Annotated in this window: 106 protein-coding genes, 4 pseudogenes and 2 riboswitches (2 of these 112 running past the window's edge); of the genes and pseudogenes, 27 read left to right on the forward strand and 83 right to left on the reverse strand. The window is 44.9% G+C overall.

Features of this window, described 5'->3' with window-relative positions; translation table 11 throughout:
- The 6 genes from codY to FY534_RS12205 all read right to left on the reverse strand — a co-directional run.
- A protein-coding gene (codY, locus tag FY534_RS12180) for a GTP-sensing pleiotropic transcriptional regulator CodY (RefSeq protein ID WP_203114698.1) crosses the window boundary here: on the reverse strand, positions 1 to 12 show its 5' portion. The gene continues 771 nt to the left of window position 1, outside the view; the window shows 12 of its 783 coding nt (coding positions 1-12); the start codon lies at positions 10 to 12; its stop codon lies off the left edge, out of view.
- 377 nt (positions 13 to 389) lie between these two features.
- A complete protein-coding gene (locus FY534_RS12185; RefSeq protein WP_072875062.1) occupies positions 390 to 1,073 on the reverse strand; it encodes a class I SAM-dependent methyltransferase in 684 nt (227 codons plus the stop codon).
- The gene (locus FY534_RS12190; RefSeq protein ID WP_072875063.1) at positions 1,066 to 1,407 is read right to left on the reverse strand and encodes a YerC/YecD family TrpR-related protein; all 342 of its coding nucleotides are present in this window, start codon (positions 1,405 to 1,407) and stop codon (positions 1,066 to 1,068) included. Before FY534_RS12190 ends, FY534_RS12185 begins: the two co-directional genes overlap by 8 nt.
- Before the next feature lie 94 nt (positions 1,408 to 1,501).
- A complete protein-coding gene (locus tag FY534_RS12195; protein WP_129583649.1) occupies positions 1,502 to 1,693 on the reverse strand; it encodes a hypothetical protein in 192 nt (63 codons plus the stop codon).
- On the reverse strand, positions 1,680 to 2,360 hold the full coding sequence (locus FY534_RS12200; RefSeq protein WP_203114699.1) for a helix-turn-helix domain-containing protein: 681 nt from the start codon (positions 2,358 to 2,360) through the stop codon (positions 1,680 to 1,682). Before FY534_RS12200 ends, FY534_RS12195 begins: the two co-directional genes overlap by 14 nt.
- Positions 2,357 to 2,566, reverse strand: coding sequence for a helix-turn-helix domain-containing protein (locus tag FY534_RS12205; protein WP_238413550.1), 210 nt, complete (start codon positions 2,564 to 2,566; stop codon positions 2,357 to 2,359). Before FY534_RS12205 ends, FY534_RS12200 begins: the two co-directional genes overlap by 4 nt.
- Before the next feature lie 180 nt (positions 2,567 to 2,746).
- Between FY534_RS12205 and FY534_RS12210 the strand changes: the two genes are divergently transcribed.
- Both FY534_RS12210 and FY534_RS12215 read left to right on the forward strand, forming a co-directional pair.
- A complete protein-coding gene (locus tag FY534_RS12210) occupies positions 2,747 to 3,394 on the forward strand; it encodes a hypothetical protein (protein ID WP_072875067.1) in 648 nt (215 codons plus the stop codon).
- Positions 3,395 to 3,475: 81 nt separating this feature from the next.
- Positions 3,476 to 3,874 carry a helix-turn-helix domain-containing protein gene (locus FY534_RS12215; RefSeq protein WP_255567372.1) on the forward strand — a complete coding sequence of 133 codons (399 nt, stop codon included), beginning with the start codon at positions 3,476 to 3,478 and terminating at the stop codon, positions 3,872 to 3,874.
- On the opposite strand, the gene FY534_RS12220 is transcribed toward FY534_RS12215, so the two are convergent.
- The gene (locus tag FY534_RS12220; RefSeq protein WP_203114703.1) at positions 3,860 to 4,888 is read right to left on the reverse strand and encodes a metal-dependent hydrolase; all 1,029 of its coding nucleotides are present in this window, start codon (positions 4,886 to 4,888) and stop codon (positions 3,860 to 3,862) included. The genes FY534_RS12215 and FY534_RS12220 overlap by 15 nt on opposite strands.
- A gap of 116 nt (positions 4,889 to 5,004) precedes the next feature.
- Here FY534_RS12220 and proS point away from each other — a divergent pair, with 116 nt between their 5' ends.
- The gene (gene proS / locus FY534_RS12225; protein ID WP_203114704.1) at positions 5,005 to 6,456 is read left to right on the forward strand and encodes a proline--tRNA ligase; all 1,452 of its coding nucleotides are present in this window, start codon (positions 5,005 to 5,007) and stop codon (positions 6,454 to 6,456) included.
- An 86-nt stretch (positions 6,457 to 6,542) separates the two neighbouring features.
- Here the strand turns inward: proS and FY534_RS12230 are convergent.
- From FY534_RS12230 to FY534_RS12245, 4 genes and pseudogenes are all read right to left on the reverse strand, one after another.
- A pseudogene (locus FY534_RS12230) lies at positions 6,543 to 8,074 on the reverse strand (FAD-linked oxidase C-terminal domain-containing protein).
- Positions 7,974 to 9,353 carry a (Fe-S)-binding protein gene (locus FY534_RS12235; protein ID WP_238413551.1) on the reverse strand — a complete coding sequence of 460 codons (1,380 nt, stop codon included), beginning with the start codon at positions 9,351 to 9,353 and terminating at the stop codon, positions 7,974 to 7,976. The pseudogene FY534_RS12230 and the gene FY534_RS12235 overlap by 101 nt, the downstream one beginning before the upstream one ends.
- On the reverse strand, positions 9,337 to 10,677 hold the full coding sequence (locus FY534_RS12240) for an FAD-binding oxidoreductase (RefSeq protein ID WP_203114706.1): 1,341 nt from the start codon (positions 10,675 to 10,677) through the stop codon (positions 9,337 to 9,339). The genes FY534_RS12235 and FY534_RS12240 overlap by 17 nt, the downstream gene beginning before the upstream one ends.
- A 154-nt stretch (positions 10,678 to 10,831) precedes the next feature.
- A complete protein-coding gene (locus FY534_RS12245; RefSeq protein WP_072875074.1) occupies positions 10,832 to 11,611 on the reverse strand; it encodes an IclR family transcriptional regulator in 780 nt (259 codons plus the stop codon).
- Between the two features lie 276 nt (positions 11,612 to 11,887).
- Between FY534_RS12245 and FY534_RS12250 the strand changes: the two genes are divergently transcribed.
- Both FY534_RS12250 and aceB read left to right on the forward strand, forming a co-directional pair.
- Positions 11,888 to 13,516 (forward strand): L-lactate permease, encoded by a 1,629-nt coding sequence (locus FY534_RS12250; RefSeq protein ID WP_370541534.1) that lies wholly within the window; start codon positions 11,888 to 11,890, stop codon positions 13,514 to 13,516.
- A 115-nt stretch (positions 13,517 to 13,631) separates the two neighbouring features.
- Positions 13,632 to 15,235, forward strand: a pseudogene (aceB, locus tag FY534_RS12255) (malate synthase A).
- 118 nt (positions 15,236 to 15,353) lie between these two features.
- On the opposite strand, the gene FY534_RS12260 reads toward aceB, so the two are convergent.
- The 14 genes from FY534_RS12260 to FY534_RS12325 all read right to left on the reverse strand — a co-directional run bounded on the left by FY534_RS12260 (position 15,354) and on the right by FY534_RS12325 (position 29,535).
- Complete coding sequence (locus tag FY534_RS12260) at positions 15,354 to 16,364, reverse strand: aromatic ring-hydroxylating oxygenase subunit alpha (protein WP_238413764.1); 1,011 nt, start codon at positions 16,362 to 16,364, stop codon at positions 15,354 to 15,356.
- A gap of 213 nt (positions 16,365 to 16,577) precedes the next feature.
- The gene (locus FY534_RS12265; protein WP_203114707.1) at positions 16,578 to 16,925 is read right to left on the reverse strand and encodes an ArsR/SmtB family transcription factor; all 348 of its coding nucleotides are present in this window, start codon (positions 16,923 to 16,925) and stop codon (positions 16,578 to 16,580) included.
- A gap of 139 nt (positions 16,926 to 17,064) precedes the next feature.
- Positions 17,065 to 18,726 carry a mercury(II) reductase gene (gene merA, locus FY534_RS12270; RefSeq protein ID WP_203114708.1) on the reverse strand — a complete coding sequence of 554 codons (1,662 nt, stop codon included), beginning with the start codon at positions 18,724 to 18,726 and terminating at the stop codon, positions 17,065 to 17,067.
- An 80-nt stretch (positions 18,727 to 18,806) separates the two neighbouring features.
- Complete coding sequence (locus FY534_RS12275) at positions 18,807 to 19,127, reverse strand: hypothetical protein (protein WP_203114709.1); 321 nt, start codon at positions 19,125 to 19,127, stop codon at positions 18,807 to 18,809.
- Positions 19,128 to 19,263: 136 nt separating this feature from the next.
- Positions 19,264 to 19,662, reverse strand: a complete 399-nt coding sequence (locus FY534_RS12280; RefSeq protein ID WP_238413553.1) for a cytochrome c biogenesis protein CcdA — start codon at positions 19,660 to 19,662, stop codon at positions 19,264 to 19,266.
- Positions 19,663 to 19,673: 11 nt separating this feature from the next.
- Positions 19,674 to 19,835 (reverse strand): hypothetical protein, encoded by a 162-nt coding sequence (locus FY534_RS12285; RefSeq protein ID WP_165612024.1) that lies wholly within the window; start codon positions 19,833 to 19,835, stop codon positions 19,674 to 19,676.
- A 186-nt stretch (positions 19,836 to 20,021) separates the two neighbouring features.
- Positions 20,022 to 20,267 (reverse strand): hypothetical protein, encoded by a 246-nt coding sequence (locus FY534_RS12290; protein WP_072875080.1) that lies wholly within the window; start codon positions 20,265 to 20,267, stop codon positions 20,022 to 20,024.
- A 9-nt stretch (positions 20,268 to 20,276) separates the two neighbouring features.
- On the reverse strand, positions 20,277 to 21,956 hold the full coding sequence (locus tag FY534_RS12295; protein WP_203114711.1) for an ABC1 kinase family protein: 1,680 nt from the start codon (positions 21,954 to 21,956) through the stop codon (positions 20,277 to 20,279).
- Positions 21,957 to 22,041: 85 nt separating this feature from the next.
- Entirely contained in the window at positions 22,042 to 23,052 is a 1,011-nt protein-coding gene (locus tag FY534_RS12300; protein ID WP_203114712.1) for an NADP-dependent oxidoreductase, read from the reverse strand.
- A 149-nt stretch (positions 23,053 to 23,201) separates the two neighbouring features.
- Positions 23,202 to 24,650, reverse strand: coding sequence for an MFS transporter (locus FY534_RS12305; protein WP_203114713.1), 1,449 nt, complete (start codon positions 24,648 to 24,650; stop codon positions 23,202 to 23,204).
- Positions 24,651 to 24,944: 294 nt separating this feature from the next.
- A complete protein-coding gene (locus FY534_RS12310; RefSeq protein WP_203114714.1) occupies positions 24,945 to 26,258 on the reverse strand; it encodes an MFS transporter in 1,314 nt (437 codons plus the stop codon).
- A gap of 228 nt (positions 26,259 to 26,486) precedes the next feature.
- Positions 26,487 to 27,455 carry a glycosyltransferase family 2 protein gene (locus FY534_RS12315; RefSeq protein WP_203115628.1) on the reverse strand — a complete coding sequence of 323 codons (969 nt, stop codon included), beginning with the start codon at positions 27,453 to 27,455 and terminating at the stop codon, positions 26,487 to 26,489.
- A gap of 81 nt (positions 27,456 to 27,536) precedes the next feature.
- Complete coding sequence (locus FY534_RS12320; protein ID WP_203114715.1) at positions 27,537 to 29,120, reverse strand: GtrA family protein; 1,584 nt, start codon at positions 29,118 to 29,120, stop codon at positions 27,537 to 27,539.
- 157 nt (positions 29,121 to 29,277) lie between these two features.
- Positions 29,278 to 29,535, reverse strand: coding sequence for a DUF2642 domain-containing protein (locus tag FY534_RS12325; protein WP_203114716.1), 258 nt, complete (start codon positions 29,533 to 29,535; stop codon positions 29,278 to 29,280).
- Between the two features lie 188 nt (positions 29,536 to 29,723).
- On the opposite strand from FY534_RS12325, the gene FY534_RS12330 reads away from it, so the two are divergent.
- Together FY534_RS12330 and FY534_RS12335 are read left to right on the forward strand one after the other, a co-directional pair.
- Positions 29,724 to 30,374 carry a methyl-accepting chemotaxis protein gene (locus tag FY534_RS12330; protein WP_238413554.1) on the forward strand — a complete coding sequence of 217 codons (651 nt, stop codon included), beginning with the start codon at positions 29,724 to 29,726 and terminating at the stop codon, positions 30,372 to 30,374.
- Positions 30,375 to 30,386: 12 nt separating this feature from the next.
- The gene (locus FY534_RS12335) at positions 30,387 to 30,545 is read left to right on the forward strand and encodes a hypothetical protein (protein ID WP_238413555.1); all 159 of its coding nucleotides are present in this window, start codon (positions 30,387 to 30,389) and stop codon (positions 30,543 to 30,545) included.
- A gap of 109 nt (positions 30,546 to 30,654) precedes the next feature.
- Here the strand turns inward: FY534_RS12335 and FY534_RS12340 are convergent, their stop codons facing one another.
- The gene (locus FY534_RS12340; RefSeq protein ID WP_072873354.1) at positions 30,655 to 31,305 is read right to left on the reverse strand and encodes a peroxiredoxin; all 651 of its coding nucleotides are present in this window, start codon (positions 31,303 to 31,305) and stop codon (positions 30,655 to 30,657) included.
- Between the two features lie 274 nt (positions 31,306 to 31,579).
- Between FY534_RS12340 and FY534_RS12345 the strand changes: the two genes are divergently transcribed.
- Positions 31,580 to 32,335: an alpha/beta hydrolase gene (locus tag FY534_RS12345; RefSeq protein WP_203114718.1), complete on the forward strand. Its 756-nt coding sequence runs from the start codon at positions 31,580 to 31,582 to the stop codon at positions 32,333 to 32,335.
- Here FY534_RS12345 and FY534_RS12350 read toward each other — a convergent pair.
- Positions 32,320 to 33,069: a gamma-glutamyl-gamma-aminobutyrate hydrolase family protein gene (locus FY534_RS12350; RefSeq protein WP_203114719.1), complete on the reverse strand. Its 750-nt coding sequence runs from the start codon at positions 33,067 to 33,069 to the stop codon at positions 32,320 to 32,322. The genes FY534_RS12345 and FY534_RS12350 overlap by 16 nt on opposite strands.
- A gap of 64 nt (positions 33,070 to 33,133) precedes the next feature.
- Positions 33,134 to 34,402, reverse strand: a complete 1,269-nt coding sequence (locus FY534_RS12355; RefSeq protein ID WP_203114720.1) for an adenosylhomocysteinase — start codon at positions 34,400 to 34,402, stop codon at positions 33,134 to 33,136.
- Positions 34,403 to 34,548: 146 nt separating this feature from the next.
- On the opposite strand from FY534_RS12355, the gene FY534_RS12360 reads away from it, so the two are divergent.
- Positions 34,549 to 37,977, forward strand: coding sequence for a pyruvate carboxylase (locus FY534_RS12360; protein WP_203114721.1), 3,429 nt, complete (start codon positions 34,549 to 34,551; stop codon positions 37,975 to 37,977).
- Positions 37,978 to 38,107: 130 nt separating this feature from the next.
- On the opposite strand, the gene FY534_RS14745 is transcribed toward FY534_RS12360, so the two are convergent.
- From FY534_RS14745 to FY534_RS12375, 4 genes and pseudogenes are all read right to left on the reverse strand, one after another.
- Complete coding sequence (locus tag FY534_RS14745; RefSeq protein ID WP_072873350.1) at positions 38,108 to 38,458, reverse strand: type II toxin-antitoxin system PemK/MazF family toxin; 351 nt, start codon at positions 38,456 to 38,458, stop codon at positions 38,108 to 38,110.
- Between the two features lie 162 nt (positions 38,459 to 38,620).
- Positions 38,621 to 38,749 (reverse strand): annotated as a pseudogene (locus tag FY534_RS14880) (ribbon-helix-helix protein, CopG family); the annotation flags it as partial.
- 63 nt (positions 38,750 to 38,812) lie between these two features.
- Positions 38,813 to 40,018, reverse strand: a complete 1,206-nt coding sequence (gene alr, locus FY534_RS12370) for an alanine racemase (RefSeq protein WP_203114723.1) — start codon at positions 40,016 to 40,018, stop codon at positions 38,813 to 38,815.
- Between the two features lie 94 nt (positions 40,019 to 40,112).
- Positions 40,113 to 41,849 (reverse strand): S53 family peptidase, encoded by a 1,737-nt coding sequence (locus FY534_RS12375; RefSeq protein ID WP_203114724.1) that lies wholly within the window; start codon positions 41,847 to 41,849, stop codon positions 40,113 to 40,115.
- Positions 41,850 to 42,007: 158 nt separating this feature from the next.
- Here FY534_RS12375 and FY534_RS12380 point away from each other — a divergent pair, with 158 nt between their 5' ends.
- Positions 42,008 to 42,676 (forward strand): YajG family lipoprotein, encoded by a 669-nt coding sequence (locus tag FY534_RS12380; protein WP_072873346.1) that lies wholly within the window; start codon positions 42,008 to 42,010, stop codon positions 42,674 to 42,676.
- A gap of 6 nt (positions 42,677 to 42,682) precedes the next feature.
- Here the strand turns inward: FY534_RS12380 and FY534_RS12385 are convergent, their stop codons facing one another.
- The 8 genes and pseudogenes from FY534_RS12385 to acpS all read right to left on the reverse strand — a co-directional run bounded on the left by FY534_RS12385 (position 42,683) and on the right by acpS (position 49,767).
- Positions 42,683 to 43,333: a response regulator gene (locus tag FY534_RS12385; protein WP_203114725.1), complete on the reverse strand. Its 651-nt coding sequence runs from the start codon at positions 43,331 to 43,333 to the stop codon at positions 42,683 to 42,685.
- Positions 43,308 to 45,146 carry a GAF domain-containing sensor histidine kinase gene (locus tag FY534_RS12390; RefSeq protein WP_203114726.1) on the reverse strand — a complete coding sequence of 613 codons (1,839 nt, stop codon included), beginning with the start codon at positions 45,144 to 45,146 and terminating at the stop codon, positions 43,308 to 43,310. Before FY534_RS12390 ends, FY534_RS12385 begins: the two co-directional genes overlap by 26 nt.
- 175 nt (positions 45,147 to 45,321) lie before the next feature.
- Positions 45,322 to 45,738 (reverse strand): annotated as a pseudogene (locus FY534_RS14750) (DDE transposase); the annotation flags it as partial.
- A 16-nt stretch (positions 45,739 to 45,754) separates the two neighbouring features.
- Positions 45,755 to 46,123: a DsrE family protein gene (locus FY534_RS12395; RefSeq protein ID WP_203115630.1), complete on the reverse strand. Its 369-nt coding sequence runs from the start codon at positions 46,121 to 46,123 to the stop codon at positions 45,755 to 45,757.
- Between the two features lie 12 nt (positions 46,124 to 46,135).
- Positions 46,136 to 46,501, reverse strand: a complete 366-nt coding sequence (locus tag FY534_RS12400) for a DsrE/DsrF/DrsH-like family protein (RefSeq protein WP_203114727.1) — start codon at positions 46,499 to 46,501, stop codon at positions 46,136 to 46,138.
- Positions 46,502 to 46,789: 288 nt separating this feature from the next.
- A complete protein-coding gene (locus tag FY534_RS12405; protein ID WP_083574069.1) occupies positions 46,790 to 47,803 on the reverse strand; it encodes a LolA family protein in 1,014 nt (337 codons plus the stop codon).
- A 49-nt stretch (positions 47,804 to 47,852) separates the two neighbouring features.
- On the reverse strand, positions 47,853 to 49,334 hold the full coding sequence (locus tag FY534_RS12410) for an NAD(P)H-hydrate dehydratase (protein ID WP_203114728.1): 1,482 nt from the start codon (positions 49,332 to 49,334) through the stop codon (positions 47,853 to 47,855).
- 64 nt (positions 49,335 to 49,398) lie between these two features.
- Positions 49,399 to 49,767 carry a holo-ACP synthase gene (acpS, locus tag FY534_RS12415; protein WP_072873340.1) on the reverse strand — a complete coding sequence of 123 codons (369 nt, stop codon included), beginning with the start codon at positions 49,765 to 49,767 and terminating at the stop codon, positions 49,399 to 49,401.
- A 229-nt stretch (positions 49,768 to 49,996) separates the two neighbouring features.
- Between acpS and FY534_RS12420 the strand changes: the two genes are divergently transcribed.
- Positions 49,997 to 50,197: a hypothetical protein gene (locus FY534_RS12420; protein ID WP_072873339.1), complete on the forward strand. Its 201-nt coding sequence runs from the start codon at positions 49,997 to 49,999 to the stop codon at positions 50,195 to 50,197.
- A gap of 54 nt (positions 50,198 to 50,251) precedes the next feature.
- Here FY534_RS12420 and FY534_RS12425 read toward each other — a convergent pair whose 3' ends face one another.
- Entirely contained in the window at positions 50,252 to 50,449 is a 198-nt protein-coding gene (locus tag FY534_RS12425) for a hypothetical protein (RefSeq protein ID WP_072873338.1), read from the reverse strand.
- A gap of 99 nt (positions 50,450 to 50,548) precedes the next feature.
- Here FY534_RS12425 and map point away from each other — a divergent pair, with 99 nt between their 5' ends.
- From map to FY534_RS12440, 3 genes are all read left to right on the forward strand, one after another.
- Positions 50,549 to 51,295: a type I methionyl aminopeptidase gene (gene map / locus FY534_RS12430; RefSeq protein ID WP_203114729.1), complete on the forward strand. Its 747-nt coding sequence runs from the start codon at positions 50,549 to 50,551 to the stop codon at positions 51,293 to 51,295.
- A 264-nt stretch (positions 51,296 to 51,559) separates the two neighbouring features.
- Complete coding sequence (locus FY534_RS12435; RefSeq protein WP_370541575.1) at positions 51,560 to 53,065, forward strand: aldehyde dehydrogenase family protein; 1,506 nt, start codon at positions 51,560 to 51,562, stop codon at positions 53,063 to 53,065.
- 19 nt (positions 53,066 to 53,084) lie between these two features.
- Entirely contained in the window at positions 53,085 to 54,290 is a 1,206-nt protein-coding gene (locus FY534_RS12440; RefSeq protein WP_203114731.1) for an iron-containing alcohol dehydrogenase, read from the forward strand.
- A 70-nt stretch (positions 54,291 to 54,360) separates the two neighbouring features.
- On the opposite strand, the gene FY534_RS12445 is transcribed toward FY534_RS12440, so the two are convergent.
- The 4 genes from FY534_RS12445 to FY534_RS12460 form a co-directional block, all read right to left on the reverse strand.
- Positions 54,361 to 55,608 carry an MDR family MFS transporter gene (locus FY534_RS12445; protein WP_203114732.1) on the reverse strand — a complete coding sequence of 416 codons (1,248 nt, stop codon included), beginning with the start codon at positions 55,606 to 55,608 and terminating at the stop codon, positions 54,361 to 54,363.
- A 125-nt stretch (positions 55,609 to 55,733) separates the two neighbouring features.
- Positions 55,734 to 56,873: a VIT1/CCC1 transporter family protein gene (locus FY534_RS12450; protein ID WP_072873333.1), complete on the reverse strand. Its 1,140-nt coding sequence runs from the start codon at positions 56,871 to 56,873 to the stop codon at positions 55,734 to 55,736.
- Positions 56,874 to 57,041: 168 nt separating this feature from the next.
- Positions 57,042 to 57,299 (reverse strand): Rdx family protein, encoded by a 258-nt coding sequence (locus FY534_RS12455; RefSeq protein ID WP_203114734.1) that lies wholly within the window; start codon positions 57,297 to 57,299, stop codon positions 57,042 to 57,044.
- Between the two features lie 92 nt (positions 57,300 to 57,391).
- Positions 57,392 to 57,595 (reverse strand): CDGSH iron-sulfur domain-containing protein, encoded by a 204-nt coding sequence (locus FY534_RS12460; RefSeq protein WP_072873331.1) that lies wholly within the window; start codon positions 57,593 to 57,595, stop codon positions 57,392 to 57,394.
- A 185-nt stretch (positions 57,596 to 57,780) separates the two neighbouring features.
- Between FY534_RS12460 and FY534_RS12465 the strand changes: the two genes are divergently transcribed.
- On the forward strand, positions 57,781 to 58,191 hold the full coding sequence (locus FY534_RS12465; RefSeq protein WP_203114735.1) for a hypothetical protein: 411 nt from the start codon (positions 57,781 to 57,783) through the stop codon (positions 58,189 to 58,191).
- A gap of 174 nt (positions 58,192 to 58,365) precedes the next feature.
- On the opposite strand, the gene FY534_RS14885 is transcribed toward FY534_RS12465, so the two are convergent.
- Positions 58,366 to 58,488, reverse strand: a complete 123-nt coding sequence (locus tag FY534_RS14885; protein WP_255567373.1) for a hypothetical protein — start codon at positions 58,486 to 58,488, stop codon at positions 58,366 to 58,368.
- 143 nt (positions 58,489 to 58,631) lie between these two features.
- Here FY534_RS14885 and FY534_RS12470 point away from each other — a divergent pair, with 143 nt between their 5' ends.
- From FY534_RS12470 to panC, 3 genes are read left to right on the forward strand one after another with little or no spacing between them, the layout of a single operon-like run.
- Positions 58,632 to 59,543 carry a DUF2520 domain-containing protein gene (locus FY534_RS12470; protein WP_203114736.1) on the forward strand — a complete coding sequence of 304 codons (912 nt, stop codon included), beginning with the start codon at positions 58,632 to 58,634 and terminating at the stop codon, positions 59,541 to 59,543.
- Between the two features lie 20 nt (positions 59,544 to 59,563).
- Entirely contained in the window at positions 59,564 to 60,445 is an 882-nt protein-coding gene (panB, locus tag FY534_RS12475) for a 3-methyl-2-oxobutanoate hydroxymethyltransferase (protein WP_203114737.1), read from the forward strand.
- Complete coding sequence (gene panC, locus FY534_RS12480; protein WP_203114738.1) at positions 60,442 to 61,344, forward strand: pantoate--beta-alanine ligase; 903 nt, start codon at positions 60,442 to 60,444, stop codon at positions 61,342 to 61,344. Before panB ends, panC begins: the two co-directional genes overlap by 4 nt.
- Here panC and FY534_RS12485 read toward each other — a convergent pair.
- The 5 genes from FY534_RS12485 to FY534_RS12505 form a co-directional block, all read right to left on the reverse strand.
- Entirely contained in the window at positions 61,297 to 61,860 is a 564-nt protein-coding gene (locus tag FY534_RS12485; protein ID WP_072873327.1) for a hypothetical protein, read from the reverse strand. The genes panC and FY534_RS12485 overlap by 48 nt on opposite strands.
- Before the next feature lie 117 nt (positions 61,861 to 61,977).
- Positions 61,978 to 62,793 carry a nuclease-related domain-containing protein gene (locus tag FY534_RS12490; RefSeq protein WP_203114739.1) on the reverse strand — a complete coding sequence of 272 codons (816 nt, stop codon included), beginning with the start codon at positions 62,791 to 62,793 and terminating at the stop codon, positions 61,978 to 61,980.
- A gap of 27 nt (positions 62,794 to 62,820) precedes the next feature.
- On the reverse strand, positions 62,821 to 63,585 hold the full coding sequence (locus FY534_RS12495) for an SDR family oxidoreductase (RefSeq protein ID WP_203114740.1): 765 nt from the start codon (positions 63,583 to 63,585) through the stop codon (positions 62,821 to 62,823).
- A 16-nt stretch (positions 63,586 to 63,601) separates the two neighbouring features.
- A complete protein-coding gene (locus FY534_RS12500; RefSeq protein WP_072873324.1) occupies positions 63,602 to 64,093 on the reverse strand; it encodes a PaaI family thioesterase in 492 nt (163 codons plus the stop codon).
- 42 nt (positions 64,094 to 64,135) lie between these two features.
- On the reverse strand, positions 64,136 to 65,761 hold the full coding sequence (locus FY534_RS12505) for an FMN-binding glutamate synthase family protein (RefSeq protein WP_203114741.1): 1,626 nt from the start codon (positions 65,759 to 65,761) through the stop codon (positions 64,136 to 64,138).
- A 192-nt stretch (positions 65,762 to 65,953) separates the two neighbouring features.
- Here FY534_RS12505 and FY534_RS12510 point away from each other — a divergent pair, with 192 nt between their 5' ends.
- The gene (locus tag FY534_RS12510; protein WP_203114742.1) at positions 65,954 to 66,985 is read left to right on the forward strand and encodes a BMP family ABC transporter substrate-binding protein; all 1,032 of its coding nucleotides are present in this window, start codon (positions 65,954 to 65,956) and stop codon (positions 66,983 to 66,985) included.
- Positions 66,986 to 67,175: 190 nt separating this feature from the next.
- Here FY534_RS12510 and FY534_RS12515 read toward each other — a convergent pair whose 3' ends face one another.
- The 16 genes from FY534_RS12515 to FY534_RS12590 form a co-directional block, all read right to left on the reverse strand.
- A complete protein-coding gene (locus FY534_RS12515) occupies positions 67,176 to 67,376 on the reverse strand; it encodes a hypothetical protein (protein WP_072873321.1) in 201 nt (66 codons plus the stop codon).
- Positions 67,373 to 68,146 carry a COG4280 domain-containing protein gene (locus tag FY534_RS12520; RefSeq protein ID WP_072873366.1) on the reverse strand — a complete coding sequence of 258 codons (774 nt, stop codon included), beginning with the start codon at positions 68,144 to 68,146 and terminating at the stop codon, positions 67,373 to 67,375. Before FY534_RS12520 ends, FY534_RS12515 begins: the two co-directional genes overlap by 4 nt.
- Positions 68,147 to 68,153: 7 nt before the next feature.
- Complete coding sequence (locus tag FY534_RS12525; RefSeq protein WP_203114743.1) at positions 68,154 to 69,308, reverse strand: ABC transporter ATP-binding protein; 1,155 nt, start codon at positions 69,306 to 69,308, stop codon at positions 68,154 to 68,156.
- 48 nt (positions 69,309 to 69,356) lie between these two features.
- A complete protein-coding gene (locus tag FY534_RS12530; RefSeq protein WP_203114744.1) occupies positions 69,357 to 71,084 on the reverse strand; it encodes an ABC transporter permease in 1,728 nt (575 codons plus the stop codon).
- Entirely contained in the window at positions 71,065 to 72,153 is a 1,089-nt protein-coding gene (locus tag FY534_RS12535) for an ABC transporter substrate-binding protein (RefSeq protein WP_203114745.1), read from the reverse strand. Before FY534_RS12535 ends, FY534_RS12530 begins: the two co-directional genes overlap by 20 nt.
- Before the next feature lie 155 nt (positions 72,154 to 72,308).
- Positions 72,309 to 73,703 carry a sugar phosphate nucleotidyltransferase gene (locus FY534_RS12540; RefSeq protein ID WP_072873317.1) on the reverse strand — a complete coding sequence of 465 codons (1,395 nt, stop codon included), beginning with the start codon at positions 73,701 to 73,703 and terminating at the stop codon, positions 72,309 to 72,311.
- 110 nt (positions 73,704 to 73,813) lie between these two features.
- Positions 73,814 to 75,187 carry a hypothetical protein gene (locus FY534_RS12545; RefSeq protein WP_203114746.1) on the reverse strand — a complete coding sequence of 458 codons (1,374 nt, stop codon included), beginning with the start codon at positions 75,185 to 75,187 and terminating at the stop codon, positions 73,814 to 73,816.
- 75 nt (positions 75,188 to 75,262) lie between these two features.
- The gene (locus FY534_RS12550) at positions 75,263 to 76,177 is read right to left on the reverse strand and encodes a class D sortase (protein WP_203114747.1); all 915 of its coding nucleotides are present in this window, start codon (positions 76,175 to 76,177) and stop codon (positions 75,263 to 75,265) included.
- Positions 76,119 to 76,409 (reverse strand): hypothetical protein, encoded by a 291-nt coding sequence (locus tag FY534_RS12555; protein ID WP_203114748.1) that lies wholly within the window; start codon positions 76,407 to 76,409, stop codon positions 76,119 to 76,121. Before FY534_RS12555 ends, FY534_RS12550 begins: the two co-directional genes overlap by 59 nt.
- A 3-nt stretch (positions 76,410 to 76,412) precedes the next feature.
- Positions 76,413 to 77,741, reverse strand: coding sequence for an SGNH/GDSL hydrolase family protein (locus FY534_RS12560; protein ID WP_238413557.1), 1,329 nt, complete (start codon positions 77,739 to 77,741; stop codon positions 76,413 to 76,415).
- Positions 77,742 to 77,942: 201 nt separating this feature from the next.
- On the reverse strand, positions 77,943 to 78,779 hold the full coding sequence (locus FY534_RS12565; RefSeq protein WP_203114750.1) for a hypothetical protein: 837 nt from the start codon (positions 78,777 to 78,779) through the stop codon (positions 77,943 to 77,945).
- A gap of 46 nt (positions 78,780 to 78,825) precedes the next feature.
- On the reverse strand, positions 78,826 to 80,739 hold the full coding sequence (locus tag FY534_RS12570) for an MFS transporter (protein WP_203114751.1): 1,914 nt from the start codon (positions 80,737 to 80,739) through the stop codon (positions 78,826 to 78,828).
- A gap of 4 nt (positions 80,740 to 80,743) precedes the next feature.
- A complete protein-coding gene (locus FY534_RS12575) occupies positions 80,744 to 81,211 on the reverse strand; it encodes a helix-turn-helix domain-containing protein (protein ID WP_238413558.1) in 468 nt (155 codons plus the stop codon).
- Positions 81,212 to 81,448: 237 nt separating this feature from the next.
- A complete protein-coding gene (locus FY534_RS12580) occupies positions 81,449 to 84,112 on the reverse strand; it encodes a transglycosylase domain-containing protein (RefSeq protein WP_203114752.1) in 2,664 nt (887 codons plus the stop codon).
- 140 nt (positions 84,113 to 84,252) lie between these two features.
- The gene (locus tag FY534_RS12585) at positions 84,253 to 85,449 is read right to left on the reverse strand and encodes a D-alanyl-D-alanine carboxypeptidase family protein (protein WP_203114753.1); all 1,197 of its coding nucleotides are present in this window, start codon (positions 85,447 to 85,449) and stop codon (positions 84,253 to 84,255) included.
- Positions 85,450 to 85,588: 139 nt separating this feature from the next.
- The gene (locus FY534_RS12590; protein WP_370541535.1) at positions 85,589 to 86,080 is read right to left on the reverse strand and encodes a CcdC family protein; all 492 of its coding nucleotides are present in this window, start codon (positions 86,078 to 86,080) and stop codon (positions 85,589 to 85,591) included.
- A gap of 286 nt (positions 86,081 to 86,366) precedes the next feature.
- Between FY534_RS12590 and FY534_RS12595 the strand changes: the two genes are divergently transcribed.
- The gene (locus FY534_RS12595; RefSeq protein ID WP_203114754.1) at positions 86,367 to 89,363 is read left to right on the forward strand and encodes an MMPL/RND family transporter; all 2,997 of its coding nucleotides are present in this window, start codon (positions 86,367 to 86,369) and stop codon (positions 89,361 to 89,363) included.
- The gene (locus FY534_RS14890; RefSeq protein WP_255567374.1) at positions 89,339 to 89,533 is read left to right on the forward strand and encodes an MMPL family transporter; all 195 of its coding nucleotides are present in this window, start codon (positions 89,339 to 89,341) and stop codon (positions 89,531 to 89,533) included. Before FY534_RS12595 ends, FY534_RS14890 begins: the two co-directional genes overlap by 25 nt.
- On the opposite strand, the gene FY534_RS12605 is transcribed toward FY534_RS14890, so the two are convergent.
- Together FY534_RS12605 and FY534_RS12610 are read right to left on the reverse strand one after the other, a co-directional pair.
- Positions 89,530 to 90,699 (reverse strand): hypothetical protein, encoded by a 1,170-nt coding sequence (locus tag FY534_RS12605; protein WP_203114755.1) that lies wholly within the window; start codon positions 90,697 to 90,699, stop codon positions 89,530 to 89,532. The two genes, FY534_RS14890 and FY534_RS12605, sit on opposite strands and share 4 nt — an antisense overlap.
- On the reverse strand, positions 90,696 to 92,300 hold the full coding sequence (locus tag FY534_RS12610; protein ID WP_203114756.1) for a DUF4855 domain-containing protein: 1,605 nt from the start codon (positions 92,298 to 92,300) through the stop codon (positions 90,696 to 90,698). The genes FY534_RS12605 and FY534_RS12610 overlap by 4 nt, the downstream gene beginning before the upstream one ends.
- A 233-nt stretch (positions 92,301 to 92,533) precedes the next feature.
- On the opposite strand from FY534_RS12610, the gene sleB reads away from it, so the two are divergent.
- The 4 genes from sleB (at position 92,534) to mntR (ending at position 95,702) form a co-directional block, all read left to right on the forward strand.
- Positions 92,534 to 93,373: a spore cortex-lytic enzyme gene (gene sleB, locus FY534_RS12615; protein WP_083574059.1), complete on the forward strand. Its 840-nt coding sequence runs from the start codon at positions 92,534 to 92,536 to the stop codon at positions 93,371 to 93,373.
- A gap of 235 nt (positions 93,374 to 93,608) precedes the next feature.
- Positions 93,609 to 94,922 (forward strand): NRAMP family divalent metal transporter, encoded by a 1,314-nt coding sequence (locus tag FY534_RS12620; RefSeq protein ID WP_203114757.1) that lies wholly within the window; start codon positions 93,609 to 93,611, stop codon positions 94,920 to 94,922.
- Positions 94,923 to 94,934: 12 nt separating this feature from the next.
- Positions 94,935 to 95,183 carry a hypothetical protein gene (locus FY534_RS12625; protein ID WP_072873302.1) on the forward strand — a complete coding sequence of 83 codons (249 nt, stop codon included), beginning with the start codon at positions 94,935 to 94,937 and terminating at the stop codon, positions 95,181 to 95,183.
- 96 nt (positions 95,184 to 95,279) lie between these two features.
- Positions 95,280 to 95,702 (forward strand): transcriptional regulator MntR, encoded by a 423-nt coding sequence (gene mntR / locus FY534_RS12630; protein WP_072873301.1) that lies wholly within the window; start codon positions 95,280 to 95,282, stop codon positions 95,700 to 95,702.
- 95 nt (positions 95,703 to 95,797) lie between these two features.
- On the opposite strand, the gene FY534_RS12635 is transcribed toward mntR, so the two are convergent.
- The gene (locus tag FY534_RS12635) at positions 95,798 to 97,162 is read right to left on the reverse strand and encodes a transglutaminase domain-containing protein (RefSeq protein ID WP_203114758.1); all 1,365 of its coding nucleotides are present in this window, start codon (positions 97,160 to 97,162) and stop codon (positions 95,798 to 95,800) included.
- Between the two features lie 179 nt (positions 97,163 to 97,341).
- Positions 97,342 to 97,426: riboswitch (cyclic di-GMP riboswitch) on the reverse strand.
- Positions 97,427 to 97,720: 294 nt separating this feature from the next.
- Between FY534_RS12635 and FY534_RS12640 the strand changes: the two genes are divergently transcribed.
- Positions 97,721 to 98,581, forward strand: coding sequence for a hypothetical protein (locus tag FY534_RS12640; RefSeq protein WP_238413559.1), 861 nt, complete (start codon positions 97,721 to 97,723; stop codon positions 98,579 to 98,581).
- Positions 98,582 to 98,642: 61 nt separating this feature from the next.
- Here the strand turns inward: FY534_RS12640 and FY534_RS12645 are convergent, their stop codons facing one another.
- From FY534_RS12645 to FY534_RS12655, 3 genes are all read right to left on the reverse strand, one after another.
- The gene (locus FY534_RS12645) at positions 98,643 to 99,464 is read right to left on the reverse strand and encodes a carbohydrate ABC transporter permease (protein WP_203115633.1); all 822 of its coding nucleotides are present in this window, start codon (positions 99,462 to 99,464) and stop codon (positions 98,643 to 98,645) included.
- A gap of 6 nt (positions 99,465 to 99,470) precedes the next feature.
- A complete protein-coding gene (locus tag FY534_RS12650; RefSeq protein ID WP_203115634.1) occupies positions 99,471 to 100,355 on the reverse strand; it encodes a carbohydrate ABC transporter permease in 885 nt (294 codons plus the stop codon).
- A gap of 200 nt (positions 100,356 to 100,555) precedes the next feature.
- Positions 100,556 to 101,881, reverse strand: a complete 1,326-nt coding sequence (locus FY534_RS12655; protein WP_072873296.1) for an ABC transporter substrate-binding protein — start codon at positions 101,879 to 101,881, stop codon at positions 100,556 to 100,558.
- 359 nt (positions 101,882 to 102,240) lie between these two features.
- Between FY534_RS12655 and FY534_RS12660 the strand changes: the two genes are divergently transcribed.
- Positions 102,241 to 103,467, forward strand: a complete 1,227-nt coding sequence (locus tag FY534_RS12660; protein WP_203114760.1) for an ROK family transcriptional regulator — start codon at positions 102,241 to 102,243, stop codon at positions 103,465 to 103,467.
- Positions 103,468 to 103,478: 11 nt separating this feature from the next.
- On the opposite strand, the gene FY534_RS12665 is transcribed toward FY534_RS12660, so the two are convergent.
- The 10 genes from FY534_RS12665 to FY534_RS12710 form a co-directional block, all read right to left on the reverse strand.
- Entirely contained in the window at positions 103,479 to 105,242 is a 1,764-nt protein-coding gene (locus tag FY534_RS12665) for an ATP-binding protein (protein ID WP_203114761.1), read from the reverse strand.
- A 296-nt stretch (positions 105,243 to 105,538) separates the two neighbouring features.
- Positions 105,539 to 105,733 carry a hypothetical protein gene (locus FY534_RS12670; protein ID WP_203114762.1) on the reverse strand — a complete coding sequence of 65 codons (195 nt, stop codon included), beginning with the start codon at positions 105,731 to 105,733 and terminating at the stop codon, positions 105,539 to 105,541.
- A 47-nt stretch (positions 105,734 to 105,780) separates the two neighbouring features.
- Positions 105,781 to 107,124, reverse strand: coding sequence for an NRAMP family divalent metal transporter (locus tag FY534_RS12675; protein ID WP_072873292.1), 1,344 nt, complete (start codon positions 107,122 to 107,124; stop codon positions 105,781 to 105,783).
- 213 nt (positions 107,125 to 107,337) lie between these two features.
- Positions 107,338 to 107,502: riboswitch (M-box (ykoK) riboswitch) on the reverse strand.
- Positions 107,503 to 107,667: 165 nt separating this feature from the next.
- Positions 107,668 to 108,756, reverse strand: coding sequence for a transaldolase (gene tal, locus FY534_RS12680; protein WP_203114763.1), 1,089 nt, complete (start codon positions 108,754 to 108,756; stop codon positions 107,668 to 107,670).
- A 150-nt stretch (positions 108,757 to 108,906) separates the two neighbouring features.
- A complete protein-coding gene (locus tag FY534_RS12685) occupies positions 108,907 to 110,508 on the reverse strand; it encodes a hypothetical protein (protein ID WP_203114764.1) in 1,602 nt (533 codons plus the stop codon).
- 112 nt (positions 110,509 to 110,620) lie between these two features.
- Entirely contained in the window at positions 110,621 to 111,178 is a 558-nt protein-coding gene (gene rfbC / locus FY534_RS12690) for a dTDP-4-dehydrorhamnose 3,5-epimerase (protein ID WP_203114765.1), read from the reverse strand.
- The gene (gene rfbD, locus FY534_RS12695) at positions 111,175 to 112,044 is read right to left on the reverse strand and encodes a dTDP-4-dehydrorhamnose reductase (RefSeq protein WP_203114766.1); all 870 of its coding nucleotides are present in this window, start codon (positions 112,042 to 112,044) and stop codon (positions 111,175 to 111,177) included. The genes rfbC and rfbD overlap by 4 nt, the downstream gene beginning before the upstream one ends.
- The gene (gene rfbB / locus FY534_RS12700) at positions 112,041 to 113,057 is read right to left on the reverse strand and encodes a dTDP-glucose 4,6-dehydratase (RefSeq protein ID WP_203114767.1); all 1,017 of its coding nucleotides are present in this window, start codon (positions 113,055 to 113,057) and stop codon (positions 112,041 to 112,043) included. Before rfbB ends, rfbD begins: the two co-directional genes overlap by 4 nt.
- Positions 113,058 to 113,113: 56 nt before the next feature.
- Entirely contained in the window at positions 113,114 to 113,848 is a 735-nt protein-coding gene (locus FY534_RS12705; protein WP_203114768.1) for a sugar phosphate nucleotidyltransferase, read from the reverse strand.
- 1,206 nt (positions 113,849 to 115,054) lie between these two features.
- Positions 115,055 to 115,343, reverse strand: partial view of a glycosyltransferase gene (locus tag FY534_RS12710; RefSeq protein ID WP_203114769.1) — the 3' portion only. 659 nt of this gene lie beyond the right edge of the window; the window shows 289 of its 948 coding nt (coding positions 660-948); the start codon falls outside the window, past its right edge — the gene reads right to left on this strand; the stop codon is at positions 115,055 to 115,057.

Below are 115,343 nucleotides of genomic sequence, written 5' to 3' on the forward strand. Positions count from 1 at the left end.
CAATAATCTCATGTTCTACACCTCTTTGTTATTTTCTTTCGACCACCCAATGTCATATCGGTGGAACTGGTTTATGGTTGTAAATAATTTCTGATTCTTCCAAATGTTTTTTGCCCAATTTGGAAGGCCACAGCAATCATACACCCGTAGCTTAACATACTGTTCCGACAAATGACCACAAATTGTGTCAATTTGCGACACAAATTTAACAATTTTCGAAGAGATAGTCTTATTCCTCTTTCAGGATTGCAAATTTTATATTTTCCAGCGTATCCTGCACGTCAACCAATTATCCAGAATCAACGTATAAATTAATTTCAAATATTGAGAAATTTCTTTTCAAAACAAAACTGACCACGGTTTCTACGGGCCAGTCATTCTTCATCACTTTAAGCAGTCGGCAGTTCTTTCCGTTTGACAACTCTGACAAAACTCGCTAACCCACCTAACATATAATGCTGTTTAATCAGTTCAGCCTCTGGAATTTGAGGATTTTCTAAGGAGCGGATCATCAGAGGATTGCAACGAGCAGCCGTTGCTGCCCAGGAAACAAACATGTCCTTGTCCAACTGAGTAATACCATTATTCATGCAATACTGTTCTGCCGCCCAAAGATTCATATTGCGAGAAGGATTGACCATAATCAACCTTCCTCCCGGCTTGAGCGTACGCATCATTTCACGAATGGCCTTTAACGGATCGTCCAATAAAAACAGAAGATTAACACAAAAGATAACTGAAAAGCGATAATCCGGATAAGGAAGATGACTGGCATCTGCGACTTGAAAAGCTACATTGTCAATTTTATATTTGATTGCATTGCGCCGGGCACGTTCTACCATTCGTTCATCTTTATCCACAAAGTAAACTGTATTCACTCTATGAGCCAAATAGAGACCCAGCCAACCAGCACCACACGCCATGTCTACCACATCGTCCATTTCGCGAATGCTTGCCGTATGTAGACAGGTCATCTGTAATTCACGATGCCAAGCAGCCTGTCCCATTAAATCAAAAAAATCAATTGGATCTTGAACAAACTCAAAACGTTCTCTACCCCATTTATCAATCATACGTCTTATCCCCATCTCCGCCTTGGCGCCAATGGTTGGTTTGTTCTTGCTGCAATCTCTTCAACACCGTGACATAACCGTCTGCACCATAGTACAAACAGCGTTTGACACGACTGATGGTGGCGGTACTGGCGCCCGTTTCTTCTTCAATTTGATGATACGTGAGTCCTTGCTGGAGCATCTCCGCAACTGCCAAGCGCTGAGCAAGCGATTTAATTTCTCCGATTGTGCAGAGGTCTTCAAAAAATGCATAACATTCATCCATTGTCTCCAATGACAGAACTGCCTGAAAAAGTTTATCTACGTGTTTGTCACGGAGACGCTCAAACGGCATAGTAACCCATCCTCTAATTTACGAAGTCACTTATCCGCATGGTATCACATGTTAACAACTTTTTGATAATTTCCTATAAAATTTTTATCAAAGATCAGCGGTGAATGGATTCAAGAACCTCTAAACAATGTTTGATTTCATCTAACCTTGCTTGAAGTTTTACCTCTGCTTCGCTGCTAATCTCCGGTTGCTCAAGTTGTTCTTGTAACTGCTTTTGCCTGCGATGCAAGGCGCGCTGCATTTGACGAATGGCATCTGCATATCCAATCTCTTCAGGCGTGGGCATCATGAAGTTCCCTTTCTTCCTTGGAATCATATAGACGGTGACAAATCTGATCGACAAGCGGCTGCATCTGATACCAGTTCCACCTTTGCAGCAATTGACATTCCTGTTGACTCCACCAATCGGCAGCTTCCATTCGACCCAGATGAGCATAAATATTTCTGCGAGTAGCTGCGTCTACCACCAGACGCTGTAATTCTTCCTTGCGCTGTATTTCCCTCTGTCTGCTTTCTCTGCTTTTTCCTGCTGGAATCAGCCAGACGCAGTCTAATCTTCTCTCAAAATCGTACCAGTCCAATTCGTTTGTGAGACTTTGAGAGGAGATAAGATAGTGTTGATATAGCAATTTCTCTTGTATATCAAGCAAATCCTCCCTAATTTGACATAATTCTTTCAAACCCTCAGGTTGGGATAACTCAGATAGCAAAAAAGCATGCCAAGCCTTTTGCAAAAGTTTCCCTTGCAGGAGAGAACTGTCATCTGCTGCGAATAGTTGTTCCACTGAACAACACAATCTTTGGGAAAGTGCTTCCGCCAACTCGTTGGACGGCTTTACTAACCCTCTTTCAAGAAGAGAAATATGACTCTGAGAGGTCAGTCCTTTCGCCAATTCAAATTGTGACAGTCGCATCTCTTTTCGTCTTTTTTCCAGTCCTGTACGAAGACTCATGGGTGTTTTTTCTCCTCCCACAATCGTTGTAGCGGAACTTCCAAAGCTTCTGCAATTTTCTCCAATTTAGTTAAATTGCTTCCTCTAGCGCCCGACTCTATGGCATAGATATATGAAGAACTAACTCCTGCTTTCATGGCAAGTTCTCGAACCGACATCCCTTTGACTGTTCGGTAATATTTTACATTTTCAGACAAACGTGCCACACCCACCACCCCATCATTTTCTACAATAGAGTAAATTCTAGCAGATGTTGACTCAATTTGTCTGCCATTTTTATACGATTGTAGAAAACGCGCGAAAAATTTTTCTCTTAATATTCAATTACCGTATGCTAGAATGAGCATCTTGCAAACATTGAGATTCCTACAGAAAGGAAGTCACTCATGCTTCAGCTCTCCAGTGTTTGTCCCATGACTGAGGAGAATTTACTTGATTTACTACCTCTTCTTGAATCCGATCAAGCCTTTGCTATGGCTTTTTCTACAACATCAGTGTTGTCATGGTGGGCGAGCTTACAACTTGGCCGAGCAAACGGCAGCGCCGAAGCATGGATATTTACTATGCACCCTATCCAGCGTGAGAACTCATTCCAAAAGGCAGGCGAAACATCTGCAAGGAATGAGTCAGAACAGACCATTGGCTTTGCGTACGTATCCCTCATTGATGAACAGTGGTTTAACGATGGCCAACGGCGTATGGAGGCTGGAACCTATCTACTCCCTTCTTTTCGCAATAAGGGGTGGAATTTGCCTGTCAAGTCAGAACTGATTCACAATCTCATACATGTTTTTTCTATTGAGGAGGTTCTTTTTCTCATCCCTACAGAGAATATGCAAGCTATTCTAGCCTGGCGTAAACTACCCCCTCATCGTTTTTATTCTGATACCGGAAAAATTCCATCGCATTATCGAAAGTTTTTCCGACGAAGACAATTTGAGTCTGATGAGTTATTGTCCATGGCAGTAGTAAGCCGGGATGAGTGGTCTAGATACTGGCCACACGTAACTCATATAAAAAATGGAGAGACTTAGAGAATCGTCTCTCCTCTTTACACATTTGTATAACATTCCTATACTGATAAAGCATACTGAGCGTTGTTGTGGGGTGGCCACATGACACTGGGAGAAAAAATCAGGTACTTGCGACTACAAAGACACTGGACGTTGGCAACACTTTGTCAACGGACGGGAATTTCTATGAGCCATTTAAGCGCCATTGAAAAAGGGGGACGCAAAAATCCTTCCTTCGATGTGGTCTGCCGGATTGCCCATGCATTTGATTTGCCGCTCAGCTATTTTGACAGTCACAACGAACGAGAGGAAAAGATGACTACTGTAAACTATCCTTTGCTGGTTTCTGAAGAAGGAGCTCGTTACTTACAATTGGCTGAACATCTCGCTGAACGTAAAGCACTCGATAACACTTCTCTTTTACTGGAATCGATTGCTGAATTTTTAAGCGACAACCAAGCAACTTATCTTCCTGAAGATTCGCACTCAACGGATGATTGAATGAGCAGATGGAGTTTTTTTCTTATTTCTTAAAGGAAAATCCACTACCTGACCTCCCCAAGCTGCAGGTCGAAATGCCTCAAAGCGCATACCTTCAGACAAAATGGCAAAACGTTCTCCTTCCAATCGCAATACAACCCAAATATGAAAAGGAAGCAACCGCCCGCTACGAAACACTGCATCCGCCAGGCGTACCCGAAATCCATCGCCCTCTCGCTCTGTCCACCCAATCAGCACTCTCGCCAAGCGTGAAAACTCTCGACCAAGTTTGGTTTCGTGCAATACATAATGAAACGCTTGCGTTTCCTCCGTTTGATAAACAGCATCTATCACCGGAGATTTAAACCACGAACAACTTCCAAAACGCACTATTCCTGAAGGATGAGCAAAGACAAACTGTTGACGCCATGGAAGTAGCGCGGGTGGAAAAACCGCAGATTCATCCAATTGCTGGATAGGACGTACTCGTTTAGGTAAAATGAGTCGATTCAGAACACGAATGAATAGCAGCAACAACGCCAATCCGTCACAAAGAATGACTACTTTCAAGAGCGGAATGCCCATGAGGTGTAACACTAAACCTAAGACAAGCCATACATCCCATGCGTATTCGTATAAAAATAAGACATCCAATGCATATCTTTTTTCCGAGATCGGCCAAAAAACAGCCGTACCATAAGCTGTCAAAACATCACTAAGCACATGCAGCAACGCACAGAACCAAGCCATAAAAAAAATTTCCGGACCTTTCCCTGAACTCCACAACTGAAAAACAGCGGCAATCAATAAAGCGAAAAAGAGAGTGCCTGGCAGAGAATGCGTGGCGCGACGATGAGCATATAAAAATCGTTCCCTGCCAAAAAGACGCATAACGGTATCCAAATCACAGATTTCCGAGCCTAATACGGCTGCCGCAAGCATGACAGAGTGGGAAAGATGGGGATCCGGCGGGGCAAAAGCCAACCATGTAGAGTAGACACCTATGCCCATAGCAGCGTGCGTAATGGTATCCATGTGAAATTCCTCCTGACAAAATTATTATGGCGAAGAAAGCTTGTTCTACTCTCCTGCACTTTCCTTTAGGCTTCTTGCCGTGTAAGATGGGCACAGGAAAACAAGGAGGACGCTGTATGCCAAAATCTGATAAATCTTTCGTCAAAGAAATTACTCCTCAAAGCGAAGACTTTTCACGCTGGTATATTGACGTCATTCGGCGTGCTGACTTGATGGATTACGCGCCGGTGCGCGGTTGTATTGTGTTTAAACCAGATGGGTATGCGCTTTGGGAAGCCTGCCAACAAGAACTTGACAGACGTTTTAAAGAAACTGGGCACCGTAATGCCTATTTTCCGCTCTTCATTCCAGAATCTTTTTTTCAGAAAGAAAAAGAACATGTGGAGGGTTTTAACCCTGAGCTACCTTGGGTAACTGAAGCAGGCGGAGAAAAATTGGAAGAGCGTCTGGCGGTAAGGCCAACCAGCGAAACCATCATTGGTCATATGTACGCACAATGGATTCAGTCCTATCGTGATTTGCCTGTACTGATTAATCAATGGGCAAACGTAGTGCGTTGGGAGAAACGAACGCTTCCATTCTTAAGAACAAGCGAATTCCTCTGGCAAGAAGGTCATACTGCACACGCAACTGCTGAAGAAGCGATTGCAGAAACTGAACAGATGCTCAACATCTATACAGATTTTGTAGAGAATTTCTTGGCCATTCCAGTCTTCAAAGGTCAAAAGACACCTCTAGAAAAGTTTGCTGGCGCCGTTAGCACTTATTCAATTGAAGCCCTGATGAAAGATGGAAAAGCGCTGCAGGCAGCAACATCACACTATTTGGGACAAAACTTTGCCAAAGGGTTTGAGATTCAATTTCTCGATAAAGACAACGAGAGAAAATATGTTCATACGACTTCCTGGGGGATCTCCACACGTATACTTGGAGCGCTGATTATGGTTCATGGGGACGATCGCGGTTTGGCACTACCACCTAAAATCGCACCTACCCAAGTCATGATCATTCCAATTGGTCCACAAAAAGAGAGAGAACGCGTTGTAACTCACGCCAAAGATTTATTGAAGCGAATTTCTAAACGTAACATTCGCGTTCAAATGGACGCCAATGAAGATGCAAGTCCCGGCTGGAAATTTAACGAATATGAAATGCGAGGAATTCCTATTCGATTAGAAGTAGGACCGCGCGACATGGATGCTGGACAAGTGGTCTTGGTTCGTCGCGACACAGGAGAGAAACAGGCTATTGCAATAAATAAATTAGAAGAGACCGTAGAACAACTTTTAACGGATATTCAACAAAATATGTATCGCAAAGCTAAGCAATTTGCTGAAGAAAATAGCCGAATCGCTGCATCTTTTACTGAATTAGATGATATTATACAAAATCAGCGTGGGTTTGTTTTAGCAGGTTGGTGTGGTGACAACGTTTGCGAGTTAACTATCAAAGAGAAAACTGGCGCTACAAGCCGCAACATTCCCTTTGAGCCGCCTACTCACTTACAAACATGCGTAGTCTGCGGCTCTGAAGCGAAACACAGCGTATGGTACGCCAAGTCTTATTAAGAAGAATCTGTTTGGTCATTTGAGCTGATAGTCCATTTACACGCCCCAATCAGTCGACAATGGATTGGGGCGCTGGTATTGACGAATTATACCGTTTCCTGGAACGCTGCTGCGTACTTTTCAACCATGGTTTGAATTTGTCGAAATTCAGCACAACGGGCAGGGCGTGGAATCAGCTTGCCAGAATTACATAAATCAGCAGGATTGAACACACGTCGCAACCTTTCCTGCCATTGCAAGTCAACAGAAGAGAATTGGACTTTCATCTGTTCAATTTTCTCAATTCCCACACCATGCTCACCTGTAATACTCCCACCCATTTCTACACAAAGCTCTAAAATTTTTCTGCCGAGATCCATCGCTTTCGCCAACTGCTCTGGAATACGGCCGTCATAACATATCAATGGGTGTAAATTCCCATCCCCAGCATGAAAGACATTGGCGACGCGCAATCCATATTCATGACTCAAATCTGCAATCCTAGCCAATATCTCCGTTAACCTTGTACGTGGAATCACACCATCTTGAACCATATAATCAGGAGAAATTCGACCTACGGCTGGAAATGCCATCTTCCGACTGCTCCACCAAAGTTTCCGTTCTTCTTCATTAACAGCCCGACGAACTGAATGAACATTATGGCGACAACAGATATCCAATACGCGTTGGGCCATATCTTCTACACCAGCTTGAAGACCATCTACTTCAATCAGCAGCACTGCCGCAATTTCCGGCGGATAACCTACATGGTAGACACTTTTATCTACTGCCTGCATCATCAATTGATCCATCATCTCTACCGCAGCTGGCAGCACACCATGAGCTATGAGATCAGAAACTGTGTCAGAAGCGTCGGCTACCGTATGAAAATAAGCTAATACAGTTTCCACCGATTCTGGTTTTTTTAAAATTTTTACTGTAATCTCTGTAACAATGCCCAATGTCCCTTCCGAACCTACCATGACTCCCAGTAAATCATATCCCAACACATCACCATGTACCTGCCCAAGCGTAACAATTTCACCTGTGGGAGTGACCAAAGTTAAAGCCACTACGTGATTGCTCGTTACCCCGTATTTGAGGCAGTGCGATCCCCCAGAATTTTCAGCCACATTTCCTCCTATGGTGCATACAGACTGGCTGGAGGGATCGGGAGCGTAATAGAAGCCACGATGTGCAATCTGGCGACTTAAAACTAAGTTCACAAAACCCGGCTGCACAATAGCTCGATGATTTTCAAAATCCACATGCAGCAATCGATCCATTTTAACTAAACTAATGACAACCTCACCAGCGAACGGAGTAGCTCCCCTGACAATCCTGTACCAGCGCCACGAGGAAGGAAAGGTATTTGCTCGCGATTGAAGATTTTTACAATGGAGGCCACTTGTTCAGTAGATTGAGGGAACACTACTGCTCTTGGCATCGCCTTTTCAGCTACATACGCATCGCAGTCATAAGCTTTTAGCTTATCCGATTGAAAGATGACATTTGCCGATCCGAGCAAGTATTCAAGCTCAATTTGCACATGTCTTGGCAGCACCGTCTTCACCTTCCCCTTCCATTCTGTAGGCTCGTTGCAACAGTTCCACCGTATGGACCACTTTGACGGGTACATTTTTTTCTTTCAGACCTGAGGAAATTTGTAATAGACAACCCGGATTTCCCATTGCTAAAGTGGATACGTTATCCGGAATGTCCGCCAGTTTACGTTCGAGAAGTCTTTGAGCCATTTCTGGATGTGTCAGGTTATATATACCTGCACTTCCACAACACCGATCTGCATCTGGCAAATCCACTAATTGAAGTCCTGGAATAGAAGCGAGCAATGCTCTTGGTTGATGCCGTATTTTTTGTGCATGACAGAGATGACAAGCATCATGATAGGCTACAGTTTCGCAAAGCTCACCTTTCGGAGGTTCCCATCCTTTTTCAAAAAGCAATTCAGAAATATCTCTGACTTTAGATGCAAATAACTCTGCTCTTTCTATTTCTTCTGGATAATTGCGGAAAAGTTCAGGATATTCTTTCAACAACGCTCCACAACCTGCAGCGTTAACAACAATATAATCTGCATCTGAATTTAGGAATGCTTGTATATTCTTTCTTGCCAACGAACGCGCTGTTTCCCGGTCTCCCGCATGAACCTGCAGTGCTCCGCAACATTTCTGTTCGCTTGGTACATGAACTTGGAAATGATTGCGAAGCAAGACTTCAGCTGTAGCTTCATGAACATGCGTATAAAAAACATCCATCACACAACCTGTAAACAGTGCAACCATACCTTTTTCTCCCGTATTTTTACGAGTTGAAGATTTGCCATCCACCATTGGTAAATTTTCCGAATTCCCTAGTAATGGTTGAACAGTCACTTCAGGCATAGCCGCTTCCAACGCCTGTAAATGCCGAGGCAAAATCCGCAATAACCCAAGCCTTCTCACCCAAGTTTGAAGTCCTGAAACTTGATAAAAACGCGTCAGAGCCCGTAACTTTTGTAAACGTTTAGGATGGGGGAAAATCTCACGTAAAAATAGTTGCTCTAACCATCCTCGCCAACCTCTTTTAGGATTGGCATAAAACACTTGTCCTCGCGCCTCCTCTATCAAAGCTCCCACTTGCACACCAGAAGGACAAACAGATTCGCAAGCTCGACAATCTAGACAAGTGAAAACGGGATCCATAGCATCTTCGTTTAGAGTCAAGTGACCTTCGGCTGTTTGTTTAATTAAATAAACCCTTCCCCGCGGTGAATGGTTTTCATCGGACCACTCCTGATATGTAGGGCAAACTTCTAAGCAAAAACCGCAATGTACACAGACGGAGTATTTATCCTCATCTGGAGCATCCGCAAATATGAAAGATGACTGGCGATGTACTTCTTCAAATGGCAGACTCAAGCAAACCGCCTCCCAAAATAGGTAGTTGGGGTAGAATTTCATTTGGATCAAACGATTGTTTTAACGATTTCATCAGTTGTTGCTCTACAGGATGAAGATAAGTGGGCAATTCACGAAGCAAAGAGGAACGCCAGGCAAATGGGGCAGAAAGTAGTTGAAGCGTAGCTGAATATTGGCGAGTTAGGCGGACTGCCTCTGTTATCAATAGACGGGCATTGATTTCTGTAGGCTTGGTATAGATGCGTAAAACTCCCACTGGTTGACTTGCACTCTGTTCTATTGGACAACCTGTAACGTGAGACCAGTTGTGCAATGTTTTCTGAATTTCAGGCAAAGTTGTGGGCTTAGCCTGTATTTGCAGGAGAATGGGATAGGAAGCAAGCAATTGGCGGTATTGTTGCCACCATTCATCTGCTTCCTGCCCGTGAAGGACAGATATTTGAATACCGAGTTGACGGCAAATCTGACGAAGAAAATCAGCTTGGTATTCAGCTGAAAGCTGGTTCTCATGACAACCGATGGCTAACGCTGTTGGCGCTGGCGTATCCCATAAGTTGTTCAATTCATCTCCTGACATCCACTCAAAAGTACTTGGAATCAACGATGAATCTCTAATCAAGGAACTAGCCTCAGAAATTTTCATAAAATCACCAGTTAATAGACATACGGAGTGATAAAGTGGCAAGGGACGCAACTTAAAAGTGCATTCCGTAAGAATACCCAGAGAACCATAAGAACCTACCCATAACTTGGACATATCATAACCAGCTACATTCTTAACTACCTTGCCTCCAGTACGCAATAACTCACCATTCGCCATCACAACCCGTGCACCAATCAACAAATCTCTCCAAGTACCATACAACACCCTTTCGGGTCCATTATGATTGGCAGCCAAAAGTCCTCCTACAGTGGCTCCAGGATGACAAACTGGATAAACGGGTAGATGCTGCCCTTGCTCATGAACTATATTCTGTAAACAATGCAAAGACATTCCGCTTTGTACGGTAATGACCATATCAGCAGGAGAATACTCTATGCATTGTTGAAGAGAAGATACTTCCAGCAGAATGTCCATGGAATTATCATCCAACATTGGCCAAATCGTCCCAGCTCCGCAAGGGTGTACACGCCAGCCCTTCTCTCCCGCCAAGTTCATGACTGAAACAACCGCCTCTGGACTATGGGCTTTCACATGAAGATATTGGTTATTGTACATTCCAGCTCTTTCTTCCACTGTAATGCCAGTATTTTCCGAAAAATGGGCTGCCGTTTTCTGTAACAGACTTATTTTTTCCAACACTTCATCTGGATGCTGCCCCATACTTTCCCCACCTTTTACCGACCTATCATGGATGATCTTTTAACGAATAAAACCGAAACATGCCATCATTCTGAAAAATTGTTCTATATTACAGAACTGCGTTCTGTAATTTTTGATGTATTTCACACGTAAAGCCACTCCATGCAACGAATCGTTAAATAGAGGAACCACTTAATCCGTAGCCAAGTCGCATAGAAATGTTATGCCCTGCCTGTCGCACATATTCAGCATACTCTTGACGTCGTTTGTCGTCCATTCTATCCTTCGGACCGGAAACACTGCAAGCCGCAACCGCCTGCCGTTGATTATTAAAAATAGGCGCAGCCACACAACAAACACCTAATTCGTTCTCCTCGGCATCCTCCGCAAAACCATTCTCACGAACTTGTTGCAAAATCTGCATAAATACTTCTTTACTCGTGATGGTATAAGGAGTCAGCGATGGCATCCCATATCGATCCAATATAGAAAGTGCTATTTGACGAGGAGAGAAAGCTAAAATCGCTTTTCCGAGCCCAGTAGCATGAACGGGTACTCGCTTGCCAACTCTGGAGTGCATACGTATGGTACTCGCACTATCGTATTTGTCAATATAAACGACCGATCCTTGATCAACTAGCGCCAGATGAACAACTTCACCAGTTTGTTGCACGAGTTCGCGTAGAAAGGGCTCAGCTTCCTTGCGCAAGTCAATCGACGCATATAAACGCATACCGAGATCGAGCACAGCATAACCCAACTTATAACGTCCCGTGGTGCTGTCCTGTTCAATAAAACCGCGACGCATCATCGTTTGCAAAAGACGATGCACAGTGCTTTTGACCATTCTCATACGTTCTGCTAACTCAGTAATAGCCACTCCTTGTGGATACTCACTGACAGCTTCCAGCAACTGCAATGCTTTTTCAACAGATTTGACCGTATAATCCTCCAAATGTCTATCCCCTAATCTTGATGTTCAATATGATCCCGATATTCGGGAGACATTTCTTCCTACTGAATTCTACTATACAGAATTTTGTTCTAGAATATTGTATTTTGAATTTTTACGCAATAGAATGTGTCGAACACGATCCTTGTCTGTCGATGACAGCATAGAAAGGAGGATAGGAAGCGTCCAGAAAAATAATGTAACCGCTTTCATATATATTTCCTGATCTCGTTGTATTTCAAGCTTTACGATTCATGATTACAGAAGGATGTGAGCCGATTGAATCTTTCCCACGCATTGTTTCATCAGCTCTTACTCCCGGTTGCTCACGCAACACTACCTTCCTTTTTGGTAGGATTGATTCCCATTGCCGTTGTCCTGGTTCTGCTTGGTATTCTTCGTGTACCTGCCTGGATTGCGGCTCTGAGCGGCCTGGTGATTGGTTTTATTATGGCTGTATTCGTGTGGAAATTGCCCGCTCATCTAGCTGTAAGTTCAATTGCCAACGGAGCGGTATTTGCCTTATGGCCTGTCATGTGGATTGTCTTTGCCGCTATGTGGCTCTACAACCTTAGTCAAAGAACCGGATCGTTTGAAAATTTTCGCCGGTGGATGTATCGCTACGCTACAACTGACCGAAGAATTCAACTGCTTGTCATTGCTTTCAGTTTCGGTGCACTTATGGAGGGAATAGCAGGATTTGGAACACCTGTAGCCATTGCATCTGCACTTCTTGTCGGTCTGGGTTTTCCAGTTTTGGACGCCGTAGTATACGCTCTTATTTTTGATACCGCTCCTGTCGCTTTCGGAGCTCTTGGCGTACCCATTGTCACACTCGGTTCTGTGACCAATTTGCCAGTAGCCCATTTATCAGCCATGGTCGGGCGACAGTTACCTTTTTTCGCCTTCCTCCTACCCTTCTATGTCATTTTAGTCATGGGTGGTTGGAAAGCTTTAAAAGGCGCCTGGCCAGCCGCGTTTGTAGCAGGATTCTCTTATGCTATTACACAATTTCTCGTTTCCAATTATCTAGGTCCACAACTTCCTGATGTACTGGCTGCTTTAGTTTCTCTCATTGTCCTTGTTCTTTTCACACGAGTTTGGAAACCTAAAGACAGTCATGAATTTCAGTCTTATGCTCATGCAGAATCACGCAACAAAGATTTTGAAGGTTTTACAAGTAAAGAAGGTTGGCGAGGCTGGTTGCCCTGGCTCACCATTACAGTGATTGTCATAGCCTGGACATTTTTGCATTTGTCCGATCTCGGTACTCAGAAAATTCACTGGCCAGGCTTGGACAATCTTATTTATTTGACACTGTACGCGAAAAAGTATGCAGCCGTTTACGTTTTCCAACCTCTTGGAAGTGGTACACCTATATTGGTTGCCGTTATTTTCTCTGCCTTGTTACTTCGTTCTGGTTGGAAAAATTTCTGGCTGGCGGCAGCAGACAGTTGGAGACAATTGCGATTTCCCATACTGACGGTTATGTGCATCGTAGGTCTTGCCTACCTCTATAATTATTCAGGTATGGCCTATACTCTGGGTATTGCTGTGGCAGCCTTGGGTGCGGCATTCCCATTCTTTTCAGGATTTTTGGGTTGGATAGCCTGCTTTTTATCGGGATCGGACACTTCTTCCAATGCCCTATTTGGCAATCTTCAGGTAGTCGCCGCAAACCGTTTACATCTATCACCCACCTTAATGGCTGCTACAAATTCAAGTGGTGCCGTGATGAGTAAAATGATTTCGCCACAAAACGTATCTACGGGCGTATCAACAGGCGAACTCAAAGGAAAAGAAGGTTTGGTCATTCGCAGGACATTCATTCACAGCTTAATTCTGACTGCACTCTTAGGAATTTTAGTTGTTCTGCAAGCTCATGTATGGAAAGGTATGGTTCCCTAAAACACTTGTTGGATACTCTAAAGTGCGTTCTGTATATCAGAACGCACTTCTATATTTCAGAACACTGTGATATGATTCTAAGTGTTCAATTCATTCAGACAGGGAGGTTCAAGAGATGACCCGTTTTAACACCCCCCAAGGAGTGGAAATTCCTGGCGCGTGGCGTGAAGAATACCAACCTATTCTGAGTATGGACGCGCTACAATTTGTGGCTGATTTACATCGCCACTTTAACCGCCGCAGACTTGAATTGCTACAAAACAGAGAAAAGCGTCAAGCTGAATTAAACGCAGGAAAGCTACCCACATTTCTTCCTGAAACGGCTGAAATTCGCAACTCTGATTGGAAAATAGACCCTGTCCCTGCTGATTTACAGGACAGGCGTGTAGAAATTACTGGTCCGAGCAGTGATCGAAAAATGGTCATCAATGCTCTTAATTCTGGCGCCAAGGCTTTTTTGGTGGACTTTGAAGATGCCAATTCTCCCACCTGGAAAAATACGATACAAGGTCAAATCAACCTGTTTGACGCTATTCGCCGCCAAATTGACTATGTTTCCCCTGAGGGAAAAGAATATCGTTTAAATGAGCAAACAGCCGTGCTCATTATGCGGCCTCGCGGTTGGCATCTCCCCGAACGGCATATTCTCGTAGACGGCGAACTGACTTCTGGAGCACTGGTTGATTTTGGTCTCTATTTCTATCACAACGCTAAAGAACTCCTCGCACGCGGATCGGGACCCTATTTCTATTTGCCCAAAATGGAAAGTCATTTAGAAGCTCGACTTTGGAATCATGTTTTTCAATATTCCGAAGAAAAACTGGGGATTCCCAGTGGCTCTATCAAAGCTACTGTTCTGATTGAAACTATTATGGCAGTATTTGAAATGGACGAAATCCTTTATGAACTTCGTCACCACGCTGCAGGCTTAAATTGCGGACGTTGGGACTATATCTTTAGCTACATCAAACGTTTCCGAAACTTGCCGGATTTCTTTTTGCCCGATCGCGCTCAAGTAACGATGACAGTTCCTTTCATGCGTGCTTATACGCTATTGACGATTCAAACTTGTCATCGTCGCGGAGCTCACGCTATGGGGGCATGGCGGCGCAAATTCCAGTGAAAAACGACGAAGCAGCTAACGAACAAGCTTTTGCTAAAGTGCGCGCAGATAAAGAACGGGAAGTCACAGACGGACATGACGGAACCTGGGTAGCTCATCCTGGTTTAGTCCCTGTTGCCATGGAAGTTTTTAATCGACACATGCCAACACCCAACCAGATTTCTCGATTGCGTGAAGATGTTCATGTGACGGCGGAAGAACTTATCCGTCCCTCTGAAGGTTCGATTACTGAAGCAGGATTGCGTACGAATATTAGTGTAGGACTTCAGTATATTGAGGCTTGGTTGCGCGGTTCTGGAGCAGTTCCTATTTTCAATCTGATGGAGGACGCGGCGACTGCAGAAATCTCCAGAACACAAATTTGGCAATGGATTCACCATCCCAAAGGTATTTTGGAAGATGGACGCAAAGTGACAGTCGAACTTTTCCGGCAACTGCTTGATGAAGAACTTGAAAAAATTGCGTCGCAAATTGGCAATGAAGCGATGAATCATTCCCGTTTCACTGATGCCAAGCAATTGTTTGACAAAATCTCGACTTCTGAAGAATGCGTTGAATTTTTAACTCTTCCTGGTTACGAACTCTTGACAGAATAACACACACATATGATTCGGTTAAGAACAGGGTATCCATCCAGTTCTTAACCGAATCTCCTAGTGAACTATCTAAGCAACGCAATCACTAACTTCAATTTACAATCGATCAAGACATGGTTTAGGATTGTACGTTCAACTTGGCTTCATCTGAACTTAAAAACTCAAACCAGCGCTGTCGAAACCGAATCTGCGGCGCATCTGCAGGAACATGCGCCTCCATGCGTAAAGCCTCAGGAATAGGTCGTGGATGTTGACTTTCCACAACTTCCCTATCCTCATTTAGTATTTTCAAGCTATAACGACTAAAAACTCTATCCATCCCAGGTACACTCTGCATAAAATTTCTTCCCGCATAACCAAAAATTTTAGTTGTCTTTCCATCCATCGGAGAGAATACAACATAATTAATAAACTTACGACGCGCCTCTGATGATGGAGTCAATATCCATTGTTGAGGAAATTCATATCGCAAATGACCGCCGCCGTTTTGAATTTGAATAACGTCCTGCTGTTCGACTGAAAATTGAATTTTTGGAATTTCCGGACGCAAACGACGCCCAATTGTCTTTTCATGCACAAAGGCCAAATGGGCCACATCCAGCACGCTTTCCACTACACGAGTGAGATGCGCGTTCCAGGTTTGTTCATAGGCAGCCAAACGCATCTGGGCTTCTAAAAGTTCGGGGAATACGCGCAGAGGTTGAGATGGAATATTGGCATCCGGCCATACCCAAATTAATCCTGCACACTCTTCGACCGGATACGCTCTGACTCGCGCAAAATCAGGTATCGGCCTGTCTGGATGAGCAGGGATTTTCTCGCATATACCCTTCTCAGAAAACTCCCATCCATGATACGCACATTGCAAATGATCACCAATGCATTTCCCTAAAGACAAATCTGCTCCCCGATGTGCACAATACGCTTCAAGCGCATAAGCCTTTTGTTTGCTTGTACGATAAAGAACCAGATCCATACCAGCAATTCGACATTTTAAAGGTCGATCGCGCAACTCTTTTGACCAAGCCACTGGATACCACGCGAGAGGGATAACCGAATCGTCACTTGGCAACTTGTGAAAAACAGCTGGTTCTTCATCTTTTGCCATATTCGTTATGGGGTTTCTCATAGTCTCCAATATGATTTCTCCTCATCACTCGACTTGAATCAAGCTTTTTCACACCATTATTTATATTATACCGTATATATAATTTATAAGACAGTCTGATTTTACAAAGGGATTCCAATCTTTAAGTGAAGCGTCAAAAGAGAGTCAAAGCCTTGGCTAAACAAGGTTGACTCTCTTCGATGACCATGGGATTTTTATATTCAATTCTGTCAGCTACATACGCGTACAACTACGAATATGTTCTGCATTATCCGCCACAATTTCTTTGGCAAGTCTTAAAATCGCACTCACTCGCTCATCTGAAATCCGATACAACACATACTTGCCATTTTGTCGAGAAGTAACATATCCACACCACTTCAAGCAAGCTAACTGGTTTGAAACCTGGCTCTGCGTGGCGCCTATCATTTCGACCAACTGGCTGACACTTTTCTCCCCAGCTAGTAACAACTCAACAATGCGAAGTCGTGTTGAATTTGACAAACCATGAAAAAATTTTGCGTATATTTCTGTTTGCAATATATTTTCAGACTCCTGATACGGAGAGCTAGTATCCGCCATTTCAACTATCCCCTTATATTCAATGAATGGCATAAATTATTGATGCTCAAGGTTCTAAAGATATTATAATACTTTAATCTTATTGAAGTGAATCTTGCAAAGAATTTCGGAGGTTAGCATCTACAAAATAGGTTTTATATTACCCTGCACAGCAGGAAAGCTTTGATACGTTTTTATCAAATGTCAGTGTCGCAAGTTTCAACCCTTCTGCCATTGTCAGATACGGAGCAAGTGTTGACCGCAAATCATCAATGGTAAGTCCAAATTTCACAGCCAACAGAGCAGAATAGATAACGTCACCAGCATTCTCAGCAACCACGTGGACACCCAGAATCTTCCGTGTTTGTGAATCCGCTACGATTTTGAACACTCCCGTCGTTTCTCGATTAACCAAAGCTCGTGGTACCGCATCCAAAGGCAATACGGACGTCATCACGTCAAACCCTTCAGTCTTTGCTTTCTCTTCAGTCAAGCCGACTGTTGCAATGGATGGGTTAGTGAATGTCACACCTGGGACGACACGGAGGTCGATTTTTTTCTCGGCACCAGTAATTGCGTTTTCTGCCACAATCATGCCTTCATACGCAGCCACGTACACAAACTGTGGCCCCATCGTAACATCTCCAGCCGCATAAATCCAATGATTGCTCGTACGCAGATATTCATTCACAATCACTTCACCGCGATCCCCCAACTTCACCTTGGCAGCCTCCAAGTTTAAGGAATCCGTATTCGGTTTGCGTCCCGTTGCAATGAGCAGAGCTTCGGCCTCAACGACTTGCTCATGACCACCTACCGTAATGTAAACCCGCTTGATATCCCCGACTTGTTCGACTCTGTTAAACGTCGCACTGGTGATGATTTTCATACCCTGCTCCGTGAGTGCCTCGGTGATCGCCTGTGAGACTTCCGGTTCGTACGACTTCAATACACGGGCACTTCTTTGCATCAAGGTCACTTCAGAACCGAGATTGTGAAACATTTGTCCCAGCTCCATGGCGATGTAGCCTGATCCGATGACAGCAAGTCGCTTTGGAAGCTTCTGTAGTTCAAGAGCCGTCGTGCTTACCAGATAATCGACTTCGTAAAGACCAGGAATATTCGGGACTGCAGGAGAAGCACCAGTCGAAATCAGAAAGTTGCGTGCTGTGATTTGGCGGCCGTTGACTTCCACGGTCCTTTCATCTACGAACCGTGCTTCCCCTTGAATGAGATCAAACCCGTATTCATCAATCAAATCAATATACTTATGCTGGCGAAGCTCCCCTACAAGCTCATTCTTGTCAACTATCAGCTTTACTAAATCAACTGCACCTGTTGACGTATTTAGCCCATGAAACGGGTTATGCATAGCCATATGATGAATTTCTGCCGCTCGCAACATCGTCTTGGATGGGACACAGCCAATATTCACACAGGTTCCGCCAATGGTGCCACGTTCCACCATGGCTACTTTCGCCCCATACCCAACTGCTTGAATCGCTGCAGAAAACGCTGATGCTCCTGATCCAATGATGAGCAAATCATATTCATCATTTCCCGGCGCAATTTCTGGAATACGCTCCGACATATTTAAGATTTCCTCATCACCCGGCATATAACCTATATTGGAAACTTCGTGTTTGGCCTCTTCGAGGCTTTCTTTATCTTTAACCTGAAAAGTTGCTTCTCCACGCCGAAAATTTGCGGATACATCTTTCGCTCCGACACGCAATAAGGCAGATTTGACGTGATTTTCACAGTCTGTACAAGTCATGCCTCGTATTTTTAAACGAACTCTCCATTCGTTATTGTCAGACATTTATAACCACTCCCGACATTTGAGATATATCGCCCTAAAAAGAGGAAAACAAAACACCGGAATGAAGAAAAAGCTTCGTATTAAGTCTTGTTCGTACTGTGATGATTGCTTAAGTTAGCATCCTTTGCGCTTGTAAGAGGACTGGAGAGTTTGACATCACAGTGACAAGCCGCTTTACGCTTATTTCGTTGTTTCACAAAGATTACGATACCCATCACAAGGACGATTCCAATCACACCAGCAAGCAGCCAATTTTTGAGGAACCCCGTAATGAAGAGTCCCACACCTGTCGCCCCCAAAATCCCAGCAATCAGTGGTCCCCCACAACAAATCAACGGCACAATCAAAAGAGACAAAATGCCCAAAACACTCCACCACGAACCATTCTTTTTATCTTCCAAAAAATATCCTCCTCCTATTATGATTCATTGTTATATTCCTGCTTGCACAAACCTAAAAATCGTCTCAGTTTCTTTTTTGAATAATTATATTTTAATATTTTAATATAAAAGAGGAGCCAATACAAATTTTATTCTCTTAAATCAAATGGTGGCCAAATAGCCAGTCATATATAACATATAATCCAGCGCTTATCATCATGATCGCACTGATTCGAGTGACCCAAGGCAATATCTGGCGTAGTCTTTTGACAAGATATGTTTTTGAAATAAGAGCCAAAACAGAAATCGTCACAACCACAAGACCCATACCCAGAGCATATAAGACAAAATGTGATAATCCCTGTTCAAACTTTCCAAACATGATAGACTGAGATACAAGCATTAAAAATACTGGGAACGTACAGCCTATCGATGCTATAGCAAAGAATATGCCATAAGTAAACAGCGACCAAGCAGACCCTACTTTTATTCTTTTACCGAGACCGCCAGTATATTTCGCAGTGTTCAGTTCGAATCCACGTCCAGCCAGCATCATTATTCCCATTCCTACGAGAATGAGGCATTTTGAGTGGCCTCTGTAGTGATAGAACTCTTGCCTATCGTAGAAGTTGTATGGGTAGCTATTTGCGATTTTGCAGTCAATGGTGTACCACATCCCGTCAACCAAATAGCAACAAGAACAGTTGAACTCAGCAAGAATTTTTTCATCGATTTCCCTCCAGTTCATAATATTAAAATTATATAATATTTTGATGTATAGTCAACTATTGAGGTTTTCCAAGCATGCTTCTATGATGAAGCATCTGGATCAACCTGATGTACGTCTAAAAAAAACACTCCTTCCAATAGGAGTGTTTTTTTAAAATTGAATGATTCTCTATTCTTTTCTCAGCTCTATTTTTGATTATATCGTTTCCAAAAACGCAGCAACCAGCGAAAGAAAAACGGCAAGCGAATGCCAGCGCGATCGACCTGTGACAAAAATGCTATAAATGAACCTGCTACACGCCTGTCCGTACGAATTCTTTCTGGATTGGCGCGAAATGTGAGACGATATCCATCTTCCAAGCCTTCAACCTTCACTTCTACCGGTCCAAGAGGCTGCTTGGCCTGTTTCAGAACGCGCTCTTTGTCATTCATACGCATCTCCTACCTGTCCGGAAAATGGCGCTCTGCAATATTTTTTAACCAGCCTTGCTGTTTTCGCCAAACGATAAACAGCCATAACAGGCTCAATCCCATCATAGCGCATGCAATAATTTCTGCAACCCTTTGTTTGAACCAGAGACTGAGCATCAGTGCCACAAAAGAAACGAAGAGCAGCAGAAAACTGTACAGCATCTGTCTTGCAAGAGCACGTTCGACGAGAGAATAATGGAATTGAAAACGTTCAAACGTCAAGCGCTCTTTCGGAGTTTTAAGCGCTTCTTCGACCAGGCCAGGATATCGCGTCAATGGCGCCAAATAGGTTTGAGCAAGTCGAAGCCAAGATATACCTTGCCCTGTTTCCTGATTCTCATCTTTGCCTCGTCCTTGAATCCAGCTCTCAACAATGGGTTTACCGAGCGCTACAATATCAATGCCGGGCGAAAGGATATGCAAGACACCGACAAACGTCGAAAGCGCCCTGCCTAAAAACGCAAATTCTGCCGGCAATTGAATAGGCTGACGTTGTATCACAGCTTGAATATCTACTAAAATTTCTTCCAGTACCGTTTCATCAAAACGTTCTATGCTCTGCCTTTGGTAAAGCGAAATCAAATCGGAAATTGCTCGTGACAATTCACGACGATTCGCGTTAGGTAACAGAAAGCGCAACGCTTCTAATGCGTCAATAATTTGATCCATGTTGTTGAGAAGTATGCCTTCAACCAAAGAACGAATATGCGCAGCATCTTCCGATCTTAATGAACTTACCATACCAAAATCAAGAAAGACAATGGTTCCGTCACTCTGTACTAACAGATTACCCGGATGGGGATCTGCATGGAATTTGCCGCCGAAAAAAATTTGTTCTGCGTAAGCATTAAACAACCGTTCTGCCAATTCTTTACGATTGAGTCCATGCGCTTCGAGAAAATCGATATCTGAAACTTTCGCTCCTTCCATCCATTCCATAACCAGCACAGAACGGGTTGTAAACTCAGGATAGTAGCGTGGAATATGAATATCTTTACGTTCCGCATATTTATCTTGAAAATATTGGCCATTTTCCATTTCCTTGCGGAAGTTCAGTTCATCGCGAATGACAAGTACAAGTTCGCGATAGAGCGCTGACCAATCCGCCATCTTGCGAAAACGACGAAATCTTTTCATAAGAAAAATGACAATACGAATCGCTCGAAAATCCGCACGAATAATCCGGTCAATACCCGGTCTGCGGACCTTCACCGCCACCTCGGTACCATCATGCAATTTCCCACGATAAACAACGCCGATAGAAGCGGAAGCGACAGAATGGTGTTCCACGTCTGCTAACACACTGCTGATATCGCCATGCCAAGCTTCTCGCATTACTTTCTCGACTTGCTGCCAAGGTACAGGTGGCACTTGATCAACCAGATTGTCCAACTCGTGCAAAAATACATCAGGCAACAAATCTGCACGTGTACTGAGAAATTGACCAATTTTAATCCATAATCCCTGCAGTGATAGCGCTATGGACCGATATTCGCGGGCCTGTCGCACCAGCAATTGTTCCCACGCTTCCATCGCGGCTGCATCACGTGGTTCTGGATGGCGTTTGGAAAACCAGTAAATTTGCAGGGAAAAGCGGATACTCATGTTCACGATAACAAAAATTCGATAAAGCGAGAATCGTGTCCACATGATAGATGACCGCCTTTCCATCCATTTGCCCCGAACTCATATGGATTGTTTGGAAAACTTATCTGTTTCAAATGCCTGACATGTTTTAAAACGGATCGGCCACTTTAACAAGTTGTTTTCCTACATTCTCTCCGCGAAACAGGCCTAAAAAAGCCTTAGGAATATTTTCAAAACCTTCGACTATGGTTTCACGATATTTCAATTGACCTGCCTGAAGCCATTTCCCTAGTTCCTGCATAGCTACACTGTATTGAGGCTGATAATCACTGACAATAAAACCTTTTAGCAACGCTCTGCGAACGAGGAGAATAGGCAGAATGCGCGGACCCACTTCAACTTTTTCCGTATTGTAAAGAGCGATCTGCCCACAGAGCGCAACGCGAGCAAAGTCATTCAATTGAAGAAAAACCGCGTCTGTGATGTCTCCTCCCACATTGTCAAAATAAATATCCACTCCTTGTGGACAAAGCTCCGCTAGTTCCTTACGAATCGAAGGTGATGTTTTATAATTGATGGTTGCGTCAAAACCAAGTTCTGAAACAAGATATTGATTTTTTTCGTCCGATCCGGCAATACCCACTACGCGGCATCCTTTTAATTTGGCAATCTGCCCAACAATCATACCTACCGCTCCAGCAGCACCAGAGACAACCACTGTTTCCCCTTCTTTAGGCTGTCCAATATCCAACAATCCGAAGTAAGCTGTCAAGCCAGGCATACCTAATACGCCGAGAAAGGCTGAAAGTGGAGCTAGCTGCGGATTTAATTTCGTCAAGCGTCCCTTACTTACGTTAAATTCCCGCCAGCCGAGTTCACCTAAGACGAAATCCCCGGTTTGAAAGCGGTCATTCTTGGATTCCACCACTTGACCTACCACGCCACCTGTAATAACTTCACCTAGTGCATAGGGAGGCACATAAGATTTTCCTTCATTCATTCTGCCACGCATATAAGGGTCAACTGAAATATAAAGAGACTTTACAAGAACCTCATCTGCTTGCAAAGCAGGTATTTCAACTGTCTCAAACAAAAAATTGTCTTGACTTGGCATGCCTTGCGGTCTGCTTGCCAGTTTAATTTCGCGTTGTTTTGCCATAAATTTCTCCACTCCTTTACTACTTCCTATTGTAACCATCCTGAGTGGCTTCTCCAAATGAAAAAAAAAGCACAAGCGAATCACTCCACTCATGCCAAGACAATTTTCGTTTTTGAACAATGACAAGATTGAGCAGTGGAGCGCGGAACTTAAGCTCCTGTTGAGACCGTTTTAGCAACGGATGATGGTTGACCAATATCTGTGAGACTTTCCATAGACTTGTTTGCCGGTTCTGGTAAGAGCAGTGTCAATAAAATACCTGCCAGCGCAAACCCAAATGTGATATCAAGCGTTCCGCTAAGCCCTAGGTGGCTACTCAAAACAGGGAAGATGAATACACCGATAAACGCCCCAAATTTAGCAATACCTGCTGATATACCATGTCCAGTAGTACGCTGGGAAACAGGGAAAAGTTCTGCAGCCATGACAAAAGTTGTTGTATTCGGACCAAATTCCGCAAAGAAGTAGCTGACCCCATAGAGCAAAACAAATGGGATTAAATCTTTGGTAACTCCAGGTATAACTCCAATAAGGAGGAACATCAGTCCCATGACAAAGAATCCAATGAGCTGCAGACGTTTGTGACCAATCTTATCCATAGTTAGGAAGGCTACCACATAGCCAGGAACTGCGGCAATTGAGAAAATCATGAGCGAGATGGCCTCATTTTGGATTAAGGACATGTGCGGAGAAACAAGTTTGAGAATGGCACCCGTGGAGATGGTGTTTCCATAGTATGCATAGTCAAATACAAACCATGTACCTGCCGTACCAATGAGCGTGATGAGGAAACGAGGATTGGTTATAAATTGACGGAAAGTGAGACGCTGCACATTCTTTGTTAAACTGTTCGATTTTGCATCCACCGTACCATTGGTGAATTTGCGCATGGTACTCGCTGCTTCCGCTTCACGACCTTTAACCTGCGCTTCAAATCTTGGTGATTCAGGAAGTGTACGGCGTAAATAAATAACGGCTAAAGCCGGAATCGCTCCCAGACCGAGCATAATTCTCCAAGCTAAATCATGTTGAATTCCTGCACCCACTAAAGTTATAGCAACCATCGGTCCAACAATCGTGCCCAAAGCTTGCATGGAAAAGACCAGACCGACTGTTTTTCCTCTGTCTTTAGTATTGGAGAACTCCGACATGATAACCGCACTGACCGGATAATCTCCTCCTATGCCAATGCCCATAATGATACGGAAAATAACTAACCAAATAAAATTTGGAGAAAAAGCGCTTAATAATGCTCCTATTCCCATAATTGCCGCTTCTAACCCATAGAGTTTCTTGCGACCATATATATCTGCCAGTCTTCCGAAGACAAACGCTCCAATAAATGTGGCGATTAGAGTAGCGCTTCCTACAAGACCCACTTGGCTACTGTTTAAATGCCATTCACTTTTAATCAGGACAAGGGCGGCGCCAATGATAAACAAATCGTAAGCATCTGTGAAAAATCCCAGCCCTGCTGTAATGACTGCTCTTAAGTGAAACAAGCCAAGCGGCGCTTCATTCAGCGCGTCAACCAAACTGTTGTTTTGAGACATTCGCTCATAGATTCCCGCGCTTACCCCGTCGCGAGAATCCTCCACCTCCCCCTAGTTATCAGCCAGATTGCCAAAAAATACGCTTCATATGAGTGCAAACAGAATGTTTGGTCTGACTGACTATCTGTATCGTAAAACGGAATTGTAAAGACTGTGTGAAGATGACGTAAAAGTTTTGTGATTTTTGTCGAACTGAAGATAAACGTCCTATGTTTGGAACACCTTTTATCGTGAACATGTATCAACAAAAAAATGCTTCAGAACTAAGGGCAATCTTTCCCTTGTCCCAAAGCATATTCAATGATAGCTTTTTACAAATAAACTATCGGACGCAAATTTTTATTCTAAAGAAGCCTCTTCAATAGAAACACCTTTACCCGTCTCAATACCGCGAGCTACCCAAAGCAGCGCGCCTGTCAAGCCAATAGCCCAAATGATAATATTCATGACCATGTTGCCTTTGAGGCTGATTGCATAAGAGATATAGATAGTGGGGATGTAGAGACCAATGGACACAAAGCGGACAATAGCCGTGTATGTTCCCCGACGATGGGTCGGCCAAACCTCGCCTTTCAGCGCGTCTTCTGTCAAATAGCCAATGTTGACAAACACATTCAAAATCACAAGCAAGATAATGAACAAGGCCAGACTTTTACTCCAAGCACCAAGGGTAAAATAAATGAGAACCGTAATGATAAACGTACCGAGATATCCTGTGAGTAAAAGCTTCTTGCGACTCCAACGGTCTCCAAACAAACCAAAGAATCCAGAAAAAAATCCGGTCGCACCAGCTATCAAAATAATGGTGGACGTCAATTTGGGAAAAAAGTTGGGAGCCAGCGTATAGGTCATTAAGCCGAATCCGGCCGATCCGGCAAACGCTGTGGTCAGCGTGACATAAAAGCGCAAACCGAGCGAAACACGTTTTTTAGGCATGGAATCAGAGGGCTGCTCTATTCGCTTTTGAACGGGTTCAAGGCGAATCCGTCCCTGTTCTTCACCATAATAACGTATGGCTTCAGCCTCTGCTTGTTCTCTTCTACCTTGACGCATGAGCCAGCGAATAGATTCCGGTGTGCGAGTCCGAGCCAGAAAGAGAACAAATAAAACAATGATTAAAGCGACGCCCACTGTAGATTTTTGAAACGTCTCCGATGAATTCCATGCTGATGAAATGACTGCCAAAATACCCAGCAAGAAAGCACCAAGATTAATAAAGTTTAATTCCATCATCATCGTCTTACTCCGATGCAAACGTGGCATCATTTCGTGAGATGCCACCATAATCGTGTTCATCTCACCACCGGAAGCAAGGAGAAGCAAAGCCAAAGCGATAAGAATCCAGACATACGTATGAGCAAAAATCAAAATAATGCCGCCCACCGCATAAAGAGCCATGGTTAAATAAAAAGTCGACTTGCGTCCAAAGCGATCGGCAATAGGACCAAAAATGATAATTCCGATGATAAGCCAGATGGGTGCCCAAGATAACATGAGTTGGTCAAGCACTTTAGGTACTTTTACCCATCCAGTAGCTACTGGCGCGAGAGAAAAAATATAGTTCTCCAGTAGCATGCCGAGGCCGAATGACCAAAACAGCCAACTGTCTGTGCTCGTCCAGCGCTCTCTCGTATCAACCGCCACACCAGACATTCCTTTCCCTCCTGTCAATAATGATTGATGCGTAAAGATGGTGGATTTAACTTTACGCGCGCATGCAGAAAGCGCTCTCTCAACACTCTGAACTCGATTTCACAATCGCTGATGCATGCATCGACATCTTAACAAATTTTATAGACAATAGATCAGATGATTTTCTCTAAATCGACAAAAATTATGCAAATTCGCTGTTCTCTATGTTAGAATAATCAACCTATTCCTTTATTCCCTATTTTTATTAATTGATTGGGCCTGTTCAAGTGCAGAATGATTGAGATTGCTTCTCTGTTCCACAATATACATAGGACGCCCACGCACTTCATCGTAAATACGTCCAATATATTCTCCAACCACGCCAAGCAGTATCAACTGAATCCCACCTAGAAAAAGTACCACCAGCATCAGTGATGTCCAACCTTGCACCGTATTGCGGGTAAATATTTTTTCATACAAGACAGCGAGCATGCCGAGAAAACCACAAAAGGCGACAAACACACCGACATGTGTTGCAAACTGCAAAGGGCGGAAAGAAAACGAAGTAATACCATCTATAGAAAACCGGATCATCTTACGCAAAGGATACTTCGATTCTCCCGCAAAACGCTCTTGTCTTTCATAAGGAACGCCAATTTGTCGAAAACCCATCCAGGCAATCATGCCGCGAATAAAGCGGTGGCGTTCCCGGATGGCTGAGAGGGTTAATGCGACTTCTCGACTCATCAGACGAAAATCACCTGTATCCATAGGGATATCAATGTCAGTCATAGCACGAAGTACGCGATAAAAAAGATGGGCACTTATTTTTTTGAACCAACTTTCGCCTTCTCTTTTTTGACGAACAGCATAAACAACATCGTATCCTTCTCGCCATTTCTCTAAAAATTGCTCAATTAACTCAGGAGGATCTTGCAAATCAGCATCCATCAAAACAACCACATCACCAATGGAGTGATCGACTCCAGCCGTTACTGCTATCTGATGTCCAAAATTACGTGAAAAATGAATCGCTTTGACTTCAGTATGGCGTTTTACCAAATCTTCAAGCACTGTTTTGGTTTGGTCGGACGAACCGTCATTGACAACGATTATCTCATAGGTTAGGTCTAAATTCTGCATGACATCAGAGATACGAGAGATTGTAGTTTGCAAGGTGGCTTCTTCGTTAAAGGCTGGAAGAACAATGGATACCAGCGGTTTAGCAGGTCGAGTTTTTACATATATCGATTCAGATGAAACTTGTTTCGGTAACACGACTCTTTCCTCCCCTGCCTATCAGGCTATCCAAATACCACGGAAAAAAACACCAGATTTCCATGCAAGAACAATCGCGCAAAGAGCAGCAATCAAAACACACAAGACGAGGGAGCGAAGCAGTTTGGCTATAGCCGCAAATCCTGGGAACAACATAAGGACGTATCTTGGCAGTGACACCAAGTAATCTGGAATGTTCATAGAAGGCTCACTTGACGTAATGAATGAGACGGAGAGCATGTATAATAAAACCCCCCACTCTGTAAAACGGCGACGCCAAGCTAAAAGTCCAAGACTTGACACCAAAAGAACGAGCATGACTAAAAAAGCTGCTAATTCAAAGGCAATATATCGATGTTGCATCACTGTTAAACGAGGGTGATGATAAAGATATAAAGTGTGTGCGAAAGCTTTCCAGGGCCACATAAACTGACGATGCCAATGTTTTCTTTCGGCCTTCAAGAATGGCATCCATGAGTGAAAACGCTGTTTGAGATGATAGCAGTAAATCAAGAGACTGGCGGATGGCAACAAAAAAGCAACAGCTTGCCAACTTAGCTTTCTCCACCAAACCGGGAGCCAAAAACGAAAATCCATTTGCTTGTTTTGAAGATATTGAAAAAACAAAATAAATCCTATTAATCCACCCGTGTTTCTTGTTAATGTAGCCAGTGACGCAAAAATATTGGCCCACCATATTCGATTGCGGCGAGATGCTTCTACAGACAAGAACATCAATAAAAGAAACAATGATTCTGTGTAAGCTGCATCGAAATAAAAGGATGTAGGATAAAAACAGAATAAAATTGCGGCAGAAAGCGCTGCTTTGAAACCCAACCAACCATTCACCCACAACAACATAACCCAAATGGCCAAGAAAAAAGAGACCAGTGAAACAACAATCGCTGCTACCGGATAGGATAGGCTTGTCCATTCATGGGTCCAGCGTATTACCCATGGATAAAACGGCCAAAATGCTGTTTGCGCAATATTTTGGTGACCGAATTGGGCAATCTCCAAATACCATCTCGCATCCCAGTGAATCATGCCTTTTACCCAGAGCTGATAAGCAGAAACAGGTAGATGGTGAATTTTAGCAGCTTCCCATTCTCCAAACAAAACTATGGTTCGCTGAACAGCCACAAGCAAGAACGCGATCAGACCAAAGAGCCAAAAATGATTGTCATTTTTCTCATCACGAGATAGACGATTCGAATTCACCTTAAAAACATATCTTCGATTGATATAAAAGCCCACCAAGGTCGTGGGTAAAAGATTGATAGCTTGAGCGACATCAGCCACGTGCGTGATGTGATGCATAATCCATTGCAATAAGGCTTCACTGATCAATAACACAAAGAGATTAGCAACTAAAAACCGCAGCGCTTGTCTTCCACTCTTGACAGGTTGAGCAAATGTCCAGAGTGCATTGAGCAAATAAGAAGTTACCATTCCAGAGGCATAGCCTATGGCTAGGGAAACAGCAGCCGTAGCTCCTATGCGGCGTAATAACAAAAAAACCAAATAAGATACCAGGGTATTGACAACACCTGTAGCACAATATTTTAAAAAGGATACCCCCGCCGAAAGGTTTACTCTAGCCAATCGACTCTCACCCTCACCATAGATTTCCAGACAATAGGTCTTCGAGCCAAAGTATACCTTCGATGAAACTGAAAGTCGAATGGTGTCGTATGTAAAGAGGCTGTCCCTCCGTCATCTACGATGACTTTTGAGACAGCCCTTTTTTCAACCTGGAAAATTAGCTGTTAGAACTGGAAAGACTAGATGAACTTGTGCTTGAAGTAAGCGCGCGACGCAGGGAAACAATCTCAGCAATGCGAATATAGGTTTTGCGATAACTGCCGTATTCAAACCTGCGCAGTGTCAGATAGTCGTATTCAACTGCGTAAAGAACTCCTCGGAAAGTGCCGTTGGTTGTAGTGACGACTACACGTTTCCCAACCAATTGACGAGCCTTTTCTTTAAATGTCAGACGACGGACCCATTTGCTCTTCATATGGCATGCACCTCCTTGTCTCTGAAGTTGCTGTATCTTACGTCTGTTGTAAGCCAAGCTGATACGGACAGTTGGAATCAAGCACTTTCGCCTTACAAAAGAGGAGAAATGAGATGAGCGGAAGAATTTTCTTTAATAAGTTTTAAAAAGTCAGCATTTAGGCATTGCGCAGAAGGGAAGGACAAGGTTTGACGCGACTGGAACTCATTCTAGAAGCTGCCCCCATGATTCATGCATTAATACCTGAAGCCCAACTCGTAGTGACCGATAGGGAAAAATATATCCTCGCGTTGCCTGGTGAACATTTTTTTCTTGAAGTTTTCGACCAAGGAAAAACATTTTTAGATGGCAGTATTGGCAAAGAAACAGTAACGACCGGAAAAATTGTTACGCGTATGGGAAATCCAGCGCTAACTGGAGGTATTCCTTATCAAGGAACAGGAGTCCCTATTGTAGAAAATAATGAAGTCATGGGTGCAATGTGCATATTTTTACCTACCCAAAACAAACAAACCTTACAAAACACTTCAGAAAATATGCTTGGCATGGTTCAGGAAATTACGGCTACATTAGAGGAACTGCGTGTTCAAACCAGGCAACTGCAGGCATTAGCCGATCATCTGACCACCCACAACCAGCAAATTCAACAAGCAACGGAACGGATTAGTAGTATTGCGACAATGATTAGCGACATCTCGACACAAACCAAAATGCTCGGTCTCAATGCGGCAATTGAAGCTGCACGCGCAGGTGAACATGGACGCGGTTTTTCTGTTGTGGCTAGTGAAATTCGTAGGTTGTCAGAAAATACAAAAAATTCAAGCCATCAGATTGTTTAATTCTCAGAAGTTATGGTGGAATCATTAGAGAAAGTTTCAACTTCCATTATTGAGATCAGCCATTTTATCCATGAACAGACAAATGAAATTAATAGTGTTGCCGATGCTGTAGGAGAAGTAGAAAAAGTAAGCAGCCAATTGACCGAATTAGCTAAAATTATCAAAAGCTAAACCAACCCTAAAAGCAGCTATGAATTACACTCTCACGAAAAAATGGCCCCATGAGCATGTTCACTCTGGGGCTGATTTGTCTCTGTTCATAAGCCTGCTCAGGATAAATTTACAGTTTTTTTGTACGCAGATACCAACTCTTATACTCTAGACCTTTTGCTTCTGCTTCTTGCTGAGACTCAATAGCTGAAGCAGTTGCTGGTGGCGCAACCACCACAGGCGCTCCAGGAGTCCAATCGGCTGGTGTGGATACACCGTGCTTATCGTTTGTCTGCAAGGCATCAACTACACGTAAAATCTCGGAAATATTACGTCCCACGCTCATAGGATAGTAAATCATAGCTCGTAATACACCTTTGTCATCAATCACAAAGACCGCACGTACAGCTGCAGTGGAAGAGGCCCCGGGATGAATCATGCCGTATAGAGAAGAGACTTTCATATCGAGATCGGCAATGACGGGGAAATTGATTTTCTGACCAAAAATTCTTTCGATATCGTTAATCCACGCTAAGTGCGCTTGCACACCATCTACTGACAGTCCAATCAGTTGCACGTTGCGAGCTGTAAATTCTTCTTGACGGGAAGCAAAGGAGCCAAATTCAGTTGAGCAAACGGGTGTAAAATCGGCAGGGTGGGAAAACAGTACCACGTATTTACCGCGAAAATCGCTGAGTTTTAATTTACCTTGTGTGGTCACAGCTTCAAAATCTGGAGCTGGTTCATTTAACTTTGGCAAAGTGACTTGTGTATCGCTCATTGAATTGAAACCTCCCCTAATTTATATTAATCCTATCTGATTACTATATTATAAAATGGATAATAACAATTCAAGTTGATTTCGATTCGACAGACCACTGAATAGAGACCCCGCGAGTATACTTCTAGCCCCCTTTATCATTTTACACATCTTTCAGTTTTTTGTCGGAACATTTGCAAAAAAAATTGTGCTGAAGCTCTATATTTGACGTTATACTTCTATCAATAAAGCTTGTGAAATCGTTTTCAAATCTGTTGGAAGGGGAATGCCACTTATGAAATTTCAAGAGCATCATCCATTGATGCAAGGTGCCGAACCATTCTTTTTACACGGAGATTCTATTGGTGTGCTCTTGCAACATGGATTCACAGGCACGACACATAGTATGCGCTATGTAGGGGAGCAACTGGCGAAATCCGGATTTACCGTGCATGCGCCGCGATTAGCCGGACACGGCACCCATCCGGAGGACATGGAGCGCTCAACTTATCAAGATTGGCTTGATTCCGCCTCGCAAGGTTATGAAAAATTGGCTCGCGTTTGTGACACTATTTTTGTTATAGGGCTCTCGATGGGCGGAACTTTGGTCGCCAATCTCGCACATCGCTATCCAGGGACATCTGGAATGGTTCTCATTAACGCTGTTATTCGCAACGATGCATTAAAACCGATGCTGGAAATGAGTGAGCCCCGTTTTTTACCTGCTATTGGGAGTGATATTCGGGCAGAAGGCGTGCAAGAGTTGGCTTACGATTGTACTCCACTCCGTTCATTACGCGAATTGTCGCACTTGATTGACCAAACTCGTCCTATCCTGGCAGATATTCAATGTCCTGCTTTGATTTTGGCCTCCAATGAAGACCATGTGGTAGGTGCTGAAAATGCAGAAGATTGGATGCAGATGCTCGGCTCACCAGAAAAACAGCGTATCGCCTTAGCTCACTCTTACCACGTAGCTACGCTTGATCACGATAAAGATCAAATTGCCGACCTCTGCATCCAATTTATTCGCACTTACGCACCAGAATGAGATTCAACCGTTACTGCTCGTTCTACTAACCATTCAAAAATTCGTCTGGACACAGTGTCATCTGGCGCTGTGTTTTCTGGATGCCATTGTACAGCAAGAATGTTTCCATCCAAGGAAACAAACGCCTCCACCAGCCCTTCTTCATCCCAGGCGATAGGGCGAAGTCCACTTGCCAGACGATGAATGGCCTGATGGTGATAGGAATTGACCCAAATTTCTTCACCCAGTTCTCTTTTGACCGCCAAAATGCTTTCAGGATCGATACGTACCGTATGTGCAAAATGGGAACGCGGGGCGTGCTGCTCATGTTGGAGGCATCCGCGCCACTCCCGTTCCAGATCTTGATACAAATTACCGCCAAGCAGCACGTTAATAACTTGCAGCCCCCGACAAATACCTAAAATAGGCTTATTTTGCATACGAAAAGCGGCGAACAAAAGACTTTCTAAATAATCTCTTTCAGGTGTCACTTGACGCAAACCTGAACGTGGCTGTTCTCCGTAATAGCGGGGAGACATATCATCGCCACCTGTCAGAATAAGTGCATCAGCTCGTTCAGCTACGGATGCAATGGTCTCCGGATGGCGCAAATAAGGAATCAACCAGGGAACTCCGCCCGCATCTTCTACCGAGCGAGCATAGTCATCTGCAAGTCCAGCTCCCATCAGATGCCAGGAATTATCTGACGCTTGCCAACTTTGTCGTGAAGTGGTCATGGCGATGATTGGGTTCAATCGGGATCGCCCCTTTGCTGCTGCGAAGTCAAACAACGCGGCGCAATCCGTCAGGGTGGCCAGCTTATTTCCATGAATTGAGGTACGCCGACTGCTCGGGCGTCAGTTCATCCAGCTTCATACCCCAGGCGGACAACCGCATTTTTGCAACGCGCATATCAAGTTCTACTGGCATGCTATGCAAACCGGGCTCTAGACGGTGACGAATGACATACTCGAGTCCCAAAAATTGCATGGCAAACGTCAAATCCATCACTTCCACTGGATGACCATCCGCACAAATTAAGTTGACCAGACGTCCTTCTGCTAAAAGATAAAGGGAACGACCGTCTTTCATGCTATACTGCTCGACATGTTCCCGTACTTTTTTCTTATGGAGAGATAGGCGGAGCAATGCGGGTTTACTGATTTCTACATCAAAATGACCTGCATTGGTCAAAATAGCGCCGTCTTTCATCACTGCCAGGGCATCTTCGTCAATGACTGCCACATTCCCAGTCGCTGTGACAAAAAAATCTCCTAATCGTGCAGCTTCCACAATCGGCATAACCTCAAACCCATCCATAACCGCCTCCAGTGCTCGTACTGGATTGACTTCTGTCACAATCACTTTCGCACCTAACCCACGCGCTCGCATGGCCAATCCTTTTCCCACAAAGCCATAGCCCACTATCACGGCAGTACTTCCAGCCACTGACAAATTGGTGGCACGAATAATTCCCTCCCAGGCCGATTGTCCCGTACCGTAACGATTATCAAAAAGATGTTTACAGTAAGCGTCATTGACTGCCATCATGGGATAACGCAACTCGCCTGAACGTGCCATAGCGGACAATCGAGTGATACCTGTAGTCGTTTCTTCACATCCACCGATGATTTGATTGGCCTGCTCAGGGCGATGAAGATGGAGTTTGCTACTTAAATCAGCACCATCATCAATGAGTGCTTGAGGATTAAAGTCGAGTACTTGATCTATTTGCCGGGCAAACTCTTCCTCGTTTACACCACGTTTGGCAAAAGCCACGATTCCCCGCTCTACAAGCGCTGCCACAACGTCATCCTGCGTTGATAACGGATTGCTGGCGGCAATCGCCACTTCAGCTCCGGCAGCTTGCACAGCCAATGCCAAACAGGCAGTTTTAGCTTCAATGTGCAAACAAACGCCAATGCGCATCCCTGCAAATGGCCGAGTTTGAGAAAATTCTTCTTGTAATTGGCGAAGAATGGGCATGTGAGCCAATGCCCAATCGATTTTTTCATGCCCCCGTGGTGCCAGAGCTAAATCACGAATTTGCGAGAGTTTTGCAGCGTCTTGAATTGTGGTCAAAATCATCCCAGCTTTCTATGTCTTGTAATGCTTTTGCATAAAATTGCGTATTCTTTCATTCTACTGCTTTTTCTTTTTCTGTACCACATTTTCTGAGCAACAGCTCTACGTGTTATAGTATAATTCGAAAAATTTAATCTGGGGGTGTCAAGGTGCGTCATTTTCAGAAAGTACTCGTAGCCAATCGTGGTGAGATTGCCATACGAATCTGCAGAGCTTGCACAGAGCTTGGCATCCGCACTGTCGCCGTTTATACCGAAGAGGACAAACTGGCATTACATCGCTACAAAGCAGATGAGGCTTACTATATTGGCGAAGGTCTTGGAGCCGTAGAAGCCTACTTAAACATTCCCAGCCTTATTCGCGTTGCCCAAGAGACGGAATGCGACGCAATTCACCCAGGCTACGGCTTTCTATCTGAAAGCGAGGAATTAGCACACGCCTGTCAGGAGGCTGGTATTACCTTTATAGGTCCGCGCATTGAACATTTACAGATGTTTGGCGATAAAGTCAAAGCCCGTCAGGTTGCCAAGGCTGCTGGTGTACCTATTGTGCCAGGTACAGACGGACCTGTCAGTAAAGAAGAAGCAAGTGCTTTTGCTCAAAAAGTCGGCTACCCTGTCATGCTTAAAGCTGTCAGCGGCGGCGGCGGTCGTGGTATGCGCTTAGTCCATTCACAAGAAGAATTGTATGAAGCATACGACCGAGCAAGTTCGGAAGCGAAGTCTGCCTTTGGCGCTGCTGAGGTTTACATTGAAAAATATGTACAACGTCCCAAACATATCGAAGTTCAGATTTTAGGTGACCATCATGGCAAACTCGTTCACCTCTATGAACGAGACTGTTCCATTCAGCGCCGCCATCAGAAAGTGGTGGAAATCGCACCTTCTTCTCTACCCGAGCCAACTCGTGCCGCCATCTGCAACGCGGCGGTACAATTGATGAAACATGCTGGCTATGTCAATGCAGGAACGGTAGAATTTCTCCTGCAGCCAGATGGTCAGTTTTTCTTCATTGAAGTCAACCCTCGCATTCAAGTAGAGCATACCATCACAGAACTGATTACCGGAATCGATCTCGTGCAAGCGCAAATTCGCATTGCCGAAGGACATCGTTTGGACGATTCAGAAATTGGCATTCATGGCCAGGAAAGCATTACGACTCGTGGGGTAGCGATTCAATGCCGTGTGACAACAGAGGATCCGCAAAACGGATTTCTCCCTGACACAGGACGTATTACCACTTACCGTTCAGCTGCCGGTTTTGGTATCCGCCTAGATACGGGGAATGGTTATACGGGGGCTCGCGTCCTTCCTTATTACGATTCGTTATTAGTCAAAGTATCCGCTTTTGCACTCAATTTTGAACAAGCAGCACGCAAAATGTTCCGAGCTTTGCAAGAATTTCGAATTCGTGGTGTCAAAACCAATATTCCTTTCCTAGCCAATGTTGTGCGACATCCGGAATTTTTGGCTGGCCAGTACACGGTCCACTTTATCGAAGAGCATCCAGAACTTTTGTCCTTCCCGCAACGAAAGGACAGAGCGAGCAAATTGCTCAACTATATCGGAGAAGTAACGATTAATGGCCCTGATGGTAACAGAGCAGAAGCCAAACCAGAAGTGCCTGTAGCGATACCACCTGAATTATCCACTGTGTCGCCAACACCTAGCGGATTGCGACAACTTTGGCAGTCCCTCGGTACAGAACGTTTCCTTGAGCACATTCGCGCCGAGCGCCGGCTTTTATTAACTGACACGACGTTTCGCGATGCTCATCAATCCTTGCTGGCGACACGTGTTCGCACCCGTGATTTGCTGGCTATAGCCCCCGCCACGGGTATAGCAGGTCGTAATCTTTTTTCCATGGAAGTTTGGGGAGGCGCTACATTTGATGCGAGTATGCGGTTTCTCAAAGAAGATCCTTGGGAAAGGCTGCACCGTTTCCGCGAGGCAATTCCGCACCTGCTCTTTCAAATGTTGCTACGCGGTGCGAATGCAGTAGGCTATAAGAATTACCCCGATAATGCCGTGCGTGCATTCACACGTCAAGCCGCAGAAGCAGGAATTGATGTCTTTAGAATTTTCGACAGTCTCAACTGGTTACCCAACATGGAAGTAGCCATAGATGAGGTTCGAAAAGTTGGCAAAATAGCTGAAGCGGCCATCTGTTATACGGGAGACATTCTGGATGAAACACGAAGTAAATATAATCTTGCCTACTACATCCAACTTGCCAAAGATTTAGAACAAGCTGGCGCACATATTCTTGCCATTAAAGATATGGCAGGCTTGCTCAAACCGATAGCTGCTGTCCGCTTGATTACAGCATTGAAAGAAGCTGTGTCTTTGCCTATACATTTGCACACACACGATTCAAGCGGAAATGGTATTGCGACATTGTTGATGGCTGCCACAGCAGGAGTAGATATTGTGGATGTAGCTATTTCCTCCATGTCCGGGAACACTTCACAGCCGAGTTGGAACGCCTTGGTTGCCGCTTTGCAAGGAACGGATCGGCAACCAGCTGATGATTTGCAAGAACTTCAGGCATTGGCCGACTACTGGGAAACCGTGCGAAAGTATTACAGTAAATATGAGAGCGGCCTGACTTCAGCATCCGCCGAGGTATATTTGCATGAAATGCCAGGCGGGCAATATACCAACTTGCGTGAACAGGCAGCAGCACTTGGACTTGGTCAACGCTTTGACGAGGTCAAAAAAGCGTATCGTACCGTTAACCGAATCCTCGGTGACGTGATTAAAGTGACCCCCTCTTCTAAGATGGTTGGCGACTTTGCCATCTTTATGGTACAAAATGGGCTGGATGAGCACTCTCTATTGGAAAAAGCGGCTGATCTCGATTTTCCAGCCTCAGTGGTCGATTTCTTTGAAGGAAAAATGGGGCAACCGTACGGAGGCTTTCCTGAAGTTCTACAACGCGCCGTACTGAAAGGCAGACAACCTTTGCAGGGTAGGGCGGGTGAAACCTTACCTCCAGTGGACTGGGAATCAGAACGCCAGCAACTCGAAGAGAAAATGGGTCGCAACAGCAATAAAGAAGAGTTGCTTTCTTACGTCATGTACCCGCAGGTCACAGTAGAATTTCTTAAACATCGTCAACAATTTGGCGATCTCTCACAGTTAGATACGCTGACCTTTTTCTATGGTATGCGTCCTGGCGAGGAAATCCGCGTATCGATTGAACCCGGCAAAACATTGATTATTCGGCTTCTTTCGATCAGCGATGCTGACCAAGATGGCTACCGAACCGTCTTTTACGAACTGAACGGCCAACAGCGTGATGTGCGCATTCTTGATCGAACAGTGCCCCTCTCTCAAGACGCGCGTCGTAAAGTGAGCGGTCAAGCGGGCGAACTTGGAGCCAGTATGCCAGGCACTGTCATTTCTCTACTTGTCCAACCTGGCGACACTGTTGAACGCGGACAAGTAGTAGCGATTACAGAAGCTATGAAAATGGAGGTGCAGTTGGCAGCTCCAAAATCAGGAACTGTCAAAGAAATCTATTGCAAACCAGGCAGTATGGTAGAACCGGGAGACTTGGTTTTAATAGTTGAATAATTTTTAACTATAACTACGGCCTCCCATCCATTCATAAAATGGCGGGAGGCCGTGGAATGATTCCAATAAGAAAAGCGTGCAAATTTCTGGCTAAGAGAAGGATAAACTTTTTTAGCTTCATGAAACAGAACTAGAAGTCGACAAGTCCTAAGGAAATGAGTAACGCATCATTGACACGTTTCATCATGGCATCATCCAAGTGCGTGATGCGATCTGTCAGTCGTTGTTTGTCAATCGTACGGATCTGTTCAAGCAAAACAACTGAATCTCTATCAAGCCCGTAGGGCTGTGCCGGCAACTCAACATGTGTTGGTAACTTGGCCTTTTGTATCTGAGCGGTTATGGCAGCCACAATGACCGTTGGACTGAAGCGATTGCCGATGTCGTTCTGGATAACCAAAACCGGCCGAAATCCTCCTTGTTCAGAGCCTACAACCGGAGATAAATCGGCAAAAAACACGTCTCCTCGCTTCACGATCACCGTATCACCCCCGCTGACCAAGCGTTCTACCGTACCTCCTGCTTCCTGCTCCACGGAGAATGCTTCCGAGGCCAAGCAAAGATTGAGTCTTCCCATTTCCTGGTACCCCTGTTGCATCATTTTTCGAATTTGATATTTGCGCTCTTCCTGTACGTACTTCGTAAGCGCTGCACGGACAATCTCGCTGCGACTCTCTCTGGACTTGGAAGCTACGACGTCCACTTGTTCGAGCAATTGCTCAGGAACATAGACAACCACCCGTTTGCTATCTGACACGCCCGGCACCTCCACCTATTTCCCTGCCGATGTAATCTTCTCTATTATATCGATTTGTTTTTGGGGATAACAATCCAATCAAAAAGAAATTTCTATTCGCGGTACTCTATTGCTGATGGAGGTCAACATCTCGTATGAAATCGTTCCCGCCAATCTGGATAAGGTATCTAATGGCATTTCCGCCCGATTGGATGCTGCTGAAAAAGTTTCTCCAATCCAACGCTCACGTTCTTCTGGACGTTGTTTGAAAAGCGCCCCACCATTCCAGATATCAGGGGCTAAATGTCCAAACAAGGTGACCGGATCGCCCAACTCAGCTTCAGGAATATGCGTGACATCGAGCATTAATTGATCCATGCAGACCCGCCCAAGCAAAGGCGCTTTTCTTCCTCTGACCATAGCAAAGCCCCGATTGGAGAGCGAGCGCGGATAGCCGTCGGCATAGCCTATGCATACAGTAGCCACTCTGCAGTCTTGCTTGGCTACAAAAGTGGCTCCATAACTGACACTATCTCCAGCCTTCAACCAAGCGATACGAGTGATTGTGCTGTATAGGTGCATAACCCGTTGCAAAGATAGGCTTGGAGGCCAATCCGCATTAGGAGCATATCCATATGCGCCAATTCCAATACGCACCATATGATAAAAAGCATCCTGACGTTGCAAAGCGGCTGCCGTATTCGCCGCATGCAAAAGTGGCGGCAATAGTCCACGTGCGGCTAACGCTGAACATGCCTCCTCAAAACGCCGTAACTGGGCAGATGTATGACCGTCCTCAGGACTGTCCGCTTTTGCCAAATGTGTAAAAAGTCCCTGCAAGTGTAGATCAGGACGCTGATGGATGGATTCAGCAACCTTCAGAACGTCTGACACACTGCGCAACCCCAGACGTCCCATACCCGTATCCATTTTTAAATGAAGCTGTAACGGCGTAGAGAGTTGTGAGACTTGAAGCAGGTCTTCAGACGAACCTGTAAAGGTCAATTCAATTTGATGCTGGGACGCAACTGGAAAAGAGAGCGGATCGACATACCCCAAAACAAGCAGAGGAATGCGCACACCTGCCTCCCGCAGACGCAACGCTTCTTCCAGAGAAGCAAGTCCCAGCATGTGCGCAGATCCACTTTTTTCAATAGCTTTGGCCACGGCGATATCGCCATGGCCATATGCATTGGCTTTCACTGCAACCAATATTTTCGTTCCCTGTGGGAGAACACTTTGAATTTTTTTTACATTATTGACCAGAGCTGATAAATCAATTACCGCAAACGTACCGCGAAACATGATGGACGCCTCCATGCCATGGCTTGCAGCCGAGTTGAGTATGATTCTCTTATTGTCAGCGAGAATCTAGCATGGACGCAAGTAGCCAGCAAAATTAAGGCGCAGGTTGCGAACCTGGTGCAGGAGCCGGTCCTGGAGCTGGTGCAGGAGCTGGCGCAGTTTGCATAGGTGCGTATTGATCCATAACGGTATTCATATTGCTTACATCAAAGCTGCCGAGTCCTGTTGCAAAATCCCAACCTGGTGTAGCAGGATAGGGACCACTATCACCAAGTGTGATATCATGGAAACCGTCACTGCCATAGACACCATAAAGGAGCGGGGCAGCAAAGCCAAGTTGATTGTTGTGACTCGTCTCCAGCCTTGCCCAAACACCTAAGGCAAGCGGTGATGCGAGACTTGTTCCGCCTACAACTTCTGGAGAGCCGTCAACATAGACGTTAGCACCACTGTTTGGATCTGCATCCATAGCGATATCTGGCAAACCTTTGCCGACATTCGTGGTTGGCGGCACAATGCCATTTTGCCAATACGGAGCAGATTCAAAGTAACTTGTACCACCGCCGCCGCCTGTCCAAGCTAATTCTTCGTCATAGCTGCCATCGCTGTTGGTAATCAATGTTGTACCGCCAACTGCCACTACATACGGTGAGGATGCTGGGTAATTGACATCCGGTACACCAGCGGGGACTCCATTCGTCGGCGTAACTGCACAAAATCCTCCCGTATCACCTGCGGAAGCGAAAGTCGTCTGTCCTTGTGCAGCAGCTTCAGCAAACACTTCATCATCAACAAGCATCGAGCCATCCAAATAGGCGTCGTATTCACATTCGCCAAAAGAGGCACTTCCCGCTTTAGCAACATCCTGTTCAGCAAATTTATTAAACTCACGAGCAATGTCAGAATCCGTCAAGGATGTGGTGTCATAAATATAGAGATGCGCCACATTGCCTGCCATCCCCGTGGAATACTGCGTGTCCAAATCCCACTCATCTGCTCCAGAAGTATCATTGCTGGCAATGCCAACCTGCACAATCGTATAAGGAACTTGCGGCAACTGGTTAGCAGCCTCTTCTGTACGCAAATCTTGAACTACTTGCGTCAAGTTACCTTCTGCAAAAATAGCAATATTGGTTCCTGTTGCTTGCGGAGTATTGCCAACATTGTAAGCCTTCCAAAAACCTTGTGGGTTATAACTGGCTGGATAATTGGGCAGTGAGGTGGAAGTCGTTGGCGTCGGTGTTGCCAGGGGCAACTGCATTTGAGCTGCATTGGTTAGTCCCAGAACTGCTACCACAGCTCCACCAAGTGAGGATGGAACGTAGGCCGGATCGACATTAGCATAAACCGTACGGCCATTCATGGAAAATTGATCAATTTGCGTGTTGAAGGCACTTTCCAACTGTTGCGCTGTACCGGTAGCTGTGATTAATAGGCGGTTGGCAGATACCTGAATATTGCTCAACCCCTGACTTTCCAAATAGGAAGTCACAGCGTCCACCGTACTGCTCGAAGGACTGTAGGTGGCTTCAAATTGAGACGGTGTCAGCGTCTGTCCATAGAGCGCGTTGCCCGGCGTGCTGATATCCTGGATATACTGCTCCAGTCCCGACTGATTCTGCATTTGCAGGCCAATCACCACCGTCAATTCCGTAGAAGCGGGCAACGAACCCAAGTTGGTTGCGTTGGTAGGTACAAAAGCTTGCGTATGCGTAGCCACCCAATTGGTTGTATCTGCTTGTGCTGTCGGCATGGACCCCATAACCCCAATAGGTGTGGCGAGCAACGCTGTAGCCGCTGTGACTCGCAAATATTTAGAGCGTAATTTCACGGATTCTACCCCCTTTTCAAATTACTTAAAATTTTATTGAAAAATAGATAGAAATGTATTCACTAAAAGTTCAGATAAAAACTATAACTTTTGTCGTATTGACAAGAGAACCAATCTTCTGCACTCTGGTGAGTAAAACTATGAAAAGGATGACTCGTGTGAAAACTCATCATAAATTCTTAACAACACTTCGTCATAAACGGATTCAAACCATATCTTTAGTTGGCACTCTTCTTGTCGCTCTGGCGCTTACAGGTTGTCAAACAGTTCAACAGACAACTTCAAACAGTAAGCCAGCCTCTGTCAATCCGGTTACTGTCGCCAGACAAACTCCTCAATTTACAAACCTTTTGGATGTCGATCTCGTTCAACCTATTTCTACATGGGATGCTAAGCCTGTTCCTAACCAAGCTGCGGAAAGCGCTATACGGGTACAAACAGAAAGTGGCCAGTGGGTCACGTTGAACGCGAAACAGCATCCGATTCTTTTTGTTGCCTATTGGTGCCCACATTGCCAGAGAACCCTTGTCTTAATGAATCAACATTTTCATTCGCCAAATGATTGGCCTACGATTGTCTACGTGGGATATGCCAACGGATTTCCATTATCTTCAGCTGTAAAAATTGCCGACGAAGAAAAAGAGACGTTTCATTTATCTTTTACAAAACCGTATTTTCTCATAGGGACAGTCGAAAAAAAGTATATTGACGGTTTCCCCTTCCTCGCCTTTGCAGATGGCAAACAGGTGGATTTTATTGTCGGAGAACATACCTGGCCTATGTGGGAAAAAGCCATGCTGATGGGGGACGCAAACACTGGAAAATAAAAAGGATCATTCATGGTAATCCAACAGATGCGGAACCAATCCTTCTCGAATTGCCACCAGTATAGCTTGAGAACGGCTACGCACTTGCAACTTGCGAAAGATATTGCTAATGTGCAGCTTTACGGTTGTCTCAGAAATATAAAGTTGACCAGCAATATCTTTATTACTGTATCCATTGACTAAAAGCTGTAATACCTCTGTCTCACGAGGTGACAGTCGTTCACGCGTGGGCAAATCGCCACGCACTGACTGAATCAGTCGCTGCGTCAAATTGGCTGGTAAGGCCGATTGTCCAGCATGGACCGCGCGAATGGCTGCCAACACTTCGGATACTGGAGCATCTTTCAGCAAATACCCATCTGCACCCGCGCGAATAGCGCGAAATAGATACTCATCATAGTTATACATGGTTAACACAATCAATTTGGGACGTTCTTGAAGATTTTTTAACTCTTCAGCAAATTCAATACCATTGCCATCCGGTAAATTGATGTCGAGCAAGATTACATCAATTGGAGTCTCTGTAACACATGACATCAGTTCTGAACCTCGGCTACAGGTGGCTACAACCTCCATATCCGGCTCTTCATTACATAAATAGGCAAGACTGTCGCGCAAAACTTGATGATCATCACACAAAAGCACTCGAATGGGCATTCTCCTCCACCTCATCTCCGATAGGAAGTTCAATCCAGATTTCTGTTCCTGAACCCGGTGAAGTGATATATTCCACACGACCCTTCCACTGAGCCGCCATCTGATGGATCATGTCAATTCCAAAGGAAGTTCCGCGAATTGCATTTTGAATAGCGCGCGCAAAATGAAATCCGCACCCATCATCCAACATAAGTACTTTCACGCGATCGGGTAAAAAGTCTAATCTTACTTTAAAATGGCGGGCATGCGCATGTTTGCGCATATTTCGCGTGCCTTCAGCAATCATTTCATACACTGTGCGGGAAATTTCCGGATGGAGCAATAAATTCGTTTCTTGATGAACACTAAATTCCACCTGTATTTCTGTATCTTCGAGCAAATCTTTAAGCAAATTGCGAATAGCTTTTTCCAATCCTTGCTCAACATAGGGCTGCGGACGCAAGGAATAAATAGATGAGCGCACGGAACCTACGGTTTCTTGCAACAACTTTTGCAAGTCAAGAAGCTGTTTCTGCATGACGGGTTCAGAATGACGCAAAATACTTTCCACACGAAGGAGTGCACCTGCTAGATTTTGTGCGATCCCGTCATGGATTTCACGGGCCAGCCGATTACGTTCCTCAAGTAAAATTCTTCGCTTCTGCTCTTCTAAATAAAGGGCATTACGCATAGCTACACTGGCATAGCTGGAAAAAAGCGTCATCAATTTTTCATCTTGTGGATGAAAGCCATTGACAATTGGTTTACCAAGTGTAATAACTCCCACTACTTGTTCATCAATATAAATAGGCGCCACAAACAACGAGCGAATATCTTTGTCTGCTTCCTGAGGTAAAAAACGACTATCCTTCTCCACGTCGGCAACCATTTGCAAACGACCGGTCTGTACAGCCCACCCAGAAATCCCCTGACCTCTTGGCAAAGTATACCGTTTGTTTCCCATTTCCCGATAAAGCAATCCCCACTCATCCACTTGGTAAATAACACCAAAAGAACTGCGGAACAACTCTTTAGCGGCATTGGCGATTTGGGGTAAAACACTATCTAAATGATTGGGTTGACGGATAGATTCTGTAATGGAAAAGACTGATTCTAAACGATGCTTTTCGCGTAAAAGATTAGCCACTAGGTGAGCCACTAATGAAATCGCCACAAGCGGTAGAAAGAAAAAGAAAGATCCAATACTTCCGGTGTGAACATTGACAGGATTGCTCGCCAGCCAAATCATTAAACCGTTATAGAGAGTCGCCAAGCCCAAATCAATACCGAGTGCGGACAAAAAAAGCCGGGCACTGACTCGCCAGGAACGACGTTGCCTCCAAACAAGCAGAATCAGTAAATTTGCGCTTGTAGAATAGATGAGAGCAGTCACCATCAACAGCCAGAGGCTGTCAATGATAAGGTGCTTATGTCCTTCCTGAATGACATTCGCATTTGCCCATAGCCAAAACCATCCGGATAGGGCAAGCGCAATCATACGACTGGAGAAATTGTACGAGAATACTTCCCATGGTTTACGCCTTGCTGCTTGAACCAACAACAAAATGAAAGCGTCCAACCAAAGGGTCATACTTGGACCCAGCATGAAAAATAGTCCAAAAAAAAGTGGGAAACAGAGCGAAAAATTAATTCTTCCCAATCCAACAGGAAACCACTCTAAAAAAAGCAACAAAATGCCTAGCATCCAAATGGCTTCTGGATGCACAAGCTGCAATTGAACGGAGAAAAACAAAAGCAATAAAAACGACCCTATTACTAACAAGATACGATGGCGAGAGATGATGGCTTGCCGAATAGTTTGCTGAACAAGCATACCAACACCTCCGATAAAAAATATGAAAGTTTATCATTGGGAATTTGCATATAAAATTTAGATATTGATTCTGATTGGATTCTACCATGGACACCGAAATGAATGCAGCTATGTGATTTGTGTTGCATAGGTTCCACATGCCCTTATCAATCACAGAGCGCCAAAAATCAAGGGATTATGCCATCTTCAGCGAGCTTGCTGTCGTGTTCATCGCTAGTGCAGAAGCAAGTAGAACATACGCATTGAGGTAAACGTATGTGGTGACCTTCTCAATGCCACGGACGTGCGTGTCATTGGCTGTAAGATTTTCTTTGAGCCGGGATTTCCATTGCTCCACCGAAGTTCATTCTCTGTGGAGTTCTATCCAACGCCGAGTGTTTCGGTGCGGATTGGCGTAACGCCTGACATCCTCGGCGATACTTTTTTTGACCACCATTCCGTAGTTGGAATGAGAGCAAGCAACAGACCCAAGTGGGGAGTCAACCTTTCCTACTGCATGTGGACAACGAAACTTTAAGCGGCCTTCGTCGGCTCCCCAATACACTATGTTGTAACCCATGAAGCAACGAAGTGCCCCATCGGATACCATACCTGCAGATCGAAACGTATTAAAAGTGAAGAAATAAATCGGCGTCTGCAGCTTCATTCAATACCCAACGCAACTCTTTTCGCTCAACATTCCAATTAGTCAGAATCATATTATCGACGATAATCAAACGAACTCCCGATTCTGATGCAATCGTTATCAATTCCTCAATACTAGGTGCCCCAAAATCTGATAAACCGTTGGCAATATCTATGCTTCCTACGGATGGTATCGGTATATAATTCGGTAAAAGTATATCTACGCCTTCATGACTAAAGGCTAATATGACATTCGCTCCTGATGATATTGCACCTAATGCTATATTCAGTGGCGGGTATGCCGATTCTAGTTCACTGTGCAAAACCAGCAAAACAACTTTTTTTGTAGCCATCACCATACACCCTTAGTAACTAAAAATCGCATCTGCTTCATAACTATACTCTAAAAAGGTAACCACGCCAGCAGATGCTATTCCATCTAAACAATGAATCTGACAACTTTCCATTACATTCATTTGACAAACAAACATTTCAATACCAGCATCTCTGGCTTGTTGAAGCAATTGAAATAAATTTATTTTTTTCTCCTGTGAAATCAACCTAGCATAATGCTCATCTAATGCTCGAGCCCCTTCCAAATCGAAAAAAATAGTGACATTTTGAGTAGGGGATCGAAATAACGCTTCTTGTAAAACATGAGGAACATTTTCACTACGAGCAACAAAATAAACTACCTTTTTAATTTTCAGAGTTAAAACCTCGCTCTCCATTTAGAGCTTGTTTATTATGTTTTATCTTATATCAAAAAAGCAAACTCGTTTAATGATGGAGAAATTCGCTCAACTTTTACAAAGCTACTCCGTGTCAACTGACATAAAAATCTTTGTTTTGCAACGTCATTCACAAAAACGTCGCCAGCACATAGTTGTGTTTTTCGAAAAATACATATTCAGGAAGGCAGCGTGTTTTAGAACTTCTGTTGCATCTTTTGCAAAAAAAAGGCGCACCATCTAACAGGTACGCCATTTTTCATATCATTGGTAATCACTAGACACTGGCTATTTGCCAACCTGATTGAAAGTAGACATGGCTACATCTGCCATCTGATTCAGAGAAAGCGCGCTGGAGGTAATGGAAAACTCAACGCCGTTGTTCAACCAGAATAACTGTCTTGCACCGCCGCCATCCGTATACACAGCAGGTACACCATAAAGGTTGATCATTTCACCAGACGGCAACCCTGATACAGTAGAAACAGGACGCCATTCCTCTAAAGTGAAAGCGTGATCGCCCGTAAATCGCATGATGGCATCCGTGTCACTCACTTGCCACATACTGTCCAGCTTATCGCCGTAAGTAAGGGTGGGATTGATATAGCCCGGACCATCCGAAGCTGCGCTATCCCCTGTAGAAAGCGTCGTTTTAGCTTTCTCTCCACCAACCAGAGCCTGCGGATTGAAGTCATCGGGAGAAAATTTAATACCCGTCTGGAACGATTCATACTTAAGGGTAACTACAGGCGTGGATGATTTATCCATCAAGACAATCTGCTCTGGATTAAGCGTCTTTGCATCCAACTGCACACGTTCGCGAGTTACCACATCATTAGCTGGAGAAACTGGCAATTCAAAATTGTAATTGCCGTCACTTTTGGTAAATTGAATATCCTTGCTAGATACAATATTTGACAAAATTTGATTATAAAGATATATGTGTCCTTGGTTTTGTGCCCAATTCCCGTTGAAACGGAACACTTTGCCCAACGAGGGCGAGACAATGAACATGCCATTTTGGTTGTGGACAATGATTTGGTTAATTTGCTTGTTGGCGTCACCCAAAGCAATGCGATAAACCTCTGGAGATTCATACCACGTCTCGACATAGTAAGTTTGCGAACCATTATCCATCTGCACAGTCATCATGGCTGTACTTTTATAGTTCGATCCGTCCAATGTCTTGACGTGCGCTTCTAGCTTGCTGGCTACACTTTTTTCACCATTCTGTGTGCCGCAACCCACTACAAGTCCACCCACAACGACCAGGACGCCCAACGCGACTGCCCATTTACGCATGTGCCACCTCGCCTTTCCGCGACAGACACACGCGAGTAACGCAACGCTTTCACTTATCCGTCGATTTCATCTTTACACCTAGCGCATCAGCTAAAGCCTGCGGCAATTCTTGCACAACATCGGAAGCCATACAAGCAGCAGCCGGTATCCGCCTTGCCAGTCGATCCCCAGCCCTTCCGTGCAGCCAACAACCTAATCGGGCTGCATCGTAGGCTGACAATCCTTGGGCGAGTAACGCCGCGATAACCCCTGCTAAAACATCTCCTGAGCCGGCTACAGCAAGCGAAGGTCCGCCTACCGGATTGACAGATACACTCTGCTGAGAATTCACTATACTCCGATAACCTTTCAACAGTACAGTGGCATTCGCCTGTTGGCTGAGTCGTCGGGCGGCAGCAAGGCGATGTTTCTGAACAGAATCAACTGTCCAACCGATTAATCGAGCACATTCCTTAGGATGCGGAGTAAGCACCACCCGTTCTGCCAGGAACGGATCAGCCAAACGCCGCTCCTCTGGAGCGCTTAACCAGGCATCCATCGCTTCCGCATCCAACACTACCTTACCGCCACTTTCCACAACACTCCATACCACCTCAATCGGCCAAGCGTCAAGCATACCGGGACCCATTAAGAAAACGGCTCCTTCTGGCAAACTGTTACGCAACGCTCCATTTACTGGAATCATCAGCATATCGGGTAGCGGCGGTTCAATGGCTGAAGCGGTTAACAGTGAAATGCGCCCTGCTCCACTCCGAGCTGCAGCCAACGCTGCAAGCTTCGCTGCACCCGGCAAACAACCGACAATAACTGCCACATGACCAGCCAATCCCTTATGCGCTGTGACAGGTCGATATGCCGCACGAGCAGCCAATTCAGCAGGCTCAATCCAAGTCGCAAAGGATGGATTGTGCAGAATCGGAATGCCAATATCAGCTACCACTACCTCGCCAGCCTGCAAACATCCAGGAGTCACCGCTGTGCCGATTTTCTGCGCAGCCATGGCGATGGTAAGTACTGCCTGGACCGCGCCCGGATAAACAGCTCCCGTATCCGTATCTACTCCTGTCGGTACATCAACCGCCCAAACCGGTGTAGATGTGTGAGCAAGCGACTCCAGCATCTGTAATAATCGATCAGCAGGCGGTCGATTTTGGCCCGTACCAAGCAACGCGTCCAGGTAGAGCTGAGCCTCAGGCAGCGGTTGCCCGCTATATACCCGAACGGGCACACCGGCTGCTATGGCGCTTTGCGCAGCCAAAGCCACACTACCTGTTAGCGTTTCAGGATGAACCAAAGAGACAACTTCTACGGAGTACTGGTAATGTTTTAACCAACGGGCTGCGGCATATCCGTCTCCTCCATTGTTCCCCTTTCCTGCCAGTACGACGATATGGCCGCGCGGTCCGCGCTGTACCAACACATCGGCAATAGCTTTGCCTGCCAGATGCAAAAGGACAATCTCAGGAATGTGAAGCGACGTTACAGCGTGTCTATCGAGCTCTCTCATTTGTTCACTCGTGACCAGATACACAAGAGTACCCTCCCGAGGCTTGTTTCATAGATATTCAGCCCGTCCGTTCATTATGTATGGCTCTTCAATTCGATAAAATCGCAACAGCAAATGCTACTCCTGCAGCATGCGACAAACTTAAACGCACCTCAGTGCCAACAGGTAACAACGCATCCGAATGGTAGAAACGCGCAGTAAGACCCGCACTGCCAAGAAGAATATCCACTTGATGAGGATGAAGCTTGGCCAATCCACATCCAATCGCTTTAGCCAGAGCTTCTTTTGCCGCAAACCGACCAGCTACAAACTCGTGTAAACGTCTGCCTTCTAACAGACAGAAGGTTTTTTGCTCTTCCGGTCCCAATATGCGCTTACTGAATGACGTTTTTTGGGAATTTATCAATCGGGCGATCCGCTCTATTTCTACAACGTCCGTGCCAAGTCCTAAAATCATGCTTCTCCTCCATACGAGTTTCATCCTATAATTTGCTTACTTTGCTCAGCGCATCATATGAAAGCACAATGGAAAAAGAAATTCTGCCGCCCAGTTTGGCAAAAGTTCGCACGGCAGATAGAATAGAGTAGAATTTTTATTTTACTCGAACAATGGCAGGTTGGAAAAACTACATTCAATAAGCTGGTTCTGATTCATCCCATTCTACATGTTGAAAGGACGATGGAATATGCATACGTTGTTACACTATGGTATCAAAATAGTATTTGCTATCATAACTGGAATTCTGCTCATTGCGGCTGTTGAGTTGCGACCGGACGGAAGACGTCTCAGTTGGCCGCGAAGAACTGCGATTTTTATCTTAGGACTCATTCTCGCAGAAGTATTCTTTTCTACTCAAACGCTCTATCAGACACCAATTGGCATTTAATGAACTTTCAGAGGTTAAAGTTTTTTTCAAATTTTTGTCGTGCCTAAACCTCTGTCATTGCGTACCATTGTGAAGCCAGTAACGCACATATTGCTCCATGATATATTTCAATCGATATTTTGAATCATGAAGCGGATTGTACCTCTCTTCCGGCGGCAGAACCTGACCGCAGGATGGACATGTCCACGCTACATCAAACGGCGGCAGCGGCATAAATGAAGCATTGCAACCTGGACAAACTTGTGATGCCATATCCGTTCCCCCTACATTCGCCTCAGATACTTCTGTAGGTAATGTAGCACAGTTTGTCCAAAATAGGGTATGTAAAATGATTATACAGGAGGCTGTATCTTGATTGTTCTGAAAAGCCGACATGAAATTGGCATTATGCGAGAAGCTGGTAAAGTCGTTGCTGAATGCCACGCTGCTTTAAAAGAGTTTGTACGAGAAGGCGTGAGCACGCTCGAAATCGATCAATTTGTAGAAAATTTTCTGACTCGCCACCATATGATTCCTGCCCAAAAGGGTTATAAAGGTTACCCATTTGCCGCCTGTACCTCTGTTAACGATGTCGTATGCCATGGTTTCCCCAGTGAATATCGACTTCAATCCGGCGATATTATCACCATAGACATGGTTGCTCAATATAAAGGATTGCATGCAGATTCTGCATGGAGTTATGCCGTTGGAGACATCAGTGAAACCGCCCAAAAATTAATGGAAGTGACAGAACGTGCACTCATGATAGGTATCGAAGAGGCGGTCATCGATCATCATATCAGCGATATCGGCCATGCTATCCAACAATATGTTGAAGCGCAAGGATTTTCAGTAGTACGAGATTTTATTGGCCACGGGATTGGGCGAAAAATGCATGAAAGTCCAGAAGTCTTACATTTTGGGCCACCCCACAAAGGACCACGCATCAAAAAAGGCATGACTTTTACTATCGAACCGATGGTAAATACAGGAACATACGAATGCCGCGTTGACGAAGATGGTTGGACTGCACGCACAGCAGATGGTGGACTCTCTATTCAATATGAACATACTCTGGCCATCACAGAAAATGGACCAGAGATTCTAACAGTGCTTTAATTTGTGAACTGAGCACAACTCTAAAACAGGTGTTGCATAACACCTGTTTTTTTACGCAGAAATACAGCTAGAACTCTTTCTATAAAGTATTTTAGAATTTTTTATAGATAAATCTGAATTAATAGAATATATTGATCTTATCTGTTCGTAAAAACAGAAAACGTACGACCCAATCGTGCCCTCCATCAAACAAACGGTCGTATGAATGATTTTTGGGAGGGAGGCATCCCATTGTCAACCGTACTACAAGTGAAAGAATTCCCAATGTTTATGGACGGAAAATGGCAAGCGGCAGAATCCGGTGAATGGTTTGACATTATCTATCCAGGTAATGGTCAGACGGTAGCACGAGTAGCAAGTGGCCACAAGGAAGATGTAGACAAAGCTGTAGCGATTGCCCGACGCACTTTTGAAAGCGGTATCTGGTCCAAACAATCGATTGAAATCCGAGCGGCTTTGCTCCTCAGCTTTGCCCAACAAATTATGCAAAATGCTGATGAACTCGCTTATTTAGAAGTACTCAGTTCCGGGGGAACTCTCCGCAGAGTCCGGAACATGGATATCCTGCAAATCGCCGATCTCCTTTTGCAAACAGCAGAATTTATGAAATCATACCCATATGTTGAATACCTGCCCATCCCACCCTATCCCGGCCCTGCCAACGGTCAAGTTTGGCGTGAACCTATAGGCGTTTGCGCAGCCATCACTCCATGGAATTTCCCAATGATTTTAGCTATGTGGAAAATCGTTCCTGCTCTAGCCATGGGTAATTCTATGGTTATTAAACCTGCATCCCATACACCTCTATCCACTCTCAAACTCGCTGAATTAGCTGTTCGCGCCGGAATACCCGCAGGTGTTTTGAATGTGGTCACTGGCGCTGGCAGTCAAGTTGGCGAAGCGCTCGTCACGCATCCAGACGTGGACAAAATAGCTTTTACCGGATCAACTACAGTAGGACGTAACATTATGCGTCAAGCAGCAGGCACCATAAAACGCGTTACTCTAGAGCTAGGCGGAAAATCTCCCTCCATTCTTTTGCCGGATGCCGATTTGAGATTAGCTATACCCGGCAGCTTATTTGGCGTCTTTTTGCATAGCGGACAAATTTGCGAATCAGGCACACGTCTATTTGTACATGAATCGCAGTACGACCAAGTCTTGGCCAAACTGGCCGAACAAGCTCAAGCTATTCGTATGGGCGATCCGTTTGACATGGAAACACGCATGGGCCCACTCGTATCTAAACAGCAGATGGAAACCGTACTGAACTATATCGAGATCGGACAACAAGAAGGTGCTCGTTTGGTTTGTGGCGGCAAGCCCGTACAGATTCCTGGATGCGAAGGTGGATATTTCATTCCACCGACCATTTTTGCTGATGTAGACAACCAGATGCGCATTGCTCAAGAAGAAATTTTTGGCCCAGTCCTGTCCGTTATTCGGTATAAAGACGTAGACGAAGCAGTGCAAAAGGCCAACGAATCCATTTACGGCCTGGCCGCTGGAGTCTGGACACAAAATATCAATGAAGCATACCGCATTGCCCGACAATTACGTGCAGGCACCGTATGGATTAATGATTGGCACATGCTGCGCTCCGATGCTCCTTTTGGTGGTTTCAAGCAGAGCGGATTTGGTCGAGAATTGGGGAAATACGCATTGGATGAATATTCACAGTTAAAACATGTTCACGCTTCTCTCGTTACAGAAGAAAAACGTCGCGTAGCGTGGGATTTACTTTTGGAGAGCCCCATAGAAAAGGCATAGAAAGGAGTAGAAAAAGGGAATGACAACATCTCATTTCCAGTTCAATCTGCCAACGATAATTCATAGTGGTGTGGGTTGCCGCACACTGCTGCCGGAACTATTGCGCGGTCTTGGCGGAAAACGCGCCTTGCTGGTAACTGATCAAGGCCTGAAAAAGGCAGGTGTCGTCCAGCAGATTACATCTCTCTTTGAAGGCTTGCCACAACCAGTTCAACTTGTTGGCGTTTTTGATGAAGTTGAACAGGATGCCAAAGGTGCCATTATCAATCGTGCTGTCAGCGTTTACAAATCACTTGCTGCTGACTGCCTGATTGCTCTTGGCGGCGGCAGCGTACTCGATACAGTCAAAGCCATGAAGTGGATGATGCATAAAGGTTTGACAGATATTCGCATGGCGCTGGTCACCAACACCATTGAGGCTTTTCCCCGCGCTACGCGCATGTCGATTCCACACATCGCCCTACCTACCACCGCAGGTACTGGGGCAGAAGTCTCACCTATTTCCGTCGTATTCAATGAAATGCTACAGGTCAAGACCAATCTCATTCATCCATACGCAGCAGCCGATTTTGCTTTGCTCGATCCCGATTTGACAGTCGGTTTGCCAGCTTTTATAACGGCATTCACGGGTATGGATGCACTAACGCACGCATTAGAAGCTTATTTCTCGCCAGTTGCAGACCCAATCACAGACGCCTTTGCGATTCAGTCCGCACAAATGATAGTGGAAAATCTTCCTCTTGCTGTAGCAAACGGACAACACCTGGAAGCTCGTTCCAACCTGTTGATTGCCAGCGCCATGGCCATCACCGCTTTCAGCACAGCACTGAATGCTATTCCCGTTCATAACCTGGCACACGCCTTAGGAGCAAAATTCAATATTCCGCACGGACTGGCGAATGCTGTTTTATTGCCTTATGTGCTCGAAGAATTACCCGATTTTTACTTAACTCGAGCGCAAAAATTTGCCGCTATTCTAGGCTGCAACGCTTCGTCTGAAACCCCACAAGCCGGCCTTCAAGCCATCGTGGAAGCCATTCAGAATTTACGCGCTAAAATTCATCTACCAGATACATTGACGGATTACAACATCCAGGAAAAAGATATGGATAGTATTGTCCAATGGGTTCATTCCGATCCATCGGGTATCCTCTTCAGATTACCCGAACAGATGATTCGCAATGTTGTCAGACGCGCTGGAGGAATGATTCAAGTAGTCTCCTGATGCCCTAAGGTTCCATGCGCCAACCTAGAATTCTAATCAGATCGACGCGTGGAACCACCATTTTCTGGTTTCAACCTTGTATGGGGGTATTCTCAGCAACACTCACATGTAGTTTGCGAATGTAGTGGCTCAATAAGAACAGAGGTACTCCTGCGAGTACAAGCATGGCAACACAGCGAAACATCCAGGCGTCTCCCCAATCCCGCAAAACCACTCCACCGAGCCAAGGACCAAGAAAAAAACCGAACGAGGATAAACTGCTGGCTCCATAATAAGTAGCTCGCGCACCCAAAGGTGCTATCTCGGCAATATAGCGCGATCTGGGAGGGAACGAACAAATTTCCCCAAACGTGAGAACAACCATACCCAGAAATTCTCCAGGGAGACTATGGAGGATTCCAAACAAAGCATACCCTGCGGCAAATAGAATTTGTCCGATCACGATTTGTGATAAGGCAGACAAACGTTGCACAGATTTGTGGATAAACCATTGACAAACTACAACTTCTACCGCATTGGTGAAAACAAGCAAGCTGAAGATATGGGCAGAAACAGAAACCGTATAGTGCATAGCCAAGCTTTCCGGAAGCGTAGAGTTAATTTGAGCATATCCAAATGTCTCCGTAAGGACGGCAAGTAAAAAAATTAGAAAGGCTCTATCGCGACCAAGAATTCCTAATAGCTGGAGAGGAGAAGGTGTTTTCAGCCCTGTCGATATAGGCTGTTGAACATCCATACTTTGAATATTGGCTGGCACTTTCACCAAGAGAAAGATAACGTATAAGGCATCTACAGAAGCTGTGATATAAAAAGTCCAACCACTGGATACCGTGCCTAACCAAGCGCCCACCAACGGGCCTACGGCTGCACCAACATTAATGGCCCAGTAGCGAAGCGCAAAAGCTGCCCCCCGCATATCAGCCGGTGTAAAATCAGCAATGGTGGCCTGTGCAGACGGTTCAAAAAGTGGACGAACCAGCCCATTCACACTGCTAAAAACAATAAACGCAACAACACTGCGTGCATTTGCAAAGCCAATCATAGCAACTGTACCCAACAACATGCCGAATAGCATAAAGCGCTTTCTGCCTATTTTGTCAGAGAAGATTCCCGAAAAGAGTCCAAATAAGGTTCCTACCAGTGGTGCCGAACCTACCGCTAGACCTATTACCGCTGGACTAGCCTGCGTTTCGTGAGACATGTAAAGTGCAAGAAACGGCATGACCATGAATTGGGCAAAGCGAGTAAATCCAGTACCTGCAATAAGAAACCACACGACAGGATGAAGTTGAGGAATTTGGTTACGCCACCATACCATAAAGCCCAATCCTCTCCGTTTCTGCGTTGCACTGGAAAATGATTGGGCCTATCGTATCAAGCAATCCTTCAAAGAGCAATGGTTCTAATTCATGAATAGTCAACCAAACTTCTTGATTTCACGTCTCAGGCATGCGGTAAGAAAATGATTCTTCCCAGTTCACCCAGACCGTAGGAGACACCACCCACTAAAATACCAACCAGCGTCATTTCCAAACCACTCGCCCACCAAGAACGTACCGTCATTCGACTTTTCAGAGCACCCACGACAAAATGAGCAACAATCGAGACCACCGCAGCTGTAATCAACGCCGCGACCCCTTGCATGAAAAAGAAAGGAATCAACGGCACAATGGCTCCTACAAATGTCGATGCTGAACCAAAAATAGCCGATTGCCACGGATTGCCTTCACTCGTTTCGTGAATTCCAAGTTCCTCCTGGGCCATGGCTTTGATAAATTGCTCTTTATCCGCCGAAATTTGCGAAGCAATGCGCTCCGCTTCCGCCGGCTCGAAACCTTTTAATTCATAGAGAAGCGCCAATTCTTCGCGTTCATGATCGGGATCTTCTTCAATTTCCCTGCGCTCTGCAGCCAGTTCTGACTCCATCAGTTCATTTTCCGATTTGGTGGCCAACCAAGCACCAGCGCCCATGGATAGCGTAGAAGCAAGTGCGCCAAAAAATCCGGAAATGAGTATGGTCGTATTTTGATTGGTGTAACCTGCCACACCTGCAATAATTCCAAAAATAGCCCCTAATCCGTCGTTGACTCCGTAAATCGCATCACCTAACCAGCCGCCACTTTTATTTCGATGCCAACGCTCATTGTCCCATATACGACTTAACTTTTTCTGCGGAGCAATGGCTGGTTTAAAGAGTTCGTCTAAACCGTGATGGTTTTTCTCGTCCTCGTCAATGATATCGAGAATCCGATGGATATCATCGTCATCAATGACGTTGCGTTGTGAAGCATACCAAGCTTCATTCCCCTGTTCCACACGTTCAATGGCATCCATCAATTGAGTAACGTCACTATGGGCTGGCAATTCTACCTTGGGGTAACTGAGCCCTTCTACCGTGCCACCGAGATCGGCTATTTTTTCCGCCCACATTTGTGCGTGTTTATACTCTACCTCCGCCAGTCTTTGCAAAATATTTTTGCGCCGCGCATCTTGCTCCTTTTCAGCAGAAACTTGATATAGATGGGCTGCCTGCATTTCTCTGCGCCAATTTTCACTCAGCGTTTTTTCTAAATATTTATCCATACGCCTTACGGCTCCTTTCTGCAGAAAGCGAATTGTACACCCGTCATAAAAAAGAAAACGTAAAAATACAGTTACAAAATACAATAGCGATGGAGGATTATGCAAAGCTAATGTTTTGCATATAACCATCCATCGCTGAATAGTTAGGCTATACAAATTGACAATCTTCTAAATAAGTCGTATATAGGGCTCCAATATTTTGCAAATTTCCATGCGTTCCGGGAAACGCCCCTGTTCATGCTTTGAGAAAATGCATTCATCGTCTAAATAAACGTCAAAAGATCCATCGCCAAAATGAGGTACGAATACGAGTTTTGCTATACCGCTGCGATAACGATTCAACAATTCCTCAGCCACACGCATGGCGACGGACAGAAAGCCGCAGGACGTGCAGTATTCAATTCGCAATGAAACTCCGTCCGCCATTTTCTCCCTCCATCGCCTAAATTTTTCTAACCCGGATTGGACCCGGTTCATCTGTATAGCAGGAAATCAACCCGCGCTAGCCATTGAAAAAACTATTTGGCGCGTGCACAGTCGCTGAATCCTGCCGAACGATGACTACCGTCGCAGAAGGGCTTGTTCTGAGAATGGCCGCAACGGCAAAGTGAGAACGATTCTTTCACTGTAAACCGATTACCCTCAGCATCTTCCAAGATAACCGGACCTTTGACCCGCAATGAACCATTATCATTAACCTTAATGACTATTTCTTCAGACACTGCCCATCAACCTCCTATAAGCATCAACACACTTGCAACATCCCTTATCTAGTATAGAGAAGAAAACATGCTATTCTCAAGCGATATTTCAATGCCTGACCCATCCACGCAATGTGGAAGTATTCCGCCATGCGCCGTGTCAAGAGATCATAAAGTAGAAGATAAGGAGCATGGAGGTGTGGCTTATGAAACATCATCAATCGATAAAACATAAATCTCATCATACAAAATCTGAGAGAAGAATAACCAGTAAACCAGTAAAACCTGCTTCTTCATCTGTCTCTGTAGATGCTGAACCCTGTTTCCTTCCCCTGATGCTGCTGCCTCTTTTTAGTGGAGGACTACGCCGATGGAGCGGCAATCGTGGATGGATGAATTTTGGCGGTATGGGAGGATGGGGAAATGGGCAGAATCCTGCCTCCAATCAACCGTCTACTCCCAATTCTGGCTGGCAAGATGGAGGGTTTGGTGGAATCTGGTCTCCCTTTGCCTGGCAAAAGTCTATGGGAATGGGGGGCTTCCCGTTTTTCAATGGTCAAAATCCACCTAATCGACCCATGAATGGCGGGTTTGGCGGATTTCCTTTTAGTTTTTGACAAGTTTTCGCCTAGACAAACTGAAGTGCGAACAACCCGATGTCTTTAGTAATATAAAATGGATCCCAGACATCGGTTGTTCGCACTGCCATTTCTTTGGTCAAAAATAAAGCATTCCAATGGAGAATGCTTCACCATTGGAATGTCTGCCGAATGGATTTGAGTTAAATTTACTCAAGGAAGAACAGGTGTGGTGTTGCAAGTTGTGGTATAGGTTGGAACCAACAAGAAGAAGAGAACAAAGATGATCAGGAACACCACAGCCCAACGTGTGTACCCACCAAATACTCCGTACATATGGAATTCCCTCCTTAAAGATTTGGTGCAACGCACGTTGTAATAAATGCACTCTTGTTCTGAATTGTCATGGATAGACGTCTAGATACTGATTATTTGATAAACTGTCATTGTAAACGATTAAGACAAAGGAGTCGGGCAGCATGAGATGGCTTTTGTTAGGTTCAGGACAAGCTGCCGCTGCTGTGACGCGCTGGTTTCTACAGATTGGTGAATCTGTAGTGATGGTGGTCATATCAAGCGAAAAAAGTCAAAGCGCGATACGTTATGCAGAACGATTTCCAAAAATTGAGCAACTATCTTGGGGCCATTTGCCTTATCGTTTACAAGATGCTGCTATTGACGGCGTCATTTTTTGTACGCCGGACACTGAAATAGCGCCCACTGCTGAACGTTTTGTGCATGAAATAGAAAAGATTTCAAAATTTCCCCAAGTGGCCTGGCAACTTTCCGGAGCACTGTCTTCTCAACAGTTAAACCCACTTAAAAGATTCTCTATTTCTGTAGCCAGCGTCCATCCATTGGCAGCCTTAACTTGGCAACTTCCAGATCAATGGGTACGAGGGATGTATTTTGCTCTTGAAGGAGAATCATTGGCCTGTGAATGGGCACAAATCTTAGTGGGTAAAGCTGAAGGACACACCATCCATCTTGCAGAATCAGATAAAGTGCGTTATCACGCAGCAGCCGTTTTAGCCTCCAATGCGCTGGTTGCGCTTGCTGATGCGGTGGCAACCATTCAGCCAACCCAGTATGGTATTGCACCATTCCTGCCCATCATGCGACAGACTCTAGAATCTGTCGCAAAATTGGGTACACATGACGCGCTGACTGGACCAGTGGTACGCAAAGATTTTGCAACCATCGAAAAACATTACAATGCTCTGCAGGCTTTTCCTATTCTGCAATCTTGCTATGCTCAGTTGAGCTTATGGATGGCTGAGATGGCCGACGCCGACCATTCAACGAATGTCCGAAAAATTCAATTACAACGCATCTTTGTTGATGAACTGTCTCATGATAGAAAGAAAAGAAATCGTGATCGAGAAAAATAAGGAGTGGAGGTAGAACCAAAATGACCCAAATCACGATACGCAATCTTTTACAGATGAAACAGAAGAAAGAAAAGATTGCTATGCTTACTGCTTATGATTATCCAACTGCGCGAATCATGGATCAATCAGGATTACATATTTTGTTAATTGGTGACTCACTCGGCATGGTTGTACAAGGCCATTCAACAACCTTACCTGTAACTTTGGATCACATGGTCTACCATACGCAAATGGTTTCCCGCGCCGTCGAAAGAGCCATGGTTGTGGCTGATATGCCCTTTTTGACACATAACGTATCGACAGAGGATGCATTGCGTGCAGCTGGGAGAATCATGCAAGAAGGCGGTGCACAAGGCGTCAAAATTGAAGGTGGCCGTGAATTGTCAACGACTGTGGAACGCTTGGTAGGAGCAGGTATACCTGTGATGGGTCATATTGGCTTAACACCGCAGTCGGTGCATGCTCTTGGTGGGTTCCATGTGCAAGGACGGACAGAAGAAGCTGCCATTCGACTTCTAGAAGACGCTTTGGCACTGCAGGATGCAGGAGCTTTTGCCATAGTCCTGGAAGTCGTGCCCGCAGAAGTGGCTCAAGTGGTGACAGAAGCATTATCCATACCAACCATCGGCATTGGTGCAGGCCCTCATTGTGACGGTCAAGTGCTCGTCTTTCACGATATGGCAGGCTATACTTCCGGTTACATTCCCAAACACAATAAGGCCTATGCTCATCTGGCCGACATCCTCAAAGAGGCGGGGATGAAATATGTTGAGGAAGTGCAAAACGGAGAATTCCCTGGACCACAACAATCTATACATCTTCGTTCGGATGAAAAGAGTATGCTGACGAAATTGCAGCAACACGCCGCAACTCATGATAGGCAAGGAGAGATGCGCCCATGAGAATAACATGCACGATTCAGGAAACTCGGGAAAGATTGGCAGAAGCCAAAGCAGCCGGCAAAAAAATTGGCTTTGTTCCTACCATGGGCTACTTGCATGAGGGACATGCTCGACTTGTGGAAGTTGCAGGAAAACATTGTGATTTTGTAGTGGTCAGTATTTTTGTAAATCCTACTCAGTTTGCGCCTGGTGAGGATTTATCCACGTATCCAAGAGACGCTGAACGAGACGAAGCATTGCTAAAAAAAGTGGGATGTCAACTTCTCTTTCGTCCAGACGAAAAGGAGATGTATCCAACTCCTTCGTTGACAAGAATTGAACTTCCCGAACTGGCGAGCCAACTTTGCGGAAAATCGCGACCCACACATTTTCAGGGCGTAGCTACGGTTGTTGCTAAATTGCTCCATATAGTCCAGCCAGAATTGGCCTTCTTTGGTATGAAAGATGGACAACAACTCGCCGTAGTCAAACGTATGGTGGAAGATCTCAACTTTCCTGTCCAAATTATTGGTGTGCCTACCGTTCGTGAAGAAGATGGACTGGCTAAAAGTTCACGCAATGTTTATCTGAATGAACATCAACGACAAACTGCGCCGCAAATTTATCAGGCATTATTGAAAGGTAAAGCGGCTATTGAAGCAGGAGAGACCGATCCAAATCGTGTTCGGCAAATCATCTACAGTCATTTGCAAGACCAGCCAGAATTGCGAATTGACTATGTGGAAGTGGTGCGACTCTCTGATTTACAACCTGCCGCGCAAATCGAAGGCGATATCATGTTGGCCGTTGCAGTTTATCTCGGCAAGGCACGCCTCATTGACAATCTGCAACTGCATGTCAAAAACAGCACATCAGGTCAGAGGCGTCAAGTTTTGGACAAAGGATTGGATATCCTCTAAACCCCAATTTTCTGATGGATTCCTTACAATCACCAATATATTTTGTCCATTTTGATATTGTATAAAAAGAGCGTGGCGCGTCGGTTGATTAGGCGTTTGGAAAGTTTCCCAGTCAACCGTTTGCGCCGTTTCCATTGGCCCCAAATGTTCTACCATATCCGGTGAGTCAAGAACAAGAGAATGATTTGACTCATAGACTACGTAATCCGCATAATTGAGGGTCAATATACCTCCCCCGTCAGCTGAAACAGATTGAAAATCGCCCAATCCAATTTTGCCGTTGGGCAGCAAAACATTGGCCAAATGGCTATGATTCGCCGCCTCCCGAATTCGACTGAGTTCCGCTCCCTGACTGGCTGAATATAGATTTCCCCCTTCTACCGCCTGTACCAAACGCACGCAGCCACCTATCACAACAAGCGATAGCAGCCCTGCAACAGCAACCCTTGTACGCTTCCCTATTTTGCGACGATAGTGATGGCCACGCCTGGTTTTTCGCCATCTCAAACGATTCATGGCAATTCTCCTCCCTTTTTTAGGGATACAAAATACATCCTGTAGCAACAGGATGTACCAAGCGTTGGGAGGAAATACCCTTTCTATTGGAAAACTTTTGTTGGATCCAGGAAAAGATTAATCGGGGTCAAACATACTTTCTCGGAGTACCCGATCAATACGTCTTCGTTCGTCTTTGGAGAGCTCTTTGCCTTCGTAATTTTCCACGTAATCCAAAAGTTTCTCTGCCCCACCTTGGCTTACTAAAAACATCGGCATTCGGCTATCGCCATCCACATCCAAATGAACATCTGGATTTGAAAAATAGACAATGCCTTGCACCCAAACACGCACACCTTCTTCTTTCAGCCGCTCTGCCAATCGGTAGACATGCGTTCCCACCTGTTTGAGAGGAGAGTATACACGTTTTTCATACGTGTGACCGCTTGCAGTTGTTTTATATTGAATCCAATCCGATTCTTCCGTTTGACCGACTATCGTTCCTACAATATTTTTGGTTTCTACAACAAACACACCATGAGGAGCAACAATCACGTGATCAATCTGGCTCGATTTCCCGTCCCATTCTACAACCAGATCAGAATATACCGTGTATCCACTGGGTAATTCGCTAAAAGCGAGAATGGCTGCCTCTTCCCCTGCCAGACCTGCTCCAAGTACATTCATTTCTGTTCGTACTCGCTTCAATACCATAGCAGCTACAGCAATCGTCAACATACCTAGTAACGAATACATAGGTCTCGTAGCCATTGGACCGATGAGAAACAATAGAGCACCCACAGCTATAAAAAACCACGCATAGCGGCGGCGGCGGCGCCAATCATCGAGATCGGACTCCAGATGATTCTGTTCACCCTTGACAATTTCGGCCATCATCAGCTGTCTCCCTATGACAAAGTTTTCATAGACAGTATAGGCCGAACCATAGGTCATTTATACTCTTCCATCAACCGCAACAGGTTAAAAATCCGGATTATTTTGGAGAAAACCGCGCCACATACCTGCTATTCTCTGATGCATTTCACTTGGCATCATGGCTAATCGTTGTTTGGCATCGCCGTAGCCAATTTCAGTTTCACCACGCAGATAATCCGCAAATACTCCATCAGCAAAAGCATCCAACGGTTCACCAAACGTATGCAAACCAACACCACCTAAATCGGTATTGACCGCAGGTGGCAAAATTTCTACCACACGCACTTGGGTATCCGCCAATTGTTCGCGTAAAGAGAGGGTGAAAGAGCGCAGCGCTGCTTTGGTAGCACTGTATATAGGCGCAAAGGGTGCGGGAATCAAGGAGAGACCCGATGTAACTTGAATGATGGTCGCACGCTCCTTACTGCGCAAATGCGGTAAAAATAGAAGCGTCAAATGGATTGCCGCCTCTAAATTGATAGCAATTTCCTCTCGCAATTCTGACCAGGAACGGTCAGAGATTTTTGTCAGATTGATCCGCTTTTGAATGCCTGCGTTATTCACCAGCAAATTGCACTCTGGGTAATTTTCCACAACCCAATGGTAAAGTTCCACGCGACTTTCTTCATCTGCAACATCAGCAACACGTGTAATCAGACGCGGATGCTTGTCTTGAGCCTCTGCTAATTTCTCGGCACGTCGACCAATCACAATCACCTGACAACCCTGTGCTAAAAAGCGTTCAGCTAAAGCCAATCCAATACCTGTAGCGCCACCAGTGATGAGTACCGTATCAGTTGTGTTTGTCAATTTTGTAACCTCTCTTTCATGCATGTTCATCGGTACGTCTTGGCTGTTTGTAAAAATGAGCCAAGGCGGTTGCCAAGAGTTTTTGCTCATGATTCAAAACCTCGCCACGAAAAACAAGGATGGCACGGCTGTTTTGAATCGGCATGATGCGTGCTTGCAAAACATCTGAAAGACGTCCTGGGGCTATAAAATCGACTGACAAATTGAGTGTTAATGCCCTGCCTACAGAATGATCGACCGCAAACGCTGTTTCTGCCATAGCGGTGTCAATAAAAGCTGTCATCAATCCACCATGGAGAATGCCATAACGATTGAGCATTTCTTCTTGAACGGTCATTTCGTAAATATAGGCTCCATCATGCAGTCCACAATTTTCAAATTTCATCATCTCTTGTACAAACGCCAATGGGCGGTGATAAGTCGCTTTTTTTGCTTCAATCAAGCGATAGATAGCCTGTAACTCTTCTTCTGGCATACCCTGCAACGATTCTATAATTTTCTCTTTCATAAACATCGCCTCTCTTCTTATCTGACTTTACCGCCCATCTATTTACTGTGCAGATGGTTGATAAACCGCTGTATCTTCTGCACCCACCAACGGTTTTGGATAGGGGAAGAGATCGAGTGCACTCACAATTCGACCCTCTGTATCTTTAAAGACCACATGTTCACGTGAAAATTCACGCGGACTGACTAACCCACAGGCCGCCGCCAAAGCAAAAACACTTTCACGCACATGGAGAATGTAATTCATAACGCGATATTGTTTCTCTTCCGGTACAAGCGCTGACATGTATTTGGGATCTGTCGTGGTAATACCCGTAGGACATTTTCCTGTATGGCACTGCATGGCCATAATACATCCGTTGGCAATCATAAATCCGCGGGCAGAGTTGACAGCATCCGCACCAAGCGCAAGGGCAATCGCAACTTTGTCAGGGGTAATCAATTTGCCAGATGCAAAAATTTTAATGCGATCACGGAGTCCATAACGGCGTGCCGCATTATCGACCTCGACCAGGGCTGAGAAAAGCGGCAACCCCATGCCATCGGCCATAGCTTTGAATGTCGCACCGGAACCTCCTTCGCTGCCATCCACAGTTAGGAAATCCGGACAGATATTCAACTTCTTCATAGCTATAAACAGTTTTTGCAAACGTTCCACGTTACCCACAACAATTTTCAAACCCACAGGTTTTCCGCCTTTTTCCTGCAACTTTTTCACAAACTCCAACGCTTCTTCTTCGTTATGAAGGAACGGAAACCGATTCGGAGAGTTGACCGTCTGTCCCACGGGAACTTTTCGTATATGGGCAATTTTCTCGTTGACTTTAGAACCTTCCAGATGGCCGCCGCGGATTTTGGCACCTTGATGAAATTTCAACTCAAAAGCCACAATGTTGGGTTGAGCCGCATGGGCAGCAAATTCCTCGAAAGAAAACTGACCGTGATCGTCCCGAAAACCAAACAACCCAGGCCCAATTTGGGCTATCACATCTACGCCTGTGGATAAATGCTCTGGTGCTACACCTCCCTCACCCGTGTTCAGCCACGCGCCGCCAGCCATAGCCGCTCCACGTCCTGTAGAAAGAATATAGTGCTCTCCGACGGCACCATAAGAGGTAGCAGAGACTCCAAACATACCTCGTAACTTCCAGGGATGTGGCCGCGATTCACCCACCACCACAGCGTCCTCTTCTGAATACAACCAACGTTTGGCCGAATCATTCACAATCTTTTCATGACGCGTGAATAACCCTTCATGAACAATGGTGTATTTTTTGGCTGGAATGGCTTCATCATTCGCAGCACGCAACTCGCTAGTCAGTTTTGGAAAAACATCATTAGCCAAATAAAGACCTGGCTTTTCAAAATCACGTTTCCCACCAAAACTGATTAAATCCGTACGATATTTCCCCGCAAAGACAACTGCTAAAAAATCAGCCCGGGAAAAAGGTCGTCCTTCCGTATCATTGTCAAACCAATACTGACGAAACTCTGGACCGAGTTTCTCCAAAAAATATCGCATCCATCCGAGATAGGGATGCGCACGTATCACAGAATGCTGAGGTTTTCTGGAGAGCACATAGAGATAACCCAATACTCCAATCGGCAAAACTACGAGAATAAAGATAACCGCAATCAGCAGTATCAAAATCGTTGTTTGCACGGCCATTGCCTCCTCTTTGTTCAGGTTCCAAATGGATGGTTTAGCAAAATCCTTCCCGGTTCATTTTCTACCCTAGCAAGGTCTATAAAAAATATCAAACATCCATTAAATGTAAAGCTGTATCAAACAAATACTCTGCCAACAACTGCATAAACCTTGCCGCAAAGAAGCACATTAGGCACAGCGGAGGGATGTACGATGAATCAACATTGGATACGTTACTTAGCGGTAACCGCTGTTACACTGTTGGCTGTTAGCGGTTGCAGCGTGCCCAGACAACACCAGCGTAACGGCACGAATACAGAAGTGAAAGCAACAGGGGCAAGAGCGCTCCCTTTTGAAACCGTGTTGGTCACCAATAGACAAGGTATGAACGATCTCGGTGCAAACGATGGTGCCTGGAATGGACTAGTTAAGTCGCATGAGATGGCAGACACTCAACCAGGCGTCGTACAATCTCATACAGTTGCGGATGAAATGAGCAATCTCGAACAGTTGGGCGAGCAGCATGTTCAATTCATCGTAGCTTCCAGTGGAGTTCGAGAATCTGCGGTTCGAGCAGCTGCCAAGAAATATCCACTTACGCATTTTCTGTTGCTGGGTCAAGCAACGACAGGTCAAGCGAATGTTGCTGGTGCTGTTTTTGACACTCAACAGGCAGCATACGCCATGGGATATCTGGCAGGTTTAGCAGACAAGTCAAAGAATATGAATAAGCCCCAGAAAGTAGCAGTTCTCTATAATTCACAAAGTGCACAAGAGTTAGCGAATGCTCATGCGTTTGCCAAGGGATTTTCACAAGCATATCCAGGACAAAAACCTATGCTCATGCGTCTCCCGACTCCGTTTGCATCCATGTCTATCCAATCTGCCATCCACAACGCTACGGAAAAGGGAGCGTTTTTGATATATGGCGCAGGCAACGTGGAAACAGGACCACTCTTACAAGCAGCCGAAACTTCATCTCTACAAATTATGAACACAGGTTACGATGCGGCCAGTAGATTTCCACAACATGTACTTGCCAGTTTAGTCCCTCAGTACAATTTAGCTGTAGAGAATGCTGTTTCAGAGGTCGATCACAATCAATTCAAGAGCAACACAGCCACTTACAACTTGCAAAACCACGGCGTTGTCGTTAGTGTAAGTCACGATTGTCCCATGGAATGGTCGATTGCTGAAGACCGAGTTTTGCAATCTTTTGGGACAACCGGTGTTCGTCATACCTGACCTGAATTTAAACGCCAAGCAGCGCCGGATATGAGAGTTAAGGGAAGTTTTGTATACCAGGTTTATTGTGACGCAAAATCGAAAACAAAAGGGGCTGTCCCTCAGTTATGGACTGATTTGCGGACAACCCCTGTTTCATCTTGCCAAAGTCAGATTACATATGCATCATCAAAAGTAAGTTTAAAAAATGTTACTTTTTCGTCTTTAAACGCAACTGATGAGAGACTGAAACCCACAAAGAAACCATCAAAGATAGCCATAAAATACCTGCCGCTATAGTGTGATGATGCAAAACAGCAGAAATTGCAGCTAGCAGGATGCCAACAACTAAAATAGAAGCAAGGCGCCCATCATCTACTAGAAGTCCCCATAGGGTTTTCAAAACACTCATGATTGGCTGACCTCCCCAGGAGTTTGCGATGAATCCTCTCCATGCGAAGAACGTAGAGCTCGCTTACAACGAGTGACCAATATATATGAGAGCAGGAGCAAAGTTACAATTAAATAAATAATAGACAAATCCTGATTAGGCCAACGTACATGAAAACTTTCTCCTAACCAGTAGGTTCCGAAAGAGGTGAGCATAATGCCGACAATAAATTTCATTGTGTTTTCAGGAATTTTAGATAAGGGCTGCTTTGCAATGATACCGAGTAAGATGACAACAACCGTGGCTATAAGAGCGCCAAGCACAGCGGATGAAATCGAATGCGAGGCCAATCCGAATGTGATGACAATAAAAATAGCCTCAAGACCCTCTAAAAATGTTCCGCTAAACGTTGTGGCGAAGGCAAATCGATCTATACCAGGCTTTACTTCTCCAGCCGCCTTCTGACGCTGTACTTCTTCTTCATAGCTTTCGGCTTCATTATGCAATGCTTTCAGTCCCGCATAACGAAGAATTGCCTTGCGTAACCAACGTATACCAAACAGCAGCATAAACAAACCAACCATCAACTGCACCCAAAATAAATCAATCACCTTAGCTAAAGGCGCACCTATCAGCGTAACCAAAATCGCTAAAACCAAGACAGCAGAGAAGGCGCCAAGCAGCGCATTTTTCCACCCGCGAATGGCCGCTACGGCGAGAACAATGGTCAACGCTTCAATGAATTCCACACCTGTACCTAAAAAGCTAGAGAGGACAGCAAACCCGTTCATGAATAGATCACCCCAATTTTTTTTGGTATCGTGACTGCTCACTCTCACCTCCTGCAACTAAGGTACAAGATTTCTTTTCCGTCCATACCCATACCCTACTCTTTATGGGGTACGCTTCTGACTGCCAAACCTCTAAAATTTCTTTTCCATGAGGCAACAAGATTTCCACTTTATAAAGCCACTGTGCTCCATGATAAGCTCTTTGCACAATGACACCTGTCCAGCTAAAAATATGATCGCCAGAAGAGAGGGACGGATGAAATCTGTCCTTCCATTCCACAGTTCCATCATAAGTATGGAGATGTAAGTGATGAGGACGGAGGATAAGCAAGTACGGCATACGCTGGACAACTTTTTTGCCATCAAGCAACATCTGATATCCTTTCCAGTCTACCATAATCGATGAATGATCTGAACGTACAACTTGTACGGGTAAAACATTGGCAGCTCCCATAAAATGCGCCGCAAAAGCCGTACTGGGCTGAGTATACAGCCCTTGAGGAGAACCTGTCTGTTCCACTTTTCCCGCATTCAACAGTACGATATGGCTAGCCATGGACAAGGCTTCAATTTGATCGTGTGTCACGTAAATGGTTGTCGTCTTAGCTGCAGATGAAAATTCTAGTATTTCCCAGCGCATTTGTTCACGCAATTTAGTATCCAAGGAAGAAAGAGGTTCATCCATCAAAAGAATCTGTGGATTTGGAGCCAGGGCTCTGGCTATAGCAATTCTCTGCTTTTGTCCTCCTGAGAGTTGATGAACCATAGCATGTCGATATTCCTGCATGCGAACCAGAGAAAGGACTTCCTCCACACGATCGGCAATCTGTTGGCGAGGCAATCTTTTCACCTTAAGTCCAAACGCAACGTTTTCAAATACCGACATATGTGGCCAGAGTGCAAAATCCTGAAACACCATACCCACATTGCGCACTTCTGGTGGTACAATATAACCGGGTCTAGCCCAAACCTCTCCAGCTACTCTTAATTCACCTGCTTGAATGTCTTGAAACCCTGCTAAAATCGACAGCAATGTGGTTTTTCCACACCCTGATGGACCTAATAGAGCTAAAAAAGCCCCAGAAGGAATATTCAAGGTAATGTTTTGTAAAACTTCTTTGTCTCCATAGCTTTTACTCACTCCCCGAAACTCAATCAGCATAGGGCATATTCTCCTTTCGCATGTCTAACGTACCGTTCAACAAAGTTTCTACTCGACTCTAACAGAGTTGGAAGAACGTAAAAGCATAGACTCTACCCATCTTCCCAGCATATACAGAAGGAGTACAATGATGAGTCCAAGAATGGACATTGCTGACCCCCGCGCAAATTCAAAAGCATTGAATTTCTGTTGAATCGTCTCTGGAAAAGGTGGCGAACCTGGTGGATAAAGCAAAGATGAGGCAGGAAGCTCAAACATTGTGCCGGTCATGGTCATAAAAAATGTTGAGACCGTCGTCGTTCGCACCAATGGCATGACAATTTGTGCAATCACTCGCAAGTTGGAAGCACCTAAACTAAATGCGGCAGTCGCAAGATTCCCAGACACCTGCTGCATGCTCCCTATCTGCAAACGTACAGCATACGGCAATGAGCCTGCTAAATAAGCCATACCCAGACATATCGGCGTGCCGTAAATGACGAAATGAAGTGGAATAAGCCATGTTGCATTGTAAGCAAAGATGAAACCGGCTGCTAAAACAATACCCGGAACTGCAATGGTAGCTATCATTAACAAATTGATAAATTGATTGATTTTAGAGCGACGAAACATCATCTGATAGGCCAAAAAAAGCCCTAAAATCATTGTTAAAAATGCATTTGTCAACGCGTAGACCAACGTGCGTAAAAGCGCTTGAAGACCACTGCCTCCTGGTTTGAATAGACTCTTATAGTGGACTAGTGTCCAACTATGGGCATCAAGATGAGTCACATAATTTTTCAAAAGTGATTGAATGATGGTCGATCCGATGGGTAAAAAAAACGCTAGAAAAAGTATAAAAAAAGCCACAAGACTGAAACCACGATGATGGTTGCGTATTTCGGTTTGTTCTTTACTGTGTGTACTGATGGTGGCAAAAGAACGTGTTTTCAAAAAATGAAATTGCAGATAAAAAGCTAAGCCCATGATGACGATTAAAATCAGCGACAAACTGGCAGCTGAAGGGTAATTTACAGGCGTCTGGTCTAGAGAAGCGTATATTTGATACGTAATAAGCGGAATGTGCATCTGCGGAGTGATGGCTGCAGCCATACCAAAATCTCCGAATCCTTCAGCAAACGCCAACGACGCACCCGCTAAAAGAGCTGGTAAAAGCAAAGGCAATGTAATGCGTCGCAAACGATACCCTGCATTAGCGCCTAATAATCGACCTGCTTGTTCATACTCTAAGCCAATATTTTGAATGGACGGCACAAGAGCAAAATAAATAAAAGGAATATACCGCAAGGCCATGACCACAACGAGTCCTTCTTTTGAAAAAAACCATTGTGTCAATCCGTTTGGCAAATTCAACAATTCACTAAGAATACCCCCTTCTTGCATCAAACTCACCCAGCCCTGGGCGATGACATAGGAAGGAGCAAAAAAGACAATCCATACGGCAGTGTCTAAAATTTTGCCCATTTTCTTTCCACCACGAACTCTTGCAAAAGCAACCAACGTCGCCAAAAAAGTTGCCAAGATGGCAGAACCAGCTCCTAAAATAAGAGAATTGACTATGGCTTGCCCATTCAGAGGATTAGCAAAAAGTTGTTGCAAGGGTTGCCATGATGGTTTCCAAGATATAGGTGTATTAAAAACATTAGGAAATCCTACTTGAAGCAACAACGCTGCCAGCGGATAGAAAATGAGAAGAAAAAAAATCAGCAAACCGGGCAAAGAACCCAGCCCGCTGAAAAATGGCCTCCACTTCTGCTTATTCCGTAATGTTGTCATGGAACCATTCCTGAATTTGATTTTCCTGATTGGCAGCTTGTACAGGATTGACCCTTACCCAGTGAATACCATTTTGTTGTCGCGCTGGATTGGGAGATTCTCCTTGAATAATAGGATTAAAATATGAATCTCCTCCACCATTTTGCGGATTCAACATGACCTGTTGCCCTTGATGAGAAAGAACAAATTCAACGAATTTTTTGGCTGCAGCCATATCTGGAGCGTTTTTATCGATGCCCAAAACATCCGGTAACGTGAATACGCCAGATGAAGGATAAATGATTTGAATAGGTGCGCCCTTCTCTTTTGCAGCTACTAATGCAGAATCCTGAATCATAATAGCCTTGACCTGACCTTTTTCTAAAGCCTGCAGTGTGACACCATTAGTTGGAAATATTTTTAACCCATTTGCCTTTAGACGAGTGAAAAAAGCTTCCCCCTGCTGTTTGCCCATCAACTGTAAAATCCCCGCTACAAAAGGAAAGGTAGGTCCTGAAATAGCCGGATCGTTCATAGCAATCTCATTCTTCCAATAGGGTTTAAGCAAACTGCTCCAATCGGTAGGATATTCAGAAGGAGGAACAAGTTTGGTATTGACAGCAATAGCTGCAGCTGCTGTTACACCACCTGGAAAATAGGCGTCACTAGAGGGAACCAATGATTTGCCCAGACTTGTATAGTTGTCATAATCGCTAGGCTTCCAGCCCTCCAGAAGCATCCCTTGATTGGCAAGCGCCTGCATGGTAGCTGCTCCATCAAACCAGGCAACGTCCCAATGAGGATTGCTTTTTTCAGCTTCCAATTTGGCGACAATCGTACCTGTTGAATTATCGTCTAGTTTCACTTGAATTCCTGTTGCTTTTTCAAACGCTTGAGCCATGGCTGAATCATAGCCTTGCGCTGAATAGAGCACCAATTGCTGATGACCAGTTGAGCTTACTGATGTAGTGTGGTTCTGTTGTTGACTGGCATTTGCATTTGTCATGGATGCAGCAGTTTGACATCCTGATACCAAAAAGCCCAAACCTAATAATGAACCGAAAATACCCAACAATTTGCCATATCTCATGTTCAATCAATCTCCACTCCCTCTGTAGACATGCTTATGAACAAAACACGCGCAAACCCTCTAAAGGCTTGCGCGTGTAGACTAACAAATGAATATAAATGATAAATAAATTTCTCGTAAATATTTGTAAACTTATGATGAGGAATGTGTAAAGATTACAACACCGAAGTGGAAACGGCTATGGAGCTCTCCCGTCCTAAAGAACATGCTTCGACTATTTCGCGCCATTCCATATAGCGGCGCAAAATATCTTCTTCTATTAATTCACTTCCACGCTGTACTTCGACGAGTTTCAGTCTATCCAACGCACGAATGGCATGCCACTGTTCAGCATATACTCGAACCACATCTCCTGCACCAATGGGGAAAATACGATTGTCCAAAGCTACTTCTCCGTGTCCTTCTAAAATCGTCCAAGTCTCCGTGCGATGGAAATGTTTTTGGTAGGAAAGGTTGCAGCCAGGGGAAATTTCAATCCACTTGGTCAATACTTCTCCCTCTTCAAGTTTTTGATAATCGAGCACTCGATAACTTCCCCAGCGCCGTTCTTCATACATAGGTCTTCCTTGAAAAGGTTCGACCACATCTTTTAAGTGGGCGCTAGCCTCTTTATCTGCAACGAGTATGCCATCCGGTGTGGCCGCAATCATCATTCCCTGCACACCCAGCGCTACCACGGGAATACCCAGTTCGTTTAACACATGCGTCTCCTGGCAATCTTTTAGAACACCCGAACCAAGTAACGGCTGACTCATTTCTTCAGACAAACTCGCCCATGTACCTAAATCTTTCCATACTCCTCGATAAGGTAAAACGGCAATTTTTCCCGTTTTCTCTACAACTTCGTAGTCGAACGATCTTTTCGGCAACTCTAAAAATTGTCCTCGCAATCCTTGATAAGTGGCGTGATAACCTCTGCTTGCCAGCCAATGGCGCAAAAAAGAAAGACGAAATGCAAACACTCCGCAATTCCATAAAGCGCCGCGGTCCATCAATTTTTGTGCAATATCTGATGAAGGTTTTTCCACAAATTGTTCCACCCACGCTATACCATCCGTGGATTCACCAGGAACAATGTAGCCAAATTTGCTTGTGGGCTCTTCAGGAACGACTCCCATTAATACCATATCGGCTGACGATTCCTGTAGAACTTGCTCCAAACGAACAATTTGTTGAAAATAATGATTCTCCACAAAATGATCGACTGGTACCACGGCCACCACTTCATCTGGTGAAATTCCTTCTCTATCCAACAGATATAAAGCAGCCAAGCTGATGGCAGGAAATGTATCCCTGCGAGCTGGTTCTTGAATAAAAGAAATTTCTCCCAGTTGACTTTGCACCAATTCCCACTGTGCTTTGGACGCACAAACATAGGCGTTATTTTGCATACCCACGTCTTCCAACTGCTTCCACACTCGTTGCAACATAGACACAGGTTGACCCGTTTCCTTATCTGGCAGTACTTTAAGAAATTGTTTCGATCTCGCTTCATTGGACATGGGCCAAAGCCGTTTTCCAGAACCTCCGGAAAGAAGAATGATTTTCACACCAAACGCACCTTTCTTGCGCACTCTATGACGAGTAATAACCTAAAAAGTAAACCATCTGAATGAAAGTTTCGCCACGAACCTATTGAAACCTGCTGATTTGCTTCTCCCTACAATACCTTCGGCAACACAACGGCCTCATTTTGAACATGGGGTGTAAACCAGCGTATACCTATACTTGGAGCATGTCCGTCACTTGGAGAAACCACCAATTGACCATCAGGGATGCGAGTCGAGCCCACAAAGATGATGGTGTGCATGGGATGGGGTGTGTAAAACGTTATTCCTCTCAATTCAGACAGACTTGGCCAATGTTTACCAAACACCGGATCGTACAAGGGGTCAATATGAATTTCCAGCCACCGCCCCCGTTGAAGCAAATGATAGTGGAGTTGACTGTGAACCCGTTCATAAGTCAGTAATCGACTCGTTCGAGCCACCAATATTTTCCCATCATCCTGCCAGTGCGCCAAGGTCTGCAAAGCTTGGACCGCATTTTTTGGAAGACAGAGAAATTCCTGATTGGCAGCTAAATGTTGAGCAACGACCACCGATTTACCTTCACGAACCAATTTTCTCAGATGCACAAGCGAAAGTTCATCATCCAAATCCCCCGCGGTCCACTGCCAAAGAACTTCTCCTCGACTGCCAATCTTTTCATGAGTATAACGAGAAAATCCGTACAAAATGGATCCATCCGGCATATGTACCGGTTTCATTACTTTTTTCAATCCAAAGGATGTACTGTCGATGTCTGTCCACATATAACGAATACCCAATTTACGTGTTACATCTAAATGATAGTACGGAGATTGCGGTACCGCTCCCATTTGATAATGAAAAAACGGGCGCAAATGACGGGAACCAAAGTTATCAACATTAGCCATATTACCGTGATCGATCCATACGGGAACCTGGACACCATCCGAGAGCATACGTTGAACAGCCTTTACTGCAAGCAACCGATGAAAACGTGTACCTTTTTCTGTTACGGTACTGAAATCGCCATAACTATGCAAACTGTCTATCCATCCACAGGATAGATAATGGCGAATTGCGCTAGCTGCATAAGGTTTGAGACTCAAGCCGTAAAAATAGGCAAGCTGTTGATGTAACGGAACACCGCCCACATCAATATTTCGTTGAATGTTGCTTCCGTTATAAATAAAAAAAGAATCGGCAATATCCAAACCAAGTCCCCGTCCGTATGGCGTCATATCATACGTGTTGAGAAACTGGTGAATTTGATTAAATTTGCGTAACGTCTGATGATCTGCGTCGCTGGCAATGGATAACATGGCATGATAGGGATACGGATAGGGACGAAGTTGTACAGGCTGATTGGAGGATTCGAGAATTCTTCCCGGATGTCCAGACACACGCTTCCAAGGCACCATGCCATGCTCCTGGCAGGATGGCACCATAGACAGTGCCGAGATGAATCCGAGAGCAAGCAAAGCGAAACGTTGCCACGCTGAACGCATCAAGGCCACTCCCTTCATCCATACTCCAGAGCAGTCAGGATCGATGAGAGTATGGCCTTAAATGGTCAGCCATAATCAGGGATTTGATTGCGATTCGGGAATAAATTGGAATGTGTGAAGTGTCACGACATTCTGTGCTGAAACACTGGCTTGCACGCGCAGCCATTCATTTTGGCCTGCTACGCGAATCTTTACGCGACCTTTTACCAACAAAAGACGTGTTCCTTGAACATCAAGTTGAACATCAAACTGGGATGCATAATGCACTTGTTGGATGGAATGATGCAGCAGGGGATCCATCTGTGTGATTTGTTTCTGCCAGGCAACAGGGATCACTTTTGCATCAGGATGAAGTAACGCGTAAAGTTCTGGGATTCGATTTTCTGCTGACATATGCACAAATGCCAGAAATAATTCTGTAATGGCATTGGCGGCGGACAGCGGCGCATTGCTCTGTTGATAGGCAGGAGAAGGATTGCCTGTGTATGTCAACGTGCCCATGGGTAATGGATTGTTGGCCAGTTGAATTTGTGGCGAATCCATAAGTTTTTTCGGCAATTGCACGCTGTAAATGTCACTCGTATGAGCAGCAAGTACGGATTGAGACGTAGCCTGTACAGCAACAAGCCGAGCAAAAACCAGATAGCGATAGGGTGTTAAATAGAGCGCATCGAGGGGATAACAAGCTTCCAAAATCATGCTGGGAGCTACCGTATTGGGTACGCTTTCACCCACATGTGCGATTTCATGTCCTGTAACCTGATATATATAGGTTTGTCCATAAGACTCAAATACCAGTTGGTCACCACTCTTCAGTCGATTGATGTGGCGAAACCAGGTTGCGTTGTGCGCGGCAATGACACTAGCACCAGGTTGTCCTGGTTCAGCACTGTTTTTTAAATGTCCAGCAGCTACATTGAGCACCGTATCGTCAGTTCCCTGCAAAACGGGTACGCGAACAGATAGACTTGGAATTTGCAGTATACCCATCAGGGGGCAGATGGTACGCCCCAAGAGATGCTGCTAACGCTGAGGCTGCAGGAGAAAGTGGAGCCAGAGACTGACGACTGGAACGCAACATTTGTTTGGCCTTCGCCAATTCGGCTTGCCCAATAACGCGACTTCTCAGATAAAAAAATGGAATTCTAGCTGCTATGCCAAGCCCTATGACGCAGAGCGCAATGCCGATAATAGTCAACCAACGTTTGGAAAGCTTTTGCATGACTTACCTGCGCCGGGCAATCCGCAAAACACCCGCGCCAAATCCTAGAAAAGCTAATGCCATAGCAGCTTCCGGCAATACAGGAACTCCCGTAACTGGCTTGGTTGCTGAAACAGTTTGTATGACCGGTGAAAGAACCACATATTCACCTGGTGTAGAAACTGAGAACTTGACGCTGCCGGGTTGAAACGACGCCGTTTGCACCGATTGCCAACCACCGGGGGTCTTCTGAACCAATTCATCTCCTGTTTGCAGAGAAGGGAATTGTAATTGGACACTTAAAGGCGCTTTTAAGCTTGTATTGGCTGAAAAATTGAGGGAGAAACTGGTTACCACGCGATCGCCCGCTGGTATCATTCCTTGAACTTGCGAGGGAGGCAGACTCACAAACAGCACTTCTGATTTTGAACTCACTGCACCTGCTGATGCGGAAACGGTGTATTTGAGAGCACCCAACTGTCCGGTAATCACGTTGCCACTTGGTTTCATTTGTGCATCGGCGCTGACAGAAGACGTGACAGGAATGGAAAGAGGGTTAAGATGAGCTTTAGCCAGTGCTGACTCACCAACCTGTGCCAATACTTCTTGTCCTTGCAGAGTGGGATGGACATCATGCAGGTATAGATCAACATATTCCAATTGATGACCGGCAAAAGCTGAATGCGCATGAGCTACAACCACTTTAGGGAAAGAGGCTGCCTCCTGGCGAATAATGTCATCCATCATTCCTTGAAATTGATTGGTCACCTGATGCAAGGGGCTACCAGAAGGAAAGGGATTATAGAGCGTATATAAAATAATGGGTGCCTGACTTTCTTTACGAATGGCTGCTAATGTGGCCTGCAAATTTTCTTTAAATTGGTCAACGAGCTGCATACCACTTTGCATCTCTGACGGCGTCAGTTGCAGCCCATAGGTGGTAGCAACTGTGGAAGCATCTTGCAACAGATTATAGCGAGCGGCAAAATGAAGTAAATCGTTGCTGCCAATGTCCAGTGTAATCAGACTTGCGTGTTGAATACTCGAAGAAATGTCTGGTTGTTGCAAATTGAGCAGCAAATCTTTTGACGTCCATCCAGGCACGCCAAGATTTGTAACAGAAAGGTGATATTGTTTTGCCATCCAATCAGGAAACGCTTCCACAGAGGGAGTTGTATTGCCAGCAGTATCTGGCAAGTTATACCCAAACGTAATAGAATCCCCCAGTGCCACCAAGGTGCCTTCCATGGGGGCTTGCGTTGCCGCCATAACCGTTGGTGCGCTCAGTAGCGCCACTAACCCTGCTGCACCCACTGCGCCAGCAATCAGGCGCGTAGTATGCTTTCCTTTCATATCCATCGCGCTCCTTTGACCCACTTTCAAATCCAAATTCGTAAAGAATACTTCAGTGACTGACACAATGTCTGCTTGTCTGTCTTTCATCATATACCAAATCATTGAAAAGAAGAAATAGTTAAAAAAAAGCCTGGCAAGGATTCAATCATCCCTGCCAGGCTATCCGTATCTGCTCGATTTCTCAATGGCTTGAAACAGTTATTGTCCGTGCGCTACAGTAGCAGCAACCGGCACAGAAAGTAAATCCTGCAACCAATCCCGCTCATGATGATCTGAATCTGTAAATACAATCAGGACCATATTATCTTCCATCCAATAGAAGTTGATTTGACCCTGTACACTATGAATAGATGATTTATCCAAATTCATGCCCTCAATTTGTTGTTGCAAATTCTGGAGTGTCTGCAGATATTGCAACAGGACAATCTCAATTTCTTCATCATAATCTCTGTCCGAAGCAATACTGTGTCCATTTTGATAGGCAATCCATCCGAGTACGCGAGTTTCTTCATGCAACTTGTAAAAGCGTTGAATCCAATCATCCAATTTTCCACTTTGCAATCCTTGTGAGACCAGACGGAATGGATGTCTATTTACAGGTACACGCTTGACCCCACTGGAAACGTTACTAGCAGAAGCAACAGGAGTCTCGCTCAATGAAGATGAGACAAACGGCTGATGAGCTAACGGCTCTGTTCGGTGTTCTTCAGTCATTCGCTCTACGTCTTCGAGAAGCAGTGATAAAAAATGTTGCACGTCATCCGTATCCACGTTACTGGTGGCTGCTACCTCTGTTTGAATGGGCGCTGACTCATGTGTCTGCGCCAGTTGGCGAAGTACGGTCGCCGCCTGCGAGGCCAGCGACTGTTCCTCCGGCTTCTTGGTTGGTTCTGCTGCCTGCGGCTCAATCATTTGCTTTAATACACGCTCCATAGCCACATCCAACGAACTTTTTTCCGTTTTATGATGATGACCTGAAGTCTTGCTGTGCTCCAAATCTTCCAATACATTTTCCGCCAAACGTTGGATATCCATAGCTTCCATCCCCTTTCTTTCTGCCCGATCACGATGAACCCATCAGCTAGCTGCTTAGACTGACATTCTGTTTATGTTCCAAAACTTGCTGCAATAATTGAATCGCGCGGCGCGCTTTTTCCTTTTCTTCCTCCGGAGCATCCGGTAAAAGTCCTGTGCGTGCTTGATGCAAAGCAATCAGACCCAATCTTTCCATACGAGCAATTTCTACTGAACTGAGCAAACCTGTGGATTTCGGCAAATCCGCTTTTGACTGCATTTGCTCGGCAACCGCAGCCACACGATTGGTTTTACAAAAGACAGTGGCAATAGCTGCCAGAAGAGCAAGACCGCCTGAAATCCAGAACGCTAAAGCCAACCCATGATGGAATGCAGGCCCAATCATGTTTGGGAAGAAATGCATACCGAGCAATGTAGAACGATTCGCCGCGGACAGATTATTCAAAATCTGCGCTGGCAACAAATGAGCCATTGGATTATAGCCAAGAAGCGCAGCAAAGAGAGACGCTGTAGGCGGAAGTTTGGAGACCATTTCTGCATACGGAAGAGGTACGCCATGTTGGCTCAACCCATTCAAATACGCTTGCGGCAAACGACTGGCCAATCCACTAATCACAATACTGAAGAAGAGACCCATACTCATTAACTGTCCAGCATTCATGAAAGTGGCTCGCATTCCCGAGGCAACCCCTCGATAACGCGGTGGCACAGAATTCATGATAATGGCTGAGTTTGGCGAAGAGAAGACACCCATACCTATACCAATGATGAAAAGATACGTTGCGAACGTCCAATAATGAAAATTGAACGGTAAAGTATTGATAAGTGCAAAACCACCAGCTGTAATAATCATGCCAGCAAACGTGTACCATTTCGCGCCTGCTTTGTCTGACAAATACCCGCTAATAGGTCCTGCTACCAAGAATCCGACCATCTGCGGCAACGTGTCAATGCCTGCCTGTAATGGTGTATGAGAGAACGAAACGTTATGGAGCGGCAACCAGATACCTTGCAGCCAAATGATTAACATAAATGACAAACCACCGCGAGCCAAGGCAGCAAAAAGTGAGGCAATATTGCCTAATGTAAACGAACGGTGCGCAAATAAATGCAACTGGAAAAGCGGATGCTCCACGTTCATCTCTACAAAGACAAACACAATCAAACAGACTACGCCGCCAGCCAAAGCTGTGACGACCCACGGATTTCCCCAGCCCATGGAGCTTGTGCCATAAGGCATGATACCATATGTCAAACCCAGCATAATGCCAAGAATACCCAGTCCCAAAAACAAATTCCCGAGCAAATCAAGCGAAGCTTTTACCTTGACGCCAATCTCTTTCAAAGCCAGATACGCCCATATGGTTCCAAAAATACCCACCGGAACATTGACTAAGAAAATCCAGCGCCAATCTCCAGCATCAGCCAACAAACCACCAACAACCAGACCAATAACGCTGCCACCCACTGCAGCAATCTGGTTTAATCCTAAAGCAAAACCGCGTTGTTCCATTGGAAAAGCATCTGTTAAAATCGCAGAACTGTTTGCAAACAGCAATGCGCCGCCGACACCCTGCACCAAGCGGAAGATGATTAATTCAACCTCACCGGCCACACCTTTGCTCCAGGTGATTGAACATAGAATTGAGCCAATGGTAAAGATGAAAAACCCAAGATTATAAAGCCGAACTCGCCCAAACATGTCCGACAGTCGTCCAAAAGTAACAAGAAAAACAGTAGTAGCCACATTGAAACCAAGTAAAACCCAGAGTAAAAGCGAAGTCTGATTGCCCGCCAGCGGATCGACTTGAATACCTTTAAAAATGGCAGGTAAAGCAATAATAAGAATGGTCTGGTTAATAGAGGCCATCAAAACACCGAGCGTCGTGTTAGATAATGCTACCCATTTATAAGATGAGCCACGCCCTGATGCATCGACGGCTGCAACTGATGTAGACATGCGCCTACTCACTCCCCTTCTGTGAAATAAATGTATATTTTTTTGTCTCTAAAGCTTTTTCTGTCATACGAAGTTTTTCTTCATAACGATTTTTCATATTTTGCAGATTTTGCATTTTTAACTGAATTTGAGAAAGTGTGCTGTGCAGCATATCAGCCGCTTCCTCAAGCTCAGAACGGCGAATCTCTTCACTGAGACACGCATTGTCCGCATTGAGACGAATCTGGTCAAGCCTAGACTCCACATCAAGCATATGACGAATCTCATTGAGAGAGTATCCCAGATGATTTTTTAAGCGGACAATTTGCTCAAGCTTGCCCACGACCTTTTCATCGTATAGGCGGTGTCCACCGCTTGTTCGAGATTTTGGCGAAATCAGGCCAATTTCTTCGTAATAATGCAGTGTTCTCGCCGTCAGCCCAAGCCGCTGGCAGACGGCTTCTACAGACAGTTCCGCCTCCGCTTGTTCCACTCTCCCCACCTCGTTGTTGATTTTAGACACTCTGATATTTCGCCTCACAAAAAGATACTAACGAAAATGTAACCTTACGTCAACGTAAGGAAGCGATTTCTTTACGGATTTTTTTTGATTTCATTAAATTGCCCATATTTCTTTAGCTCACAATAACAATTACAGACAACTCAAAAAACCTCACCCCCTGAGTTAAAGAAGGGTGAGGTGTGGAAAATCTCTATTCTAGAAATTTCATTAATGTTTGCTCGATTTTGGTTTACTGGGTGCAGGTGCCGATGTCGGTAGCACCGAGTTTCCTACAGGCACTGAATTCCCCTGTCCTCCAGGCGCTGACGGTGAAGGTGGAGAACTCGTATTCCCAGTACTCGAAGAATTTCCAGTGGTGTTGCCCGGGTTGCCACCATTCGTATTATTTCCCGTGGTGTTTCCCGGGCCTGTGCCGTTTCCCTGACCACTTCCCGGTCCATTTGGTCCCTGTCCAGGTGGGTTGCCGGGATTGTTGTTACCTGGACCGTTGCCTTGATTGGGCAAAGTGGCAGACGGCACATTAATGGTTACTGTCAAGGGAGAGCCCACTGTCTGCTGCGTAGAAGGATCATACGCCTGAACTTGATACGTGTACGTGTTCCCCTGCACAACACCGGGATCGACAAACGTGGTATTTTGCGTTTGACCAATGAAAGTCAAGCTGCTTGAACTTGAATTACTGCTGTTTGCAGAAGAACTGTTGTTTGTTGTATTGCTTGCGCTGTTATTGCTGTTGCTTGCATTGGATGAACTGTCTTCTGCGCGCGAAATTTGATAGACCCAACCATTGTTTTGGCCATTCGCCTTCCAGTTGAGAATAACCTGATTTTGGCTGGCGTTGTAACTAGCCTGTAAACCAGAAATAGGCTGTGAAGTGTTCATAGCTGCATTCGGCAGACCTGTTGCATAAGGATAGGGACCTTCCGGAAATTGTTGCGGCGTCTGACCAGCAAGCGCGTTAACCATCACGTCTCGCCAAAGTTCAGCCGCATTGCCTGATGGGTCGAGCGTCACCCAAGACATATGATGTTCTGGGGTTGTCACGTCATAGCCGATGTAAATGGAACCCACAATATTCGGCGTGTAACCGTCAAACCAGCCCGTTCTTACCCAATTTGGATGATTGCCTACCAATCCAGGAGAATACTGGACTGTCCCTGTTTTACCAGCCACACCCCATCCCTGAATTTGCGCTAACTGACCCGTTCCAAAATCGACAACATCTTGCATCAAACGGGTTAATACGTGAGCCGTATGAGGTGTCATGACCTGCTTGGCTTGAACCGGATCGCGATAAATGACCTGACCGGATGCGTTGACAATTTTATTGATAAGATGCGCTTCCATTTGAACACCATTGTCATCAAACGGCTCATACGCCTGCGCCATCATGATCGGGCTGACATCGAGATTCCCACCAATAGCAATACCCAACTGATGAGACGCCTGTTGGCTGACAGGTATACCATCATTTTCCGCAAAGCTCACACCGTTTTGAATGCCGATTTGCTGCAGCAACCAGACAGAAGCAACATTCTGGGACCACTGGATACCGTATTGCAAGGTAATTTTCGGTGGCGCGTTGGGATTCCAGTTTTCCGGCGTATACCCACCGCCAAAATCATGTGGAGTATCGTCCAAGACGGACAAATAGTTCCATTTGCCACTTTCGATAGCAGGGCCGTAATCCATAATAGGTTTGATGGACGATCCCGGTGAACTAAGCGAATAGACACGATCAATGCCTAGTCTTGTGTAATCTTGTTTACGGCTGCCTGCTGCGCCTAAGATTGCACCCGTTTTTGGATCAAGGAAGATGGCGCCGCCTTCAACTACTGTACCGGTTGTGGGGCCTGGCCAATCATTGTCATATTTATTCGTAAAGAATACTTGATGCAAAGCCGCCTGAACATTGGGGTCAATCGTCGTATAAATTTTCAAGCCGCCCTGTGAAAGTTCTTCTGGCGAGATGCCATGACGCTGAGCCCAATCAAAGAGAAAATTCGTGAAAAGTGGATGTTGGCTCCAACCACTTTCACCCATAGAATGTGCAGAAACACCCAAAGGTTGCTTCATAGCCCAATCTGCTTTGGCCTGCGAGATATAGCCGTAGTTAGCCATATTTTGCAAGACAATATTGCGCCGCGCTATGGCTGCATGCGGATGCAGCAACGGATCGTATGCAGAAGGCGCTTGAGGCAAGCCAGCTAAAAGCGCAGCCTGATCTAGCGTCAAGTGAGGATCTTTGCGCAAGTCCACGCCAAAATACAATTTGGCCGCCTGTTCGACACCTGTAGCATTAGATCCCAAAAAAACTCGATTCAGATACATGGTTAAAATCTCTTGTTTGGTGTAATGACGAGATAATTGAACACCCAAGACCACTTGTTTAACCTTGTAAGAAATCGACTTGTTGTCGGTTAAGTAGACCATCTTCGCCAATTGTTCCTGAATGGTACTAGCACCTTGATCGGCTCCGCCAGCAAGCAGATCGACATAAGCTGCACGTAAAATAGAACGGAAATCGATACTCGATGGCGAACTCCAGAAGGTATGGTCTTCTGTAGCCACTAAAGCGTTCTGTAAATCCTTTGGAATATCCTGATAGGGAATCGAGGATGAACCATTGCCAATCGTTATATATTTTTGTCCATTACCATCATAGACAACGGTTGGCGAATTAAAATCATTCATTTTAGCTGCATTAAAAGGTGTAAACTGCACCAACAGAAAGAATCCTACAGTAAATAGGATAACCACTACCAAAAGAACAATAATCAGCGTCAAAATTAACTTTCCAATGGAAAATCCGCCTTTTACTGCTTTGGTCTTATTTTTTCCAGCAGGTGCTGTAGGTCGCTTCGATCGCAAAAGGTTCCCTCCTTGGCCGGAGCCTTATTCATCGATAATGATACTTTCTGACAGTCTAACAGAAGATGAGGAAAAGGGCACGGGAAGCCATCACATAGACTTCTTTACCCGTGCCCCCAACTCTTTTGTGTTTTCTTACCTTAAATATGTTTTAAACGCCAACTATACGATGGTGCGGGAATACTGGTTGGTGCTGTTAATGTTTCACTGATCTTTTGATTTCCCGCAATCACGGTTACAGTACCAATGGTTTGCCCAACAGCAATGCTATGTGCCTTCATTGAATCTAAGTGTACAACGCGATGGACAGTCATTCCAGGCCAACCAACCATGCTAATGGGTGAAGTGGTTGTCACTGTTATTGGATTCGACATCCATGGTACAGACAATTGAGCCACAGGTGTTTGAGCAGGTAAAACTTGAACCACGCGAATCATTTTTTGCGCCTGCTCAGAAAGAGATACACCTTCATTTAAGGCATTCATTAAAGGTTGTAACCCTTCCTGCCCCAGGACCACACCCAGAATGGTCGCTTTTTTGCCATCTACCATCTTTTTGGATGCAAAGACGAAACAACCACCCGCCTGTGGCGTACTTCCAGTTTTACCAGCAAAAATACCACCTTGACCTAAATTATAATCTACATTATATATCGTTCCTGCAACAGGCACAGTAGCCTGGGCCATGCCGGAAATATCTCGAAAAGCCCGAATTTGAATCACTTTGTTGAACAGCTTTAACAAGTCCTGAGCATCACTCGCACTGCCCGGGTTAAAACCGCTCGCATCCACGTAATGCGTATGAGTCATGCCAAGTTTTTTAGCTTCAGCGTTCATCTGCTGGACAAAAGCAGACTGACTGCCGGCGATCCAGTGAGCCAGAATGTAAGCAACATTGTTACCTGAAGGAAGTAACAAACCTTCTAAAAGCTGGCGCTCGGAAAGTTTTTCCCCCGCAACCACTTTCATCACAGATTCGCCTTGAGCCACATCTTCTTGATAAACTTGCACATCTTTAGGTGTCATGGTTAATTCCGGACCACTTTCACCCACGCCGAGAGGATATTTTTTCAAAGTCAGATAAGCTGTCATAAGCTTGGTCACACTGGCAATGGGCAGTGGAGTGTTGGAACCGAAATGACCCATTTCGCCGATCCCGAGAACTTCCAGTGCCGCTTCGCCTTGCTGTGGCCAGCGTATGGAAACCTGTCCAGGAACCTGCGCATCTGATGCCAGTATGGGTGTAGCAGTAATTGAAGGTATGGGACGAAGCAACTGTACAACAGGTAGTGCAATCACCAACAAGACAATGAGTAATACTATCCAACGAATTCGCACACTGTACCTCCCACCACCTGATCTGCCTTCGTATGAAAAGCCAGCCGTCAGGTTTACTCTCTTTTTAGGTTTGACGTCTCATCCAGAACTTAGATAGGGCTGAAAAACATTTTATACATAATCTTGCTTTCAAGACCATTCATGATGCTGACTCAGAAGCAGCAGCCACTCGTTGTCCAGCAAGATGACGATACCTCAAATACATAACAATTCGCCATGGTAAAATCATTCCAAAAGCAAGAACAAAGAATAGAGAACCTGTCTGCAGAATGGTCACATACTGCTCTACATAAGTGTGCAGAATAATCCGTAAAGCAAGCAGAATCAGCAGAATGGCTATAAACCCGCGTGAGCGTTTGAGATAGATATGGCCATCTTCAGCCCGATACATTTTCGAGGTGGAGATGAGCGGATAGCTAAAAATGACACCTACCAGAAAAGCAGCGACGGCGTATAGAAATGGTTCATGCGTCTGTGGCGCGATATACATCAGAAATCCTGTACTCATGGCTACTGGCGGAATTAAAATTTTTCGCGCGTTTGTTGGTTTTCGACTTGCCCGAACACGCACAAAAATGACAGTCAAAGCAAAAACGACGGCAATTAGTGAACTGAGAATCTCAGCTGTCACTTCACTCACCTCTCTCCTGACTGACAAATAAATTCCCTCGCATCAACGCGGGGTGCGCTTTCCAAACACGAATCTTATCATCGCTGCTTTTACATTATAACGGACTTGCCCATACAGACAGACATGCAATTTTGACGATTACTCGACACCCTATCATCAACCCAGATTATTTTCCTTTTTTTACTTGAGCTCAAGTAAAGAAGTCGTTAATCTGTCGTTATGATGTTTTGTCTCTAAATAATTTAAATACATAACTATAAAGTTAAGAAACGAGGGAAGAGAATTCATGGGGGTTTATACGCGTTTTATTGTCAGATTTCGCTGGCTGGTTCTTCTCTTATGGCTGGCCCTGACTGTTGCCGGCTTGATAGGGTTGCCGAATTTAAACCGTGTCGTTCTACACGTACAAACTAACTATTTACCCAACAACAATCAGGTAATGGTGGCTAGCCGCCTGTTAAAAGAAGTGAATCCGGGTAAAAACGGCCAAAGTTCAGCTGTAATTGCCATTTATCAAAAGGGCAGACTCACCCATGCAGATCAAACGTACTTTTCAAATAAATTAAACTATATGAATGCCCACAAACAAACTTATGGCATCAGCAGCATGGCAGACGCAGAGAACACCAAGGCTGACCAGAGTGCCTTTATCAGCCAAGATAAAACAACGGAAATCGCTATTGTTAACTTTCCTGGTGGAGATATTGCTGGTTCTACCGATAAAAGTCTACAAAAACTGAAACAGTGGTTTACCGAAAACCCGTCCGGAAGCCATATCTACTTTACTGGCGATGTGCCCATCCAATGGGATGATTCAACCATATCTCAGCAAGGTGTGGAAAAGACCGCTGGAGTGACCGTTGCCCTGGTACTGATTATTCTGTTGATAGTTTTTCGTTCCTTGCTCGCACCTCTGGTAACTTTGCTGAGCATCGGTATATCCTTTCTCATTTCTTCGTCGGTGGTAGCATGGTTGGCAGAGCGCGGCTTACCCGTCTCTACTTTTACACAGACCTTTCTTATCGCCGTGCTATTCGGAGCCGGAACAGACTACTCCATTATCTTTCTCAATCGATTTCGAGAGGAATTAACGAGAAATCACGAAACATTAACGGACGCTATTGAAGCCACGCTTCGTTCTGTTAGCCGTACAGTTCTTTTTAGCGCCTCGACAGTACTCGTCTCATTTGCAGCTCTCAGCTTTGCCCATTTTGGACTTTATCGATCCGCTGTTGGTGTTTCCATTGGTATTTTTATAGCTCTGCTCGCGATTCTCACCTTTACCCCCGCATGGATGTCCATTTTGGGCCGAAGCCTTTTTTGGCCTCGCCGTCCGATGCCAGGAAGTGAACATCCTCCCTCACGTATCTGGGGGAAAACAGGTAGTATCGCTACACGCCGTCCTTGGTGGACCATGCTTGTACTTCTAGCCATCCTTACCCCGATAGGTATGCTATTTAGCGATGACCGAACCTTCAATCCTATGGACGATATCCCTAACGCTCCATCTGTACAAGGCTTTCATGTAGTGGCCAACGCCTTCGGTCAGGGACATGTTCTCCCTTCCACCATCGTTCTTTATAGCCAAAAAAATTTCCGCAGCCAAGCAGGGCTTGCCGCTATTCAAGATGTTTCACATACACTTTCCTCTGAACCTGGTGTAAGTGAGGTCATGAGTGCCACACAACCTACCGGCAAAGCGATTTCCTTATTCACATTAGCGAAACAAAATCAAATTGCAGCCAACGGTCTGCAACAGGTGTCTGCTGGATTACAACAATTACAATCCGGCTTCAGTCAAAGCAGCGGCAATCAAGAGGGACTCACCGCTTTACAAAAAGGTGCCCAGCGTGTCGCCAACGGAGCTCAACAATTATCAGGAAAAATCAGTCAAGCAGCAGTAGGAGCTAGCCAACTTTCCAAAGGAACAAGTCAATTAGCATCCGGAGCCCAGCAATTCAATCAAGGTACGCAACAGTTGGCAAAAAGTGCTGCTCAAAGTGCCAATGGAGCCAATCAATTAGCACAGGGTTTGACAAACGCCAACCAAGCTGCAAGCACACTGGCAGACGGCAGCGAGCAAACAGCAAACGGCGCCAATCAGTTAGCACAGGCAGCGAATCAATTGGCAAATGCCCTTGCAGCATGGAGCCAGTCGCATCCTAACGACAATACCAATCCAGCTTGGCAACAGATTTTAGCCCTCGCCACAGCAGCCAAAAACGGATCGACAAAGGTGGCAAGCGGTACGGAAGCATTGGCTGCTGGTACGAAAAAATTAACAGAAGGACTGGGACCACTTGCGAGTGGCGCAAGTCAGTTAGCCAAAGCCAATCAGCAACTGAATCACGGCGCAACGCAATTAACCTCAGGTATTGAAGGAATTGCCAATGGAGCGAGTCGATTGAACGAAGCTGGACAGGCCTTGGCAGCGGGGACTCGTCAATTAGCCAACGGGGCATCTCAATTGGCAAACGGAAATCGACAAGTTGCCCTTGGAGTAGAACAATTTACGGCAGCTCTCGCACCTGTGGATCAGAATTTACAAAAAGCAGGAAAAGGTATGAGTCGATTACAGCAAGGTGTTCAACAGATCCAAAATGCCTTGAGGGAATCCAGCATGGCTGCAAGTCAGGGGAATCCAGGATTTTTTGTGCCTGCCCATACATTGAATAGTAACCAAGGTTTACAACAGGCGATGAACGCCTATATTTCAGCCAATGGCCATGTTGCAACCATCAGTGTAGTTCTGAGTCATAATCCTTATTCCCTGACGGCCATGCAACAGTTAGGAGAACTCCAACAAGACGCCGCTACTGCTCTTGCCGCTACACCTTATCAGGGAAGCAATATCTATACTGCAGGACCTACGGCCGTTCAAAACGCGCTCAATCAAGTTTCGACGGATGACTTTGTCCGTACCGTATCGATTATCTCTGCTTGTATCTTTTTGTTGTTGATTTTCATGTTGCAGTCCATTTTGGCACCGCTTTATATCATGATCTCGTTAATGGGAACCTATTTCGTCAGCATGGGCTTGGTACAGACATTGACCATACATGTGCTGCACAAGCCAGGTCTTTCCTGGCCTGTGCCCTTCTTTGTCTTCTTGTTGCTGGTTGCTCTTGGAGTTGATTATTCCATGTTCTTGATGGCGCGCTTTGATGAAGAACTCAAAAAATCGCCAGACGCTCCAGCAAGCGCTATGCGTGCGGCTATGTTGCGTATGGGGGAGTTGTCTTCTCTGCAGCCATCATTATGGCAGGGACATTTGGCAGCCTAATCGTCTCTGGCGTCACTTCATTGATGGAAATTGGTTTGGCTGTGATTATAGGTCTCATGCTCTACGCTCTTATTTTGCTTGGCCTATTTGTGCCGTCCGCAACAGCCATTGTAGGATTGGCTCATCATTGGCCATTTGCCAAGCGTTTTCGACAAATAGAAACAAACTAATCTAGTTGATCACGATGAACTTGCAACTGTTCAGCTGAATTGAGACGTAAGGTCATTTCACCAAGCGTTGTAGAGCCCCCCAAATTGGGCAATAGAACATTATAGCTCAGTGAAAGGGCAGACGTATCAGGTAGTTGTATTTGTACAGATGAATGCTCATTCAAACGCAGACTGTTTAAACGATTGACAGTCTGCCACGTTTGCCCGCCATTCACACTGTAATTCGCATTGTTCGAACTGGCTATGTAAAACTCACCTGCCGCACTGACGTTGGGCAGAGTGACAATCCATTGCTTACCATTCGATGAAGCCTGAACTTGGATACCATCAAAAAATTGATAGGTGTCTTGAATCACTTGTTGAACAGCTTGATTGGATGTGAAAAAAGGTTGACCATTGGCTGTCATATCCCCTTGAAAGGTAGCCATAGCTTCATTTTCTGGTGGATATACAATCTGCCATTGATGCTCTTTTAAAGCCTGATAGCCCTGTGAGTCATCTGCTATCACATGTAACATGGCATCGGCTTCAGCAGGTGTAACATCAGCCGTTAAACTTAAACCAGCAGGATTGAGGCCAATGAATTGAGCCCAAGCCGACATACTTCCGCCGGGTTGAAAGGCAGGATTACTCATGCCGAGAAAATTCCAGTCTAATTGCTCCGCCTCTTCAACAGTAAGTGGTTCATAGGCACCCAAGTATTCTGTATGCTGTGTAGAATTCGTGTCCCACCAACCATTTTGAATTGCGAATGACATGGCCTGCAAAGGAGTACTATGGGGTGGCAATTCCCCTTCCTCAGTCAAAAATTGCAAGACAAAGGAACCTGCAGCCACCTCGTTGGAAGGAAGTACAGGTGGAAGAGATAGAGTTGGAGAAGTTTGTTTGGAAGGCGTGACGGTTTGCATGGACCAGATGTGATCTTTCCATATAGAAATTACCCCAGCTTGTTTGAGTATTTGCATGACATACCAAATCGGTATAAAAGTCGTGTTTTGATAAACTCGCCCATAAGGTCTATCCATACCTTTGCCGTTGATACGAATGGTTGTCACAAACTCTTGTGAACCTTCAAGATGATGGGAGGTTTGAGTACTGGCCAAAACCACAGTCGGGCAGAAGGTCATCAATAGAGCCGCAGTACAAAGGGAACGTACGATTCTCATTGAATGGGTGCTCCTATCTTGTTATATTGTCCAGAAACAAAATCATAAGTATCATCATAAATCGCGCGTGTAAATGGATTAGCCGAAGCTTCAGCGTGGGATAAAAAATTGGCGCCATCGTAAAAAGCGTGGGAAACACCTTGACCTAATCCATCCGCTGCAAATTGTTGCAGTTGTTGGACATAGAGCGTTTCGCCATTAGGAGTCAGACGCGTCCATTCCAGTTCCAATCCCATACCATAACGCTCTGCAATGTCTGCTGCGTTTGTCAATCGTGCCGGAAAAGCCTGATTGCCAAGTTCAGCATAATTGGGTTGCAGCCATGCAGCCTGAAAACCCAGATGCTCCCATGCTGTGACGCCACTGGCCGCGTAAAAGGGTATCCATAGAAGTGGCAGCTTGTCCTTAGCCAACAGGGCACTGCTATATTGAATCAGTTGTTTCTCTCCTAGAGCGTCGGATGGACAATCTTCTCGCTGCCAGTAAAAGCCAGCCAAGCGCAAATTGGGATAAGCACCTGCCGCGAAATCCTGTACAGCTTTTTGCAAAAACCATTGAATGGCAGCTTCTCGTGCTTGCACAGCAAAGGGGTGCGTCAAAGTTGGATTGAATGACAAGTCCTGACCGTCTATTTCACCAAAATCGCCACCGTTGTACGGAGTCGATGGTAGGGTCAAAACGACATTCTCTACAGCATTTGGAGTACCAAGCTTGGCATTGTCTTGATAAACTGCCTCCTGCAGTTGAGCTAATTGGCCATGAGAAGAAAACAAGTTTCCCAAATATTGATTCCAAGCACTTTTGTTATCTTGCACAGAACCATCTGCAAGGAAAAGAATCGTATTGAAAAAAGGAGCTACCGGCTCATTCTGCTGATTATCATAAGCTACTAATGAGGCAAACTGACTTGAGGTGTAGAGCGGACTGTCCGGTGATACGTTAACAAGCAACATGTTCTCTATTTGATTGGCGGATGCAGGTGTTAAAGCTTGACCCGTCGTATTCGCAGGAGTCACGCTGGAAATCGGATAATCATTAGCCGTCTTCGCGTCAGAAACAGCCTGATAGGTTCCCATACAAGCGATTTGACGGGCAAAAACCCAGACATGGACAGGAAAAAGAATCCGAAACGTCTGACCTTGCGTAGGTGGAAAATAAAGTGTAAAGCGTTGCGAACTATCTCTGAGGCCGATACGAGATCGATCATTATAAACTCGTCCGAGCGTATGCCAAACTCCGTTCTCTCTAACTTCAAACTGGACATATGATGGGTAGTAAATTCCCATTGGTAAATATTGTCGCACACCGATGGATAAGGCATGTACCACCGCTGGTTGAGGCAAATGAATATCTAACTCTCGCCCCCCCTGATGACTAAACCCCTGCCAAGCACTGCCTTGCAATAGATTCCCTTGATAAGCATCTTCCTGTTCAGCAAACTGTTGATCCGGATAGCCTGTGACGGAAATTTTCAAAGTAGCTTGACTCGCTAGATTCGTCCAGATGGAAGCAGCATCGGCACTTGTCCATGAACTCACTCCCAACCAGGCTACGCTCGACAAAGACGCCAATGCCATTTGAATGACTCGCTGTCTTTTCATGATGTCCTCCTCATTCCACATTCAAAACATAGCAAAATCTAATGAATCCCATTTTATAGAAATCTTCGTGGATGCATGGAGGTTTTAGATGATAGTTACCAATTCGTCATATTTCCGACAAAAAAACGTTGATAAAACGTCAAATTTATGGCTGCGAGTTTTTACTCGAAGCCACTGATTCGTACATAAGGCATCCGTTTTTCGCAAACGCTGATAAAGAGAGGTGATGGATTGTGAGAAAAAAATTCGGTCTGCAGTGGCTTCTGGCATGTATGGTAGCTGGTAGCTGTTTCGCCGTTTTGCCCAACAGCCCTGTCCAAGCTTTTTCCGATCGCAATCTTTCCTACGGCTGTATTGGATACAGCGTTTACGAATTGCAGAACCGCTTAAAATATTTGGGATACTACCACGGTCCCATCAACGGTATTTTCACGTGGGATGTTTATTGGGCGGTGCGTGATTTTCAATACGCGTTTGGCATGCAGCCCACTGGTTATGTGAATATGGCGACTAAAATGCAATTGGTCAAGGCAACTCAGGGATGGCATTATGTCGGACCTTTACCACACGGTATGGAGGAACTTCCGGATGGCCAAATCGTTCCCAATCCACAGAACGGCCAAAGTAATGCGGAAAGCGTAGCAAGCGGTCAAAGTGTCCCTGCCAACAGCGATGTAGTGACAGGCGCTGCCGTATCGAATTCTGGAACCAGCGCGCTTACGCCAGCTGATATTGATCTGATGGCTCATGTCGTGCACGCAGAAGCCAAAGGCGAGCCCCTGCTGGGGCAGGTAGGAGTTGCAGACGTTATTCTCAACCGACTTAAAGATCCTAAATTTCCGCAAAGTATACCCGGTATTATCTATCAGCCTGGAGCCTTTCAGTGTGTCAGCAATGGTACCATCAACGAACCATACAATGCTGAATCGTTGCAGGCTGTCATGGACGCAATTCATGGCTGGGATCCAGTCGGTTCAGCTCTCTACTATTTCAACCCGGCAACCTCTACGTCACCCTGGATATGGGGTAAACCAGAAATTACAAAAATAGGTAACCAAATTTTCTCGCAATAATGGATGCCCAACAAATTTTAAAAAATGGGTTGCAACTTTCATATAGACGACATAAGATGAACTATAGAAGTTGCCCACAGGAAAGATTGTGATCTGGATAAAACCTTACTGTGCGGCATTTTTCTTTCAAAAAAAGTTTCTCTAGGCTAATTTTGATTCACAAACGAAATATTGATGATGCAACCAATCCCATTCAATTTGGATGAAGTGCAACTATAGGAAAAGAGGTGATCTTTTGAACGCGCGTGAGAATACCTCCAGAGCACTGGATCGTTGGAAAGTTATGGATGCTAAAACAAAAGGTAAATACGCACGTTTACTTTGGTTGTTGATTGGTCCAGGTGTACTGGTAATGTTGGGTGAGAATGACGCACCTTCCATGCTCTCTTACTCTGCTTCCGGTTCACAATATGGAATCGGCGTGTTTCTTCCGTTTGTTGTTCTAACTTTTTTGATGGCCTTTGTGGTTCAAGAAATTACTGTCCGACTTGGAGCCGTGTCCAAAGCAGGACATGCGGAATTGATATACAAACGTTTTGGACGATTTTGGGGCAATTTTGCCATGATAGATTTGATTTTCACCAATTTCCTAACACTTATTACCGAGTTTGTCGGTGTGGTGGCTGGAGCTAGCTATTTTCATATTTCTAAATTTATAGCTATCCCTGTTGCCATTGTAATCATTCTTTTGGCCTATAGTTTCCGCCGTTACTGGTCATGGGAAAGAATTACCATGGCATTGGCTCTCTTTAATCTAGTGTTTATTCCCATTGCAGTGCTAGCTCACCCCGACTGGAGTGCGGTAGGAAAGTCTTTTCTGACATTTCAACCGTTTCCTGCCGGTGGGCTCAATAACAATAATCTGGTCATCTTTCTTTCTGATATCGGCGCCACAATCACTCCCTGGATGCTCTTTTTCCAGCAAGGCGCTGTTACAGATAAAGGTTTATCGAAACACGATATACGCCACGGCCAACTGGACACTTTGCTTGGCGCAATTTTAGCTACACTAGCTGCAGTGGCTTGCATCATTGCTACATCGCCTTTGTTTATTCATCACATGAACAGCGCGTCGTTTGGCGCAGCTCAGTTTGCGCAAGCTCTCCAACCGTACATTGGGCGAACAGGTTCCACTTTGTTTGCGATGGGAATTATGGAAGCTGGACTTGTAGCTGCTACTGCCATTTCAACTTCTTCTGCTTACGCTTATGGTGAAGTTCAGAGGAAAAATCATAGCTTGAACAGTTCATTTAAAGAAGCGAAACCTTTTTACCTAACACTATTCGCCATTGTTCTGGTGGCAGGAGGCATTGTGCTCATCCCCCATTTCCCACTAGAATGGGTGGTACTCATTGTCAACGTGATTGCCGTACTCACCATGCCGCCAGCATTAGGCTTTCTACTTCTGCTCGTCAATGACAAGGAGATTATGGGCGAATACCGCAACAAAGCATGGGCCAACACATTAGCAATCAGTATCGGCGTCTTCATTTGCATAGCTGGTATCCTGTACGCTTTGACAGCCATTTTCCCCAACTTCACGTTATAAGAGGTGAACAGCATGACAACAACTTCCATAGCGACGAACGATACAAGTTCTGTTACAATACGAACACAAAGAGAGATGGAGAAGCATCCGGAGCTTGTTGAAGCGTTGCTCACTGAACAAAAAGAAGCGATGCAGCGCTTGGAAAATATGGGCCGTATGCCACTCGGCTGGGGATTAAAGACCTTAATTTGGGGTCTGCGGCTTTACGTTGTTTTCATGTTGGTTGCCGTAGCATTCACGGTTGTCAATAACCTTCGATAAATGACTCGAATGGTTGAGACAACGCGCAACCAACATCAATGATGTCCGCACAAAATCCGCGAACCCAGCGGTCGAGGCGGAGAGGAGTGTTGCTCGGTGTCCACCACCCCGAGTCAGGAAGACTATATTGAAGCCATTTGGATTCTGATTCAAAATAAAGGTTATGCACGAGTTACCGATATTGCTGACCGACTCGGTATCAATAATGCTTCGGTTTCCAAAATGATTCAAAAATTAGATGAAGATGGACTGTTGATTTACGAGCGTTACCGAGGCCTTAACCTAACACAAGAAGGCTATTCCCTTGGTTTGCATCTATCCAAACGACATCAGATGTTGGAGTCTTTTCTTCAATCGCTTGGTCTCACGGACACAGAGGAGATTGACCGAACGGTGGAAGGTATTGAACATTATTTTTCACGCAACGCCATGAAAAAAATCAGCAACCTGATGGAGTTTATTGAAGCTCATCCCGAATGGTGGGAAGAATTCAATCAATGGTCCAAACAAAAAAGCTAAGGCGCATTACCTGCGTCTTAGCTTTTTGAATCATCTTATGAAGGTTTATTTGTATAAACCCCATCCAGGAACACATCATTAAGCTGCGATTACGATTACTGAATACTGCCCACCAGGCGATTATCAGGCAGATGGCTAGTCTCCAGAGAAACAGTTTCTGTCATATATTCGTTGGACAATAAAGTGTTGGGTCCCTGATTGGGACTATCCCAAGTCGGATCCATGACTACCCAACGGCCTCCCACGTCCGCTTGAAGCCACTCATGATTATCTTCCGCACTATTGACTGGGGCTTTACCAATTACAGTTTCTGCGGGAATGCCAACTGATTTCATCATCGTTGCTGCTAATTCCGCAATCTCTTCGCAAACACCACTACGCAAAGAATACGCTGATGCAACATCTTCAAACAAATACTTGCCCCCATCTACCATGGACCAATCATACGACATGCTCTCACTGGCATAATTTGCAATAGCAGCCGCAGCCGTTTCTGGAGATGGAGAATTGGCGAAAATTTGGCTCGCTATCTTACTGGCATCCGGATTTACATTTCCATCCATAAACGCCGAATACAGTAACGCCTTTCTGGACTCACTTGTTGGCGGTCCATTGACAGAAAGTGTATATCCCCCTTGCCATGTGTAATCTCCAGAAGTATTTAGCTGGCGATAAAATTGAGAAATATAGGAAATGTTAATACTTCCAGTAAAAGGAGAACGAATATCTGCCGAGAATTCGTGATTTTGCACAGGGAGAAGATAATTCCATATACCTTGTCCACTGTTACTGGATAGCTGAACGACAACATGAGATTCATTCCCCATGACCGTTCCCTGTACAGGAATCCAGTCTGTATTGGCTATGGGGTTGTACTCTACATATTGAATATCACCCGTCTCGCCAGTAGCTAACGCTGATCCGGCATCAGTTGCAGAGAAGGGCTGTACACCTGTCCATTGAGATGATTCAGGAGAAATTCGACCAGTTAGTTGTTGTAACCCTACTATCAGTACCAAAGGCACACTGTACTGACCCTCGGAGCTAGCTTGCACTGTATAAATACCAGGCTCACTCGCTGTGAAAACAGCCATTTGGACGGTTTTGGAGCCATACGTCCAAAGCTCATCTGGTGAATCCGGCACAATGGCAGCATCAGGACTATTGACCAACCAACGAACGGAAGTCAGATTTTTGTCCCCTGTATAGGCCATTAAGTATAACGACTCTCCAGGTTGAATATTAAGCAGTGTTTGCGTCCCACTCTCTGTATAAGGTACACTGCTGGCTTGTATATAAAAGTCATTGCTAGCTCTTGACCAATACATACTATCGGATTGTGCTTGATTGGGAAAATGGGGTGCGGAAAGACCATCTGCGAAAACTTGTGGCGCACAGAACGCCCCTATGGAAAGTGTTGAAATCGTTGCTACCCCTACAGCCCATCCATGCTTTGCCATGTCTATTTTTCCTCCAAAGCCACCACACCGCGTGGTGCCGAATGTCTGCACAGCATTGACTGGGGGGATGCAGACATTCGGAGGGTGAGCAGCGGTGCCGAAGCAAAGGACAACCAGCCTTGGGTTTGGAGAAAAAAGAGCAATCTCCCCAGGGAAGATTGCTCTTTAACATCAGCAACCATGGCAGCCCGGCTATCATAGGTATGAACCCGTAGACCCGAAGCTTTGCGTCCCAGCATTTCTACTGGTTTGCCCTGAGCATCGTTGGTGGAATATGCGAATTGATGTCTACTATTCTATCAAACATACGAAAATTGTAAATAGGTGTCGAAGTTTTTTGTCTATTTTATTTTAAATAGAACAGAAAAGAGCATTTGTCCTGTTGGCCGAGTATTGATTTTTTCAATGCTCTTTCAATATTTCTAACATATAATCATTCCCATGGAACAGCCCTAACCCCCTTACAGCGATCCGATTGGATCGCTCTTTTTTTAACAGTTGCAGCAAATCGATAGGATAGGTATTCTGCTAGCAGAGCATGCTGCAGAGGTGAAAGACGTGCGCAGATATAGTCGCCCTACAGAAGAAAGAAAAACTTTACGGGAATGGGAACAAAGCTACGGTCTGTGGATTCTGGATATGGATGGATTTGATCTCTCAGATCATGAACTGTTTCAAAAGCGTATGACGAAAAGTGAATTCTTAGCTGGACTCGCCTATTGTACAGCGTTACGACGCACAGATGTACATTCAAACGCCATGGAAGAATTACCGGAAGCCAACGCTGAGCGCCCCGTCGTCTATTCAGGATGGAAGCGCAAAGAGCGGATCTCCGGTGCGGAAAATGCATCTACAATAGAAAAACCACGATTGGATAACCAGCCACCAGACACGAATACAACCTTTTACAGTCCACAAACACTGTCGCGTAAACGTCAAACGATTCGTTGGCGCTTACTTTGTGTGGTACCGCTTCCTTATCTGTCTATCTGGGGCGCTACACTCATCAAAGAAAAACTAGAACGCTATTTGCGAATCCGCTGGTATTGGTGGGCCTGTATACTTTTGCTCGATCTCGGTGTCATCTCTTTTGCCCCCATTGTTTCAGTCCTGATTGCTTTTCTTTATCCATGGTACCTTGTTGCAGCCGGTTTCGCCCGCCTGTTTGGCTGGTTGCGGGAGCACATACTTAACCTCTTCCACCAATCCAGTTTAACAGGCATGGGTCTCCATACTCCGCTGAATGCTCCCTTTCTCTCTAATATAACGGTGGATGGGAATCCAGCAAATCTTTATTTCCATTTTAGTACCGCTCTTGCCTCTTCTTTTGTTTGGGGTTCTATGTGGGTGAGTATTTCTGCATTATTAAACCTTTTACGTCGTTTATCTTCTTCAAAATCAAACCGCGCCCGCTCATGAACCGAATGGCTCATTGGCTGGGCACGGCTACATAGAAAATTCTTCTGCATTATCTTTCTGATTAACCTTTAACCGATCCCGCCAGTAGTCCTCGAACAAAATATTTACCCAGGAAGATATAAACAATCAACGTTGGAATCGACGCAATCAAGGCACTGGCCATCTGCTCGTTAAATTGCACCGTTTGACTGCCCGCGATATTGACAAGGGCTACTGTCACAGGCTGATGAGGTGGATTGGTCACAGCCACGGCAAAGAGGAAGTTATTCCATACTTGTGTAAACTCCCAAATTCCCGCTACCACAAATCCAGAAATAGAAAGCGGCAAAATGATATGCCGATAAATCCCCCAATATCCTGTTCCGTCAATTTGCGCAGATTCAATAATATCCGTTGGAATCGAAGCGTAAAAATTACGGAATATAAGTGTACAAATAGGAATTCCATACACCACGTGAACCAAAATCAGGCCAGGAATCGTGTTGTACAGAGAAATCAAATCAAGTACTTTCAAGAGCGGAATCAATACGCTTTGATAAGGAATAAACATTCCAAACAATATGAGAAAGAACACCACATTGGCGCCTTTAAACTTCCATTTAGATAATGCGTAGCCATTAATGGAGCCAAACAGTGACGCCAAGATGGTGGCAGGAATGGCCAACATAAAGCTGTTACCAAAATTAGGACCTAAAGCATGCCAAGCAGCACCAAGCGCTTGTAAACTCCATTGGTGTGGAAGCCACCACATTTGCGACAAACTGACTTCTGTATTGGTTTTAAAACTGGTAACCAAAACAACATATACGGGAATGAGGTAAAAACAGGCAATGAGCAGCAGCAATACGTAGAGCAGCCCGCGATTGATTCTTCGAATCGCCAACATGGTTTACTCCTCCTCCCGTAGAGTCGAAATGAGATAGGGAATGATAAAGAGAGCTATCAAAATTAACATGACAATGGAAATAACCGCACCTTGCGCAAACTGATCTCCCTGATAGGTCGTTTGAAACATATTCATACTTGGCATGTCTGTGACAAAATCTTGTCCGGGACCTGTCATGGCATAAATCAAGCCAAACACCTTCAAGGATGCTGCAGTCAAAATAATAATGATGGTTGTTGTCGTGGCCTTCAATTGCGGGAGAATGACTGACCAAAAAGTTCTCCAGGCATTAGCACCGTCAATTTTTGCCGCCTCTTTTAATTCATCAGGTATACCGCGTAATCCAGCAAGATATACGGCCATTGCAAAGCCTGACATCTGCCAAACGGATGCTATCAACACAGCCAAAAGAGCAATAGGAATACCAATTTGAATTTGTCCACCCGGAATACCTGGAACTATTCGAGTACTGAGAAACCATTGAGGCACATGTTTAAGTCCAAAAGCTTTTAATATCAAGTTCACGCCAGTGTCTGGATTCAGCAGCCAAGACCAAACAACACCCGTGGCAACTGCAGAAATCGCCATGGGAAAGAGATAGAGACTGCGGAAAAAAGACTCCGCTTTAATGCGCTGATCAATTAATAATGCCAGACACAAGCCTACAATCAGACAGATGAGAATGAATAGAATAGTAAAAACAACCATATTCCGAATATCTGATTGAAAACGAAACGTTTGAAAGACTATCTGATAATTCTTTAAACCTACGGAAAGAAAATTGGGAATGATGCTGTTCCAAGCGGTTGTTGAAACCCAACCCGTCCAGCCAATAAAACCATACACAAAAATGAGTAAGAGAATCATGGACGGAATCAACGTGATCATAGACCAAATTTTCCCTGACGAGAGCCGTTTTCTCCGACGTTCAGGTCCTGTTTTGGCTAATTGCACATCCACCACTTGACTCAAGCGCTCTCACCTGCCAATCTCACAGATTCTTAGCGGACTATACCGCTGCAAAAAGGTTCCCCGCCTGGCTTTTGCACAGACGGGGCAGCCTTCTTCTTTTTTAGCATCCAAGCAGTTTAGCTCAAAGGATTGGTTTGAGCCGCATTCTCAATAGATTGAATAAACTGCTTGGTATTGTGGTTTGTAACAAAAATGGCCATAGCATTCTCAAAGGCTGTAGTAAAGCCTGGGTTTACAGCACCCTGACCAATACACAGTGTGAGTTGGTCTTTTTGATAAGACTTCATGGCCGCTTGAGAGTAAGCATCGTAGTCACTTGGATTTGCATCAAGACGAGGCGAGAAAGTACCTTTCAATGGATTGAAAACTTTTTGCCCCTCGGCCGATCCAAGGACTTTCAAGAAATTCAGAGCCACTGCTTTTTGTGAAGCGCTGAGTTTGGAAGGCAGAGCAAAGACGTCGGAAACTACTGAGAACACTCCTTGAGTACCAGGTGTCGGCGCCCAACCAAAGTCTTTGCCAGGTGTCAGGTTCAACGTGGTTTTAAAGTAACCTTGTGCCCAGTCACCCATGACGTTCATAGCCGCTTGACCATTCGCCACCAATTGATCGGCCTGTTGCCAGTGCAAGGCAGAAGCATCGGAATTGGTATATTGCATCATTTTGGTGAAGGTATTCGCAGCCTGCACAACACCAGGACTGTTCCAAGACATTTGACCATGCAATAATTTGTTGTAATCTGTATATCCAACTGTACCTAACAATACGTCGCTAAAGAGAAGCGTCGTTTCCCAGTTTCCATGATTGGCCAAAGCAAGCGGAGTAATACCATGCGCTTTTAAGACTTTAGCGTCTTGGAAAAACTGACTAAAGGTAGTTGGCGGTGTCAGATTGTATTTCTTGAAAATGGACGGATTGTACCAAAGCACATTGGCTCTCTGCATATCTACAGGCACAGCGTAAATATTCCCATTAAAGGTAATCAAATTGAGTAATGATTTCGGATACTTATTCAACCATCCTTGACTTTGGTAAAGGTTGTTTAAGGAATCCAAGTCTCCAGCTTGTACCCAAGAATACAAAGATCCATTACCAGCATGCACTTGGAAGGTTCCTGGAGGATTGTTGTTTGTCATGCGGCTAGCCAAAACGGCATGTGCATTTGAACCTGCTCCACCCGCCACTGCTTCATTGATAACTTGGACGTGAGGATATTTTTCATTAAAAACATGAATCAAAGCTTTCAACGCTTTTGATGATGCAACACCTGTCCACCAAGAGAAAATCTCTAATTTTCCAGTTGTTCCAGCATTTCCTGTTGGTACCGGAGCACTGGAGCTTGGTGTAGAATTCGTCGTATTGGCAGTTCCACAACCAGAAACGAGCGCAGTCAATGTCAAAACTCCTACTGCCGCGACACCTATTTTTCTAAATTTTTTCACGTATGACCCCTCCTATTGGCGTGTTCATTCACGATTCTGCGTGCTATCGAATCAGCAAGCAGAAACGCGCGCCCTATGGAACGAAAAGATGTAAAGTAAAGATTGACCTGGAGAACGCTTACAGGAGAAACTTTCTTTCGATTTCATTGGTTGTCAAATTGGACGAAAAAACAGGACCATGGTTGCTCGATTCAACGAAATCTCAAGTAAAGATGAGTAAAAATGGTCTCCAATCTTATGAAAGCGTCCTCTTTTTCTGAACTTGGTTTGTATGATAAACTATCTTCAATCTTATTTCAACGAAATTTCAATTCGTTTTCGAAAATTTTTTCGCTATTTTAGGTTGGGAGTGAGAAACCTTGACCACCTCCATCGACAGCACCATGATGCGACGTTTCAATAAAACAGCTGTCTTTCGAACCATCTACCAAAATGCCCCTATTTCTCGAGTGGATATTGCCAATTTACTTGAAATGAACAAAGCAACCATCTCTTCCATTGTTGACGAACTTATTGCGGAAGAGTTTGTTATCGAGATTGGTTATGGTGAATCACGCGGCGGCCGCAAACCCATGTTGCTCTCCCTGAACGAAAACGCCGGCTACTGCATTGGTATCGATGTACAGATTACTCATGTGACTGTTGCCCTCTGCAACCTGAGCGGCAAAATCATAGAACAACATCACGAACCCATCTATCTGTCTGATGGAATGAGTGTTCAGGAAGCATTGTTGCAGAGTCTTATTGCTGCTTCAAAAAAGGTGATTTCTAAAGCACCAACGAGTAAATACGGCGTCATTGGAGCAGGTGTGGCCATCCCTGGCATGGTCAATTCACAAACCGGATATCTGCATTATTTGCCGAACCTTGAAATTCATGAGTGGAACTTCTTAGAAAGCTTGCGCGCAAATCTAAAAATCCCTATTTTTATTGACAACGACGCGAATTGTGGCGCATTAGCTGTACAACAAACCTGCCATCTGAACCATCTGGTCTTTGTCAACGTAGGCATGGGAACAGGTGTGGGCATTATCACCAATGGCAATCTGATTCATGGATACGATGGAATTGCAGGAGAATTTGGACACACAACCATTGCTGCAATGGGGCTAAAATGTTCTTGCGGCTCGTATGGATGTTGGGAACAATACGCTTCCGAACGAGCACTTCTTCGTTATCTTCAGGAGGTTGGGGCTTATAATCTCCCCTTATTCCCGAGTGCGCATTTTATTGAGGAGTGTGTTCTACGCGCTGATACGGGCGATGCTCTCTATATTCGCGCCTTCCAAACTCTTGGTCAACATATTGGCATTGGGCTTGCTAATGTATTAAATGGATTGAACCCGCAAATTGCCATGATTGGTGGACCGATTGTGTTAGCAGGAAACTATATCTTGCCCGATATTGAACGCACCGTCGCCAATCGCGCTGTTTCCCTCAATCGTCGTGTCAAAGTACACATCGCCTCACCTGAGACGGTTGTACATGGCGCTGCCCAGCTTGTACTTCGTTCTTTACTGCTGGTGGATATCGAAAGTTTAAAAGAAAGCGGCGAATGGCCAACCCCGCTTACTTTGCCGCATTAAATTATACGCTTCTAAGAATGAATGCCATTTGAACCCTGGGATTTGGACAGTGGATAGTTATGTTTTGGCAATCGAATGGTTACTTGGGTACCGTGACCTGGTTTACTTTCAATCACTAACTCCCCTTGATGCTCAGATACCAATTTATTGGCAATCATTAAACCAATTCCTATCCCTCGCTCGGAAGTGCCGTAAAAAGGTTCTCCCAGGTGGCGAACACGTTCTATGGACATGCCAACTCCAGTGTCAATAATTTGCCAAACGACTTTATCTTGTCTCATTTCAAGTAAAATCGTCAATCTCCCACCCTGTCCCATAGCCTCAAGCGCATTTTGCCAAATACAAGCAAACGCTCTGCCCAAAGCGTGCGGATGGCCTAAAATCCACACATCTTCTTCCACCACTCGTTCATCCACATAAATACTCTGTTGCTGCGCTTTACTCCGCACTTCTTCCATCCATATGTGCAACCATTCGCGCAAATTGAAGAAAATAGCAGTCGATTCGGAAAGAGAATGCGCAAGTTGCAAGTAGTCGTTAATCACCTGTTCTATATTGGTAAGTTCACTGTACATCATTTGCCAATATTTCGGATGATCTTTATATAAATCACGTGATAGTTGTAAAAATCCTTTAATTGAAGTAACTGGATTACGAATTTCATGAGCAACACCCGCAGCCATTTGACTGACCACAGCCAACCGTTCCGCCTTTGCCACTTTCTCTTGCCACTGTTCTCGTTCTGTCACATTATTGACCACAAGTACCACACCAAGCAAACGCTCCTGTTCATTCATAACAGGAGATATATCGAGATCGAACGCGATAAAATGATTCGCGCGAAATTCATGAAATGTAAACTGCTGTGATTTTTCTGTTTCCAGAGCCTTTTGATAGCCTTTCAAAATTTCTGACAAGTTATCTTCGGAAAGAAATACTCTAGCAACCGCTTCCAACGACTGCCCACAAAAATCACCGCATTTCTCAATTAAATTGCCAGAGCAATATCGAATGATTTGCGATTTATCCACAAACACGATGTATCGATTGATATTCTCCGCAATCAGACGATAGTGAAAATGGAGCTCCTGCTGCTTTTCACGCAATTCATTGAAATGATAAATCAGCATGGAGAAGCTGATATAAGGAAGCGCAATCCAGAACAGATCGTTGCGAATATTGGTATCATTGGCAGTTACCACGATTAACGAGCGCCAAAGTCCTACAACGGCAGCCAGAAGCGGCCAGAGCCAATAGGATTGACGCAACAAAACATATGACCATCCACCATAAAAGAACTTTTTCGGATTGCGAATCGCAACTTGTCTGGTATCTATAAGCCACTGAATAAATTCAAACAGAAATACTGAAGAAACCGCCAGTGCTAGTGGCGGCCATTCCACAGCAAGGTTCATAAATCCAACTGTAATCAGGTAGCCTAGAGCAAAAGAAAAATAGCGCCGGACAGATTGGGCAAAATTAATACGAATAGATAGTTCACGTGATACAATCCAATTGGAAGAAAGCAGAGTAGCTACCAATAAAGCAAGACTAAGCCAAAGCGGCGCACTGCGAAAGATTAATAAATTCGCCACCAATGTGCCTGGAAAAATGATTAGCTTGCCTATTTTAACCGGAAATAAAATAAAAACCTGCGCCAATACAAACAAAAATAACAGAATCATTAAATGATTATGATTCGTTTGTAGAAAAGTGAAAGTGTATAACACTCCGGTCAAAAACAAGCCTGTCCAAAATCTTGTCCGCCATTTCAAGAATGTAGTCTTCCTTTTATCTGCAATATTCACTTACAATGAGGTGTTTGGGTGAACATACCCATGAATTGACAACTAAAATAAACGTGTAGTATGTTCATGAAATGAAAATGTACGGGGTAGATCTAGTGTATCATATGACCCGAAAAAATGTTCATATAGAAAAAAATAATTTGTCTCTGTATTTGATGAGGAAAACACCGACAGATAATTACGACCTGAGACTCCAGAGCGTTTAACTGTCGGTGCCATTGAATTTTACATCATCTTTACATTGAGAACCGTCTATATCCATCTCACAAAGTCCCCCTGGCAAAACCTATGATGACCAGAACAACCATAGCCAGAATGTAGATCCGCAATCCCCAGAACACCACATTGACCCAGCCCTTTACTTTGGCTCTTTGCAAAGGTGCATGAACGGGAATAGGTGTCACCTTGTTGAGTTCTATCAAAACATCATTTTTTTCTGCCGATCCGTTGTTCAACATGTGGTTCAACCTCCCTGTCTATCGAAATGAACTTATTGTTTCTCTCGTCACGAGAAGAGATTGGGGAATATAACCGTCAAACCATACAGACCATTTAGTACCACGAGCAGGCCAATAATGACGAATCCGGAAATATTTTGCCATTTTTGATTGACATATTCCCCCATAACCTCTTTGTCATTCAGAAGCAAGAGCAAGAAGAGCAATGCGGCAGGCATAAAGATGGATGCAATGACCTGTACCAGCATATTCAAGAAACCAAGTGGAGCATGCGGAATCATGACAATAGCAGCCGCCAAAACCGCACTAAGAATTCCCGGCAAATAAAACTTCCAAGCTTTCAGAGCTGGCATGTTGATGCTCTTTGGCCAATGGAACGCTTCTCCCATAGCCCAAGATGTACTGGCCGTCAAGGCAATGGCCGCTATCGTACCCGCTTCAACCAATCCTAGCGCAAACAATTTCTCTCCAGTGGGCCCTAAGCGACGTCCAATAATATCCATAATTTGCGAGATATTGAGATTGGCGTTACCCGTACCATGAACAAGCGAGCCCGTCAAAACGATGATAGCCAGTGCGACAAGAACCATAGCCAACGTACCAATGCCTGTATCCAGACGTCCATGTTTAATATCTTTCACCGTCAAACCTTTATCTACCACCGAGGATTGCTGAAAGAAGAGCATCCACGGAGCAATGGTTGTTCCAAAGTTAGCCAATACAATAAACAAGAACATGGCTGTAAATCCGCCAGGAATGTTCCAGTTGGCAAAAGATGCCGCCACCACCGACCAATGAGGTTTAGCCATCAGCACAAGCGGGATAAAAATCAAGTTACCTGCCGCAATCCAGAGTGAGATGCGCTCCCAAGTATAGTAGCGCAGAACCAGCAGGACAAAAACATCCAAAGCAATCGCCAGAACATCGCTGATCCAAGTGGGTACTCCAAATACACCCATGCCAATTTTAATGCCAATGAACTCAGTAACCAGGGTCAAGACATTCGCGATAACGAGATCGACCAGTGAAAACCAGCCCCAGAAGGAACCATATCGACCCCATATCATTTCGGCATGACCGCGATGGGTGACAGCACCAAGACGAACGGTCATTTCCTGTACGACATAAGCAATAAAACCAGCGATAATCAGCGATGGGATAAAGAAACCTATACCGTAAGTCGCGCCAGTCTGCGCATAGGTGATGACACCGCCTGCGTCATTATCAGCAATCATGGTCAAAACGCCAGGGCCTATCAAAACGAGAAGCAACATGATTTTGGCCCAAATTCCACGCTTAGCATGGAGGGAGGCAACACGCTGCATATCCTGCTGGCGAATTTTCCAATCCAGTTGTGCGTCTGTTTCAATATAGTTTAGATTTTTTGCCATTGGACTCACCTCGGAATTCGGGATAGGAGGACAGTCTCCCCCTGTAAAGAAAACTCATGCAAAACGACAATGAAAAAATTTGACTAGTTCGACTAGGGGAACTATCCATACCTACCACCTCCTTCCTTGTTTTGAGCCCGACACTACGAAACCCCCTAAGACCACAGTCCTAGGGGGTTATGTGAACGCGCAAATACAACACGCATTAACATTCATTATCCCCCTGGTTGAGCTTTGGCACTATACGACTTAGGGATTCCCCCAGCCACATTAAGTAAAGCCTTAAGCCGGCAGTACCTGTTCAACCCATTGGCGTGTTTCCACGTTTCCGGGCAGTGGCATCTTTTCGTATAGAAGCCTCGCCTAACGAGGACTTCACTTGCATTCAGTTTTTATGTTGCCATGATATGAACAGAATTATCAAAGGTGACTGGACACAAGACCATTTATTCTTCATAGTCAATGACACGCTTATTATGCGCAGTCCACACAAGTTTGTCAATGCTTAGAAAGCGCTTTTATCAGAAATTACTTCATTTTATTTTATTTTTTCGCTTCGTCAATTCGCTTCTGCAACGCGTCCCAAAGTGTGGTAAACGACTTGCTAAAACTGTCCAATCCTTCTCTCAGCAAAACCTTGCCAACTTCCTCTACATCCAGACCCATTACGCGCAAATCATGGACCGTTTTCTCGGCGTTAGACACATCCGCATCAACCGTTCGCGAAAATTGTTCTGCTTTGAGAATATGCTCAAGTGTCACTGGAGGGACTGTGTTGACAGTTTGCGGGCCTACCAACGTCTCCACATAAAGTAATGGAGAATAACTGGGGTTTTTTGTGCTGGTAGACGCCCACAGCGGACGTTGGGGTTGGGCTCCTGCATCAGAAAGTTTTTTCCATCTATCACTCTGACTGACTTTCATAAAGTGCTGATACGCAAGTTGAGCGTTGGCCACCGCAGCTTTGCCCTGTAAATCCTGGTTACCTTTTTCCTGCAGCTTATGGTCTACATGCGTGTCTACTCGACTGACGAAGAAACTGGCTACAGATGCCACATGTAGAGACTGTCCTGCTTGATGGCGAGCTTCCAACCCGCGAATATATGCTTCGAGCACTTGAGCGTATTGGTGCAAGCCAAAAATTAACGTTACGTTAACGTTAACACCTTCCCGAATCAATTCTTGAACCGCTCCGATGCCCGCGTCAGTTGCTGGAACTTTAATCATCAAATTGGGTTGTTGCAAAGCACGCCAGAGGCGTAATGCTTCTTTTACAGTACCTTCTTGGTCTTGAGCCAGACGGGGCGAAACTTCCAGACTAACGTATCCATCTTCGCCTTTGGACTCATCATAAACAGGACGCAATAATTTGGCCACAGCCAGAATATCGTGAAAGACAAGATCATCATACAATTCATCGAGTGTAAAATTTTTGCGAACCGCTTCGGCAATCGCTTCATCATAATGGTGTCCGCCCAAAATCGCCTTTTCAAAAATGGTTGGGTTAGAGGTGACTCCACGCACTCCTTGACTAATCAGTTTAGCCATTTCACCCGATTCAATCAGACCGCGTTCTACATTGTCATACCATATACTCTGACCAAGTTGATGCAATTGTTGCAGTGCGTTCATTCTCCACCACTCTCCTGCCAACAGTATCCTATTGTCTTTCTTTCCTTATCATACCGCCGAATTCATTGGACTACCAAACAAATGAAAGGAAAGTTTTTAATCATCCATAGTAGAATACCCTAAATTCCACCGCTTACTTCCATGGGCTCATTAGACATCTTTGATAGCAGCTCGCCGCACGTAACGCAAAATGAAATATAACATGCAGGCCACAAAGAGAATCATAAGAAATAAAATTATCAGGGAGTGAAGCGGATGCCGTTCGGGATGAATCCAACTTTGCAGTACAGGAATACTCATGATGATTTGCGTAGTAATGGTAATCGGCAGAAAAACGAGTGTAATCAGACCAAACAATTGAGATGAGCGCATATCACGGCGCATCATCTTGTCGCGCAAAGCCGCATCACGGGAACGATAGAGATCGGCCAGATAATTATCAATGTCATGAACCTCTTGTTTGAGATCGAGAAACATTTCTGTAACATGGAAAATGGACTGCCAACGTCGATAAATCGTATTTCTTTCTTCACTGACGGAGGCTTGACGAAAATAACACCGAGACGAGAAATCGTAAATCTGCTCGCGAATTTTGCGAGCTCGTTCGCCACGCCTCGTTGAAACTGCCAGATTCGCCATCTCTGAAGCATAGCGCAATATGGAGAGACGCTGATGAAAGGGAACCAACATCATATAAAAATAGTTTGTGCGAAACGACTCCATAGCTCGCGGCCGCTCACCTTGGTAATGGGCCAGTCCATTATCATAGGCAAGCACAAAACCGCCATCTAAAGATTGAGAATGAATCACATTGTGATAGGGCATATAATTATGCCCTTCTTCATCCACGTGCAACTGCGAAAAACGACTGATATGATTGGGCGTAAACGTCTTGCGAAGAATCGTCAAATGGCTTTCTGCGAAGTGAAAAAACTGTTCATCCAGCCGTTCAATCGGCTCTGAAGCGTGCGTTGGGTGAAGAAGCAGCGCACCGTAAATCGGCAAAAAACGATCGATCATTGGCGTGATGGAAAGATGGTCGTCTTCCCGAAATGGCAATAATAGCAATTCATCGAGCAAAGATTTCAGTGTGTAAGACTTATGTAAATCGCACCAATCCGCATATTCGTTATCCATAAAGAGTTTCGATTCTTTGTCCACCTCTTCTTCCTGAAATACACTACCCACCACGCGAAAGGGAACACCGTTCGTAATAGAAGCCAATTGGGCATTGGTCTGTTCCACTTGTTCGATGGTGAGAGGCGCTTTAGGACATGGGCCACCTTCAGCAAGCGGTTCAATTTCAATGGAGATAAACCCTACACCGTTATAGAAAATATCCATCTCAATGGAAGCGATGCGAAATGCGCAAGCCAAGGAAGGCTGTTGAAAAGCAAACACCAATCGTGGACTGATGCAAGCGTCATTCATCCGAAAACGCCTGTGGTTATCCGGCAATTTGAGATACTGTTTGACATAGGGGAGCATGTTGTCTAATTCTGCAAGGTCGTACTCGTGTTCTACCCAAACACGGCGCACCCATCGCGATTCCACAAAATAGTCGCTCACTTTGGGATGTGCAGAATCCGCGTAGCCTGCAATATCCACATCAAAAAGAAAGGGGAAAAGGAATTTGGTCCAAGTGCTTCCAATCTTCCACGTCTCATGGCCGTTGCCGTAATTCCCGTCGCTGGTTTGGCTCACTAGATTCCGCTCTTCCGGATGAGACCAACGGTCACTCTCACCTTTCATATCCATCCGACTCCTACATATCTATTTCCTTTTTCGTCACCTTACACAGAATGCGCTCGCGGCGCAAGTGCCAAGGCAATGAGCGGAAAAAGCCGGTAATGTTGCCAATCCGCTATTCAATGATGGATTCAAAATGTTCCGCATCATTCAACAGAGGATGGCGTTTGTCTTTGTCAGAAAGAACAGGCTGACTGTACGGCCAATCGATGGCAAGCGACGGATCGGACCAAAGAATGCCGCGGTCCTGCTCAGGACTGTAGGGCGCATCCACTTTGTATTGGACTTCAGTTTGAGGAACGAGTGTGCAAAAACCATGCGCAAACCCGCGTGGAACCCAAAGCTGGCGAAAATTGCTGGCGGTGAGCAGAAACCCCCGCCACTGTCCGAATGTCGGCGACGACTTGCGAATGTCCACCACCACATCGTAGATAGCACCGCTCGTCACACGTACCAGTTTGCCCTGTGCAGCAGGTGGCTTTTGGTAGTGCAAACCGCGAAGTGTCCCCGCTTCTGCAGAGAGGGAATGATTGTCTTGGACAAATTCTTCTGTTACACCCAAATCTTTCAGCTGATCGCGACGAAAGCTTTCTAGAAAAAATCCTCGATGATCTCCATGGACAACGGGTTCAAGCAAAAGAACTCCGTTTAGGCAACGGTCTATCACTTTCACACATCAACATCCCTTTCTTTATATTCGCCTATTTCTTGCAAATACGCTCGCAAGCCATTTTGCCAAGCTGGTAATGGCGGCATTCCGTTGACGCGAAACGCTAAATTGTCCAACACGGAATAGGCGGGACGGGGCGCCGGGCGGGGAAATTCGATTGTGCTGCAAGGCTCCAGTCGCGCAGGCAAACGGGCAAGACGAAAAATTTCCGCCGCAAACTCGTACCATGAACAGTGACCGCCACCTGTCAGATGATAAATACCGTACACATCCTGCTCAGACAACGCTAATAGTGCGGCGGCCAAATGCCTAGTATAGGTGGGGCTGCCAATTTGATCATCCACTACGCGCACAACTTCGCGTGTACGTCCAAGCTGCAGCATGGTACGCACAAAATTATTTCCATGTTCGCCGTAGACCCAAGCAGTACGAGCAATCATAAGGCGCCGACAAACCATTTGCGCCAGTTCCTCACCAGCACGCTTAGATTTTCCGTAGACCGATTGTGGCGCGGTTGGATGATGTTCGCTATACGGTTGGTTTGCGCAACCGTCAAAAACATAATCCGTACTCACATAGACAAGTCGCGCTCCAACTTCTTCGGAAGCTAACGCTACATTGCGTGTACCATAGGCGTTCACGCGAAAGGCAGTGTCTGCGTCCGACTCAGCCGCATCCACCGCTGTATAGGCGGCACAGTGAATCACTGCCTCAGGCCTTTGCATAGAAAATACACGCCGTGTTTCGTCCAAATGGGTGATATCCAGTTCGCGGCGTGTAGCAGCAAAAACTTCATGGCCCGTCTGCAGGGCCAGACGAACCACATCATAACCTAACTGACCGTTTGCGCCTGTTACCAACACTTTCATGACTCGTCTCCACCGTATTGCAATGCATAGAATCGTTGATACTCTCCAGACTTGACACGTTTACACCATTCCTGATGCGTTACATACCATTCAACCGTTTCGCGTAAACCTGTCTCAAAAGTGTGGTTCGGTTTCCAGCCAAGTTCCTGTTCAATACGTGTCGGGTCTATCGCATAACGCAAATCATGTCCCGGTCGGTCGGTCACAAATTGAATCAGACTTTCTGGTCTGCCAAGCACGCGCAAAATTTCTCGTACTACATCGATGTTGCGACGTTCATTGTGACCGCCAATGTTGTAGACACGTCCTGGAACACCACTGCGCAAAACGAGATTGACCGCCCGACAATGATCTTCTACATGCAGCCAATCGCGTACGTTCTCTCCGGTCCCGTAAACGGGCAGCGGCTTATTCTCCAACGCATTTAAAATCATCAGTGGAATGAGCTTTTCAGGAAACTGATAGGGGCCATAGTTATTAGAACAACGCGTAATATTGACGTTTAACCCATAGGTTTCATGATAGGCTCGGACGAGTAAATCTGAACCCGCCTTACTCGCGGAGTAGGGACTATTGGGCGAAAGCGGCGTTTCCTCGGTAAAATAACCGGTTGAGCCAAGCGTGCCATACACCTCGTCTGTGGACACATGAACAAACTTTTGAATTCTTGCCTGTCTGGCCACGTCAAGAAGCACTTGTGTCCCGAGCACGTTGGTTTCCACAAACGCGGCTGGCTCGTGAATACTGCGGTCGACATGCGACTCTGCCGCAAAATGGACTATAGCCTCTATCCCATGTTTCTGGACGATCTCGCTGAGTTTCTGGCCATCACGGATATCTCCATGAACAAACTGGTAATGGGAATGTTGTTGTATATCTTGCAGGCTTTCTAAATTGCCGGCATACGTTAAAGCATCATAATTAACAAGAGTGTCGTCAGGATGATGTAAAAGCGTATAGCGTACAAAATTGCTACCAATAAAACCAGCACCGCCAGTGACAAGAATGCGCATGAGAACCTCCGGGGGATAAGGAATTGCTTGGAATAAAATAAAATCAGATCTGCGAATCAATGCTCAAACTGATGACCAAGGTTAATATCCTTGGCTAACTCATTCGCTCTGGCTAACGATTCGTGAGTGCCAGCATCCGTCCACCAGCCATCCAAAATATCGTAATCTAATTTACCTTTGAACAAATACGCGTTATTAACATCTGTAATTTCCAGTTCACCGCGCTTCGATGGAATGAGCGTGCGAATGATATTAAAAACCTCACTATCATACATATAAATACCTGTCACGGCGTATGGACTTAATGGATGTTTAGGTTTTTCTTCAATGCGAATGATACGACCGTTTTCAAATACAGGAACTCCATATCTTTCAGGGTCTGGAACTTCTTTTAATAAAATTTTCGCACCCTTTTTAGTCCCCTCAAATTTGTTCACCATTTGAGTCAAATCTGTCGAGAAAATATTATCTCCCAGTATAACTGTCATGGCATCCCCTTGAACAAATTGCTCTGCTAATCCTAATGCTTGTGCAATACCACCAGCTTGATCTTGGACTTTATAGGTAAATTGCACTCCAAAATCCCAGCCACTTCCAAGAAGGTTGACGACATCCCCCATATGTTCACGCCCCGTAACAATCAGGATGTCATTGATATTCGCTTGTACTAAATGATGAATTGCGTAATAAATCATAGGGTATTTTGCAACAGGAAGAAGATGTTTGTTAGTAATTTTTGTAAGAGGAAAAAGCCGCGAGCCTGTTCCGCCCGCGAGCACGATACCTTTCATAAACCATCACCGCCGATTGAGAAAATAGAATATCTATTTATCTTATGTATAATTAATTTATTCTGACTCAACTATATTAATTTTCTTATTTTTTAAAATATGTACATTGATTTTATTTTTATACAAGAATTACATGTAATTTTTTACAAATAATTAAGTGCCAATAAAATTGAACAGATACAAATTGATCTATTCTTTGAGTAAATACATTAACAAGCAAAAACAAACTAGTATATGTAGTTTCTTTCAATAATTTTGTATAAACCCATATGAGCGAATTAATTAAATGTAGCAATCTATACTTTATGAAAATTATATAATTAATTTACTTACTATTTGGTCCATGTTCTGAACACGCATTGACCAGCACTTCATAACATACTCCATAGCCAATTACATTATCATGGTCAGTAAATTTTCTGCCGAAAAGATAATTTTGATTTGGTCACCTTGTGAAGTTGTCAGTAGTATCTTTCAATCTGAATGGTTGTATAGATTAACTAGCTCATTTCTGGTGTAAAATCTAAGAAGGTTGCTAGTTATTTCTAGTTGCTAATACAAGATTGGCTGAGGAGTAAATACTAATACTCTAGGTCTCTTCGAATTTAACAAATTCTTCTAAGAAAGCATACATAGTAATTGTTTTGTAGATGCGTTTATCCGCCCCTTAACTGCTTTGTAGTACCTATAAGACAAGTACTTTTTCGTATTGCAGATTTGTTGGACAATTTATCTATGTATGTCAGACTTGAAATAAATTCTCAGCGATCGCTTTGCTGAATTTTTGAGGCAATTGACGTAAGTGATTTGAATATCATCAAAGACACTGCTATTCGATTAGTTGATAACGATTTGCCTAAAATTCGCATACTTACATATCAATTCATATTCCTAGCACCTCCAAATGACAAACAAGTTCAATACTAACAAGTATTTAGTGAGTTTTGCCTACTATCAACTGAAAATCTTTTTACACTTTGAATTAAATGGTTCATAAAAACGACAGAATTAAAGCTTTTGAGTAAATGCATTAAATACAACCATATCATTGCTAACCAAGTTATATTCCCAGTATAATTCAACATTTTTTAAATTGATCTCTACTGAATTCACGTTTAATTCTTATAAAAATTTTCCTTATAACAGTCCAAATGTTCTTATTCTATCCAAATAATAAATAAATCATCATACAATGCACTATTCTTTTTACGTATATGTATTTAACTTTATAGGATCAACTCTCATCCCAGTTTTTTTTGTTATACCATCAATTAAACCTTTCCACATTAATTTAATACAAAATAATTTATTCTTGCCGAAGAATAATACATGCAAATTCTTAATTAAAAATATTGTTAAAAAATAACATGGCACAGAAAATTTATTCCCATGTTGCATGCCAATCAAAATTATATTTCTAATCCCATAATATAATTTCCAACTATTTTTTTTATCGTATTTATTTATAGTTTTGATATTTTCATTCAAATTATCA

The organism is Alicyclobacillus sp. TC (assembly GCF_016804365.1).
Classification (GTDB): Bacteria; Bacillota; Bacilli; order Alicyclobacillales; family Alicyclobacillaceae; genus Alicyclobacillus_I; species Alicyclobacillus_I tolerans.

Excerpts from the sequence above, each read along its gene's own strand:
- alr (WP_203114723.1), bottom strand. The coding sequence starts at position 40,018 with ATGTTTCGCGGTACGTTTGCGGTAATTGATTTATCAGCTCTGGTCAAT.
- FY534_RS12520 (WP_072873366.1), bottom strand. The coding sequence starts at position 68,146 with ATGAACGGGTTTGCTGTCCTCTCTAGCTTTTTAGGTACAGGTGTGGAA.
- FY534_RS12685 (WP_203114764.1), bottom strand. The coding sequence starts at position 110,508 with ATGAAAGGTGAGAGTGACCGTTGGTCTCATCCGGAAGAGCGGAATCTA.
- FY534_RS12435 (WP_370541575.1), top strand. The coding sequence starts at position 51,560 with ATGTTTATGGACGGAAAATGGCAAGCGGCAGAATCCGGTGAATGGTTT.
- FY534_RS12210 (WP_072875067.1), top strand. The coding sequence starts at position 2,747 with ATGCTTCAGCTCTCCAGTGTTTGTCCCATGACTGAGGAGAATTTACTT.
- FY534_RS12625 (WP_072873302.1), top strand. The coding sequence starts at position 94,935 with ATGACAACAACTTCCATAGCGACGAACGATACAAGTTCTGTTACAATA.
- FY534_RS12390 (WP_203114726.1), bottom strand. The coding sequence starts at position 45,146 with ATGCTTGTTCAGCAAACTATTCGGCAAGCCATCATCTCTCGCCATCGT.
- FY534_RS12450 (WP_072873333.1), bottom strand. The coding sequence starts at position 56,873 with ATGGATAAATATTTAGAAAAAACGCTGAGTGAAAATTGGCGCAGAGAA.
- FY534_RS12400 (WP_203114727.1), bottom strand. The coding sequence starts at position 46,501 with ATGGAGAGCGAGGTTTTAACTCTGAAAATTAAAAAGGTAGTTTATTTT.
- FY534_RS12340 (WP_072873354.1), bottom strand. The coding sequence starts at position 31,305 with ATGAGCGATACACAAGTCACTTTGCCAAAGTTAAATGAACCAGCTCCA.
- FY534_RS12385 (WP_203114725.1), bottom strand. The coding sequence starts at position 43,333 with ATGCCCATTCGAGTGCTTTTGTGTGATGATCATCAAGTTTTGCGCGAC.
- FY534_RS12300 (WP_203114712.1), bottom strand. The coding sequence starts at position 23,052 with ATGGCAAAACAACGCGAAATTAAACTGGCAAGCAGACCGCAAGGCATG.
- rfbB (WP_203114767.1), bottom strand. The coding sequence starts at position 113,057 with ATGCGCATTCTTGTCACTGGCGGTGCTGGTTTTATTGGTAGCAATTTT.
- FY534_RS12470 (WP_203114736.1), top strand. The coding sequence starts at position 58,632 with ATGAGATGGCTTTTGTTAGGTTCAGGACAAGCTGCCGCTGCTGTGACG.
- FY534_RS12285 (WP_165612024.1), bottom strand. The coding sequence starts at position 19,835 with ATGAAAAAATTCTTGCTGAGTTCAACTGTTCTTGTTGCTATTTGGTTG.
- FY534_RS12535 (WP_203114745.1), bottom strand. The coding sequence starts at position 72,153 with ATGAGATATGGCAAATTGTTGGGTATTTTCGGTTCATTATTAGGTTTG.
- FY534_RS12195 (WP_129583649.1), bottom strand. The coding sequence starts at position 1,693 with ATGCCCACGCCTGAAGAGATTGGATATGCAGATGCCATTCGTCAAATG.
- FY534_RS12570 (WP_203114751.1), bottom strand. The coding sequence starts at position 80,739 with ATGTCTACATCAGTTGCAGCCGTCGATGCATCAGGGCGTGGCTCATCT.
- proS (WP_203114704.1), top strand. The coding sequence starts at position 5,005 with ATGCCAAAATCTGATAAATCTTTCGTCAAAGAAATTACTCCTCAAAGC.
- FY534_RS12295 (WP_203114711.1), bottom strand. The coding sequence starts at position 21,956 with ATGTGGACACGATTCTCGCTTTATCGAATTTTTGTTATCGTGAACATG.
- FY534_RS12545 (WP_203114746.1), bottom strand. The coding sequence starts at position 75,187 with ATGCGTTCAGCGTGGCAACGTTTCGCTTTGCTTGCTCTCGGATTCATC.
- panC (WP_203114738.1), top strand. The coding sequence starts at position 60,442 with ATGAGAATAACATGCACGATTCAGGAAACTCGGGAAAGATTGGCAGAA.
- FY534_RS12525 (WP_203114743.1), bottom strand. The coding sequence starts at position 69,308 with ATGCTGATTGAGTTTCGGGGAGTGAGTAAAAGCTATGGAGACAAAGAA.
- FY534_RS12240 (WP_203114706.1), bottom strand. The coding sequence starts at position 10,677 with ATGGGGCAGCATCCAGATGAAGTGTTGGAAAAAATAAGTCTGTTACAG.
- FY534_RS12705 (WP_203114768.1), bottom strand. The coding sequence starts at position 113,848 with ATGAAAGGTATCGTGCTCGCGGGCGGAACAGGCTCGCGGCTTTTTCCT.
- FY534_RS12515 (WP_072873321.1), bottom strand. The coding sequence starts at position 67,376 with ATGAGTGTTTTGAAAACCCTATGGGGACTTCTAGTAGATGATGGGCGC.
- FY534_RS12485 (WP_072873327.1), bottom strand. The coding sequence starts at position 61,860 with ATGAATCGTTTGAGATGGCGAAAAACCAGGCGTGGCCATCACTATCGT.
- FY534_RS14890 (WP_255567374.1), top strand. The coding sequence starts at position 89,339 with ATGGCAGGGACATTTGGCAGCCTAATCGTCTCTGGCGTCACTTCATTG.
- merA (WP_203114708.1), bottom strand. The coding sequence starts at position 18,726 with ATGTCTGACAATAACGAATGGAGAGTTCGTTTAAAAATACGAGGCATG.
- FY534_RS12260 (WP_238413764.1), bottom strand. The coding sequence starts at position 16,364 with ATGAGAAACCCCATAACGAATATGGCAAAAGATGAAGAACCAGCTGTT.
- panB (WP_203114737.1), top strand. The coding sequence starts at position 59,564 with ATGACCCAAATCACGATACGCAATCTTTTACAGATGAAACAGAAGAAA.
- FY534_RS12490 (WP_203114739.1), bottom strand. The coding sequence starts at position 62,793 with ATGACCTATGGTTCGGCCTATACTGTCTATGAAAACTTTGTCATAGGG.
- FY534_RS12325 (WP_203114716.1), bottom strand. The coding sequence starts at position 29,535 with ATGAAGAGCAAATGGGTCCGTCGTCTGACATTTAAAGAAAAGGCTCGT.
- FY534_RS12605 (WP_203114755.1), bottom strand. The coding sequence starts at position 90,699 with ATGAGAATCGTACGTTCCCTTTGTACTGCGGCTCTATTGATGACCTTC.
- FY534_RS12610 (WP_203114756.1), bottom strand. The coding sequence starts at position 92,300 with ATGAAAAGACAGCGAGTCATTCAAATGGCATTGGCGTCTTTGTCGAGC.
- FY534_RS12565 (WP_203114750.1), bottom strand. The coding sequence starts at position 78,779 with ATGGATATCCAACGTTTGGCGGAAAATGTATTGGAAGATTTGGAGCAC.
- FY534_RS12445 (WP_203114732.1), bottom strand. The coding sequence starts at position 55,608 with ATGGTATGGTGGCGTAACCAAATTCCTCAACTTCATCCTGTCGTGTGG.
- tal (WP_203114763.1), bottom strand. The coding sequence starts at position 108,756 with ATGAACGCACTGCAACAATTGCATCAACTTGGTCAGAGTATATGGTAT.
- rfbD (WP_203114766.1), bottom strand. The coding sequence starts at position 112,044 with ATGAAAGTGTTGGTAACAGGCGCAAACGGTCAGTTAGGTTATGATGTG.
- FY534_RS12500 (WP_072873324.1), bottom strand. The coding sequence starts at position 64,093 with ATGAAAGAGAAAATTATAGAATCGTTGCAGGGTATGCCAGAAGAAGAG.
- FY534_RS12355 (WP_203114720.1), bottom strand. The coding sequence starts at position 34,402 with ATGATTTTGACCACAATTCAAGACGCTGCAAAACTCTCGCAAATTCGT.
- FY534_RS12440 (WP_203114731.1), top strand. The coding sequence starts at position 53,085 with ATGACAACATCTCATTTCCAGTTCAATCTGCCAACGATAATTCATAGT.
- FY534_RS12425 (WP_072873338.1), bottom strand. The coding sequence starts at position 50,449 with ATGGCATCACAAGTTTGTCCAGGTTGCAATGCTTCATTTATGCCGCTG.
- FY534_RS12335 (WP_238413555.1), top strand. The coding sequence starts at position 30,387 with ATGGTGGAATCATTAGAGAAAGTTTCAACTTCCATTATTGAGATCAGC.
- FY534_RS14885 (WP_255567373.1), bottom strand. The coding sequence starts at position 58,488 with ATGTACGGAGTATTTGGTGGGTACACACGTTGGGCTGTGGTGTTCCTG.
- FY534_RS12465 (WP_203114735.1), top strand. The coding sequence starts at position 57,781 with ATGAAACATCATCAATCGATAAAACATAAATCTCATCATACAAAATCT.
- FY534_RS12405 (WP_083574069.1), bottom strand. The coding sequence starts at position 47,803 with ATGCGTAAATGGGCAGTCGCGTTGGGCGTCCTGGTCGTTGTGGGTGGA.
- FY534_RS12510 (WP_203114742.1), top strand. The coding sequence starts at position 65,954 with ATGAATCAACATTGGATACGTTACTTAGCGGTAACCGCTGTTACACTG.
- FY534_RS12290 (WP_072875080.1), bottom strand. The coding sequence starts at position 20,267 with ATGAATGACAAAGAGCGCGTTCTGAAACAGGCCAAGCAGCCTCTTGGA.
- FY534_RS12675 (WP_072873292.1), bottom strand. The coding sequence starts at position 107,124 with ATGGCAAAAAATCTAAACTATATTGAAACAGACGCACAACTGGATTGG.
- FY534_RS12670 (WP_203114762.1), bottom strand. The coding sequence starts at position 105,733 with ATGTTGAACAACGGATCGGCAGAAAAAAATGATGTTTTGATAGAACTC.
- FY534_RS12310 (WP_203114714.1), bottom strand. The coding sequence starts at position 26,258 with ATGTCTGGTGTGGCGGTTGATACGAGAGAGCGCTGGACGAGCACAGAC.
- FY534_RS12190 (WP_072875063.1), bottom strand. The coding sequence starts at position 1,407 with ATGCCGTTTGAGCGTCTCCGTGACAAACACGTAGATAAACTTTTTCAG.
- FY534_RS12420 (WP_072873339.1), top strand. The coding sequence starts at position 49,997 with ATGCATACGTTGTTACACTATGGTATCAAAATAGTATTTGCTATCATA.
- FY534_RS12280 (WP_238413553.1), bottom strand. The coding sequence starts at position 19,662 with ATGATGCTGGCTGGACGTGGATTCGAACTGAACACTGCGAAATATACT.
- FY534_RS12635 (WP_203114758.1), bottom strand. The coding sequence starts at position 97,162 with ATGGCAAAGCATGGATGGGCTGTAGGGGTAGCAACGATTTCAACACTT.
- FY534_RS12265 (WP_203114707.1), bottom strand. The coding sequence starts at position 16,925 with ATGGCGGATACTAGCTCTCCGTATCAGGAGTCTGAAAATATATTGCAA.
- FY534_RS12550 (WP_203114747.1), bottom strand. The coding sequence starts at position 76,177 with ATGGGTATACTGCAAATTCCAAGTCTATCTGTTCGCGTACCCGTTTTG.
- FY534_RS12650 (WP_203115634.1), bottom strand. The coding sequence starts at position 100,355 with ATGATCACGTTGATTCCGTCCATGATTCTCTTACTCATTTTTGTGTAT.
- FY534_RS12555 (WP_203114748.1), bottom strand. The coding sequence starts at position 76,409 with ATGCAAAAGCTTTCCAAACGTTGGTTGACTATTATCGGCATTGCGCTC.
- FY534_RS12595 (WP_203114754.1), top strand. The coding sequence starts at position 86,367 with ATGGGGGTTTATACGCGTTTTATTGTCAGATTTCGCTGGCTGGTTCTT.
- FY534_RS12505 (WP_203114741.1), bottom strand. The coding sequence starts at position 65,761 with ATGGCCGTGCAAACAACGATTTTGATACTGCTGATTGCGGTTATCTTT.
- FY534_RS12220 (WP_203114703.1), bottom strand. The coding sequence starts at position 4,888 with ATGGATACCATTACGCACGCTGCTATGGGCATAGGTGTCTACTCTACA.
- FY534_RS12200 (WP_203114699.1), bottom strand. The coding sequence starts at position 2,360 with ATGAGTCTTCGTACAGGACTGGAAAAAAGACGAAAAGAGATGCGACTG.
- FY534_RS12185 (WP_072875062.1), bottom strand. The coding sequence starts at position 1,073 with ATGATTGATAAATGGGGTAGAGAACGTTTTGAGTTTGTTCAAGATCCA.
- acpS (WP_072873340.1), bottom strand. The coding sequence starts at position 49,767 with ATGATTTTAGGACTTGGCACGGACGTTGTAGAAATAGAGCGGATCGCC.
- FY534_RS12530 (WP_203114744.1), bottom strand. The coding sequence starts at position 71,084 with ATGACAACATTACGGAATAAGCAGAAGTGGAGGCCATTTTTCAGCGGG.
- FY534_RS12455 (WP_203114734.1), bottom strand. The coding sequence starts at position 57,299 with ATGGCGGACGGAGTTTCATTGCGAATTGAATACTGCACGTCCTGCGGC.
- FY534_RS12395 (WP_203115630.1), bottom strand. The coding sequence starts at position 46,123 with ATGGCTACAAAAAAAGTTGTTTTGCTGGTTTTGCACAGTGAACTAGAA.
- FY534_RS12215 (WP_255567372.1), top strand. The coding sequence starts at position 3,476 with ATGACACTGGGAGAAAAAATCAGGTACTTGCGACTACAAAGACACTGG.
- FY534_RS12560 (WP_238413557.1), bottom strand. The coding sequence starts at position 77,741 with ATGAAAGGAAAGCATACTACGCGCCTGATTGCTGGCGCAGTGGGTGCA.
- FY534_RS12345 (WP_203114718.1), top strand. The coding sequence starts at position 31,580 with ATGAAATTTCAAGAGCATCATCCATTGATGCAAGGTGCCGAACCATTC.